Raw genomic sequence first — 115343 nt, 5'->3', positions numbered from 1 at the left:
CCATATAATTCATTGCCATCTACAACTAAGATTTTGCCTGTAAAAAGAACTGATAAAACATCAATTTTTTTAGAGGATGATACAGAGTTGATTGATGGAATGAGCTCATGGTGGAGTGCAATTCATGGATATAATCATCCAAGATTAAATGAAGCTATTAAAAAACAAGTTGAAATAATGCCTCATATTATGTTTGGTGGAATGAGCCATAAAAATGCAGCAACACTATCAAAAATGTTAGTTGATTTAACAGGTCTACATAGTGTATTTTTATGTGATAGTGGTTCTGTTTCAGTTGAAGTTGCTTTAAAAACAGCTATTCAATATCAAGAAGCAAAAGGTTTAAAAAAATATAGATTTATAGCTTGTGAAAATGCATATCATGGTGATACACTTGCAGCAATGAGTGTTTGTGACCCAAATAACTCTATGCATAGTATTTATGGTTCATATTTACCAAAACATATTTTTACAAAAGCACCTAATATTGGAATTGATAGTGATTGTTCTGAAGCTATTAGTGCTCTAGAAGAAACTTTTAAAAAACATCATGAAGAAGTTGCTGGATTTATAATTGAGCCTGTTGTTCAAGGTGCTGGTGGTATGAGAGTTTATAATCCAAAATTTTTAGAAAAAGCAAAAGAACTTTGTGAAAAATATGATATATTACTAATTGCAGATGAAATTGCAACTGGATTTGGGCATACTGGAAAAATGTTTGCTTGCGAACATGCTAATATAAAACCTGATATTATGACAGTTGGAAAGGGTCTTACTGGTGGTTATATGACTATGGCTGCAATGATTACATCAAGAAATGTAAGTGAAACTATTTCAAATTCAAAGCTTGGTATTTTGATGCATGGACCAACTTTTATGGGAAATCCTTTGGCTTGTTCTGTTGCAATTGAGAGTATAAAACTACTTTTAGAGTCTCCTTGGCAAGAAAGAGTTAATAATATAGAAAATATATTTACGCAAGAGTTAGAAAAAGCAAAGGATTTAAAACTTGTAAAAAGCACAAGAAATATTGGAGCTATTGGAGTAATTGAGTTAAATGACAGCTCACATGCACAAGCTATTCAAGATTTTTGTGTAGAAAATGGCGTTTGGATAAGACCTTTTGGTAAACTAATTTATTCAATAGTTGCTTATAGTATTTGTGAAGAGGATTTAAGAAAAATAGTAAGAGTTATGATTGAAGCTATTAAATCTATAAAGAGTTAAAATGAAAAAAAAAGATTTGAAAAAAATGCTTTCTAATCTTCCTAAACATCCAAATATTTTAGGAAGACATAGATTGTTTAATTCAGCTGTTTTAATTTTACTTGTAAAAAAAGAGGGCGAATATCATATTTTATTTCAAAAAAGAGCGGCTAATATAAGTCAAGGGGGAGATATCTGTTTTCCTGGTGGAGGTTTTGAAAAAGAGCATGATAAAAACTTTAAACAAACAGCACTAAGAGAGACAAAAGAAGAGCTTGGAATTAAAAAGAAAGATATAAAAATTGTAGGTCAACTTGATACAATGGTTGCTCCTATTGGAGCTGTTGTTGAGGTTTTTGTTGGAGTTATAAAGAAAAAAACTTTAAAAACTATGAAAATTGATAAGAGTGAAGTTGAAAAAACTATTTTAATACCTCTATCTTTTTTTAAAAAAAATAAAGCAGTTGAATATACTTTAAGAAGTGAAGTTAAACCTTATCATATAAATGAAAAGGGAGAAAAAGAGATTTATTTTCCCGTAGAAGAGCTTAACCTTCCTAAGTTTTATCATGAACCTTGGGGAAATAAAAGACATAAAGTCTGGGTATATAAATATAAAAATAATGTAATATGGGGAATGACATCTATCATATTATTGGATTTTTTAAATAAATATTAGGAAGAGTAAATGAATAGTGTAATTTTAGATGATAATATAAAGATTCAGCCATCAAAAGTAGTTTGTATTGGTAGAAATTATGTGGAGCATATAAAAGAGTTAAATAATGAAGTACCTGAAAGTATGGTTTTTTTTATAAAACCAAACTCTTCTATTTCATCTGATTTAGTCTTTCCAAAAGAGCATGATTCTTGCCATTATGAAGCTGAGATATCTTTTTTGATTGAAGAAAATAAAATAAGCGCAGTTGGCTTTGGTCTTGATTTAACATTAAGACAATTGCAATCAAAGTTAAAAAAGTCAGGACTTCCTTGGGAAAGAGCAAAAGCTTTTAGAAACTCTGCTGTTTTTTCAAAGTTTGTATCTATAAATAAAGATATTGAACACTTAGAAGTACAACTTTTTGTTAATGAAGAGTTAAAACAAAAAGGTGATATTTCTATGATGATTCATAAACCAAATGAAATTATTAAAGAAGCTATAAGTTTTTTGGATTTTGAAGATGGTGATATTCTTATGACAGGCACTCCTAAAGGAGTTGGAGAGTTTAAAGTAAATGACACTTTTCTTGGAAAAATTTTATATAAAGGTGAAATCCTAATTGAAACGACTTTTAAAGTTAGCTAAAGTTTAAAAGAGTTTAAAAGTAGAATTTATTTTTTTTATTAATCGTATTTGTTGTTTTCTTTGCTATTATTCGTTTAATTGATGCAATTAAAGGTAATTTAATGAAATATAATGAATTAGCAGAAGATGAAAAGTATGTAATTGAGCAAAAAGGTACTGAAAAACCATTTTCTGGTAGATATAATGATTTTTATGAAGAGGGAATTTACAAGTGTAAAAAATGTTCTAAACCTCTTTTTAAATCAAAAGACAAATTCTCATCAGGATGTGGATGGCCAAGTTTTGACGATGAAATAAAAGGTGCAATAAAAAAAGTACCAGATAGAGATGGCAGAAGAATGGAAATCATTTGTGCAAATTGTAATGGTCACCTAGGTCATGTTTTTGAAGGAGAGGGATTTACTTCTAAAAATACAAGACATTGCGTAAACTCTATCTCTTTAGTTTTTGATAGCAAAGAAAAATGTTGTCAAAATCACAGTATTGCTTATTTTGCTGCTGGCTGTTTTTGGGGAGTTGAGTATTACTTCAAAAAACTTGAAGGTGTTTATAGTGTGGTTTCAGGTTATATGGGTGGAGATACGCTAAATCCCACTTATGAAAGTGTTTGTAGTGGAATGAGTGGTCACTTAGAAGCTGTAAAAGTAGAGTATGACTGTTGTGAAATAACTTATGAAGAGTTAGTAAAATATTTTTTTGAAATACATGATTTTACTCAAACAAATGGTCAAGGTCCAGATATTGGAAGTCAATATTTATCTGCGATATATTATATAGATGATAAACAAAAACAAACGGCAATGAAAATTTTGGATTTATTAAGTGATAAAGGTTACATAGTAGCTACTACTTTGCATAATGCAAGTGAGTTTTACTCAGCAGAAGATTATCATCAAAACTATTATGAAAGAACAGGAAAAGTTCCTTATTGTCATACACGAAAAAAAATATTTTAATAAAATAGAGAAAAATTCTCTATTTTATTCTTTTGTTCCTAATATATAGTAAACTTCTTTATTGTTTAGTTTTTGTAACTCAATATTATATTTATCTGCCCAATGAGTTACTTCTTTATGAAACTCTTCTAAAATTTCATCTGCATCATTTCCATCACATTTTATTTTTAAAAATTCAGTTGAATTTGACAATGCAACATACGCATTCATCTTTTTTAAATGGTCATTTAAGCTAATGATATGTTTAGAAAACTTATCAAAACCTTTTGTTGCAGCTATCATCTTTTCCGCTTGTTGAAAAGAACTCTCATTTTTTGTATAGCCTAACTGTGATAAAACTACTTCAGCAGTCATTTGAATCTGCATTATGCACTCTCCTTATAAATATTGTAAATTAAATATAACAAATTTAGTGTAAATAAACTATTAAATTATGCAACTATTGTGGTATATTTTCTATATTGCTTACAGGTTTGCTTATATGGTAACCTTGTGAATAGTTTATCCCCATAGAATCAACAAACTTAAGTGTTTCTTCATCTTCTACAAACTCTGCAATAGTTCTAATACCTAAGCTATCGCATAAAAATTTTATCACACCTACTAATAGTTGAGATTTTCTATCTTTATGGATATTTCTAATTAGTGAACCATCAAATTTTATATAATCAATATATTGACTAAGACTAATAATATGTTGAAAGTTTGCGTAACCACTTCCAAAATCATCAATTGCTATTTTACAACCAAGCTCTTTCATTGTGCTAATAAATCTTTTTATCTCTTTATAGTTTGAAATACTTTCTGATTCAACTATTTCAATTACTAACTTTTTTGCTACACCATACTCATTTATTTTGTATTCTAAATATTTTGTAAAACCTTTTTCTACAATATCTAAAAAACTAAGATTGATTGAGAACTCATAATCTTTATCTTGAAAATATTTAAAAGATTTTTCTATCATGGCGTATGTTAGTTTATTGTATTTTTTTGAATCTTTTGCAATATCCATAAAAGAGTTTGGATATAAAATCTCATTTTTACTATTTTTTATTCTCATTAAGGTCTCAAATTTCTCTATTTTTTGAGTTCTATTATTATAAATTGCTTGGTAGTGTAAGATTACATTATCTTTATCAATAGCTGTTTTTATTGATTTTAATATCTTTAGATTTAGGCTATTTATATCTTTTGATTTAATATTTGGGTCATAAACTAAAATGTCAATTCTTTTTTCAATTGCATAATCTAGTGCCATTTGTGCTTCATGTAGTTTATTTTTACTATTTAAATTTTGGGGATTACTTATTCCTAATGTCAAATCAAGATAAACTGAACTATTTTTGTCAATTAGTATTTCAATATTTTCCAAGTCATTAAATAAAAGTTGTGTAAATTTTATAAGTTGATTTTCATCACTATATTTGTATTTTATTGCAAAAATATTATTTTCAAAGGAATAAATATCATCAAAATTTGGATCATTTTCTTTATAGCTACTTATTAGTCTTCCTGCTTCTTTTAAAATTTTATTTAATGCTGTATATCCATAAACACTTTGTAATTTTTTACAATTATTTATATAAACCAAAATAATTATAGAGTTTGCGAAGTTCTTAGTTTTTTCAAGTTTTTTTTCTAAATAAATAGAGTTCTTTAATCCTGTAATATTATGTGTTATTAACTTTTTTTCATACTCTTTTAGAACTTTATCAGGAAGATTTGCAAAATAAATTGCAAGGGGTATTAAAATAATAAAAGATAAAAAAATAACAATAAAAATAAAATTTTGAGAATCTCTTATACTTAAATTTTGATTTTTATATTTCATTTTAAGTATTAAAATATAGTTTTGATTATTTATATTTGTAAATGTTGAAATGAAATCTTTGCCTTGGCTTAAATTATTGTTTAAGATTTTTTTAGCTTCTCTTTTAGAAAAGTCATTATAAAGTGTACTATTGTTAATGGTATTTAAATTCAAGTTTAAATTTTTATAAAATAAATACTTGCCTTTTTTATTTATCAAAAATAGGTCATATAATCTTGATTCTTTTAGAGTATTAAAAAAGTGTTTTAAATCAACATTTATAACAATAAAATAGTTTTTTGTAATTTGTTTTACAAAATCAATTGTAATAAGATTAGTTGAATTAAAATCAATTGTAGAAACATAAAGATTATTTTTTGAAAACTGTTCAAACTTTGTGATAAGCTCTTTTTTGTTTTTACTACTTAATACATTTTTTATCTTTGAGTTTTTACTTATTTGTATTGTGTTTTTATTGTTTTTATTTAAAAGTTCAATTTGATTTATATTTTCAAAAGTTACTAAATATGAAGAAAAAAGCTCTTTTACAAAATCTTGATACTCTTTTTTTGGATTATTTAGATATTTTTCTAAAGTTTTATTTGAAGATATTGCGTTTATTGAATTTTTATAAGGTTTAAAATAATCACTCATAAAACTCTTTTTATAGCTAATGGATTTTTTTAGATTATCATTTGAAATTTTATGAATATCACTTTTTTTTATGTAGTTAAAAGTTATATAAGTTGTTGCTGTTAGTATTATTCCAAAAATTATTGTTAAAAAAACAAAAAGTTTTTTATAAGATAGGTTGCTTTTCATATAATCGCTTTCTTTTTTTATTTATATTATATTGTATAATAGTAATACTAAAGTATCAAAATAAAAAAATCTAAAAGGAATAAAAGATGAGCATTTTAGTTCAAATGGCTATGTTTCCAACTGATAAGGGTGAAAGTAAGGCAAAAGAGGTTTCAAAGGTAATTGAAGTTATTAAAAATAGTGGTTATAACTATCAGTTGACTTCTATGTGTACTATTATAGAAACAGAAAAAATGAGTGAAGCTTTAAATTTGATTGGTAAATGTTATGAAGTTTTAGAAAAAGCAGGTTGTAAAAGAGTCTATTCAACTATTACTTTTGATATTAGACAAAATCATGAAAACAGAATAAAACAAAAAATAAAATCAGTTGAAGAGTTTATAGGAGAAGTTTCAAAATAGCCTAAAATAGGCTTTTTTGAACTCCAATTTTCTCTTCACCTAAATCTTTTAATTTAAAAGTAAATCTATGTTGATTGCTTCGTCCAAACTCTTTGATTTTTTCTATATGAGCTTTTGTTCCATAGCCTTTATGTTTTTCAAAATTATAGTTTGGGAAATCTTTTGCAATTTCGCACATATATCTATCTCTACTTACTTTTGCTAAGATAGAAGCAGCACTAACTTCAACTACACTTGCATCTGCTTTAATTTTATGTTGTAGTGTAGGAATATTAAAAGAGGTGTTTCCATCCATTAGATATTCACTTGCGTTTACATTTTGCATAATTTCTTGAATTGACTCTTTTATACAAGTGCTTATGCCTTTTGTATCAATATCTTTGGCACTTTTGAAAACTATATGATAATCACTTGATTTTATTACTTCTTTAAAAAGTGCTTCTCTTTTTTTTTCAGTTAATTTTTTAGAGTCATTAAGCTCTTTTATCTGCTCTTTTAGCACTACACCTGCTACTACAAGTGGACCTGCAAGTGGTCCACGCCCAGCTTCATCTATTCCGCAAAGCATTTTTGTCCTTTAATAATAATTCATGTATAATCGTATAGTTTAACAAAACTTAAGGTTTAAGATGAAAAAAATACTATTGATACTAATTGTTTTAATTATTGTTTTTTTCGCATTTTTCTTTTATAAAAAGAATAGTAGTGAAGAAAATATAAATATAGGCTTTATTTCTGGGCTTACAGGAAAATATTCTTCTTTAGGAAATGGTGTTTTAAGTGGTTTTAAATTGGCTTTTGAAGAAATAGAATATAAAATTAATGGTAAAAAAGTAAATATAATCACAAAAGATGACGGACAAGATGAAAAAAAAGCTTTAAATGCTATAAATGACTTAATAAAAAAAGATATAAAAATAGTAGTTGGGAATACGACTAGTTCTATGACAAAGATATCAGTAAACAAAGTAAAAGATAAAAAAGATATCTTACTTATTTCTGCAACTGCAAGTAGTGAAGAGTTCTCGAAAAAAGATGATAATTTTATAAGAACACAAGTATCAAATAGCGCAGAAAAATTTTTGAAGTTGTCAAAATATTTATTGGAAAATAAAAAAGATAAAATGGCTATTTATTATGATTCTAAAAATAATTCTTATTCAAAGGGTGTTATTGAATATGTTAAAAGTTCATATGAAAAAAATAAAAAAGGAACAATAGTTTCAGTGATTGATATAAATGCTGGATTTAAAGCTATTTTAGATGATATTAAAGATAAAAAACCAAATGCAATATTTATGATTGCAAACTCACTTGATGTAGCAAAACTTTCACAATTTTTAAGATTAAAGCACAATGATTCTACTTTTGTCTCTGCTGGTTGGGCAAAAGAGTATAAGTTAATTCAAGAGGGTGGAAAAGCTGTTGAGGGGATGCTTTTTATAACTGCATATGATGATAACTCTAAAAATACAAATTATCTGACATTTAAGTCAAAATATGAAAAACTATATGGGTATGAACCATCAGTCTTTGCAACACAAGCATATGAAACTGCAAAGATTTTAATACAAGCTTTACAAAATACTACTAATCCTATGAAGATTAAAGAGTATATACTTACAAAAAAAATTTTTACAGGTTTACAAGGGCATATTATATTTGATAAGTATGGAGATGTTTCAAGAGAATACTTTATTACAACTATTAAAAATAGTGAATATGAAAGAATAAATTAGCATGAAAAGTTTAAAAAGTACAATTTCATCATTTATTATTTTATCGATTATTACAGTTTCTGTAATAATTGGAATATTAACTATGCTTAATTTTTATGATATAAAAATTACAAGTGTTGAACATACTCAAAAACAAGTTTTAAAACAAGTAAATTCAGAAGGATTGAAACTTTTAAAAAGAATTGAGAATATTGCCTCTTTTAGTATAAAAAAACAAAATCTAAGTGATGAGTATTTAAATGATGTATTATATTTAAATAGTGATATCTCATCTATTTTTATATTAAATAAAGATGGAATTTTGGTTGATTTTGTTGGAAAAAATATGGATAATATCTATAAAGGTTTTGATTATTCAAATAAAAATTTTTATAAAAAATTAAATGATGAAAAACTTGATTATTGGTCTGATGTATTTTTATCTTCTGCAAATAATAGTCCTTCGATTTCATATAGTTTAAAATATAAAAATAAAATTATTGTTATTCAATTAAAGCTTGAGGAACTTACAAATTTTATTACAAAATTTAAAAATAGTGATGAAACACATATGATTAGAATGGTAGATAAAAATGGTGTGTTTATTTTTAATCCAGATGCACAAAAACTTGTAACTCAAAGATTTAATATTAAAAATAGTACGGTTTTTGAAGAGCTTATAAAGAATAATAAAGAGTTCAGTATAAAAAGTTTTAACAGTATAAAAAGAGATTTAATAAATCTTGGTATGTATTCAAAAATAAAAAAAACAGGTTGGACTGTCATAATAAGACAAAACCAAAGTGAAGTAATTGATGCAATAAAAAGTATAGCTTTTATTGTATTTTTTATTGTAATTATTTTCGTAACTTTTGCACTATTTTTTGTATTTAAAATATTTAATAAGATTTTTGATGAGTTTGATTATTTACAAGAAACTACAAAAGATATATCAGATGGTGATTATAATAAAAAAATAAAAGTATCAGATTTTAAAGAGATTACTTCTTTAATTGGTAGTTTTGAAAAAATGAAAAAACAAATTGATAAAAGAGAAAAAAAGCTAAAAGCAGCAAGAAATAGTTTTGAGTATCTTTTAAATTCAACTATGGAAGCAATAGTTGTGCATGATTCAAAAAAGATTTATCAAGTAAATGATGTGGCTTTAAACTTGATGAAGTTAGATGATAAAAATCAATTAGTTGGAAAAAGCTTGTTTGATTTTATATCTGAAAAATCTATTGAATTAGTAAAAGAAAAAATAGATATTGAAAGCTCACCTTATGAGTTAGAGTTAGTAAATGCAGAAAATGAAACATTTACTGCATTGGGACAAGGAAAGTTTATTACTTTAAATAATAAAAAGTTTAAAATCAGTTGCTTTATTGATATTACTGAATTAAAAAATAAAGATAAACTACTTTCTCAACAATCAAAAATGGTATCAATGGGAGAGATGATAGGTAATATTGCTCATCAGTGGAGACAACCTTTAAGCTCAATTAGTACAGCTGCTGGTGCTTTAAAAGTTGAAAAAGAGTTTGGAATATTAGATGATAAAAGTTTAGATAACTCTTTGGATATGATTATTAAAAATACTAAATATTTATCAAAAACAATAGATGATTTTAGAAACTTTTTTAAAGTAGATAAAGATATTGAAAGAATTGATTTAAATGAAATTATTGAAAGATCATTGAAACTTCTTGAATCTAGTATTCGAAATCACTATATAAAAATAGAAAAAAGAGTTGGTCAAAATTTATTTATCAATGGCTTTGCAAATGAATTGACACAAGCATTTATAAATATAATTAACAATTCAAAAGATGCATTAAAGATAAATAATGTTGAGAATAGAGTTATCTTTATTGATGCATATGTATCCAAAAATAAAGTTTTTGTGATTATTAAAGATAATGCTGGAGGTATTAAAGAAGATATTAAATCAAAAATTTTTGATCCTTATTTTACTACTAAACATCAATCTCAAGGAACAGGAATTGGTTTATATATGACTCATCAAATAATAGTTGAACATATGGCAGGAATAATTGAAGTAGAAAATATTAAATTTTCTTATGAAAATGAAGCTTATACAGGATGCCAATTTAAAGTAATCTTTAATTATATGAAAAATACTTGACATTATAACACTCAACTTGCTATAATAATTTAGCAGATAAATTAAAGGAGTGCTAAAAATGAAAAAGATATTTGAACAATTAACTAACCAAGTTGCTGAAACAATAGATTCAGCAGTATCTTTATGCCTACACAATAAAAATCAAGAAGTAGATGTAATACATTTTTTGTGGGCATTAATAACAAATACAAATTCAGTATTAAATCAATTACTAAATAAAATGAACATTGATAAAGCAGCAATTGAATTAGAAATAAAATCTCTTGCATCAAACTTATCAAGTGTATCTAATGTATCAAAAGAGAATATAAAATTATCAAGAAATTTTATGAGTTCACTTGAAAAAGCACATGGGCTTATGAACTCAAATGGTGATAAATTTATTGCTGTTGATACTTGGCTTATTGCTAATTTTGATGATAAGCAAATAAAAGAGGTTTTAGGTAAATATATAAATCTTTTAGATGCTAAAAAAGAGCTTGAAGCTATAAGAGCAGGGGCAAAAATTGATAGTGCAACATCTGATGAGACACTTGAAAGTTTAGAAAAATTTGGAACAGATTTAAATAAAAAAGCTATTGATGGTGAGCTAGATCCTGTTATTGGAAGAGATGAGCAAATAAACAGAATGATGCAAATTTTGATTAGAAAAACAAAAAATAATCCTGTTTTATTAGGAGAACCAGGAACTGGTAAAACAGCAATAGCAGAAGGGCTTGCTCAAAAGATTGTAAATAAAGATGTTCCAACAAGTTTACTTAATAAAAGGGTTGTTGCTCTTGATATGGGTGCTTTAATTGCTGGTGCAAAATATAGAGGAGAGTTTGAAGATAGATTAAAATCTGTTATAAATGAAGTTAAAAAAGCTGGAAATGTAATTTTATTTATTGATGAAATACATACTATTATTGGTGCAGGTGCTAGTGAGGGTAGTATGGATGCTGCTAATATTTTAAAACCTTCTTTAGCAAGGGGTGAATTACATACTATTGGTGCAACTACGCTTAAAGAGTATAGAAAATACTTTGAAAAAGATACAGCAATGCAAAGAAGATTTCAACCTGTAAAAGTTGATGAGCCAAATGTAAATGAAGCATTACAAATACTAAGAGGTATAAAAGAAAAATTAGAAACACATCATAATGTTACGATTAATGATAGTGCACTAATTGCAGCTGCTAAATTAAGTGATAGATATATTACTGATAGATTCTTACCTGATAAAGCTATTGATTTAATAGATGAAGCAGCAGCAGAGCTTAAAATGCAAATTGAATCTGAACCATATGCTTTATCAATAATTAAAAGAGAAATCGAGTCTTTAAATGTAGAAAAAGAAGCATTGAAGATGGAAAAAACTAAAAAAAATGAACAAAGACTTGAAGAAATAGAAAAAGAATTAGCAAACAAAGATGAAGAAAAAAGAGGCTTAGAGTCAAGATTTGAGAATGAAAAGCATACTTTTAATGCAACTTCAACATTAAAAGCAAAAATTGATGAACTTAAAACAAAAGCAAATATTGCAAAAAGAGAATCAAGATTTGAAGAAGCTGCATCTATTGAATATGGTGAAATACCAACTTTAGAAAAGCAAATAGTAGAAAATGAAGAAAAATGGGAAAAAATGCAAGAGGAGGGAACTCTTCTTAGAAACTCAGTTGATGAAGATTCAATTGCATCAATTGTAAGTAGATGGACAGGAATTCCTGTAAATAAAATGATGGATTCTGAAAAACAAAGAGTTTTAAAAGTAGAATCTGTTTTAAAAGAGGATGTTATTGGTCAAGATGATGCAATAAAAGCAATAAGTAGAGCAATTAAAAGAAATAAAGCAGGACTTAGTGAAGCAAATAGACCTATAGGGTCATTTTTGTTTTTAGGTCCAACAGGTGTTGGTAAAACTCAAAGTGCAAAAACATTAGCAAAATTTTTATTTGATGATGAAAGATCACTAATAAGATTTGATATGAGTGAATATATGGAAAAACATGCAGTTTCAAGACTTATTGGTGCAGCTCCTGGATATGTAGGTTATGATGAGGGTGGTCAACTAACAGAAGCAGTTAGAAGAAAACCTTATAGTGTAATTTTATTTGATGAGGTAGAAAAAGCACATCCTGATGTATTTAATATTTTATTACAAGTATTAGATGATGGAAGACTAACTGATAATAAAGGTGTTACGGTTGATTTTAAAAATACAATAATTATTTTAACTTCAAATATAGGAAGTTCAAAGATTATTGAAATATCTGATAAAGAGAGTAGAAAAAAAGAGGTTTTACAAGAGTTAAAAGTAAACTTTAAACCAGAATTTTTAAATAGACTTGATGATATTGTTATATTTGAGCAATTAAACTTAGAAGCAATAACAAATATCGTAGAGATTTTATTTGATGGTATTAGAAAAAAAGTTGAAGAAAAAGATATAACTATAACATTAACACAAAGTGCAAAAGAGTTTATTGCAAAAGCAGGATTTGATCCTGTTTATGGAGCAAGACCTCTAAAAAGAGCCATATATGAAATAGTTGAAGATAAATTGGCTGATATGATATTGGAAGAAAAAATATCTGAGGGTGATGTTATAAACTTTGATTATAAGGATAATGAAATTACAGTTGAAATAAAATAAAATTAAAAATTCTCCTTCTATTTGAAAATATGATATAATCATAAAATATAGAAGGAGAAGGTTTTATGATAAGAAAAGAAAATAAAATTCTAAAAATTATAAAATATGCCCCATCGATATTTATACTTATTCTTTGTATTATTATTAATTTTTATTTATTATATGAAAAAAAACAGAATTTAAACCTAGAAAAAAAAGAGATAAAACAAAAATATATAACTACAAATAAAGAGCTTGTAAAAAATGAAGTTCTTGAAACAATTCACTACATAAAGATGAAACAAAAAAATACTGAAAAAAATTTAGAACAGATGTTAAAAAAAGTAGTTTTAAATGCACATCAAATATCTTTAAATGTATATAATATGAATAAAGATGAAAAAAAAGAGAAAATTCTTGAACAAATAAAAAAAGTATTAAATAATATCAATTATGCAAAAGATGGGTATTTTTTTATTTATGATTTTAATGGAGTAAATATTTTACATGGTGGAGATAAAAGTATTGAAGGTAGAAATTTACTAGATTATAAAGATTCTAAAAGTAATAACATTTCAAAAGAGTTAAATGAAATCTTAAAAACTAAAAATGAAACATACTACTCTTGGTATTGGCCTAAAAATGACAATAAAGAGTATAAGAAAATCGGTTTTTTTAAAAAGATTGAACCTTTAAATTTGTATATAGGAACTGGAAGATTTGTAGTTGATTATGAGCAAAACTTAAAAAAAGAGATTTTAGAGTATCTAAGCAGTGTAAAATATAGAAAATATGGATATATATTTGTTTTAGATAACAAAGGTAAATATCTAAGTTATTATAATAAAGATTTTATAGGAAAAAGCATTTCTGATTTGGCTTTTGTAGAAAATATAAATAAATCTTTTGAAAAGATGAAAAAAGTTTCAAAAAAAGGTAATTATTTAAGATATGACCATATAGATAAACCAAATAGTGTTATTAAAAAAATAGAAAAAATAAGTTATATAAAAAAGTTTGATAAGTGGAATTGGATTATTGGAACTGGCTTTTATTTGGATGATGTATATAAACAAATAGAAGAAAAAGAGTTAGTTTTAGAAAAAAAATATAAAGAAGAGATAAAAACACTTTATAAAATAACAGTGATTTCAACAATTATTTTACTTTTAATATCTATATATATTTCAAAATTAATTGAAAGAATATTTTTAAATTATAAAAATAAGATTGAAGAGCAAATACAAACAAATAGACAAAAAGATAATTTGATAGCTTATCAATCAAAAATGGCAACTATGGGAGAAATGATTGGTAATATTGCTCATCAGTGGAGACAGCCTTTAAGTTCTATTAGTACAGCCGCAACTGGCGTTAAAATGCAAAAAGAGATTGGAGTTTTAACAGATGATTTTGAGATAAAAAGTTTAGACTCAATAAATAACAATGTTCAATATCTTTCTAAGACAATAGATGATTTTAGGAATTTTTTCAAAAATAACAAAACAAGAAAAGAGTTTAATATTCAAGATAGTTTTGAAAAAACATTTAAACTTGTCTCTGCACAGTATAAAAATAAGGATATTGAACTAATAAGTAATATTGAAGATGTTGTGCTTTGTTCTTTTGAAAGTAAACTTGTACAAGTTTTAATCAATATTTTAAATAATGCACGAGATGAGTTAATAAAACAAAATTTTAGAAAATTAATTTTTATAGAAGCAAAAAAAGTTGAAAATAGTTTAATTATTCTTATAAAAGACAATGCAAATGGAATAAATGATCATATAAAACATAGAATATTTGAACCATATTTTACTACAAAATCAAAGGAAGAAGGTACGGGAATAGGGCTTTATATGAGTAATGAGATAGTAAATAAACATCTTGATGGAACACTTGAGTTTTCAAATGAAGAGTATGAGTTTGAAAATGAAAAATATAAAGGTGCATGTTTTAAAATAACCCTTCCAATAGATTAAAAAGACTTTAAACTAAAGTTACTTTAAGCTGTATTTAACTATAATCCGCAACTTAATTAGTCAATAAGAGGAAAGCTAAAGATGAAAAGAACATATCAACCACATAATACTCCTAGAAAGAGAACACATGGTTTTAGAGTTAGAATGGCTACTAAAAACGGTAGAAGAATTATTAAAGCAAGAAGAGCTAAAGGTAGAAAAAGATTAGCTGTTTAAGCAAAAAACACAGAATTAATAATTCAAGCGATTTTAACAAGATCTATAAAAGCGACAAAAAATGGCACACCCATTCCTTTGTCGCTTTTTTTTCGCCTGCAAAAGATTTTAAAGTAGCTTTTGTTGCTTCAAAAAAAGTAGGTAATGCTGTGATGCGAAGTAAATCTAAGCGAAGACTTAGAGGAATGTTTGTCTCTTTTGAAAAACAAGTAGCCACTGGAAGCTACATATTTGTTGCTAAACAAAAGATTTTTGAAAAAGACCCAAAAGAGTTAAAAAGAGATTTTATTTTTGCTCTTAAAAGACTAGAACTTCTAAAATGAAAAGAATTGTAAAGTATTTAATTAGATTTTATCAAAAATATTTATCGTTTTTTTCATATGGAAGTTGTAGATATTACCCAACTTGTTCACAATATGCCCTTTGGCAATTTGAAAATAATACATTTTTTAAGGCTATTTATTTTACAATAACACGGATATTAAAATGTAATCAACTTTTTAGAGGTGGAATTGATTATCCTGTTATAAAGTTGATAAGGCATAATAATATAAATTTTAAAAAAATTAAAATCAAATATTGGTACATACCTGTGAATAATAATAGATATTTGGTAGTTAAAAATAGGGAGTGGAATAACAATAATGATGAATAACATGAATCAGAATAATGGTGGTATGCAAAAACGAATGTTAATTATGACATTAGTCGTTTTTGTATTTTTTATTGCATATGAGTTTTTAGTATTAAAGCCGCAACAAGAAGCAAAACAAGCTAAGATTACACAAGAGCAAGTGCAAAAAGCAAATAGTGCTCCTTCTGTTGAACAACAAAGTACAATGGCAAATGGTGTTACTGCTTCAGCAGAGAATAATTCAAAATCAGTTGATGCACTTTCTTCAAAAGCAGTTGCTTCAAAAAATATTATTGCAACAGTTAAAACAAAACATAATATATTTGAAATTGATAATTTAGGTAGAATTGCACAAGTTACTTTACAAGATAAACAGTATATTGATGAAAATAAAGAGCAAATAAAGCTTTTTGAAGCAAATCAATTAAGACCTTTAGAAGTAAGATTTGCAGATGCAAATATAAATGATGAAGCTTTTAAAGTAAATGTTATTGCTAGTAAAAGTACTGTTGATGCAAAAACAAGTGCACAAGAGTTAGTATTAACACAAAAGTTATCAAACACTACATTAACAAAAACTTTGAAATTTTATCCAGATGGTCATTATGATTTACAAGTAAAAACTACAAATGCAAAGAAGTTTTTTATTACAAATGGGTTTAGACCAAATGTATTAGCTGATATGTATGCTGATCATGGTATGTATGTAAAACAAAATGATGGTACAATGGAGTTAATTGAAGATGGTGATTTAGATAAAACTAAAAACTATACAGGAATTAAATTTGTATCAAATTTTGATAGATACTATGCAACAGTTATTTATAATTTTAATAAATCATTAGCAATTACAGTAATGCCAGATAATGAAAGTAATCCTTCACCTTTTATTCATGGAAATGATAATATTAGCTTTAGTGGGTATATTGGTCCAAAAGAGTTTAAAACTTTAAAATCTTTAAATCCAGAGTTAACAGATGTTATTGAATATGGTTGGTTTACATTTATTGCAAAGCCTATGTTTATTTTCTTACAATATATTCATAATATTGTTGGAAACTGGGGATGGACTATTGTTATTGTTACAATTTTAATTAAGCTTGTATTATATCCTTTATCATACAAAGGTATGGTATCAATGAACAAGTTAAAAGAGTTAGCTCCTAAAATTAAAGAAATACAAGAAAAATATAAAGATGATAAACAAAAAGCATCAATGCATATGATGGAACTTTATAAAAAGCATGGTGCTAACCCAATGGGTGGTTGTTTACCAATTATCTTGCAAATTCCAGTATTTTTTGCTATATATAGAGTCCTTTTAAACGCAATTGAGCTAAAAGGTTCAGAATGGATTTTATGGATTCATGACTTAGCAGAAATGGATCCTTATTTTGTATTACCAATATTAATGGGTGCTTCAATGTGGTTACAACAAAGAATTACTCCAAATACAATGCAAGATGAGATGCAAAGAAAAATTTTCCAAATGTTACCAGTTGTATTTACATTCTTCTTCTTATGGTTCCCAGCAGGTTTAACACTATACTGGTTCGTTAATAATGTATTTACAATAGCTCAACAATATACAATAAATAAAATGTTTGAAAAGAAAAGAGCTATAAAAAAATAGGATTAATTATGAAAAAGTTTGAAGCAAATAGTTTAGAAGAGGCATATGAATTAGCAAAAGATGAATTTAATTGTTCAATTACAAATTTAGAAATAGAAATTGATCAACAACCAAGAAAAGGTTTTCTTGGTTTTGGTCGTAAAAATGCTATTATTAAAGTTGTTGAAAAACAAGATAGAAAAGTTTATGATAATAAACAAAAAGAACATCGATTTAGAAAAAAAGATATAAAAATAGAAGATGTATCTAAAAAAATTGAAGACTCAAATAAAGTTGCTACACAAAAAGAACCTACTTTAAAAAAATCACATAAAAAAGTTCCAAATATTCATTCAAAAGAAAAAATCTTTGATAATTTTTATGAAGTTGGCGATAAACAACAAATAAATGAAGTTATTGTAAAAAAAGATGAACAAATTATTTTAAATGAAGTAAAAGAAGGAATAGATTCATTATTTTCAAATACATGTTATGAAATTGAAGACATAAAAGTAGAATTTTATGATAATGAAACATTATATGTAGAGTTTACTGGAGCTGATTCTGCACTTTTAATTGGAAAAGAGGGCTATAGATATAAAGCACTGTCTTATATTTTATTTAATTGGATAAATGAAAGATATGGCTTGATGTTAAGACTAGAGGTTGCAGAGTTTTTAAAGAATCAAGAAGAGTCTATACATACATATTTAGAACCTGCAATTGCAACAATTAATGAAAAAGGTAGTTTTAAAACAAAACCTTTAGATGGTATTTTAGTTCATATTGCATTAAAAAGATTAAGAGATGAGTTCCCTAACAAATATGTTGCTGTTAAGACAAATGTTAGAGGTGATAGATATGTACTTGTCAATGAATATAGAAGTAAAGAGCAATAAAATTGTTTGATGATAATACAATTGTAGCAATAGCTACAGCAAATGGCATAGGTTCAATTTCAATAGTAAGAGTTAGTGGTAAAGAAGCTTTACCAATTGCTCTTAAAATATCAAAAAGACAGAATCTAAAACCAAGACTAGCAACTTTATCAACACTTTATACTAAAAGTGATGAAGCAATTGATGAAGGACTTTTATTATACTTTAAAGCACCATTCTCTTTCACGGGAGAGGATATTGTTGAATTTCAATGTCATGGTGGTGTAGCTATTGCAAACATGGTTTTAGATGAAGTATTAAACTGTGGTGCAAGAATTGCTAATCCTGGTGAATTTTCAAAAAGAGCTTTTTTTAATGGAAAAATGGATTTATCAAAAGCAGAAGCAATTTCTAAAATTATTGAAGCAAGAAGTGAAGATGCAGTTAAACTTTTAGCAAAACAATTAAAAGGTGAATTGACTAATTTTGTTGAAGATATTAGAGAAGATTTACTTTTTATGCTTGCATATACAGAAGTTAGTATTGATTATGCAGAAGATGATTTACCTACTGATATTTTTGAAAAAATAGAAGAAAAATTAAAAAATATTAAAGAAAAACTTGAAAATACTTTAGAAGCTAGTAAAAGAAGAGAAGGAATGATTGAAGGGTTTAAACTTGCAATCATAGGAAAACCTAATGTTGGGAAATCTTCACTGCTGAATAAACTTTTAAATTATGATAGAGCAATTATTTCTGATATAGCAGGAACAACTAGAGATACAATTGAAGAGTCTGTAAAGATTGGAACACATATTATAAAAATAGTTGATACAGCTGGTATAAGAGATGAAACTTCTGATATTATTGAAAAAATTGGTATTGAAAAATCAATCACTGCTATTAATGAAGCAGATATAGTTGTTGCTTTATTTGATAATAATAAGCCTTGTGATAATGAAGATGAAAAAATTTTATCTTTATTACTTAATACTTCAAATAAACAAATCTTAAAAGTATTAAATAAAACAGATTTAAACAATGTTTTTGATATTTCAAAATTAGATGATTATACAAATTTAAGTACAAAAGAGTCTATACAACCATTAGTTACTAAAATAGAAAAAATTCTTGATACTAATACTCATAGTGATGAAATGACTTTGATATCAAAAAGACAAATAGATAGTGTTTTTCAAACACTTCATCACATAAAAGAATCTTCTATGCCACTTGAAACTGGAGAATTAGAGTTTTTTGCACATCATATAACAGAAGCATTGCACTTTATTTCTAATATTACAAGACCATATGAAAATGATGAAATGCTAGATGTTATGTTTGGTGAGTTTTGTTTAGGTAAATAAATAAATTTTTATTTACCTATATTTTATAAACTTTTTTAAATTCTGCATTATTTTTTGACACATCAATCCATGAATCACAATGAAAATCAATTCTAATAACATAGCCCATATCAAACTCTTCTTTATAGCCACAGTAATTTAAAGCCAATATAGCTAATGATGGATTATGACCAATTAAAATCATAGAATCAACAGTATCATATGTATATGTGATTATTTCATGAAGTTCATTTAAAAATGCTTGATATATTACTTCATTATATATTATTGGTTTCTCATAGCCAAATTTATTTGCAACAATTTGTGCTGTTTCTTTTGCTCTTAAAGCTGGACTTGAAGCAATTAAATCAATTTGAATATTATTTTCAACAAGTTTAGTTGAAATATCTTCAATATATTTGATTCCTTTATTTGTTAATTTTATATCAAAATCATCTTTTGTTGAATCTAGTTCCTTTTGTCCATGTCTCATTAAATATAGTGTTTTCATTTATTAGCCTATCTTTTTTCTTTTATTTTAATAAATATTATAAATATTTCTTTGGATATTCAAATGTTATTAATTTACAATTATAACTATTGATTTCTTGCCATAATTGACAAGAAAATTCTATTTCTAATATTGCGCACGTTGGTATATTTTCATCAAAATCTAAAAATTCTTCTGCAAATAAATTTAAACTTGGATTATGCCCTATTAAAAATACTACATTATTTTTATCATCTAAGTATTTTAAAGTATCAATAATATTATTTACTGATGCTTCATATAAATCTTCATAATAGTCAATGTTCTTTTTATTATATTTTACTTCTTTTGCTATTAATTGTGCAGTTTTTCTTGCTCTATATGCAGGAGATGAAACTATAATATCAGGTTTAACTCCTAATTGTTGAAGTAAATTTCCCATAAATGGTGCATTTGATTTTCCTCTTTTATTTAAAGGCCTATCATAATCTGATAAGGTCAAATTTTTCCATGAAGATTTAGCATGTCTAATTAAGTAAAGTTTTTTCAAAATATCTCCTATAAATAGTAGATTTATAAAATTAATTTAAATTGTTTATTAAATTTGTTAAATTATAATATAATAGTATATAAAAAATTAAATTAAAGGAAGCAGTAATGGAACAAATAAAAACAGTTTTTTTTCTTGCCTTATTATCTGTGCTGTTTGTATTTATTGGATATTCTTTTGGTGGCCCTAATGGAATGCTAATAGCATTTTTGTTAGCTGCTGGAATGAATTTTTATGCTTATTATTATTCTGATAAGCATGTATTGTCTTCATATAATGCAGTTGAAATTATAGATAGAAGACACTTAATATATCAAATTACACAAAAACTTGCATACAAAGCAAATTTACCAATGCCAAGAGTTTATATAATACCTGATGATATGCCAAATGCATTTGCAACAGGAAGAAATCATCAACATGCAGCAGTTGCTGTAACACAAGGACTTATGGATTTGTTAAATGAAAAAGAGATTGAGGGTGTTATTGCCCATGAATTATCACATGTAAGACACTATGATATATTAATTGGAACTATTGCAGCAGTTTTTGCAGGTGCTATTGCAATGATTGCTAATATGATGCAGTTTTCAGCAATCTTTGGAGGAAATGATAGACAAAACTCAAATCCTTTTGTTATGATTGTTTTAGCAATTATTTTACCTTTAGCAGCAGCAGTTATTCAAATGACAGTAAGTAGAAGTAGAGAATATTTAGCAGATGAGGGTGCTGCAAGGTTAGTTGGTGATGCTAGTGGTTTACAAAGTGCATTATCTAAACTTGAAAGTTATGCTAAAAGAGGAGAAATTCATAATGCAACTGAACAAACAGCTCATATGTTTATAATAAATCCTTTTAGTGGAAAAGATATGAAGTTTTCAGAACTTTTTAGAACACACCCTACAACTGAAGATAGAATTGCAAGGTTAGAAGAATTGAAATCACAACTTAAGTAGAGACCTTGCCTCTACTGAAAAATATCTACTAGACTTTCTAATTGAATTTCTTCTTTTAAGATTGGATAAATACCTTTTGCAATTAATGAAATTTTTAAATCATAATCTACATCACTTATCATAAAATAGTTAACTCCATAATCATGTAGTAAATCAGGTAATACATTACATGTAGCTTCATTTTCATTTTTATACATTGGGTTTTTAATACAGCTTTGAGATTTTAACTTATAATCTTTTATAAATACAATCCAAATATATTCAGCTTCAGCTTCAGCATATTCAAGTTCATCTTGTTTTTTTGAACAAATAGCAATACGAAATTCATTTTTAACTTCATGTACTTTTATATTACTTCCTGTTATTAATGCAAGTGATATTTTTTTTCTAGCACTTTTTACAATTCTTGCAAATGTTGCTCTTGATACATTCATTTTTTTTGCTGCATCTTCTTGATACATACAAAAAGAGTCCATAAGGTGAATAGCTTCTAATTCTTCATGTAAAAGTACAACATCTTCTTTAGCTTCTTTATCTTTTGGACCAAAATATTTACATACTGGTTTTAAATTTAATTTACGTTCTAGTTTTTCTCTTGCCATAAAACTCCTTTGAATTTATTGGATAATGAATTTTAGCATAATCTTGTTAAAAACATGGAAAAGTACTTGACATATGACCAAATAAATGATATCATTCGGTCATATGTTCATAAGGCTTAACTCGAATTAATTGTATGAAATAATATTTTATTTCATATTAGAACTAAGTGAACCCGCTCTCTCAAATTAATTCTTAGTTGAATGAATTTTAGAGTTAAGTATGAAGATATATTAACAAATATAATTAGATTGATCATTTTGTTTAGTTGTCTAGCCTAACATACAAAATAACACTCCTCTCTTGGGTCAATCAAGATTATAACACCATAATTTTTGTAAAAACTTTTTTGATAAATACAAATAAATATTAAGTTTTTACAAAAATCCTTTTATAAAAATAATATACTCTAAAGGTACAAAATGAGAATTGTATTTCCTACAGTTGAAAATCTAAGTTATATGTCAGAAGTTGCAACAAACTTTACAAATGCAAAATATTTTACAGTATTAAATTTAAGTGGACAAACAATAAGTTCAGTTGAAATGTTAGAAAATAGAAATGAAGATATTGTTAAATTATTTAAAAATAATAGTTTTAATGCTTTAGTTACATCAGATACAAATGATTTACCAATTGAAGATTTGAAAAAAGTTGGTGTATCTATTTTTAAAGAAACAAACAGAAAAAAAGTATTAGCTTTGTATAGCGATTTTGTTCAAGATAAATTGAAAAAAATATAAATAAAAAAAGTACCCCTTAACCAAAGAGGTACTTTTGAAATTATATACAAAAAAGATAAATTCAAACTTACTAAAAATATTAGTTTTATTTATTTATCATATACTTTTTTTATATTTTCTATTTTAGAACTCATATTCAATAGTAGCATATCTGCAAGAACTAATGCAGCCATTGATTCTGCAACTACACTGCCTCTTACTGCTACACATGGATCATGTCTTCCTTTTAATTCATATTCAACTTCATTGTTATAAATATCAATTGTTTCTTGTTTTATAAAGATTGAAGGTGTTGGTTTAAAATATACTTTTAAATCTATATCTTCACCATTTGAAATACCACCTAGTATTCCTCCACTATGATTTGATTTAAAACCTTTTGCTCTAATTTCATCATTGTTTTCATAGCCTTTTTTATTAACTGCATCAAAGCCATCACCAATTTCTATAGCCTTAACTGCATTTATACTCATCATTGCATTTGCAAATTGTGAATCAAGCTTAAAATATAGTGGTTCACCAAGACCAATTGGACAATTTTTAATATTTATTAATGCAACGCCTCCTACACTATTGTGAGAGTTTTTTGCTTTTAATATTGCATCTTTTTGTTCTTGTTCCATATTTTTATCTAAAGCATAAATTTCAGAATCTTGAACATTTGAAAAGTCATGATTTTTTGCTTTTATTCCATCAATTTCACAAATTCCACTTTGAACTTCAATATCTAATTCTTTTAGTAAAAGTTTAGCAATAGCTCCTGCAGCAACTCTTGCGGCAGTTTCTCTAGCACTACTTCTCCCTCCACCTCGATAATCTCTAATTCCATATTTATTAAAATATGTATAATCAGCATGACCTGGTCTAAAAAGATCTTTTACATTTGAATAATCTTTACTTTTTTGATTTTCATTGAAAATAACCATTGAAATTGGTGTTCCTGTTGTAAGTCCTTCAAATACACCACTTAAAATTTCAACACTATCACTCTCTTTTCTAGCAGTTGCATATTTATTTTGACCTGGTTTTCTTCTATTCATTTCATTTTGAATAAATTCTTCATCAATTTTTATACCAGCTGGAACACCATCAATTACACAACCCAGTGCTTTTCCGTGACTTTCACCAAAAGTTGTAAATCTAAATTTATGACCAAATGTATTCATTATTTTGGATCCTTAAATTGATCAAGGGCAATTTTTGCTACTGCTTGTTGAGCTAGTTTTTTACTTTTTCCTCTTGCTTGTCCGTATTTTTTACCATCAATCCAAATTGAAACTTCAAACTCTTTTTTATGATCTGGTCCATAAGAACCTTCTATTTTATAATCAGGAATTGTCCCAAACTCTGCTTGTGTTATCTCTTGTAATGCAGTTTTATAATCACTAAAAAGTACATCTAAATTTATTTTATCATATGATTTTTCAAGTAAATCTAAAATTATTGGCTTTAAAGTCTCAAGGCCTGATTCTAAATATATTGCTCCCATAATTGCTTCAAAAGCGTCAGAAAGAATAGAGGCTTTTGTTCTTCCTTTATTTCTTTCTTCTGCAGTTGAAATAAAAATATAATCACCTAATTTTATGTCATTTGCCAATTTTGTAAAACCAGTTTCGTTCACAAGGGATGCTCTTATTTTAGAAAGCTCTCCTTCATTTGAATGGGGAAAGTTCGTATATAGATACTCTCCTACTATTAAATTTAGTACAGCATCACCAAGAAATTCTAATCTTTCATTATTGTATGGTTTTTTTAAACTTTTATGTGTAAGTGCTTCGATTATCAGATCTTTGTTTTTAAACTGATAATCCAAACACTTTTCTAATTTTGAGTAGTCACTCATTTTCTTTTCCTTTTAATTTTAAATTTTCTGCAAATTCTCTTGCAAGTATATCACATCTTTCATTATGCTCATGCCCTGCGTGGCCTTTTACCCAAAAAGCATTAATTTTGTGTTGTTTCGAAACTTTTATGTACTCTTGCCAAAGCTCTACATTTTTTACAGGTTTCTTTGAAGCAGTTTTCCAATTGTTTTTTTCCCAATTTACTAGCCATTCATTTATAGCTTTTACAACATAAGTTGAATCAGATATTACATTTACAATGCATGGCTCTTTTAATACTTTTAAGCCTTCTATAACACCTATTAATTCCATTTTATTGTTTGTAGTATTATATTCTCCACCACAAAACTCTTTTTCAGTACCTTTATATTCAAGTATTGTTCCCCAGCCTCCAGGGCCTGGATTTCCTAAACTTGAACCATCACTGTAAAGATTGATTTCTTTCATTTAAATCCTTAGCTAAATTGTGTTTTACTTTATAAGTTAAAATATTATGACAATGTGGACATCTTGATTCATAGATAGGGTGAGTGTGCTTACATGAAGTACAAATAAATTCAAAGTCTAGTGTTACAGGAATTTTGTGCTCGTGTTTATTTAAAGCTATTAAAATATCAAATACAAAATCACTACTATGATTACATGTTTGTAAATAACCTTTTGCATTATATATTTGATTTAATTGTTCATTATTAGCAACAATATCAAAGTCAATATCATTGAAATCTAAATACCACAATAAGTCAGTAAATTTATTTACATCAAATTCATCTATATGTTTCCATAAAAAGTCTTTGTTATATTGAATTAAAAATTGTACAAAAAGTCTTTCTATTATATGATTCATTTTGTAAAATGAGTATAATTTATCTGTTTTTTCTTCATATGTTAATTCATTATTATTTAGTATTTTAAGTGTTTCTATATGTATTCTTTCTCTTATTACATCTATTTCTAATTCGTCTAAAGCTTGAATAACTTCTAATACTTTTTCATAATCTTTTAACTTTTCATTTATTATTAATAAGTGTTTTAAGGCTTTTTCATTTCTAGGAGAAAATTTTAAAATTTTTAAATATATCTCTTTTGATCTTTGTAAGAAGCCACCTTTAAAATAAGTCGAACCTAAAAGTTCTAAAAGTTCTTCTTTTTTTACTCTATCTGTAACATGCTCAAGTAAGGCAAGATATACTGATATTGCTTTACTATAATCACCTTTGTGTAAAAAACTTGAAGCTAATAATATAATTGAATCAAATGGCAAATTATATGTTTTATATAAATGTACATAATCTTCTTCTTTTAATTTACCCAATTCAAATCGATTAAGTAGTCTTCTGTAATCTTTCCTAGCATTCTTCTCTTTATAAAGTCCAAAAGAGTATGTAATAAAAGAGATTAAGAAAATTAAAGTAAAAAATATAATAACACTAAAAAGTGGATCTCTATAGTCTAAAACCAAACTGTCCAATTAATACCTTTTTTATAAAATCTTAATATATTAACATAAAAGCACATATAAAATAATAAAAGAGTACAATTGTATTTATGATAACAAAAGAATCAATTGACAATTTAAAAAATCATCTTGAAATAGTAGATGTAGTTTCCCAATCACTTGAATTAAAAAAATCAGGAGCAAACTTTAAAGCTTGTTGTCCTTTTCATGGCGAAGATACTCCTTCTTTTGTAGTAAGTCCAGCAAAACAAATATATCATTGTTTTGGTTGTGGTGCTGGTGGAGATGCTATAAAGTTTGTTATGGAATATGAAAAATTAACTTATCCAGAAGCCTTAGAAAAACTAGCTTCAATGTATAATGTTACTTTAAATTATGACGAAACAAATAGTAAACCAAAACTAGATTTAAAAGTTTTAGAAACAATTAATCAATACTATCAAAAGCTTTTTACAAATAATACAATTGCAAAAGATTATATAAAAAGTAGAGGAATATCTGAATTTTCTATTGAGAAATTTGAAATAGGTTATGCTCCTAAATCAATAGAAACAATTAATTATTTAAAAAGTAATTTTTTAAATTTAGCAGATGCAAAAGACTTAGGAGTAATTGACTCTGGACAAAATGGTTTGTATTCTAGATTTATTGAAAGAATTACTTTCCCCATTTATGGATTAAATAGTAAAATTGTAGGTTTTGGTGGAAGGACAATTACAGGACATAATGCAAAATATGTTAATTCTCCTCAAACAAAACTATTTAATAAATCTAAGCTTTTATATGGATATAACTTAGCAAAAGAGAATATTTATAAAAAAAATAGAATAATTGTTACAGAAGGTTATTTAGATGTAATAATGCTTCATCAAGCAGGTTTTAATACAGCCGTTGCAACTTTAGGTACAGCTCTTACTAAAGATCATTTGCCAATTTTAAGAAGAGGAGAACCTAAAGTAATAGTTGCATATGATGGAGATAAAGCAGGTTTAAATGCAGCTTTCAAAGCTTCTGTTATGTTAAGTCAAAGTGAGTTTGAAGGAGGTGTTATTATATTTGAAGAGGGCAAAGATCCTGCTGATATGGTAAAAGATGGACAAATAGAGAAGTTAAATGAAATTTTTTCAAATCCTACCCCTTTTATTAACTATGCTATTGATTATATTATTTCAAAATATGAGACAAATGATCCAATGCAAAAACAAAAAGCCTTACATGAATCTAATGATTATTTAAAAAGTTTAAGTATGCTTTATCAAGATGAATATAAAAGATATATTGCTCAAAAATTGAATATTAGAGAAAACTTAATAAAAGTTACAAATGATAAAAGTAGGGTAAAGTTTGATAATAGTTCAACTAAAATTGATATAGCAGAACTTTGCATTATAAAAGCAATTTTGGAAAAACCTAGCAGACTTGACTTGGTTTTAGATTTAATTGATGCTTCGATGTTTGAATATCATAATAATGAATTTCAATTACTTTTAGAGGATATAAATAATCCTTCTTTAAATTCAATAGTTTTAAATGAAAGATTAGAAGATTATGATGATAAAAGATTAGAAAATGAATTATTGATTTTATTAATTAAATTTTATTCAAAACAGTTAAATAAAGTATTATATGAAAAAGATATAGATTTTAGAAAAAAAGCTAATATAATAAGAAAGTTAAAAGATAATGTTTCACAGTTAAAAAAAGGAAAATTAGTTAGCTTTGATATAGATTTATTGAAATAACTGCTTTTTTACTGTAAAATACTTAAAAAATTTTAGAGGAAGAAAAATGGAGTTTTTGCATACAGATAGAGTACCAGCTGCAATTGGACCTTATTCACAAGCAGTTAAAGCTAATGGTTTAATTTATACATCAGGACAAATCCCATTAAAAGCAAATGGTGAATTAGTAGAAAATGATATTAAAAAACAAACAAGACAAGTTTTAGAAAATATTAGAATGTTATTAGAAGATTGTCAAAGTAGCATGGATAAAGTAGTAAAAGTATCAATATATTTGGAAAATATGGAAGATTTTGGTATAGTTAATGTATTGTATGCTGAAGCATTTGGTGAACATAAACCTGTTAGAAGTACAATTGCTGTTAAAACATTACCCAAAAATGTACTAATAGAGATGGATGTAATCGCTTTACCATACGATTATCAATAAAAATCTTTCGCTTAAACAAAGTTTAAACTAATATAAGATAGTATTTCGCTTCACAAAAAAATACGTATTTGATAGATATAGATAGTTAGAGGATAAGTAATGTACGCAATTATTAAATGTGCTGGAAAGCAATATAAAGTTCAAGAAGGTGATATCCTAAATGTAGATTATTTAGGAAAAGTTGCAAAAGAAACTTTAGAAATTTCAGATGTTCTTGCAGTTAATGACGGAGAACTTAAGACAGGTGACGCTGTTTCATCTGCAAAAGTTGAAGCAGAAGTAGTACTTGATGGTACAGGTGTAAATAGAGACAGAAAAGTTATCATTTACAAAAAAAGAAGAAGAAAAGATAGTAAATTAAAAAGAGGTTTTAGAAAAAGCTTCACAAAAATTAAAATTACTAAAATCGCTGCATAATTTTAAGGAGATAAACGATGGCTCACAAGAAAGGTCAAGGTAGTACACAGAATAATAGAGATTCAGCTGGTAAAAGACTTGGTGTAAAAAAATTTGGTGGAGAAGTTGTAAGAGCTGGAAACATCATTGTAAGACAAAGAGGAACTAAAGTACACGTTGGAGAAAATGTAGGGATTGGTAAAGATCATACAATTTTCTCTTTAATTGACGGTGTAGTTAAATTCGAAGTTAAAGATAAAAAAAGAAAAAAAGTATCAGTTTACGCTTCATAATTTTTGAGGTATTAGCTGCTTTTTAAAAGGGTGTATGGCTTTGCCTACACCCTTTTTTAGTTTAGGAGAAAAAAGTGTTTATAGATAGTGTAAAATTTAAAATTTCATCTGGAAAAGGTGGTCAAGGTTGTGCCTCTTTTAGAAGAGAGAAATTTGTTGTAAAAGGTGGTCCTGATGGGGGAGATGGAGGAAAAGGTGGAGATGTTTATTTTAAAGTAGATAATAACACAGATACTCTTTCTTGGTATAAAGGTAAAACTGTACTTAAAGCTGAAAATGGTAAGCAAGGTATGGGTAAAAAGATGACTGGAAAATCAGCACCGACACTTACACTTACAGTACCTCCTGGAACACAAGTAATTGATGCAGATACAAAAGAAGTATTATTAGATCTTTTAGAAGAGGGTCAAGAGGTTAAATTTTTAGAAGGTGGAAAAGGTGGACTTGGAAATGTTCACTTTAAAAACTCTAGAAATCAAAGACCAACTTACTTTCAACCAGGACTTCCAGGTGAAACAAAAGAGATAAGACTAGAGTTGAAATTAATTGCAGATGTTGGACTAGTTGGATATCCAAATGTAGGGAAATCTACATTGATCTCAACAATTTCTAATGCTGAACCTGAGGTTGCAAATTATGAGTTTACTACATTAACTCCAAAATTGGGAGTTGTTGAAGTAGGGGAATATAGTTCATTTGTTATGGCTGATATACCTGGAATTATAGATGGTGCAAGTGATGGAAGAGGTCTTGGAATTGAATTTTTAAAACATATTGAAAGAACAAAAACACTTCTTTTTACTATTGATGTATCAAATCATAGAACAATCATAGAACAATTTAAGATTTTAAAAGAAGAGCTTAAAAAGTTTTCAGTTGAATTAAGTGGAAGAAACTATGCAATTGCACTAACAAAAGTTGATGCATATTATGGTGAAGATTTAATGAAAGATATAAATGAGTTTATAAATGAGTTAGATTTAGAAGTTTCAAATTCGAATGATTTTGGATTTGATAAAAAATATCCTTATTATATTCAAGATTTAACTATGAATAGATATGATAAAAATAAACCATATTTTGTACTACCTATTTCTTCTGTAACACATCTAAATACAAAACCTATTGGTTATGCACTTTATGAATTCTTAGGTAAAAATAAATGATAGAAGATAGTGAAGTTTTACTTGAAAAAAAAAGAATTGTTATTAAAGTTGGAACAGCTGTTTTAACTCAAAATAATGAATTAGCTTTAGAAAGATTAAGTAATTTAGTTGACTTAATCTCAAAGCTTAAAAATGAAAAAAAATATGAACTTATATTAGTAAGTTCTGGTGCAGTTGGTGCTGGAAATACTAAGCTTCAATTAGACAAAACACAAATCGCAAATAGACAAGCACTAGCAGCTATTGGACAACCTTTATTAATGAAGCATTATAAAAAAAGATTTCATGATTATGATATAAATTGTGCTCAAATGCTTTTAATTGAAAACGATTTTGATTCAAGAAAAAGAACAAAAAATGCACAAAAAGTAATGGAAATTTTACTTTCAAATAATGTAATACCAATTATTAATGAAAATGATGTTATTGCAAATGATGAATTACTTTTTGGAGACAATGACCAACTTGCTGCGCATGTTGCTTATTATTTTAATGCTGATCTTTTAGTTATATTGTCAGATATTGATGGGTATTATGATAAGAACCCAAGAGAATATGAAGATGCAAAGATGCAAAAAATAGTTACAAATATAGAAGAGAGTCAACTTCAAATGGTTCATACTCCAAATTCAGAATTTGCAACAGGTGGTATTGTTACTAAACTAAAAGCCGCAAACTTTTTAATAAATAGAAATATACCTATGTTTATGTCTTCTGGATTTGATTTAACAAATGCTTATGATTTTTTATTAAATGATAATCATATTAGTGGAACATTATTTAAATCAGAATAGGGGATTAAATGTCTAAAAAAATTGTATTTATGGGAACACCAGATTATGCAACGATAATCTTTGATAAGCTAATAAAAAATGATTCATATGAAATTGTATCTTTATTTACTCAACCTGATAAAAAAGTTGGAAGAAAGCAGATTTTAACACCTCCTCATATTAAAAAATATTGTATTGACAATAGTATTGATTTACCAATTTATCAACCAATAACACTAAAAAACAATATTGAAATGGTAGATGTTTTAAAAAACTTAAATCCTGATTTTATAATTGTTGCAGCTTATGGACAAATTTTACCAAAAGAGATTTTGAATATTGCTCCTTGCATAAACCTACATGCTTCTATTTTACCAAAGTATAGAGGAGCAAGTCCTATACAAGAATCAATTTTAAATGATGATAAATATACTGGTGTAACTTCAATGCTTATGGAAGAAGGACTTGATAGTGGAGATCTTCTTGGAATGCAGTATTTAAAATTGACAGAAAATATGCTAGTTGATGAAGTATTTAATAAATTGTCAAATATAGCTGCAAGTTTAACAATTACAACACTTGATAATTATGAAAAAATCCAAGCTAAAAAACAGAATAATTCAGAAGTTAGTTTTTGTAAAAAAATTAGAAAAGATGATGGATTAGTATCTCTTTTTGATTCAAAAAAACTTTATTTGAAATATAAAGCTTACTGTTTTTGGCCAGGAATTTTTTTACAAAGTGGTTTAAAACTAAAAGAAGTAGAATTAAATGAAACTACTTCATCAAACAAAGAAGGAAAAATTTTAAATATTAATGAAAATTTTGCAATTATAGCTTGTGCTAAAGGTTCAATAAAAGTGACTACAGTTCAAGCTCCTTCAAAAAAAGCTGTACATATTACAGATTACTTAAGAGGAAAGAGGTTAACTGTAAATGATACTTTAATCTAATATCTATTAAAATATGTAAAAAGAGTAAAATATATGGATAAAGAATTAAAGCATTTTTATGATTTGAGTATTTTTACAATTGAAGATTTAGATGTATTATTACATGAAATTTTAAAACACACAAGAGAGCTTGTCTCTTGTGAAGCAGGAAGTATATATATGAAAGAAAAAGACTACTTAGCCTTTCATGTATTTCAAAATGATGCTTTAACTTATGAAAATATTTTTAAACAATACTGCAATATAAAAGATTTACAATTACCTTTACATGATTCAAGAAAATATTTAGCTGTTGAATCTTTAGAATTAAATAAAATTATAATAATTGATAATGCATATAAAACAACAGGTTATGAACTTTTAGGAGTAAAAGAGTTTGATGAAATATTTGATTATAAAACTTACTCAATTATTACAGTTCCTTTAATTCATCCAAGAGAAAAAACAAAACTAGGTGTTATTCAACTTTTAAATAAAAAAATAGATAATAAAATTGGTGTTTTTACTAAAAAAGATAAAGATATTGTTTCAATGATTAGCTCTTTTATCTCACTTTCAATTGCTAAAGCACAAAATGATGTACAAAGATTAAAAAGATTAAATAATCAATTAGAAGTTGCGAATAAAAAACTTGAATCAAGAGTGGAAAAAGAAGTTAAAGAAAACGAAAAAATGAGCGCTATCATTTTTCATCAGTCAAAAATGGCTAGTATGGGAGAGATGATAGGTAATATTGCCCATCAATGGAGACAACCTTTAAGTAGCATTAGTACAATTGCTAGTGGAATGTCTTTAAATATTGAGATGAAAAATTTTGAAAAACACCAAGCTATAACACAACTTAAACAAATTGTTGATACAACAAAATACTTATCTCAAACAATAGATGATTTTAGAAGTTTTTATAAAGTTGATAGAGCAAAAGAAGATTTCAATCTTTCAGATGCAGTGAATAAAAGTGTATCTTTGTCTATTGCAACAATGAGTAGTTCTTATATAAAATTTGTTTTAAATCTTGATGAAAAATTAACTACATATGGCTTGAGAAATGAGTTTACTCAATCTCTTTTAAATTTACTTACAAATGCTAAAGATGCACTTGTTGAGAATATAAATGTTGAAGAAAAAAGGTATATATTTATTGATTTATATAAAAAAGATAACAATAATATTCTTCAAATCAAAGATAATGCAAAGGGTATTCCAACTAATCTTTTAGATAAAATATTTTTGCAGCATTTTACTACTAAATCTCAAAATGGTGGAACAGGAATAGGACTTTTTATGGTAAAAGAGATAATTGAAAAGCATATGAATGCCACAATAAGTGTTTCAAATGAAGAGTTTATTTTTAATGATAAAAATTATAAAGGTGCTTGTTTTACTATTACTTTTTAGTCTATGCTAAAAAGTAATAAAAGCCAGTAACTGTTAATAAACTTCCTAAAACTCCTAATACCAAAGCATTTATTGCAAAAGTTTCATCAAGTCCACCTTTAATAGCTAAAACAACAGCCATTGTCATAGGTGGCATAGCTGCTTCAACTATTGTAACTTTACTCCAAGTATCATCAACATTATAAAATATTAAAAAAGCTAAATATACTATTATTGGAATAATAATCATTTTTAAGAACATGGCAATAAAAACAGCTTTAAATTTATAAAAAATATTTTTTATTTGAAGTTTCATTCCTATTGCAATCATAGCAAGAGGAACAAGCGTCGCACCTAAGGTTTCAGTTGTATTTATAATAAAAATAGGAACCTCAAATAGTTTAGTAAAAATAGTAATAAAAAACATAACTATAGGAGGGAAATATAAAACGCTTTTTAAAATTGCTCTAAAATTAACCTGCTGTCCACTACCCCAGTTTATAATTATCATTCCTAAACTAACTAATATTAAAAATGAACCAAATAAATCATAAATTAGGGCATAAACTACATAATCTTGTCCATAAAAAGCATCAATATATGAAAAGCCGATAAATGAGGTATTACCAAAAGTAGCAATAATAACAAATGTGGCAAGTAGCTTTTTATCAAGTTTTAAAAGTTTACCAAGTAAAAATGCGAGTATAAGGTTTAAAAATATTATTGCATTAAACATAACTATTAATTTAAATATTTCAAAGGTTAATTCTAAGTTGTAGATTTTATTAAATACAATTGCAGGAAGTGAAAAGTAAATGATAAACTCGATTAACTCTTTTGAATTATCTTTAAAATATATTTTAAATAAATAACCAAGTAATAAGTAGATGGCTATTGGTAAAACTGGATCTAACATTAAACTCTCTTTTGTGATTTTAAAATATTATATATACAATAGTATTAATATATTCTTGTAGTAACTTTTTGTATAATATTTTTATGAAAATTATAAAGTTAAAAGAAGTAGATTCTACACATACATATTTAAAAGAGTACATAAAAAATATCAATAATTTTGAACCTACATGTATAATAACTAATTTTCAAACTAATGGAGTAGGTAGTAGAGGAAATAGTTGGAGTGGAGTTGAGGGAAATTTATTTTTTTCTTTTGCTTTTGAAAAAGAACAATTAACAAATGATTTGCCACTTCAAAGTTGTTCAATTTATTTTTCATATTTATTAAAAAGTATATTGAAAAATAAAGGCTCAAAAGTTTGGATAAAATGGCCTAATGATTTTTATATAGATAATAAAAAAATAGGTGGTACAATTACTACTATATCCAATAATATAGTACTTTGTGGGATAGGTTTGAATTTAAAACTTGTTAATAACGAGTTTGGTAAATTAGATATTAATATTGATATTGATAAAACACTTGGTGAGTATTTTAATAATATAGAAAATAAGATTTCATGGAAGCAAATTTTTAGTGATTTTAAGGTAGAATTTCAAAATAGTAGAAAATTCCACGTTACAATCAATAATAAGAAAAAATCATTAGAAAAAGCTATTTTAAATAGTGATGGTTCTATAAATATAGATAAAAAAAAGGTTTTTAGTTTACGATGACAGAAATAATATCAATAGCAAATCAAAAAGGTGGTGTAGGTAAAACGACTACAGCCGTTAATTTAAGTGCAGCTTTAGCTTTAAGAGGTAAAAAAGTACTTTTAATTGATGCGGATCCACAATCTAACGCTACAACTAGTTTGGGTTTTCATAGAGATACTTATGAATATAATTTGTATCATGTAATGTTAGGAACTAAAGAATTAAGTGAAATAGTTTTAGATTCAGAAATTGAAAATCTAAAAGTAGCACCTTCAAATATTGGCTTAGTAGGAATTGAAAAAGAGTTTTATAAAGATAATAAAGATAGAGAGTTAATCTTGAAAAGAAAAATCGATCCAATTAAAAAAGATTTTGATTATATAATTATAGATTCACCTCCTGCTCTTGGACCAATTACAATAAATACTTTAAGTGCTTCAAATTCAGTACTTATTCCAATCCAATGTGAATTTTTTGCACTTGAGGGTTTAGCACAATTACTTAATACTATTAAACTTGTTAAGCAAACAATTAATAGACAATTACAAATAAGAGGTTTTTTACCTACAATGTATAGTTCTACAAATAATCTTTCAAAACAAGTATTTGCAGATTTAGCACAACATTTTGAAAGTAAACTTTTTAAGATAGATGAAACATCTTATGTTGTTATTCCAAGAAATATTAAACTTGCAGAAAGTCCAAGTTTTGGAAAACCAATTATGCTTTATGATGCAAGCGCAACAGGTACTAAAGCATATACAAATTTAGCAAGAGCAATAGCAGGATAGAATATGGCATTAGGAAGAGGACTTGGAGAATTACTTGGTGAAGTAGAAATTGCTTATGAAAATGGCAATAGTAAAGATACATTAGAAAAAATTGGTACAATTGTTGATATTGAAACTGAACTAATTAAATCTAATCCAAATCAACCAAGAAAAATTTTTGATGAAGATAAATTAAAAGAGTTAAGCGACTCAATAATTGAACATGGACTATTGCAACCAATTGTTGTAATACAAAATAGCGATACTAGTTTTACTTTGATTTCAGGTGAGAGAAGATTAAGAGCTCATAAACTTGCAAAAATTGATAAAATTAAATCAATTGTTCTTGATATTGATGAGTTTAAATTAAGAGAATTAGCTTTAATTGAAAATATTCAAAGAGATGATTTAAATATTATTGAACTTGCTTATTCATATGCACAATTAATAAATGATCATAATATTACACATGATGAATTATCAAAAAAAGTGTTCAAAAGTAGAACATCAATTACAAATACTTTAAGACTTTTACAACTTAGCTCTTATGTACAACAATTGTTAGCAAATAGTAAAATTAGTGCGGGTCATGCAAAGATAATGCTTGGTTTAGATGAACATCAGCAAAAACTTGTAGCTGATTCTGTTGTTGGACAAAAATTGTCAGTTAGAGAAACAGAAAAATTAGTAAAACAAATAAAAGAACCTAGTACAAAAAAAGTACAAAGTAATAAAAAAAATAAAAACTATGATTTTAAACCTTTAAATAATGTTTTAAAAACTTTGAAAGAAAATGACTTAAAAGTTAAAGCTGAAAAAGATTATTTTAAGATTGAAATAACTTCTCAAGAAGATATAGAAAAGATTTCTAATTATTTTCGTAACACTTTATAAATTTACGTAACATTATCCTTCATTTTAATACAATTTTATAAATATTTTTGATAAAATTAATCAGTTTTAGTCAAACTAAACTGTATAAATATGGAGGAATGAATGTTAGACATAAGTCCTGTATTGTTGCTTAGCTCTGGTATCATCTTTTTGTTAGTTGTTGCCAGACTAAACAGTTGTCTATTCAAGCCTCTACTAAAGCATATGGATGATAGAGCAGATTCTATTAAAAGAGATTTAGAGAATGCGAAATCAAATAGTGCAAATGTAGATGGCATGCTGGCTGAAGCAAATGATGTAATTGCTGCTGCAAAAAAAGAAGCAGCTTCAATAAGAGAAAAAGCTTACAATGAAGCAAAAGAGAGTGCTGATGCGAAACTTGCAAATGCAAAAGTTAATTTAGAAGAGAAATCTGATGAATTTGCTAAGAGCATGCAAAATGATACAAAAGCATTAAAAGATTCATTAATAGCTTCTATGCCTCAATTTAATGAGAGCTTAAAAGCTAAGCTTAGCTCGATATAAAGGAATTAAAGTGAAAAAAATATTATTATTAGGTTTAGCTTTAAGTCCAATTGCGTTACTTGCTAGTGGTGAAGGTGCGGAAACTGATTACGATATTATTCAAAGAACCGTTAACTTTATAATTTTTGCTGGAATTTTATGGTATTTGCTTGCTGATAAAATTAAAGCTTTTTTTGCAGATAGAAGTTTATCTGTTCAAGCTGAGCTTGATAAAGTACAAGATACTTTAAAAGCTTCACAAAGTAAGATCGATTCTGCTAATAAACAATTAGAAGAAGCAAAAGTACTTGCTGCAGAAATTGTAGAAAATGCAAAAACAGATGTTGATTCAATCAAGCAAAAAGTAGCAGCTACTGTTGATGCTGAAATTGCTCAACTAGAAAAAAACTTTGATGAAAAAATTAATATTGAAGTAAGAAAAGCAAAAAAAGAAGTTGTTGCTGAAGTTCTTGAAGAGCTATTTAATTCAGGCGATGTAGAATTAACTCAAGAAGAGTTATCAAATATTGTACTTAAAAAGGTAGCATAATGATTGATTTAGTAGCAAAAAGATATGTAAAAGCTTTATTAGATGGAAGAGATATTGATTCTATAACTGCTCTTAGCAAAGAATTGAGAGAAATTTCTTCAGCTTATAATGATGCTAAATTTATAGCTATTATATCATCTACTGAAGTAAAAAATAATGATAAAGTTGAGTTAATTATCTCACTTGTAGATAATTGTAGTGATACTTTACAAAATCTTATTAAATTACTAAGTAATAACAAAAGATTAGATATTATTCCTGTAATTGCAGATGAGTTAGAAGCTCAACTTGCTGTTATGAATAACTCGTATAATGGAGTAATTTATACAAATAAAGAGTTAGCTGCAGAATATATTTCATCAATTGAAAAAGAGTTTAGTAAAAAATTTAATGTAGATTTATCATTGTCACAAAATATTTGTGATTATAATGGTATTAAAGTTGATATTGATGGACTTGGGGTTGAAATATCTTTTTCAAAAGATAGATTGAAATCTCAAATGATTGATCATATTTTAAAAGCAGTTTAGAACTTATAAAGGAGAATTTGAATGGGTGCAAAGATTCAAGCTGATGAAATCAGTTCTATTATAAAAGAAAGAATCGAAAACTTTGAATTAAATGTAGATGTAAATGAAACTGGTAAAATCATCTCTTTTGCAGATGGTATTGCTCAAGTTTACGGGCTAAAAAATGTTATGGCTGGTGAGCTTGTAGAGTTTGAAAATGGGGAAAGAGGTTTAGCTTCTAACTTAGAAGAATCAGCAGTTGGTGTTGTTGTTCTTGGTAATGGAGAAGGTCTTACAGAAGGTACTTCTTGTAAAAGATTAGGTAAATTACTAGAAACACCAGTTGGTGAAGTTATGGTAGGAAGAGTTGTAAATTCTCTTGGTGAACCAATTGATGGGAAAGGTGCTATTGAATCAACAGAAAAAAGATTTGTTGAAGAAAAAGCTCCTGGAATTATGGCTAGAAAATCTGTACATGAACCATTACAAACTGGTATTAAAGCAATTGATGCACTTGTTCCAATTGGTAGAGGGCAAAGAGAACTTATTATTGGTGATAGACAAACTGGTAAATCAACAGTTGCAATTGATACAATTCTTAACCAAAAAGGTGAAGATGTTGTTTGTATTTATGTTGCTATTGGACAAAAATCATCTTCTGTAGCTAATGTTGTAAGAACTTTAGAAGAAGCTGGTGCTATGGATTATACAATTGTTGTTAATGCTGGTGCTTCTGAATCTTCAGCTTTACAATTTTTAGCTCCATATACAGGTGTTACTATTGGTGAATATTTTAGAGATAATGGAAAACATGCATTAATTGTTTATGATGATTTATCAAAACATGCAGTTGCATATAGAGAAATGTCTTTATTATTAAGAAGACCTCCAGGTAGAGAGGCATTCCCAGGGGATGTATTCTATCTACACTCAAGATTATTAGAAAGAGCTGCTAAAATGAGTGATGAATTAGGTGCTGGGTCAATGACTGCTTTACCTATTATTGAAACTCAAGCAGGTGATGTTGCTGCATATATTCCAACAAATGTTATTTCTATTACAGATGGACAAATCTTCTTAGAAACTAACCTTTTTAACTCTGGTATTAGACCTGCTATTAACGTTGGTTTATCAGTATCAAGAGTTGGTGGTTCTGCACAAATTAAAGCTACTAAGCAAGTTGCTGGTACATTAAAATTATCTCTTGCACAATATAGAGAACTTGAGGCATTTGCACAGTTTGCATCTGATCTTGATGAATCAACAAGAAAAGAGCTTGAGCTTGGTCAAAGAATGGTTGAAGTACTAAAACAAGGTGTTAATAAACCATTAGTTATTGAAAAACAAATTGTTATCATTTATGCTGGTACTAAAGGTTATTTAAATGATGTTGCTGTTGAAGATGTTGTTAAATTTGAAGATGAATTACATGCATTCTTTGAGCAAAAATATTCAAATATTTTAGAATCAATTAAATCAAAACAAAAGATTGATGACGAGATTGAGTCTGCATTAAAATCTGCATTAAATGAGTTTAAAACTGTATTCAGTGCAAAATAAGGATTAGCATATGGCTAACTTAAAAGAGATTAAACTAAAAATCGGTAGTGTAAAGAATACTCAGAAGACAACTAAAGCTATGAAGCTTGTATCTTCTGCAAAACTTACTAGAACTAGACAGTTATCTGCTCAAGCTAGAAGTTATGCAAATAAGATAAATGATGTTCTTTCTGATATCGCAAATCGAGTTAGCAAAGTTCATGAAGATGATAATGTTGATAAAGCATTTATTCCTAATGACAATCCAAAAACAGTAGATATTGTTTTTGTTACTGCTGATAAAGGTCTTTGCGGTGGTTTTAATATGGCGACAATTAAGACTGTTAATAAAATCAAAGCTGATTATGAAAATAAGGGTGCAAAAGTAAGATTAAGAGTTGCTGGAAGAAAGGGAATTGATTTTTTCTCTTTTCAAGGTATTGAATTAACTCAAAAAGTTTCAGATTTATCTTCAGCCCCAGATTATGACAGAGCTTCTGAATTCATTGGTGAAGCTGTAGAAGATTTTAACAATGGAATTACAGAAAAAGTAATTTTAGTTTATAATGGGTTTTTAAATATGTTAACTCAAGAGTTAAGAGTAAGAGATCTTTTACCTATTAGTTTAGAAGATGTTGAAACTAAAGAAGAAGATAACTCTATGCTTTATATTGAACCTGATGATGATGAAGAAGTATTAAATGAATTAACAGCAAAATACTTAGATTTTAATATGTATTATTCATTAATTGACTCTTTAGCAGCTGAACATTCTGCAAGAATGCAAGCAATGGAAGCTGCAACTAATAATGCAAAAGAAAGAGTTGATACTTTAACAGTTGAATATAACAAAGCTAGACAAGCTGCAATTACAACAGAGCTGATAGAAATTATCAGTGGTGTTGAATCATTAAAATAAGATAAAGGAGCTACCCGTATGAAAGGTAAAATTATTCAGGTAATGGGTCCGGTTGTTGACGTTGAGTTCGACGGATATTTACCGGAAATCAATGAAGCAATTGACGTTGTTTTCTCTGATGCAGACCATGATAGATTAGTATTAGAAGTTGCTGCACACATTGGCGATAGCAGAGTTAGAACTATTGCTATGGATATGACAGAAGGTTTAAAAAGAGGACAAGAGTGTATTGCTACTGGTGGACCAATTAAGGTTCCAGTTGGTGAGCCTGTTCTTGGTAGAATCTTTAATGTAATTGGTGATCCAGTTGATGAAGGTGAAGCAATTGCTGAAGATGCTGAAAGATGGTCTATTCACAGAGCTGCACCAACTTTTGAAGAACAATCTACTAAAACAGAAATGTTTGAAACTGGTATTAAAGTAGTTGACTTACTTGCACCATACTCAAAAGGTGGTAAAGTTGGACTATTTGGTGGTGCTGGTGTTGGTAAAACAGTTATTATTATGGAACTTATTCACAACGTTGCATTTAAACATTCAGGTTACTCTGTATTTGCAGGTGTAGGTGAAAGAACAAGAGAAGGTAATGACCTTTACTATGAAATGAAAGACTCTAATGTACTTGACAAAGTTGCATTATGTTATGGTCAAATGAGTGAGCCTCCAGGTGCAAGAAATAGAATTGCATTAACTGGTCTTACAATGGCAGAATACTTCAGAGATGAAAAAGGTCTAGATGTATTAATGTTCGTTGATAATATCTTTAGATTTGCACAAGCTGGTTCTGAAATGTCAGCACTACTTGGAAGAATTCCATCTGCTGTTGGTTACCAACCAACATTAGCAAGAGAAATGGGTGCTTTACAAGAGAGAATTACTTCTACTTCTAAAGGTTCTATTACTTCTGTTCAAGCAGTTTATGTACCAGCGGATGACTTAACTGACCCAGCTCCTGCTTCAGTTTTTGCTCACTTAGATGCAACAACAGTACTTAACAGAAAAATTGCAGAAAAAGGTATTTATCCAGCAGTTGATCCATTAGATTCTACATCAAGAATTTTAAGTGCAGATGTATTAGGTGAAGAACACTATGCAACAGCAAGAGGTGTTCAATCAGTATTACAAAAATATAAAGACTTACAAGATATTATTGCAATTTTAGGTATGGATGAATTATCTGAAGCTGATAAACTTGTAGTTGATAGAGCAAGAAAAATTGAAAAATTCTTATCTCAACCATTCTTCGTTGCTGAAGTATTTACAGGAAGCCCAGGTAAATATGTTGAACTTAAAGATACAATTGAAGGATTCAAAGGTATCTTAGATGGTAAGTACGACGATGTTCCTGAAATGGCATTCTATATGGTTGGTGGAATGGATGAAGCTTTAGCAAAAGCTGAGGAAATGAAATCAAAATAAGGTTAGCCTATGGAGACAATTAGATTATCAATAGTTACACCAAATGGAGAAATCTTTAATGATGACGTTAAAACTGTAACTCTTCCTGGAAAAGAGGGAGAGTTTGGTGTTTTACCAGGTCACTCATTATTAGTTTCTTCTTTAACAGTTGGTGTAATTGTTATTGAAAAAGCAAATTCTACTGAGGCTGTTGCTATAAATTGGGGACACGTTAAAGTAAGTGAAAGTACAGTTGATGTATTAGCAGATGGTGCTATTGCATTAACACAAGGTGAAGACTCTAATATTGCTAAAAATATTGAAGCAGCCAAAGATTTAGTGAGTTCTGTTAAAGACTCAAATGTTTCGCTTGCTTCAGTTGAAGCAAAAATCAATTCATTTGCGTAGAAATATCTTATGATTGACACGATATTAGATTATCTAAGTAATAGTAGCGCTATCGCAATTCTTGTGTTAGTGCTGCTATCTATTTATTTAGTAACAGTTTTTTGGATTTTTATATATAGACTTCTTTCATTAAATTCATTTATTGTAAATGAAAAAAAATCATTAGAGTCTTTAACATCACGAAATACAACAGTAAATCCGCTGTCTTCTTTATATAAATGTTCAAATGGTTCAACTTCAAAACATATATTAAAAGCTTGTGAAATATCAATAATTAAAGATGCTAGTTTTGGAATCTCTTGGCTTTCAATTATCTCTTCTACTGCTCCATTTGTTGGTTTATTTGGAACAGTTGTTGGTATTTTAGAGTCATTTGCAAAATTTTCTAGTCATTCAAAAGTTGGTTTTTCAATTATAGCACCAGCTATTAGTGAAGCTTTAGTAGCAACTGCTGCTGGTATATTTGTTGCTATTTTTGCATATACTTTTCATCAAATATTAGTAAGAAAAGTTTATGAACTAAATACTTATATAAAGGCACAAGCTGAAATTTTAATAGCAAAAGGTTAATAAATGTATGATTTTAACCAAAAGCCTGATTTAAATATTACTCCACTAGTTGATATTATGCTAGTTCTTTTAGCAATACTTATGGTTACAGCACCAGTACTAGAATTTGAAGAACAGATTAATCTTCCTAGTGGAAGTAAATCAGTACAAGTTCAAAATGTAAAAAAAATCACAGTTTTTATAAATGAAAATAGAGAAGTTAAAGTAAATAAAAATAAATACGATATAAATGATTTTGCAGATAGTTTTATTTTGTATGCAAAGTCTAAAGACAGAAATACTCCAATTCATATAAGAGCTGATAAAACTTTAGTATATGATGATATAATTTTTGTTTTAAGAACAATAAAAGAAGCTGGTTTTTTTAAAGTTTCACTTATAACTGATGGTTAGGATTTAAATGATTAACTATTTTTCAGATTATGATAAAGGTAATTTTTATTTATCTGGCCTTTTAGCTTTATTTATTTATATTTTTGTATTTGTCCTTTTTTTACTTTATTTAGACTCAAATAATGCTAAAATATTTGATTCATCTAAAAAAGCTACAGTATTTAGATTAGATGTAGTTTTAGCTGATAGTAAGGTAAAAAATAAACCTAAAATGAAAATTGAGAAAAAAACCCAAGAAAAAATTATTAAAAAATCAACATCTAAAAGTTCAGAACAAAAATCAGATTTGAAATCACTTTTTGCAAATGTTAAAACGAAAGAAAAAAAAGTTGTAAAAAAAGAAGTGAATAATGTAAAATCATCAAATGTATCAAGTAGATTTAGATCAAAATTTGAAAGAGAAAAAAGAACGAATAGTGATTTAAATGTATCTAATATGTTAGGTGAGGTAAAAGCAGAAAAAAGAAGTTTATCAATTTCTACTTCTTCTAATCACGCTAATGACCCTTATTATTCTAAAATATATGAAATACTAGCACAAAGATGGAACCCAATACTAATAGAAGATGGTTTAGAAGCCAAGGTTTTAGTTATAATTTCCAATGATGGAGTTTTTGATTATAAATTTTTAAAATATTCTACTAATGAAAAATTTGATACTCTTTTAAAAGAGTTTTTACAACAGCAAAAAACTCTTTTATACCCACCTCATAAAAAAGGTTCTAAAACAAATATTGAGGTAACATTTAAATCTAAAGGATAATTGACATGAAAAAAATGATAGTTGTACTATTATGTTTTTTTAATATTGCATTTGCAGTTGATGCAAAATTAGAGATTGTAAAAAAATCTAAAAGTTTACCCAAAATTGTTATTTCTATTTCTGAAAATAGTAATGATATTAATTTTTTATCTAAAATTAAAAGAGTAATAGAAAAAGATTTAAAAGTTAGTGGACATTTTGAAGTACTTTCTAGCAATGTAAAAACAAACTATAATCAAAGACCTGACTTATATAAACTTCAAAAAGAAGGAGTTGATTTATATTTAAATATTGATTCACAAATCAGTGGTTTTGGTGGATTTATATTAAATACTAAACTTTTTGATATAAATAGTAAATCATTAGTTTTAAATAAAACATTCTCAACAAAACAAGAAAATAGATATCCTTTTTTATCACATAGAGTAGCAATATCAATTAACAAATACTTAAACGCTCCATCAATTGATTGGATGGATAAATTTGTTATTTTTTCAGTGTACAAAGAATCAAAAAAAGCTGATATTTATATTGGTGATTATACATTGACATATCAAAAAAGAATAGTTAGTGGAGGATTAAATATTTTCCCTAAGTGGGCTAGTAAAAAGCAAGATAGTTATTATTATACAACATATATTAACAGTGTTCCAACATTAGTAAAAGCAAATCTTTATACAGGTAAGAAAGAAACGATAATGAAAAGTGAGGGAATGGTTATTGCTTCTGATATTAGTAGTGATGAATCTAAAGTATTAGTAACTGCATCTCCTTATGGTCAAGCTGATATTTATTTATTTAATACAAAAACAAGAACAAAACAGAGATTAACTAGATATAAAGGAATCGATGTTGGTGCACATTTTGTTGAAAATGATACTAAAATAGTTTTTGTATCTGACAGGTTAAATTATCCAAATATTTTTGCTAAAAAAATTGGACAAAGAGGTGTTCAAAGATTAGTTTATCATGGAACTAATAATTCAGCAGTTACTACACATAAAAATTATGTTGTTTATTCAAGTAGAGATAAAGCAAATGAATTTGGTTTAAGAACATTTAATTTATATTTGGTATCAACAAAAAGTGATTCATTAAGAAGATTAACAGCAACAGGTGTTAACCAATTTCCAAAATTTTCATCAGATGGAGAGTCAATTTTACATACAAAAACTATTAATGGAAAAAGTTATTTAGGTATTATTAGATTAAATTATGAAAAATCATTTACATTTGCATTAAGAAGTGGAAAAATACAATCAATTGATTGGTAATAAGTTTTAATAAAACTATATAATATATATATAGTATATATTATATGTAATTATTGTAATTTATAATTAAGTTTTATTTTTGTAAAATCAATTAAATTTTAAATAAGGGAAATGTTATGAAAAAGATTGGTATTTACTCTTTTTTAATTGCAGCAGTTTTATTTACTGGTTGTAGTCAAAAAAATGTTGAAATGGATGGAAGTTCTGCAAGCCAAGAGAACCAAAGTGAAATTAATAACTCTGAAGCAACTTTAGATAATATTGATAATAGTAATATTCAAGAAGAAGTTTCAAATGATACATTAGCTGAAAAAGCTGAAAATGGTTATTATTACATGATTAATGGAGAAAAAGTTTTTATTGAAAATATTTATTTTGGATTTGATAAATATAAATTAGATTCAAATATGATTGAAAAAGCAAAAGATAATGCTCAAAAACTTTCAGGTATTAAAGAAACTACTAAAATAAAAATTGAAGGTAACTGCGATGAGTGGGGAACTGATGAATATAACTATGCATTAGGTTTAAAAAGAGCTAAGGCTACAAAAGATGCACTTATTTCAGAAGGTATAAATGAAGATTCAATTTCTCTTGTAAGTTTTGGTGAGAGTAATCCAGTTTGTAATGAAAAAAATAAAAATTGTTGGCAAAAGAATAGAAGAGCTGAACATAAGCTTTTACCATAATTGACTTGATTAGTATTATAAAACATGAAAAAAATTACCCTAACGATAATGCTGACTTCACTAGCTTTTGCTAATGAAGTCTCAGTATTTGGAGCTGGAGATTTAAATTCAAATGAACCATATGGTTTGAATTCTACAGAAAAATATATCTTAAAAAATAAGAATGAATTAGGAAAAATAGATACTAAGTTTAAAGGTGTGAAAACAACTTTAGAAACTGTAAGTGAACGAATAGATGGACTAGAGTCTATTTATGAAGGTGATTCACAAAAATTAAATAAAACAGTTATTAAATTAAATAAAATAGTAAAACAAATAGAAGAAATAAAGAATATTACTTCAAAAAATACTACTGACATTGAAAATTTGAAAAATGTTACAAATCAATTACTAACAATGCAAGAAGAAATTTCTTCAGAAAATAGAAAAAACCTAGCTACTTTAAAAGAAGCGATGGATAAGTTATCAAAGCAATTAATTAAAATAAATAAAGAATATGTATCATTTACCGAAATGAAAAAAAATATGAAACAGTTTATAACTGTTGAAGAATTTAATGCATTTAAAAAAACTTTAGGTAAAAAAACTAGTGTAAAAACAAAATCAACTACTAAAACAAAAAAGTTATCATACGCGCAAAAAGAAGAGATGCTTAATGAAGCAAAAGAGTTATTCAAGAAAGACTATTTTACAAAAGCGATACCAATTTTTGAAGAATTAGCTGAATTGAACTTTAAACCTGCAGAAGCAAACTACTATCTTGGTGAGATGTGGTATTACAGGGATAAATATGAAAAGGCAATTGATTATTTCAAAAAATCGGCAGTTTTATATGATAAAGCTTCTTGGATGCCAAGGTTGTTGCTACATAGTGCTATATCTTTTGAAAACATTAAAGACTATAAAAATGCTACTAAATTTTACAGTACATTAATAGATGTTTATCCAAGTTCAAAAGAAGCAAAAACAGCGACTAAAAATATATCAAAATTATAAATTTATAGGAGAAATTATGTCAAAAGTTATAGGAATAGAATATTCATTAAAAGATGCAAATACAGGTGAGCATTTAGATACAAACGTTGGAGCTGCTCCATTAGAATTCGTTTCAGGAAAAGGTCAAATAATTCCTGGATTAGAAGAAAAATTAGTTGAAATGAAATTAAATGATGAAGCTGATGTATTAGTTGAACCAAAAGAAGCATATGGTGAATATAATGATGAAGCTGCACAAACATTACCAAAAGAACAATTTGCTGGTATTGAGTTACAAGAAGGTATGAGTCTTTATGGTACAGGAGAAAATGGAGAAACTGTACAAGTAACTGTTAAATCATTTACAGATGATGAAGTTACAATTGATTACAATCATCCAATGGCTGGAAAAAGCTTAATGTTCTCAGTTTCTATTGTTTCTTTAAGAGATGCTACTGATGAAGAAATGGAAACTGGTGTTGTTGGTGGAATGGCTGCTATGGGTGGCGGTTGTTGTGGTGGTGGACACCATGATCATGGTTCTGAAGGTGGTTGTTGTAGTTCTGAGCCACAAGGTCAATCAGGTGGTGGTTGCGGTTGTCACTAAACCCCTTTTTATATTAAGAATTATTTGCCCAAAAGTGTTTCACTTTTGGGCAAAACTATTTTTTAGAAGTAATACTTACTTTTAAAAAATAGTTTTAAACTAGAGTTAAATTTAAAATAAGGTAAAAATATGAAAAAAGTTGCTTTTATTTTTCCAGGTCAAGGAAGTCAAAAAATTGGAATGGGAAAAGATTTTTTTGATAATAACGATATAGCAAAAGAGATGATATCAAAAGCAAGTGAAAGATTAGGTATAAACTTTGAAGAATTGCTTTTTGAAGAGAATGAGATGTTAAGTAAAACTGAATATACTCAACCAGCTATATTATTAGTTTCATCAATTGCAAATGCAATTTTTAAAGATAAATGTAATATTAAACCTGAATTTGTACTTGGACATTCATTAGGTGAATTTTCAGCATTAGTAAGTGCTGGTGCAATTGATTATTTAGATGCAATTGAATTAGTTCATAAAAGAGGAAAATTTATGAATGATGCATGCGCAGGTGCTGGTGCTGGAATGATGGCACTTGTAGGTTTAGATGATGAACAAGTTGAAGAAATATGTGAAAATCAAAGAAAAAATGGTTTAAAAGTTTGGCCAGCTAATTATAATATGGATGGACAATTGGTTCTTGCTGGGTTAAAAGATGATTTAGAAAGTTTAATTGATACTTTTAAAGAAGCTGGAGCAAAAAGAGCTATTGTACTTGATATGTCAGTTGCAAGTCATTGTGAGTTATTGGAAAGTGCAGTTGAAAACTTGAGACCATATTTAGATGAATTTTTATTAGATACTTTTACTGTTGATACTATTTCAAATGTTACGGCACAAGCTTATAATACAAAAGAAGAGGCAATAGATTTATTGTCAGAGCAATTAATCAATCCTGTTAAATACAAACATTCTATTTTATCAAAAGAATCAGATGTAGATCTATTTATTGAATTTGGTAATGGAATTGTTTTAAAAGGTTTAAATAGAAAAATTACAAAAAAAGCAACTCTAAATGTAAGTGATATGAGTTCTTTAGAAAAAACTATAGAGGAATTAAATGAATAAATTAGCAATAATGGGCGCTATGCAAGAAGAGATTGAACCTCTTTTAGCAAACTTTGAAGATATTAAAGTTACAGAATATGCAGATAATAAATATTACGAAGTTTCATTAGATGGATTAGATATTGTAATAGCACACTCAAAAATAGGAAAAGTGTTTGCAAGTTTAACTGCAACTACTATGATAGAGAAATTTTCTTGTGATACACTACTTTTTTCTGGTGTTGCAGGTGCTGTAAATAATCAACTAAAAATTGGTGATCTTATAATTGCTGATAAACTTTGCCAACATGATTTAGATATTACAGCTTTTGGACATCCACATGGTTTTGTTCCAGGAGGAAAAGTTTTTGTTGAAACTTCACAAGAACTAAGAAATGTAGCTAAAGAAGTTGCAGAAGAGAACTCTTTAAAAGTTATAGAAGGAACTATAGCAACAGGAGATCAATTTGTTCACTCTAATGAAAGAAAAGATTTTATTCAAAATACATTTAAAGCTGATGCACTTGAAATGGAAGGTGCTAGTGTTGCTGTTATATGTGATTCATTAAATATTCCATTTTTTATTTTAAGATCAATTTCTGATAGTGCAGATATGGAAGCAAATTTTGATTTTGATGAATTTTTAAAATCTAGTGCACAAATTTCAGCTGATTATATTTTAAAAATAGCTAAAAAACTAAATAAATAAATTAAAAAGAAAGAAGTCTAACTTCTCTCTTTTTATCTTAAAAATACTTAATTACTAACAATAAAAAACTATCATACTATAAATAAACCCCATAAAATATAGAGAAAGCAAAAAATATAGGTAAAACCTCAAAAATTTAAGCCAAAATTAAGACTAAACCCTTGACAAAGGGAAAGAATTTGTCTATAATTCCCGTCCAAATTCGCTGAGGCAAACAAGAGATTGAGAGCTGAAGAAGGGATTGAGTTCTTTAACACAAAGTAAGTTTGTAAGAGAAGTAACTTTTATAAACTGAATATATATATGACAAGAAAAAAAAGAAGAATACAAATTCTTCGTCTATAATATCATACAAAAAAGTATGATAAAACAATGAGTAATTAATTTTGTATAGAAATACATAATTAGTCAGAGAACAAACACTTTATGGAGAGTTTGATCCTGGCTCAGAGTGAACGCTGGCGGCGTGCTTAACACATGCAAGTCGAACGAGAACGGGATTAGCTTGCTAATCTGTCAGCTAAGTGGCGCACGGGTGAGTAATATATAGGTAACGTGCCTTCAAGAGGGGGATAACAGATGGAAACGTCTGCTAAGACCCCATATGCCTTTAATACAAAAGTATGAAAGGGAAATATTTATAGCTTGAAGATCGGCCTGTACAGTATCAGATAGTTGGTGAGGTAATGGCTCACCAAGTCAATGACGCTTAACTGGTTTGAGAGGATGATCAGTCACACTGGAACTGAGACACGGTCCAGACTCCTACGGGAGGCAGCAGTGGGGAATATTGCACAATGGGGGAAACCCTGATGCAGCAACGCCGCGTGGAGGATGACACATTTCGGTGCGTAAACTCCTTTTATATAAGAAGATAATGACGGTATTATATGAATAAGCACCGGCTAACTCCGTGCCAGCAGCCGCGGTAATACGGAGGGTGCAAGCGTTACTCGGAATCACTGGGCGTAAAGAGCGTGTAGGCGGATAGATAAGTCAGAAGTGAAATCCAATAGCTTAACTATTGAACTGCTTTTGAAACTGTCTATCTAGAGTATGGGAGAGGTAGATGGAATTTCTGGTGTAGGGGTAAAATCCGTAGAGATCAGAAGGAATACCGATTGCGAAGGCGATCTACTGGAACATAACTGACGCTGAGACGCGAAAGCGTGGGGAGCAAACAGGATTAGATACCCTGGTAGTCCACGCCCTAAACGATGTACACTAGTTGTTGCTATGCTCGACATAGCAGTAATGCAGTTAACACATTAAGTGTACCGCCTGGGGAGTACGGTCGCAAGATTAAAACTCAAAGGAATAGACGGGGACCCGCACAAGCGGTGGAGCATGTGGTTTAATTCGACGATACGCGAAGAACCTTACCTGGTCTTGACATAGTAAGAACCATTTAGAGATAGATGGGTGTCTGCTTGCAGAAACTTATATACAGGTGCTGCACGGCTGTCGTCAGCTCGTGTCGTGAGATGTTGGGTTAAGTCCCGCAACGAGCGCAACCCTCGTCATTAGTTGCTAACACTTCGGGTGAGAACTCTAATGAGACTGCCTACGCAAGTAGGAGGAAGGTGAGGACGACGTCAAGTCATCATGGCCCTTACGACCAGGGCTACACACGTGCTACAATGGGGTATACAAAGAGCAGCGATACAGTGATGTGGAGCAAATCTAAAAAATACCTCCCAGTTCGGATTGTAGTCTGCAACTCGACTACATGAAGTTGGAATCGCTAGTAATCGTAGATCAGCAATGCTACGGTGAATACGTTCCCGGGTCTTGTACTCACCGCCCGTCACACCATGGGAGTTGATTTCACTCGAAGCGGGGATGCTAAGATAGCTACCCTCCACAGTGGAATTAGCGACTGGGGTGAAGTCGTAACAAGGTAACCGTAGGAGAACCTGCGGTTGGATCACCTCCTTTCAGAGAAAAGATTAAGAGAGTCAAAACTCTTAATCAAAAAGTCAATATATATTCAGTTTATAAAGGTTATTTAAAAGATAGGTGAGAGGGCCTATAGCTCAGCTGGCTAGAGCGCTCGACTGATAATCGTGAGGTCCCAGGTTCAAGTCCTGGTAGGCCCACCATGATTAAATAATCTTAAAAGAAGAGATTAAAAAGTTGGGGAATTAGCTCAGCTGGGAGAGCGCCTGCCTTGCACGCAGGAGGTCAGCGGTTCGATCCCGCTATTCTCCACCAACAAATAAGAAGAAGTTAAATATAAGTTCAACGAAGATTGAATTTATATTTAATTTTTTCAGAGATGAGAAGATTAAAGAGTTATTTAAAAATATAATGTTAAAGTCAAAAATTTTTCTAAGAAAAGAAAGCAATTTCAAGAAAAGAAGAAGAACACAACTATTTTATTAAATTTAATAAGATAGTAGCCAAGGAATAATTATCAAAAAAGGTTAGAGTAAGATCTAATTAAAAAAATAAGCTATTAAGGGCTAATGGTGGATGCCTAGACTGTAAGAGGCGAAGAAGGACGTACTAGACTGCGAAAAGTCACGAGGAGCTGTCAAGAAGCATTGATTCGTGAATATCCGAATGGGACAACCCAGTATATAGAGATATATATTACCCAGCAATGGGGGCTAACGTGGTGAAGTGAAACATCTCAGTAACCATAGGAAGAGAAATCAAAAGAGATTCCCAAAGTAGCGGCGAGCGAAATGGGAGCAGGGCAAACCCTATGCTTGCATAGGGGGTTGAAGGACCATAATATGAGACTAAAGATAATAGTAGAGATATCTGGAAAGGTATAGCAAAGAAGGTGAAACTCCTGTATACAAAATTATCAATAGCTCTAATGGTATCCTGAGTAGGACGGAACACGTGATATTTTGTCTGAATCCGGGGGGACCACCCTCCAACCCTAAATACTACTTACAGATCGATAGTGAACAAGTACCGTGAGGGAAAGGTGAAAAGTACTCCAGCGAGGAGAGTGAAATAGAACCTGAAACCATTAGCTTACAATCATTCAGAGCCCTATGTGAATTTATTCACAGGGTGATGGACTGCCTTTTGCATAATGAGCCTGCGAGTTGTGGTATCTGGCAAGGTTAAGTCAAGTACGAAGCCGTAGCGAAAGCGAGTCTTAAAAGGCGAAATAGTCAGATGCTGCAGACCCGAAACGAAGTGATCTATCCATGGGCAGGTTGAAGCTGGTGTAAGAGCCAGTGGAGGACCGAACCGATGGGCGTTGAAAAGCCCCCGGATGACCTGTGGATAGGGGTGAAAGGCCAATCAAACTTCGTGATAGCTGGTTCTCTCCGAAATATATTTAGGTATAGCCTCTAGTAGTAGCATGTAGGGGTAGAGCACTGAATGGGCTAGGGCTGCTTACCGCGGTACCAAACCCTATCAAACTTCGAATACTACATGTGCAAGCTAGGGAGTCAGGCGTAGGGTGATAAAATCCTATGTCGAGAGGGGAACAACCCAGACTAACAGCTAAGGTCCCAAAGTTACATCTAAGTGGAAAACGATGTGGAGTTACTGTGACAACCAGGAGGTTGGCTTAGAAGCAGCCATCCTTTAAAGAAAGCGTAACAGCTCACTGGTCTAGTGATTCTGCGCGGAAAATATAACGGGGCTAAGATGTACACCGAAGCTTTAGATTCATAATTTATTATGAGTGGTAGGAGAGCGTTCTATTCAGCGTCGAAGCTGTACCGGTAAGGAGCAGTGGAGCGGATAGAAGTGAGCATGCAGGCATGAGTAGCGATAATTAAGGTGAGAATCCTTAACGCCGAAAACCCAAGGTTTCCTACGCGATGCTCGTCATCGTAGGGTTAGTCGGGTCCTAAGTCGAGTCCGAAAGGGGTAGACGATGGAAAATTGGTTAATATTCCAATACCAACAATTAAGCGCGATGTGGGGACGCATAGAGTTAATCGAGCTCACTGATGGAATAGTGGGTCGAAGGACGTAGGTTGATACTTAGGTAAATCCGGGTATCACGAGACCGAGATCTAACAGGCTGAACAATCTCTTCGGAGAGCGTTTAGAATCGATGATACTGTCGTGCCAAGAAAAGCCACTAAGTATATTAATTGTTGCCCGTACCGCAAACCGACACAGGTAGGTGGGATGAGTATTCTAAGGCGCGTGGAAGAACCCTGGTTAAGGAACTCTGCAAACTAGCACCGTATCTTCGGTATAAGGTGTGCCTACTTTGGTATAGAGATTTACTCTCAAAAGCTAAAGAGGTTGCAACAAAGAGTCCCTCCCGACTGTTTACCAAAAACACAGCACTTTGCTAACACGTAAGTGGATGTATAAGGTGTGACGCCTGCCCGGTGCTCGAAGGTTAATTGATGATGTAAGCGTAAGCGAAGCATTTGATCGAAGCCCGAGTAAACGGCGGCCGTAACTATAACGGTCCTAAGGTAGCGAAATTCCTTGTCGGTTAAATACCGACCTGCATGAATGGCGTAACGAGATGGGAGCTGTCTCAACCAGGGATCCAGTGAAATTGTAGTGGAGGTGAAAATTCCTCCTACCCGCGGAAAGACGGAAAGACCCCGTGCACCTTTACTACAGCTTGACACTGTAGCTTGGATATTCATGTGCAGGATAGGTGGGAGGCTTTGATTACTAGACGCAAGTAGAGTATGAGCCACCCTTGAGATACCACCCTTGAATATTTGAGTTACTAACTGCGTACAATAAACTTGTATCAGGACAATGTCTGGTGGGTAGTTTGACTGGGGCGGTCGCCTCCTAAAAAGTAACGGAGGCTTACAAAGGTTAGTTCAAGGCGGATGGAAATCGCCTGATGAGTATAATGGCATAAACTAGCTTGACTGTGAGAGAGACAACTCGAGCAGAGACGAAAGTCGGTCATAGTGATCCGGTGGTTCTGAGTGGAAGGGCCATCGCTCAAAGGATAAAAGGTACGCCGGGGATAACAGGCTGATCTCCCCCAAGAGCTCACATCGACGGGGAGGTTTGGCACCTCGATGTCGGCTCATCGCATCCTGGGGCTGGAGCAGGTCCCAAGGGTATGGCTGTTCGCCATTTAAAGCGGTACGCGAGCTGGGTTCAGAACGTCGTGAGACAGTTCGGTCCCTATCTTCCGTGGGCGTAGGAAAGTTGAGAAGATTTGTCCCTAGTACGAGAGGACCGGGATGAACGTACCACTGGTGTACCAATTGTTCTGCCAAGAGCATCGTTGGGTAGCTACGTACGGATGAGATAAGAGCTGAAAGCATCTAAGCTCGAAGCCAACTTCAAGATGAACTTTCCCTGAAGATCCCAGTAAGACTAACTGGTTGATAGGCTAGATGTGTAAGCATAGAAATATGTTTAGCTGACTAGTACTAATAGATCGTTCGGCTTATTATTATACTTGGTTTACTATCTTATTAAGTTTACTAAAGTTGTGTTCAAAGAGACTTTAACATTAATATACTCAAAATATGAGTATAGAGTGAATAATAAAATTCATTGTATACTCATATTGCTGGTGGATATAGCGAAGTGGAAATACCCAGATCCATACCGAACCTGGAAGTCAAGCACTTCTGCGCTGATAATACTGCACCTTTCAGGTGTGGAAACGTAGGCCTCTGCCAGCTCTTGAGTTTTTTTAAGCCCTTATCTATTTTAACTTTTTTCAGTTATCTTAGTTATGGGCTTTTTTTTTTGCCTTCGTTTTTGCCTTTTTTATCCTATATTTTTTACCTTCTTATTTTTATTATCCTTGCTGGTTTACCTTTTTACTTTTTTATTATTGTTTCTTATTAGAAGCCAGGCAGTTTCTTTGTCTAATTAACATCATATTAAAATATAGTAGATATAATAAAGGATATTTAATAAGGAAAAATAATGAGTGATAGGCTACATGAAATAATTGGTCAAATAGGAATATTTCATAATGAATTTATTAAAAATGATAAGATTAAAGATGTTGATATTGTATTAGATGAACTAGCAAATGAAGAAGAGGATTTGTTAAATCATTATTGTAAACTTCTATTACAATATTATTTTCAAGAAAATGATATAGAAAATGTAAAAAAATTGCTTTTAGCAGGTTATAAATTTGATGTAATGATGGATGATGTGAAAGCTGCATTTTGTAATATAAAATCTGGAAAAGAAAATGTTATTGAGTTTTTAGATGAAAGTATTGTATTTTTAAAAGATACTAATTTTGAAAAGCCCTTAGAACAGATGTATAAATACTATAATTCAAATGAAGAGAATAAAGTAAATTTAGAACATGCTATTTCTATTATTCAAAAGAATAGATATGTTTGTGCATATGCTTATAAAAATCAAAATAAGAAGTATGCAAAACTATTTTTAAATGAAGGTTTACTTGACAGTCTAAAAAGAGATTTGCCTTATTTATTGAAATAATACTTATATAAGCAATGTTGCTATTAAAGCTAGGTATAGTCCAATAACTATTACTAATAAAGCTGAAAAACTTAACATAACACACCTTTTGATTTAAAAGGTATATTATATTTTTAATAAGTAAAATTATTGTGACTTTTTACTCTAATTTTATAATGAATGGATAAATTTTGAAGATTATACATTTTAGTGATACTCATTTAGGTTTTAATGATTTAGATATTTTAAATAGTGATGGTATAAATCAGCGTGAAGTTGATTTTTATAAAGCATTTGATGATATAGTTCAAAGTATTATTAAGATTAAACCTGATTATATTATTCATACAGGAGATTTATTTCATAGAAGTAGTCCAAGTAATAGGGCAATTGCATTTGCCCTAGATAAATTTGCGTATTTAAATAGTTTGAATATACCTATTATTTTAATTGCAGGAAATCATTCTACTCCAAGAACTGTAACATCAAAACCAATTCTTTCAATATTTGATAATTTTAGTAATATTTACTGTGCTTACTCATCTAAATATGAAACTTTTGAATTTGATAATATTGTATTTCATACTATTCCTCATTTAAATGAGGAAAGTGGTATTTATAATGAACTTGATAAGTTAGAATCTTCTATTAACAATTATAAAAAAAATATTATGATGTTACATTGTAGTGTTGGAGCTTCATATTTAATGAGTGAGTTTGGAGAGTTTGTTTACCCTAAAGATAAAGAGTATATTTTTGAGAAAATGGATTATGTAGCCCTTGGACATTGGCATGGATTTTCAAAAGTTGGAAAATATGAGAATGTATTTTATAGTGGAAGTAGTGAAAGGACTTCTTTAAATGATAAAAGAAACAACAAGGGATATATTTTAGTAAATCTAAATAATAGTTTAGAAGTTAATTTTAAACATATTTCAATTAGGCCTTTTTATAGTTTTGAAATTGATGGAAATAATTTTGAAAAAGAATTAAGTTCAATTGATAAATCAAATCTTAATGGAGCAATTATACAAGTTGTTATTAATAATTTGACAGCTTTAAAATCAATAGATATATCAAATCATCAAATTAAAGAGTATTTTACAAATTGTTTACAAGTTGTTGTCAAAAGAGAGTTTATAAAAGAAGAAGATTTCAAAGTTGATGATATACAAGCAATATCTTTAAAAGAGTATTTTACAGAGTTTTTAGAAGAGTATTGTGCAAAAGATGAATATGAAAGATTGAAATTTAAATCAGATGAACTTTTTGCTAAGTATGAGGAAAGTTATGATGATATTAACTAAACTTAGTTTGAAAAACTTCAAGAAATATAAAAATTTTGAAATAGACTTTTATGATGGCCTTACTGGAATAATTGGAAAAAATGGAAGTGGAAAATCAACTGTTTTTGAAGCAATATTATTTGCATTGTATGGGGAGCTTAAATCAAAAGGTTCAAAAGAACTTGTTAAAAATGTAAGAGCAAATAGTAAAGATGAATTAATTGTTTTACTTGAATTTGAGTTTGATAATCTTGATTATAAGGTAGTAAGAGAGTTTAGAGGAAAAAATTTAAATGCAATTGCAAAACTTTATAAAAATAATGAATTAATTGTAAATGGTGCAAAAGATGTAACTAGGTATATTATTAATATGACTAAAATGACAAAAGATGCGTTTTTAAATACACTATTTGCTTCACAAAAAGAGTTAACAAGTCTTAGTAGTTTAGATAATGAACATCGTAAAAAGATGATAAGAAAGCTTTTAGGATTAGAAAAAATTGATCAAATTGAGAAATTTTTAAAAGAAAGCATTTCAGATTTAAACAAAGAGATAAAGAGTTTTTCTTCTTTTTTATTAAATATTGAGCAAGTAGATGAATATGAAACACATATTAAAAGTTATCAAGAGTCATTAAAAATACTAAAAGAGAAAATCAACTTAAGAGAAGAACAAAAACAAAAACTTATAGATGAAGAGAAATCAATTAAAGAACAGCTAATTCGTTTTGAGAAGATAAAAGAACAAAAAAATGATTATCAAAATAAAATTAAACTTTATGAATCAAAATTAGAATCAACAATAAAAAATATAAATGAACTGCAAACTCAAAAAACTCAATTAGAAGCAAAAAAAGAAGAGTATAAAATAAAAAAAATTGTGAAAAATGAGTATGAAAAAATAGTAAATAACTTAAAACAACAAGATGATTTAAAAGAAAAATATTTAAAAAAAATCGGACTTATAAAAGAAAGAGATGAGTTAAGACTTGCATATAAAAAACAAAAAGATGAGATTAAGTTTTTAGAAGAAGAAATAGTAAATGTTAATTCTGTGCAATTAGAACAAAAAGAGCTAAAAGATAAAATAAAGTTGTATCAAAAACAGCTACAAGATAAAAAGATTGATGAACGAGAGCTTAGGGATAAAATAGCAGGAGAACAAAATCTAATTAAAGATACTAAATCAAAGATTCAAACTATTCAAAGTTTAGGTAAAAACTCTAAGTGTCCTACTTGTACTAGAGAACTATTAGATGATTATGATAAGGTTTTAAATTCATTGTATGAGCTAATAGAAAAAACTTATGAAAAAAATATTTATATTTATGAATCTAAATTAGAAGAATTAAATAAAAGAATTGAAATAAAACAAGATGAGTATGATAAAACTGTATTAAAAGAGAAAGATATTCATTCAAAATTAAATATTTTAAACGAAAGAAAAAAAGATTTATTAAAAAGTAAATCATATTTAAATGATATAGAAACAAGAGGAAAAGGAAATAACGAAGCTATTGAAAAACTTCAAGAGTATGTATATGATAAAAAACTACATGAAGATATGATTGAAAAGTTTCAAAATTTAAAAGTTGAATATGAATATTTAATAAGTTTAGAAGCACAATTGCAAGGTGAAAATAAATTACTCATCTCTTTAAAAGAAGCAGTAAAAGAAAAAGAATCTTTAGTTTTAAAAATAAGTCAATTGAAAAATGATGAAAAAGAGATATTATATGATGAGAATACTCATATTTTGTTGAAAAAAAATTTAGATGAAACTCTTAGAAAAAAAGATGATTTAACAGAATTACTTTATAATAAAAAACTTCAAGAATCAAAAATTAATGGTGAGATAAATAGTATAAATAACAGATTAAAAGAGAATGAAGAGCAAAAAATAAAACTTCAGGTTAAGATTGAAGATTTAAATGATTATACAAAATTAAAACTATCAATGGCTGAGTTTAAAACAAATATTAATTCAAAAATTGCTCCAAAAATATCTCAGATTGCATCAATTATGTATTCTAAAATTACAAAAGGAAAATATCAATTTATAGAAGTTTCAAATGATTTTGATTTTTATATTTATGATGATGGTAAAAAATACCCAATTGAAAGATTTAGTGGTGGAGAGGTTGATTTAGCAAATTTAGTTTTAAGAATTGCTATTTCAAAAACTTTAATGGAATTAAATGGAAGCTCTCAAATTGGATTTTTAGCATTTGATGAAGTTTTTGGAAGTCAAGATGAAACTAGAAGACTAGAAATACTTGAGGCCTTTCATACAATAAAAGAACAATATAGACAGATATTTTTAATCAGTCATGAAACAGAAATTAAAGAGATGTTTGAAAGATTAATTGAAGTATAGAAGTAGATAATCTACTTCTATAAAAGAAAAAGTATTAGAAACTTTCCCAATCATCATTTGATGTATTATCTGAAAAATTATTATCACTTTTTATTCTCTTTTTTACTTTAGAGTTTTTTTTATTTTGAAAGTTATGATTTGTTCTGTTTTCTTCTTTTTCTATTGTGATACTATTTTTTCCATCAAAATCTTTTGCATCTGCATGTTCGATAATCATATTTGATATTTCAAGGGTTTTTTTAGCAATAACATCAGCTTGTGAAGCATTTTGTGCATTCTCTTGTGTTATTTTATCTAAGTTATTTACTACATCATTTATTTGAATCATACCTGTTGATTGTTCTTTACTAGCAATTGTAACATTGTCTATTAAGTCTAAAGTTTTATTAATATTTTCATTTAATTCTTCATACCCTGTAATCATATTATCAGCAACTTTTTTACCTTCAGTTGTTTTTTGTTGTGCTTGTTCAACTAAATCTTTAATTTGTTTTGCTGCTTCTGCACTTCTATTTGCAAGATTTCTTACTTCTTGAGCAACAACTGCAAAGCCTTTTCCAGCTTCACCTGCTGTTGAAGCTTCAACAGCTGCATTTAATGAAAGGATATTTGTTTGAAATGAGATTTGATCAATTACTGTAATTGCTTCTGTAATTGCATTAGTTTGATTATTTATATCTTCCATAGAGTTAGCTGTGCTATTTGCTAACTCTCTTCCTGATGATACAGAGTATTTAACTTTTTCACCATAACTAGCCATTTGAACAGTTGTTTCTGTATTATTTTTGATATTTGATGTTATCTCTTCTAAGCTTGCAGCTGTTTCTTCAAGTGATGTTGCTTGACTATTTGCAGCATTTGCAATTTGATCCATGTTTAAAGTTAGTGTATTTGCACTTTGATTAAGAACTAAGCCTGTTTTTTTATTTTCCACTAATGTTTCTGTAATCACATCTCTTAAAATATTTACATCATCCTCAAGTTCTTTTATTATACCCTCAAGGTTATTATCTTCAAGTTTTGGTTTAAAATCTAATTTTGAATAAGAATTAAGAACTGTCATAATATTTTCAAAGTTAGAATTTAACGTTTCAAGCATTTGATTTATAATATCTTTTAATTCACTTAAAGCAGGATTATTTGAATCTTCAGAAATTCTTGTATCCAAATGACCTTTATTAATCTTATTTGCAACTTCAATAGTATTTGCAATTAATCTTTTATCAGCTTGGATATTTGCTTTTGTTTTATTAATGTTTTCATTAATAAGTTTAGACATCATTCCTAACTCATCTTTTGAATCAACAATCTCTAAATTAATATCATCTTTTTCAAAGTTAATAAAGGCAAAAAAGTCTGTCAAACCTTTTCTTACTAAATCAACATCTATTAATATTGTAAATGCAATAGTTCTTGCTAAAATTAGAGTTAACATAACACCTATGGCACTTAATATTCCAAAAAGAATCATCTCAAATCTAGCATCATTCATCTCTTTATCAATTGTTTCAATTAAATGTTCAGCTAAAAAATTTTCTACTTTTTTTAATAAATTTATTTTATCAGTGATTGTATCAAACCAATATGCTGCATCTACTCCAAAATTTGAATCTTTTTGACTATAAAGTGCAATATCTCTCATTTTGTTTACTTCTTCAATAGCTTTTCCTCTTACAGTTTGTGTGTAAAAATTTTTTGCTAAGGTGTCAGAAACTTTTAAAAATGAATCCATGTAAGAGTTTTGTGCTGCAATAAGATTATAAAACTTTGCTTTCATTTTAGGTCCAAAATTGTCCCTTGCAAAAGTATTTGTACCAACAGCTCTTTCAATTCCTGCTCTTTCTTTTGAAAGTAAAAAGTTCATGTATGCAATCAAATCTTGTGAAACTTTGGCATTACTTGAAAGTTTTGTAATACTACTAATAGTATTTAAAAGCATTGCATTTGTATTTGTATAATAGCCTATTGCATCAGAAGTTTTTATTTGTAAATTTGTAACTTCTGATCTAATCTTTGATAATCTTGTAAGATTTTGTAAACTATTTTCAAGATTACTTCTAAATTCTTGCGAGTAGTTATTTTTGTTAAAATTTGATAAAAAAGTTTTTATCTCTTCTAATCTATTATTTGTTAAGTTTCGTTGGCTTGGAAGCTTATTTTCAAACTTTGTTCCTTTACTCCCTAAATAACCAGCTGTCATACCTCTTTCTTTTTGAGTTTCATGTACTAACGCACCAATTTTTGTAGATAAAATAATGACTTTATCTAGTTGTTTTAAATTGTCATTATATTTATATGAGTCATAACCTAATTTTGCTGCTAGTAGAATAACTACGCATAAAGGTATTGACATTATTAATATAAGCTTTTGCTTTATCGACATTTTAGAAAGCATTGTAACCCCTTTTTTGACACTTATTTTTTTCTCTCATTTTACTTCTTTATTTATTATTAATTAGATTATATAAATATTGCTTAATAGCTTTTTAAAGTATTTGTTTATTATTTTATAAAATATGTTATAATACTAATTAAAAAGGTTTCATTATCTCAACATTTAATTCTCTTAATATTTCTAAAGAACTTTTAGAAAATCTTAACTCTTTAGAGTTTAAAAATATGACTAAAATTCAAGAAAAAACTCTTCCTTTATTACTTAATAATAGTGATGTAATAGCACAAGCAAAAACAGGTAGTGGAAAAACCATATCTTTTAGTATTCCTCTTGTTGAAAAGTTAGAAGTAAAAAAGTTTACAATTCAATCAATGGTGATTTGCCCAACAAGAGAACTAGCAAATCAAGTTGCACAAGAGATTAAAAAACTTTGTAGGCATATTCATAATGTAAAAGTTTTAACTTTATGTGGAGGAGTTCCTTTTAAGCCACAAGCAGCTTCATTAAAGCATAAAGCACATATTGTAGTTGGAACTCCTGGAAGATTATTAAAACATATTAGTGAAAATAATATAGAGTTAGAAAATATTAAGACATTAGTTTTAGATGAAGCTGACAAAATGCTTGATATGGGATTTTATGAAGATGTGATTTCAATAGTTAATGAATTGCCAAAAGATAATAGACAGACTTCATTATTTTCTGCAACTTTTGAAGAAAATATAAAAGTTTTAGCAAAAGATATTTTAAATAATCCAGTATTTATACAAGATGAAGATATACACTCTAATCAAAAAATTACTCAAGCTTTTTATAAGATTACTCAAGCTTCAAAAACTTCACTTATTCCTTCTTTAATTTCATCAAATAAAGCAAGTTCTGTTTTGATTTTTTGTAATAGAAAAGTAACTTGTGAAGAGTTAGCAGATGAAATATTTGAATTGGGATTTGATTGTGTTGTTTTAAATAGTGATTTGGATCAAAAGCAAAGAGATGAAACTGTTGTACTTTTTTCAAATAAATCTTATCCTATTATGATTGCAACAGATGTTGCTTCAAGGGGGTTGAATATTGATGATATTGATTTAGTTATAAATTATGATGTAGCAAAAGATGAAAAAGTTCATACTCATAGAATTGGAAGAACTGCAAGAGCACAAGCAAAGGGTAAAGCTATTACTTTATATACTAATGAATATGAAATTGAAGAAATAAAAGAGCTTTATAATGATATTGAATTTAGTTCAATACAAAATTTAGAAGATGATTTATCTTATAATTTAATACCTGAATATAGAACTTTATATATTAATGGTGGTAAAAAAAATAAATTAAGAGCTGGAGATATTGTTGGTGCATTGATTCATCAAGTAGGTTTAAAAAGTGAGGATATTGGTAATATTGATATTTTTACATTTCATTCTTATGTTGCAATAAAAAAAGAGTATGAATTAAAAGTTTTAAAAGAATTGAATAACAATAAAATCAAAGGTAAAAAATATCAAGTCTATAAAAGGTAATTACTTTTTATAGCTTGATTTTTTTAAATCTTCATACTCTTCTTTGCTTATTTCACCTTTTATATATCTTTGTTTTAGTTTTTCTAAATTTTTTTGTTTATTTTTTCTTTTTTTTGAAAAAATAATAATAAATATCACTAAGAAAATAAAAAACAAAGCTAAATAATAACTTGAATGCATAAAACCGTGTGCATACATTAATAATCCTTTTTTTAATTATATACTAACTATCTAAAAATCTTGTGTATTTGATATATTAACAAAAAACTTTAAACTAAAGAATAAAATATTAATTATGCAACTTAGTTGCACTTAAGAAAAAAGTTATATAATTCAAAAAAACTATTATAAATATAAAGAAGATTATTATGAATATAAAAACATCAAATATAGCAAATTTACCTAGTAAACATGGAAAATTTAGAATAAAAGCTTATAAACAAGAAAATCAAGAACATCTTGTAATTATGTCAGAAGATTTTGAACAAATAGAGTCTCCTTATGTAAGAATACATTCAGAATGCTTGACAGGGGATACCTTAGGTAGTTTAAAATGTGATTGTCAAAATCAACTTGAGTTAGCATTGAAATTTATAGGTGAAAAAGGTGGACTAATTATTTACCATAGGCAAGAAGGTAGAAATATTGGTTTATTAAATAAAGTAAATGCTTATGCTTTGCAAGATAAAGGTAGGGATACTGTTCAAGCAAATTTAGAACTTGGATTTAAAGAAGATGAAAGAGATTATAGTGTTGTTGATTTTATTTTTAAAGATTTAAATATTAAATCAATAAAATTAATAACAAATAATCCTAAGAAAATAGAGTATGTTGAATCTTTAGGTGTAAAAATTAGCCAAAGAATACCAGCAATAACAGAATCAAATATATACAATGAAAATTATTTAAATACAAAGAAGGAGTATTTTGGGCATTTTTTATGATTATATTGTAATCAACTTGTAACATTATTTTGGCAAAATCTGCCAATATTAATGTCAAGGAAAAAAATGAAAAATCTTTCTGTTAAATTAAAGCTATCAATATCAACAATAATAGCAGTGTTTGGCCTTGTTGCTATTACTATGTTGATGTTTTTAGCAATTTCAAATGTAAGTAATATTAATAAAGCTTCCCAAGATATAGAAATTCTTCAATCAAAAATGCTAAAACTAAGAATTAATGAGAAAAATTTTTTAAATAGTTTAAATATAAATTTTGCAACAGAATTATTAAAAGATTATAAGGAATTAGTTACTCATTCAAACAATCTTAATAGTTTGCTTGTATCAAATTCAATTAGTACAAAGCAAATTGATAAATTTTTAGAATCATTACAAAAGTATAAAACTATTTTTGAAAAAGTAGTAAGTAAACAAAAAGAGATAGGTTTAAACCATAAAGATGGATTATATGGAAGTTTAAGGCATACAGTTCATAAAGTTCAAAAAATTGGTGATGAGGTGGGTTACCAAACCATGAATGTTAAACTTCTTGAATTACGACGACATGAAAAAGATTTTATGCTAAGAAAAGATAAATCTTATGTAGATAAATTTAATTTAACAATTAGAAAATTAAGATTTGTTGTAAGAAGTAATAAAACACATATTAATAAAGAACAAAAAAAACAAATATATTCAAGCTTAAAAAAATATAGAGAAGATTTTTTAGCATTGGTTCAAGCTGAAGAGATTAAGGGACTTTCAAATAATGAAGGACTTTTAAAAGATATGAAAGATATTGTTTTAAAAAGTGAAGCAATACTTAAAACAGCTGTAAATGAAGTTTTAACTCAATCCAAAGAAAAGGTTAATAAACTTAAAACTTTTGCTTTTATTTTAGCTTCTGTGATGATAATACTTTGTCTTTTTTCTTCTTATTATATTGCTAATCAAGTTGTTTTTAATATTAGCAAATTTCATAAAGGATTAGTTGGATTTTTCAATTTTTTAAATAATCATCAGAATAAAAGCGTTGAACTTATAAAAATTAATTCAAAAGATGAATTTGGAAGTATGGCTAAGATTATTAATGAAAATATTGAAAATACAAAAGAGAATATAAAAAAAGAATCAGAATTAATTGCAGATACTACAAGTGTTGCAAATATGATAAAACAAGGACATTTAAGTAAGAAAATATCTGTTAGTTCAAATAATGAAACATTAAATGAATTAAAAGATGTGATTAATCAAATGTTAGAAAATATGAGACAAAATATTTTAACTATAATGAATGTTCTTGGAAGTTATAGAGATTATGATTATACTAAGTTTGTAGATTCTTCTAAAATGCAAGGAAGTATGGAAAAATTAGCACAAGATGTAAACAGTGTAGGGCATACAATAACTCAAATGTTAAAAGATAGTAGAAAAACTGGAGTTTATTTGGAAAATGATTCTAATTCTTTAACACAATATGTAAAAACATTATCACAAATTTCAACTCAACAAGCTGCAAGTTTAGAAGAAACAGCTGCTGCAATAGAAGAAGTTACTACAAATATCGAAAATACAACAAGACAATCAATTAAAATGTCAAAAATCTCAAATGAAACTAAACAAGCAGCTTTAAGTGGTAAAAGCATGGCATCAAAAACAGTTGAATCCATGGAAGATATAAATGAAACAGTAACTAATATAAATGAAGCCATAAGTGTAATAGATCAAATATCATTTCAAACAAATATACTTTCATTAAATGCAGCAGTAGAAGCTGCAACTGCTGGTGAAGCTGGAAAAGGCTTTGCAGTTGTTGCTCAAGAAGTACGAAACCTAGCTAGTAGAAGTGCACAAGCTGCTAAAGAGATTAAAGAATTAGTTCAAAATGCAACTTTAAAAACAAGTGATGGTAAAACTATTAGTAATGAAATGATTAAAGGTTTTGAAAAACTTGAATTAAAAATATCTGAAACAACAAAATTAGTTGAAAATGTTTCAAAAACATCAAAAGAACAGAGTGAAGTTATGGTTCAAATTAATTCAACAATGTCAGAATTAGATGTAAATACACAAAAAAATGCAAAAACAGCAGAAAATACAAATATTATTGCACAAAAAACAAATAAATTAGCAATCAAAGCATTAAAAGCAACAGATGATAAACTTTTTGAAGGAAAAGATGAAATAGTAGCAAAAAACATTTACTAGACTTAAAAAATGATTAATTTTATTAAATAATGTAAATATTTTATAAAAATTAATTTTCAATTAATAATAATTATCCTATAATTAAAATTATTTTAATATAAGGGGAATGAGATGAAGTTAATTAAGACTTTAAGTATTTTTGCATTAAGTGCAAGTGTTATGTTTGCAAGTAGTTCTTTAGTAACGAAAGCACAAAATAGTGGTATAAAACCAATACCTCAAAGTCAATTAGAATTATTAAAACTAATTGATGATAAAAATGATCCAATTACTGATGAAAAAGTAGAGTTGGGTAAAAAATTGTATTTTGATCCAAGAATTTCGAAAAGTGGAATTATTTCATGTAATACATGTCATAACATAGGTCTAGGTGGTGCAGATGGTGTTGCTGCTGCAGTTGGTCATAAATGGACTGCAAATCCTCATCACTTAAACTCTCCAACAGTTTATAACTCAGTATTTTTTGATGCACAATTTTGGGATGGAAGAAGTGCACATTTAGCTGATCAAGCTCAAGGTCCAGTTCAAGCAGGTCCTGAAATGGCTTCTCCAAAAGGTTTAGTTGAAAAAAGAATTAATTCAATTCCTGAATACGTAGAAGAGTTTAAAAAAGCATATGGAGATAATGTAAAAATTGATTTTGATAGAATTACATCAACTATTGCAATTTTTGAAAAAGTATTAGTAACTCCTTCAAAATTTGATGATTTTATGAATGGAAAATCAGATGCTTTAAGTAAAGCTGAGAAAAAAGGTTTAAATACATTTATTGATAAAGGTTGTGCTTCTTGTCACAATGGAATTGCTTTAGGTGGAACAATGCAACCATTTGAAACTGTAGCTAAGTATTCATTTGCAAAAGCTGGAGATTTTAAAGGTGATAAAAATGGAATGGCAAAAACTCCTACTTTAAGAAATATTACTGAAACAGCTCCATATTTTCATAATGGACAAGTTTGGTCTTTAAGTAAAGCAGTTAAAGAAATGGGATCTACTCAATTAGGAATTAAAATCTCTGATAGTGAAGCAAAAGAGATTGTAACTTTCTTAAAAGCATTAAAAGGTAGAAAACCTGCAATTAGTTATCCACAATTACCTGAATCAACTCTTGATACTCCAAGACCTGATTTTAACTAAAAATATTATATCTCTTTAGGTTTTAACCTAAAGAGAACTTTACAATAAATATTAACTACCTACTAATTATCTAAAATTTTGTTACTTTTTTTATAAATTTAGAAATTTACAATTTTAATGTCATTTTTTTACTAAATAGTGCAACTTTTGGTACTCTATGCGTGTAAAAATTACACAAAATGTGTAAAAAATGATTTGTAATTAAGAAAAAAGTTATCATAAACATGTTAAATTTTTATAGGATTGATATAATATGCAATAAGCGTTGTATCTTGTATTTAGTGAATTTTATTGTTTACTTTAAAATCATTTTAGATAAATTTAGGAGAAATACAATGAAAAACAAGTTTATTAAAGGGCTATTAGTTAGTAGTATCTTAGCCGTATCTACACAAGCTGCTACATGGAAGTATGCTATTGAAGAGAGTATAACTGATGTACAAGGAGTTTATGCAACTAAATTCAAAGAATACATTGAAAAAAATTCTGATCATAAGATCAAAATTTATCCTTATGGAACACTTGGTGAGTCTGTAGATGTAATGGAACAAGCTCAAGCTGGGATTTTGGAATTTGTTGATCAATCACCTGGATTTACAGGAACACTAATTCCAGAAGCACAAGCATTTTTACTTCCTTATGTTTTCCCTGAAAACAGTAAAGCAATTGATAATTTTTTCAAAAATTCAAAAGCTATCAATGAAATGTTTCCTAAGCTTTATGCAAAACAAGGTTTAGAACTTTTAAAAATGTTTCCAGAAGGTGCTGTTTCTATTACAACACAAGAACCTTTTACTAAACCTGCGGATTTAAATGGTAAAAAAATTCGTGTAATGACTTCACCATTATTGGTTGAAACTTATAAAGAGTTTGGAGCTGTTCCAACTCCTTTAGCTTGGGGTGAGGTATATGGTTCACTACAAACAAAGATTATTGATGGGCAAGAAAATCCAATGTTTTGGATTGAATCTGCAAAACTTTATGAAGTATCAGAAGTTATAACTGATATAGGACATAATATCTTTACTACAGCTGTAATGGCAAACAAGAGATTTTTTGATTCACTTTCTAAAGAAAATAAAAAATTAGTTAAAAATGCAAGTGAACATGCATTTAATTATATTTTAGATTATCAAAAAAGTATAATCAAAAAAGCAAAAGAAAAAATCAAAAAAGATAAACCATCAATTAAATTTGTAACTTTAACAGATGAACAAAGAGAACCATTTAGAAAAGGAGCTCAAAAAGTTTATAAAAAATTTGTTGAGTTAACTGGTAAAAGTGGTGAAAAAATATTAAATCAAATGCTTGAAGATTTAAAAGAGGCTTCTAAGTAATATTATGGATTATTATAGGAAAGCTTCTAAAACCTTTCAAAATCTACTTGATTTAGTAGATAACAGCTTAAGCAAGATAGAATCAATCTTGCTTGGCACAGGTGTTCTTTTAATGGCAGCTAATACGATTATTAATGTTATTGGAAGATTTGTTTTTGACCACAGTTTTTTCTTTAGTGGTGAATTAAATAGAATTTTAATTGTTCTTATTACTTTTGCAGGTATTGGATATGCTGCAAGAAAAGGAAGACATATTAGAATGTCTGCTCTTTACGACGCTTTACCAAAGAAACTTCGAAAAGTGTTTATGGTTTTTATTACACTTTGTACTTCTATTATTATGTTTGGACTTTTTTATTTTTCATTGGGATATATTGATAAACTAATGGATTCAGGAAGAATTTTACCTGCTTTACAAATACCTGTATATATAACATATGTTTGGGTTCCAGTAGGTTTTTTTGTTACGGGCGTTCAATATTTTTTAACAACAATAAAAAATTTGATACAAAAAGACGATGTATATTTATCAACAGAAGTTATTGATGAATATTATGATGTTGATTAAAAGTGGGAGAATAAAATGGCTTTATTAATTTTTTCAGTTATGTTGGTTCTTCTGCTACTTGGTTTTCCAATGATTGTACCTTTAGTTGCTGGAACTTTTGTTGGATTTTTAGAAATTTTTGGTGATGTTAGTAAAATGGAATTTGTAATACAGCAATTTTTAGCAGGTATTAAACCAGCTTCTTTAGTTGCTGTTCCTATGTTTATTTTTGCAGCTGATATTATGACAAGAGGTCAATCAGCAAATAGATTGATTGATATGGTTATGAAATTTATTGGACATATAAAAGGTGGTTTAGCTGTTAGTACAGCAACAGCATGTACTCTTTTTGGTGCAGTATCAGGTTCAACACAAGCTACAGTTGTAGCTGTTGGTTCTCCTTTACGTCCTAAGATGTTAAAATCTGGATATAAAGACTCATTTATTTTAGCTTTGATTATTAATTCTAGTGATATTGCTTTTTTAATTCCTCCTAGTATTGGGATGATTATTTATGGAGTAATTTCTGAAACTTCAATTGCAGAGTTATTTATTGCAGGAATTGGGCCTGGACTTTTAATACTTGTACTTTTCTCAATTTATAGTGTAATCTATGCTGTTATAAATGATGTTCCAACAGAACCAAAGGCTAGTGCAGCCCAGAGGTTAAAAGCTGTAAGAGATGCTCTTTGGCCACTTGGATTTCCTGTTATTATAGTTGGTGGTATTTATGGTGGTATTTTTAGTCCAACAGAAGCTGCTTCTGTTTGTGTTTTATATGCTTTAATTTTAGAAGGTTTAGTATTTAAAACAATGGGTTTTAAAGATATTTTTGATACTGCAAAATCAACAGGACTTATTACAGGAGTTGTATTTATATTAGTTGCAGCTGGAGCTGCATTTTCATGGGTTATATCATTTGCTCAAATTCCTCAAGAGTTATTAGCTTCAATAGGAATTAGTGAAATGGGACCTAAACAGATTTTATTTGTAATTTCACTTGCATTTTTTGTAGGGTGTATGTTTGTTGATCCTATTGTTGTAATACTAATTCTTGTACCAATTTTTGCACCAGTTGTAAAAGAAGTAGGACTTGACCCTGTTTTAGTTGGTACTTTAGTTACTCTGCAAGTAGCAATAGGTTCTGCAACCCCACCTTTTGGTTGTGATATTTTTACAGCAATTGCTGTATTTAAAAGACCTTATCTTGAAGTTATTAGAGGTACTTTACCTTTTGTATTGATACTGTTTTTTGTAACTGCATTACTTATCTTTTTCCCTCAAATAGCACTTTTTTTAAGAGATTTAGCTTTTAAATAATAAAATAGACTTCAAAAGAAGTCTATTTTATTCACTAAAGATATTAAATAGTATTGTCTTTAACTCTTCTTTCATTTGTTTAGTTAAATATTTTTTATTGATATAAATATAAAATGGAACAGTATTTCTCATAGAGTATTTAAGTCTTTTTCTAAGTGTTGATACTTCATCTATATTTACTAATTCATCACCATCATAAAAACAAAAATCTTTTTCAACTCCTAAACTAAAAGATACAATTTTATATGTTAAAAAAGCTTCTTTTTTTTCAACTTCCCATTTATTTACAAAACAATCAAGAGCTTTTTGTAGTTTTTTCATTCTAAAATCTGTTATATATCCAAAACTTTCTCTAAATTTGTATCTTTCTACTGTTGTAAAATCTAATACTTTATAAAATTCATTTAAGTTTTTCCAAGGACTTGAAAATACTCTTTTGCCAAAAAGAACCTCTTCAAAACAATATAAATATTTTTGATCTCTTCTTGTTAAAGATTTACTATTTTTGATTTTAAAGTATTCATCTTTAAAAAGACTAATTAACCAATTTTCATCAAGTAAACTTACTGTATCTAAGCTATTTGATATCTCTTTTTCATCTAAAAACTTCCAAAGCATAGAAATAGAGTGTGAAAGTTTTTCAATCTTTTTTTCACTATTAAAGTAATTATCTGATAAATATTGTACAACATTTTCTAAAACTGCATCTGTTTTTGCAATGCCATGGTTATAGATTACTTTTTTATAAAGATTGAATCTAAGTTCTAGCATATGTTCGATATCAATCAATGACATATCTAAAAAACTAAGTACAAATTTATCATATTTTTTTACTAAGATTGTCTGTTTTGTAATTCTAATATGATCAATTGGACCAGTTATATAACCACTTGATAACATATCTCTATTTATGTAATCTAATCTATCAGAATCAACAGTTCCATCAATATATTTATGTAATACAGCAAAATCAAAACCATTGTAATTTTTATCTTCAAGTATATATTTTGCAACTATTTTTAGAAGTTGTATATAATCTTTATTTGAACTTTTTTTTACAAGTTTTGTAAGTTCAAAGTCAAAAAGTAAATCTAAAAGTTTTTTTCCTATTGCTTCATGTAAAACTAAAGTTGAGTTATTAGTAATTTCTTCATAAACTCTTTTAAACTCTTTTTCTTTTTCAAGTAAAGTATCTTTTTCTAAAATCTTTATATAGACTTTTTTTAAAGCATGTTCTACTTGGTGAGAGAAGGGTAAGTGTCCTACATCATGGAGTAATCCAACAATTCTCATTGTTTGAAGTAGTATTGTATACACTGCTCTTTGTGATTTTGATTTTGTAGGAATTGTAAATTGATATAGTGCTTTATTATCAAAATACTCTAAATCTTTTATTTGTAAATCTAATTTATTCTCTTTTATTATACTTTTTATTACTGCTTTTGCTTGTTTTAAAAACTCATCTTTAGTATCTTTATCTGCATTTAAAAGTGAGTTTTTAAACATAAATGAACTTAAATGCATTGTTCCTAAAGAATGAATAAATCTTTTTGTTGTTATTGATGGATAAGAAAAGTATGCTAATGCATTTTGTGTAATAAATTGTAACCTGTTAACTATTTTAGTTTGTAATAGTTTATCTTCTAATTTAGTATATTCTATATGATTGTATATAGTATCATTTATTAATCTATTGTGTATTATTATAAATCCCTTTTGTTTTTTATTATTATATTTTTATCTAACAATAAAATTGCTTAATTATATATTATTACAAAAATTTATTGCATTATAATTACTAAAGTTAAAAAAGAGTATTATTTTAATAATGATTATTAATAAGGATATTGAATGACAACAGAAGATTATATTATTATTGGTATTGCAATTGCTTGCTTATTTTATTTATACAGAAAAACTTTTAAGAAAAAAGGTGATTGTGGTTGTGGCGGTGGAGGAAACTGCTCAAGTAAAAAATAGAGTTTTATACTCTATTTTTTACTTTTTCAAAAATTCTTTCTGTAAATTCTGCGAATTTCCCTCTTACTGCTTTGTCTAATTCTATTGCAAACATATTTATCTCTTCATGTTTTTTTGATGTTTGTTTTAATAATGATGTAAGTCCATTATTATATTTATTTAAATATAAATTATCTATTTGTCTATTAGAACCAATGACTATTGCCATACAAGATTCATCTAATCTACTTAAAATTAGTTGACTTGTTTTTTCACTTGAATTTTGCCATTCATCCATGATTACTATTGAACTATTTAAAGTTCTTCCTCTTGCTTCTCCAGGCCATAATGTTTCTATGCAATATTTTGAAGTAAGTTCACTTATTTTTGATTCAATTGATTCTTTATTCTCTTTATTCTCATTTTTTCTTAGCTGTTTTTTTGCAATAAACTCTAATGTATCTGATAATGCCATATTATATATTCTAAATTTTTCATCATTTCCAGCTAGATATCCTATATCTGCACCTTTATCTAGGGATTCTATAGAGTTTCTTACATAAACTATCTTGTCATAAAAACCTAAATCAATTAGTCTCATTGCTGATACTACTGATATCAATGTTTTACCACTTCCTGCTTTTGCATCAATCACAAGCAAATCATACATATTTGATAAAATAGCCTTCATAAAAAGTTTTTGCTTTAAGTTTACAGGTTTAACATTTAAAGCTTTAAAATCAGACTCATTTAAAAGGTTTATTTTTTCATTTATTATAAGTGCAAATACTTTATTTCCATCATTACTTTCAAAGCAGTAAGAAAAGTTTTCATTGGTGTAATTTTTATCAATGGTTTTTATATCTACTTGTTCTAAACTATTAAATAAGGAAGAATCCAAGTTTATATATTTAATAAATTCAAAAGTGGGAACTGTTGATTTATCATCATGTAATGTTTCAGCTTTTAAACCTTTAAAAAGAGCAAACGTTCTAGCATAAACATCAAGTGAGACAAAAATAGTTTGTGCTCCTTTGTAATATTCTTGTGCTAAAGCAGCTGTTTCAATGATTCTTTTATCATTGCTTTCACTTATGTGTGCTTGTTCAATTTGTGATTCATAGGTATTTTTTGAAATAATATCTAAACTAATCTCTTTATTGAAAAGCTTTACTACTTTATATCCAGTTTTATAATCAACTTCTTTGATTTTCATTTTAGCTAATAATCTAGCAAACTCTCTTGCATAAAAACCTAATTCATTAACTAATTTTTTCTTATCTTCAAGTTCTAATAAAACGGTTTCAGGAATTACAATTTTATTGCTTTTATTATCTGAAATTCTATTTAGATTTTGAATGTTTTGTAAGATAATATTAGTGTCTAGTACATATATTTTTTCTTTCATAAAATAATTGTAATCTTGCTTGGTTACATCTTAATAACACAAAAAGTAAAATTTGCTATAATTATTTTTATAATAAGGAAATCAAATGATAAAAAAAATAGTCTTATTGTTTTTATTACCTATTTTTGTGTATGCAATAAATGAAGCTGATGTAGATAAGGGTCAGACATATTATAAGTTTATACTCTATGAAAAACTTAATATAAAAGGTGAAGAGTTTACTAAACTTTATACACAAAAGCAATGGAGAGAGCTTTTCTCAAACAATAGTAAGAAATTTAAAGAAAAATTTTCAAAAAACAGACAAATGAAAGAGTTTATGAAAACAGCAAAATTTGAGAAAATAGTTCCATACTTAAAAGCTTTTACTATTTATTATGCAAAAGATTCAAATGTAGTTGCACAGTGTGAAGAGTAGGTGAGTTTATACAAACTCACTTAAAAATACTCTTTTATTATCAACTTTTTTTATTTGTGAAAAGTTATCAAGATAATCAAGATATGCAATAAGATATTTTCTACTTAGAGGGTATCTTTCTTTAAAGTTTTTTATATCAATATATCCATCTTCTTTTATTATATTTTTCATTTCTTGAACAATCTTTGTTAAACTATTTGCATGAATAAATAAATTGTGTTGCATTCTAAAGACTTGTTTTTTTGAACAAAGAGACTTTAATATTGTATCTCCTAGTTTTCTATCAATATCTAAATCATCATAGATATTATATGGAGCCGTTGGAGATAAATTTTCTTCTTCCAATCTTTTACTTACAATATCTTCTAAATTTTTTGAAAAATCTTCTTTAATATTTGCATTTTTATATAAACTTCTCTCTTTTACTAAAAACTTTTCTTCTTCTAACTCATCAAGAACACTTTGTATAAAAGAACTACTTGCCCACTTGATTCTAAGTTTAATAGCAGCATTTGAAAGCAAAGCATATTTATTTTTAGTATAAATATCTTTTATTTGTTTTTTTATATACTCTTTTGTTTCTATTGGATAAATAACTAATTCTTTTTCATCGCAAAATACATTTTCTAAATTTTTACCAAACTCTACTGCTTGATCATGGCTTAGTGCAAATCTTTGTGCTGATGAGATTAATCCTAAACCTTTTTTATGAGCATCTAGTAATATTTTGTATGATTGCTTATAATCAGCTTCATCTAAAGATTTTAAAAGAAATTTCTTTTGTGATTTTTTCATGGGATCATTTACGCAGTTTAATACAATACCACCTGCAATAGTATGATTTGATTCTCTTAATATAATTTTTTCTTTATAAATACTAAAAAAAGGTTCTTTTGCTTTTATTGTTGCAAAGCCACTTTCTAAACTAGCAATTGAATCAAATAGTAAAACTTTAACTTCAACTTTTTTTGAACCTATAAATAAAGAGTAAGTTCTATTATGATGAAGTTGCTTTCCTTTTAAGCATTTAAAACTAATATCTAAAGTATCAAAACCTCTTAAGAAACCTTTTTTAGAGATTAAATCACCTCTTTTTAAATCTACAGCTTTTATATTTTGAAGGTTTAATGCTGTACGATTTGAAATATTTGCTTCAATTGCATTTTGATTGTGCACTTGAATATTTTTTATTCTTGTTTCTTTATTTAGGTGTGGAATAAAAACTTTTTCATCAAGTTCACATTTATTCCCTAAAACTGTTCCTGTTACAACTGTACCAATACCTTTTACTGAAAAAACCCTATCTACATAGTATCTAAAAAAGTTTTCTTGAGTTTTATTTGTATTTTTTAAAGTAAATAGTTTCTCTTTTAATGACTCAATTGATTTTTCATCATGTGTTGAAACACAAGATATAAACTTTAAATCAAAATCAAAATCTTCTAAAAAATTTTTGATTCTATTTTTTTGTAATTCTAAATCTTCTTTTAAAACTAAATCTTTTTTAGTTATTGCTACAATTAACTCTTTTACCCCAAGTAAACTCATAATCTCTATGTGTTCAACTGTTTGTGGCATAATACCTTCATTAGCAGCAACTACAAGCATAACACAATCAAAAGAGAAAGCTCCTGCAATCATATTTTTTACAAGTTTTTCATGACCTGGAACATCAATAAATGCAATATTTTGTTGTGCTCTTTTTAAATTTGAAAAAGATAAGTCAATTGTAATACCTCTTTGTTTCTCTTCTTTTGTTTCATCACCTTCATAACCATTTAGTGCTTTAATAAGCGAAGTTTTACCATGGTCAATATGTCCAGCTGTTCCTATTATAATATTACTCATTTAAAAACCTTTCTTACTATTGCTATAATCTCATCTAATTCACACTCTTGAATACTTCTAAAATCAAATAAAACTTTTTCATTTTCAATTCTTGAAATTACTCCATTTTCTCTTAAAAGTTTTTCTATTTTGTTTGGTTTATAATCTTTATATTCAATTGTAATTGCAATAGAAGGAATTTTTTTATTTGGTGTAGTTCCTCCTCCTATTAGTGTTTGAGTATTTATTACTTCACATTTACAAATATCTTCTAAAGAGTTTTTTACATAAGTTGCTCTTTTTTTTAGCTCATCTATTGAAGTATGAAGCATCTTTAAAGTAGGGATATTATTTAATTCATCTTTTAAGTAAGAGTTTAAATGCTCTTCTAATAAACATAGAGTTATTTTATCAACCCTTAACATTCTTAATAGTTGATTTTTTTTAATTTTTTCAATAAGTTCTTTTTTACCAATTATTACACCAGCTTGTACACTTCCTAGAAGTTTATCTCCTGAAAAACTTAAAAGTGAAGGATTATTTTCCATAATCTTTAAAATTGATGGCTCTTTTGAGTCAAGATTATATGGTAAGTCAATCATATGACCGCTACCCATATCAAAATAATCAATTACATTGTTTTTATTTGCAACTTCAATAATATCTTTTAATTCAACTTCACTTGTAAAGCCCTCAATTGAATAGTTTGATTTGTGAACTTTCATAAGAATTGAAGTGTTTTCATTTATTGCATTTTCATAATCTTTTTTGTGAGTTTTATTTGTAGTTCCTATTTCTTTTAATATTGCTCCACTTTGAGTCATAACTTCAGGAACTCTAAAACTCCCACCAATTTCAACAAGTTCACCTCTGCTTACAACAGTTTCTTTATTTTTTGAAAAAGTATTTAATATCAAAAAAACTGCACTTGCATTATTGTTTACAACAATTGCATCTTCACAAGCTGTAAGATTTTGTAATGCTTTTACTATATGAGAGTATCTTTCACCTCTTTTACCAGCTTGTAAATCATACTCTAAGTTATTGTAAGAGCTTGCAACTTTTTTTACTTTATCAAAACTTTCTTGACTTATTAGGCTTCTTCCTAAATTTGTATGTACAATAATACCTGTTGCATTTATCAGGTTTTGAAGTGAAGGTTTTGTTATTTTTTCATATTCATTGATTGTATTTTCTATTAACTGTTCTTCATTGAAATTGTTAGTTTTATTTGAAAGTATATCTTCTCTTAATTGGTTTATTTGCTCTTTTGCAATTTTTGTTATAAGTTTTATAGAATAATTCTCGAAAGTTTTGTTTTTGATAAACTTATCAACTTTCGGAATTGATTTTAGTAAATCCATTTTTTGCCTTTAGAATCTTTTAAATTAATATATAGTACAATTTCAAATCTTTTGGGAGGTATGTGATCCTGGTGGACACCACGGGCTTCAACCCCGATGTCTGGGCTAGTGTTAGTCTGGAGGTAGGTTCGATTCCTACACCTTCTCGCCAAAACTTCCCAAAAAATCAACTATTTTTAAAGTTAATTTGAAATTTCACTAAAAAATTATTATAAATATTTTGAAAGATTATATCTTATACTCAATACTATAAAGCTTAATTTAGGTAAACATGATTTTACTAGTTTGAAAGATTAAAAGTGCAAGATGCACTTTTAATGAACGATAATATCTTTAGTCCCTTTTGGTATCACTTCTCCTATGATACAAGCGTAACCTAAAGTCATCTCTTCTATTTCTTTTATATATTCTTTAGCATCATCTTTATTCATAGCTATTAATAATCCACCTGATGTTTGTGCATCACTTAATACTAGTTTGCAATAGTTTGCAACACTACTCATAAAAGTTACTTTATCTTCTATATATTTTAAATTTTTCTTAGTTCCTCCTGGAACTACATCTTTTTCTGATAATTCTATTACTTCATTTAATACAGGTATGCTTTTACAATCTAAACTAAAAGTTACTAATTCATTTACACACTCTAATGCATGACCTAATAATCCAAATCCAGTAATATCAGTACAAGAACTAACTCTATATTTTTTCATAACTTTTGATGGTAAATAATTTAATGCAGCCATTATTTCACTACATTTTTTCATCATATCCATTGGTAATAGATCTCTTTTTATAGCTGTTGTTAAAATTCCCATTCCTATAGGTTTTGTAAGAACTAAGACATCTCCAATTTTTGCTGTATTATTTCTAATTATTTCATTTGGGTGTACCATTCCTGTAACACTTAGTCCATAATACATCTCTGGTGATTCAATTGTATGTCCACCAAGTAAAACACCTCCACACTCTTTTATTTTTTCATTTCCACCATTTAGTATCTCACCTAAGGCATCTGTTGAAAGATTTTTTTTATCAAATCCTACTATATTTAAAGCTGTTTTAACTTCTGCTCCCATTGCAAATACATCACTTAATGCATTTGCAGCAGCAATTTGTCCATAAATATATGGATCATCAACAACAGGTGTAATAAAATCAAGTGTTTGTACTATTGCTTGTGTTTCATTTATTTGATATACACTAGCATCTTCACTTGTATCAAAGCCTACTAAGATTCTACTATCATTTGGTTGTAAGTTGCAAATAGTTTGTTTTAGATCCCCCGGACCCATCTTTGCAGCTCAACCAGCAGCTCTTACGAACTTTGTTAGTTGATATTGGTTATTCATTCTTTTCCTTAAATAATTATTGATATTTAATTGTAAAAATTATTTTACTTTTAATCATGTTAAACTTGAATTAAATATATACAAGTAAAAATCTATTATTAAGGTAGCTTTCATATACACTATAATATTATTTTAAAATAAACAAAAGTTCAAGGCCATAGGTTATGGTTGATTTAAAGTAGAACTTACTTTATCTCTTATAATGAACTATTCATTAAAAAGAGGCATAAAATATGCAAAGAAGAACATTCTTAAAAAGTGCTACAGTAGTAGGAACTACTATGGTAATTACTCCCTCAATTGTATTATCTAATACAAAAGCAAATCCATTTGGAATTACAAAAAAACCAAGAAAATTTACAGTTACAAATAGTTTTGATTTGCAAACAAATGATGAAATTGCTAGACTTTGGGTTCCACTTCCTTTAGATTCAAGTTATCAAAAAGTATTGAAAATATCATATGATGGTGATTTTGATGAAGCATTTATTTCAAATAATAATGAATATAATACAAAACTTTTATATGCAAAATGGAATAAAAATTCTAAATCAAGAAAATTAGTTGTTAAGTTTGATGTTATAATGCAAGAGCGAACATCAAATCTTTCAAAAGCTACAAATAGTACAAATTTTCCAGAAAATATAAAACTATTTTTAAAGGGAACTTCTCATACTCCTGTAAATAAAACTTTAACAGATTTTGCAACTAATCTTACAAAAAATTCAAAAACTCAATTAGAAAAAGCACAAGCAATTTATGATTGGACAGTTGATAATATGTATAGAGATGAAAGTGTTATAGGGTGTGGTGTTGGTGATGCTACAAGAATTATTGAGAAAAAATTATTTGGTGGAAAATGTACAGATGTAAGTTCTGTTTTTGTGGCACTTTTAAGAAATGCAGGTATTCCAGCAAGGGAGATTTTTGGAGTTAGAGTAGGTAAATCTAAAATTTCAAAATCTTGTGGAAAAGCAAATGACGAAGGTTTTGCAAAAATCACAGGTGGTCAACATTGTAGAGCAGAATTTTATCTTGATGGTGCAGGATGGATTCCAGCAGACCCAGCTGATGTTACAAAAGTGAGAAAACAAGAAAAACTTACAAATAATGATAAAAAGATTAAGGATTTAAGAAAATATTTCTTTGGAAATTGGGAAATGAATTGGCTTGCATTTAATTATGCAAGAGATTTTGTATTAAATCCAAAACCAGCTCAATATCCATTAAATATGTTAGGTTATCCATATGCAGAAATGGGTGAAGATGTAGTAAATTATTATAATCCAAAAGAGTTTGGATACTCTTATACTTCTCAAGAAGTTTTATGAGAAGTATAAGTTTAATAGTATCAGCAGTAATAACTGCTGTACTATCTACACTTTGTTGTTTACCAGTTTTTTTATTTCTTTTTTTTGGAATAAGCGTTGGAAGTTTGTCATTTTTGAGTGAACTTGGATATCTAAGAATTCCTTTTGGAATTTTAACTATTTTACTTCTTTTTTTAGCGTATAAGAAAAGTAAAACAAATATAAGTTGTGCTTGTGAGAACAAAGGAAAAATTATAATGATTACAAGCTTATTTGTAGTTTTGTTTTTTATACTATTATTTTATCCAGAGTTTTTAGTTTATTTTGTAGATTAAGGTTTTTTATGAAGAAATTATTATTGTTTATATTTTTATCGTTAAGTGTTTTTGCTAAAGAAGTTGAAATAGAAGTTGAAAAAATGCATTGCCCTTTATGTACAACAATGGTGAAAAAAGCAATTAAAAAAGTTGATGGGGTAAAAAAAGTTAGTGTTAGATTAAATACTAAAAAAGCTACAGTAAATTATGATGAATCTAAGACAGATATAAAAACTATCTTAGAAGCTATAAAGACTACATCATATGAGGGAAAGGTTATAAAACCTTAAATTTCTTCTAAAGCTAATTCATTAAATCTATATGTTTTATGTTGAACTTTAACTAAAATATTTTTTTCTGCTAACTCTTTAAAAAGTTTAATTAATGTAGGCTTTGAAATATTTATATGATCCATGATATCACTATATGAAGCTGAGAATAGATTATTATTATCAAGGTTATTTATAATAAACTTGATTATATCAACTTGTTTACTATCAGTAATAGCTGAGATTGTTCTAATAACATTTGTATTTCTTCTTATCTCTTTTTCTTGAACAACAGGAAGTAATATATCATGCAATGAGTTTAATAACTCTTTTATATTAATAGGTTTTACTATGTAGTTTTCAACTTTTAGTTTAATTGCATCTAAAAGATATTTTGTATCTGTGTGTGCCGTTGTTAAAATTGTTGGAATAGATATGCCTTTTTGTTCTTTTATTAATTTTAAAAAATCAATTCCATTTTCATTTTCAAGTAAAATATCTGAGATAATGACATCAACTTTTTTATTTTTTAATATCTCTAATGCTTCTTTTGATGTTTTAGCTGCAAATATATTATTTACAAAATCTTCAAGCACATCTGTTGTATGTCTTAGTAAGTCTTCATCATCCTCAAGATATAAAATATTAAATTTGTTTAATATATTTAAATCTTTATTTTTCATCATTTTCCTCTTTTAATATTGGTATTTTTATAATAAATAAACTACAGTTATAGTTTTTGTCTTTAGTGATTTTATGAATTATATTTTTTTGATAAATTGAACCATACATATGTTTTTCAATTATTTGTTTAGACATATATAATCCAATTCCTGTACCAGCACTTTTATATTTTGTTGTGTAATATGGTTCAAAAATTTTAGGAGCAATATCTTGAGGAATTCCCCCTCCATTATCAATAAAATTGATTACTACATCATCTTTGTATTGTTTTATAATTACTTTTATAATTCTATCATTTTTATTTATATTTGTGTATAAAGCATCTTTAGAGTTATTTATTAAATTTAAAAAAACATGAGATAACTCATTGTAATAACTATTTATTTTTATATCTTTTTTCATTGTTAAATAGGTTTTTATACCAGCTTTTTCTAAAGCATATTTTGATAATTCAAAAGAGTGTTCAATACACTCTTTTATACTAAACTCTTTTTTTGTTTTATCAGGTGAAAAAAAGTTTTTAAAATCATCTAGTGTATTAGACATGTTTTCAGCTAAAAATAAAGCATCTTTTACTTTATCATCAATAAATGAATCTGTTAATTTACCAAGTTGCATTTTTGTTTGAAAGCTTTGTATAATCATAGTAATTGAACCAAGTGGTTGTCTCCATTGGTGAGCTATATTATTTAACATCTCTCCTAAACTTGCAAGCCTTGCTTGCTGAAACATGATAATATCTTTTTTTCTATTATTTTTCACTTCTTGCACAACTCTTTTTTCAAGTGAGTTATTTAATTCAACCAATTCTTTTGTTTTACTTTCTACTTTTGCTTCAAGAAGTTTATGAAGTCTTTTGAAGTGGTTTATTAATAAAACAGAAAGTATCACTGAAAAGAGGAATATTAAAACTATTGAAAACATTGAAACAGTAATAATAACTTCAAAAACTTTTTCTGTATCTCTTTTTTCATTTAAAGCTAAGGTTAAATCATAATTTATCAAACTTGTTATATATATATTTATAGCATTTATTTCAAGATGAAGTTTTGCAAACTCTTTTACAAGATCTTTATTGTGATTTGCAATTTCAAGATTATGAAGTCTTGCATTTATATTAATCATCTTTTTATCAATATTTTTAGAAATACTTTTATGTAGTGTCTCATTTTTGTAGTATTGATGTTGTGTAACTAAGAATTTTTTTATAAAATCACCAATATAAATGGCAGGTTGTTTTATATCCTTGGCTTTTTTATACTCTCCCCAGTTTGTTTGTATTAATTGTAATGCAAGATTAATAACTTCTTTTGCTTGCATATAAGTAATGTTTTTATTTTCTATGTCATATAAAGTATCTTGAATATTTACTGTATATGTATCTTTAATGCTTTCTAATTTTATTAAAGGTTTTGTTCTTTGTTCATATAACTTATCAAAATCATATTTAATAGAAAAAGTTGACATAAGTGAAAGAACAACAATACTTAACATTCCACCTGAAATAATAAATATTAATATATTTGTTTTTAGTGAAAAATTAAAATTATCAAAGTATGAAAGTATTTTTTTAAACATTATTTATTAATCTCTTTAAATCTATTGTTTTCATATGTGAAAAGATAAATTTTATTTAACAATTGTTTATTTTCAAAATCTATTTTTATTCCTTTTAATGTGTTTTCAGGAAGTTCTTTATAAGCTGTAATAAAATTTTCTTTTGTTAATGCACCTTTTATATCTTTTAGTGCTGATACTACAAGTTTAGCTGACAAAAAAGCTTCTAATGATATAAATCCAGGTTCAAAATCTTTATTATATTTATTTAAAACTTCATAGTATTCATTTACAACAGGAATTGTTCTATCTTGAAAGTTTGGAACAACTTGAGAAAAAATCAAATTATTTGTATTGCTTTGTTTTAACTCTTTAATCATTGCATTAGCATCTCCAAAAGAGATATTACAAAATAAAGTATCTTTGAATTTTGGATTCTCTTTTGCTTTTTTTATAAATAGGGCATTTGCTTTATTTGCTCCTATCATTATAATTGCTTGGGGATTTGCATTTTTTATTTCATTGAATGCATGGCTTATTGAAAGTGTATTTCTTTTATAACTTCCTTCTGCTATTAGTTTTAATTTCCTTTTTTTTAAAGATTTAATAACAGATACATATCCTTCTTCTCCATAATCATCATTTTGATAAAATACTGCAAATTTAGATATCTTTTTATTGTAATGTAAATATTTTATTAATACTTCTATCTCTTCTTGATATGAACTTCTAAAATTTAAAAAATTGTTTTGATTTTTATTTCTTAAAAAACCAGCTCCTGTAAAAGATGATATAAAAGGAATATTCTCAATTTCAACAGTTGGTAAAACACTTTTTACTGTTGGTGTGCCAACATAACCAAAAAGAGCAAAAACTTCATCTTGATAAAGAAGCTTATTTGTATTTTTCATAGTTAGTTTTGGTTCATATTTGTCATCATAAATAATGTACTCTATCTTTTTGTTTCCAAGAAGCTTATTGTCATTTGAATAATTAAAATATGAGTTTGCTCCTAGGGTAACAGCTTCTCCCCATTCTTTGATTACTCCTGTTTTAGGAATTGAACCTCCAAGTTTAATAGAAGGGTTTCTATACTCTTTATCTTTAAATATGAAATAGATTGTAAGTAAAATTGATATTAATATAAATAATTTTTTAGTCATAAAGATATTTTACAAAAAAAATGTTTAATATCTTCAATCATCTAAAAATAATATATTATAGGACTTAAATTAGAAAATTAATTTTTTTTGGTAAAAAAATATTAACTTTTAAGTATAAGTTAAGAAACTAAGGAATAGAATTTGGTAAATAAAATTTTACCAAAAAGGGATTTCAAAATGACTTTTTTAAATATGAGTAAATTTTATTTTATTTTTAAATGCCTATTTTATAGTATTTAAAGAGCAATAATATCATGTTTTATTTAAATACTAATATGCAAAAACAGCACAAAATAGATGTTGAAAAAAAGAGAAAGATTGCTTGGAGGAAAGTATGAAAGAAGAAAGACGGAGTTTTGTAAAAAAAACTCTAGGTGCAAGTGCTCTTGTAGCTGCAGGAAGTGCAATTCCTGTAATGGCAAGCAGTGCAAATAGCAGTGTTTCAAGTTCAAATGGTGTCGTTGTTGGAAAATCTCCTAAAAAAGAGATTTTATATAAAGAAACAGCCCAATGGGAAGCTTTTTATAAAGCTAGTTATTAAGGAGTAAAAGATAATGGGTAAAAACGAGTTTAACGACATATCTTTGAAAATAGGAAGAAGAAATTTTCTTAAACTTGCTTCAATCGGTGCAGGAGTAGGGGCAACATCAATGTTTGCTTCTGGTAATACTGTAAGAGAAGCAACAAAAGAAGAGATAAAAAATCCTTTTCCAGGTTCAAAGAAAGTAAAATCAATTTGTAGTATTTGTTCTGCAGGTTGCGGAATTGTAGCAGAAGTTCAAAATGGTGTTTGGGTAAGACAAGATGTAGCTCAAGATCATCCAATTAGTGAAGGAAGTCACTGTTGTAAAGGTATTGATCAAATTGATTTAGTAAAAAGTAAACAAAGAATAAAACATCCACTTAAAAAAGTAAATGGAAAGTGGGAAAGAATATCTTGGAAACAAGCGATTGATGAGATTTCTGAAAAAATGCTTGAGTTAAGAGCTGAAAATGGTCCTGATTCAGCAATGTTTTTAGGTTCAGCAAAGTTTAATTTACAACAATCTTTTTATTTTAGTAAATTTGCTGCTTTATGGGGTACAAACAATATCGATCACGTAGCTAGAGTTTGTCATAGTGCTTCTGTTGCAGGAGCAGCAAATACATGGGGCTATGGAGCAATGACAAATCACTTTGGTGATGTTGTTGGGCACTCTAAAGCGATTTTGATGATTGGAGCAAATTCAGCTTCTGCTTGTCCAATTGGATTTAAACATTTCCTTAAAGCAAAAGATAGAAACAATGCTAAGCTAATAGTTGTTGATCCAGTATATACAAAATCTGCTGCAAAAGCTGACCATTATTTAAGAATCAGAACAGGTACAGATGTTGCATTTGTTTATGGAATGTTACATTTAATATTTAAAAATGGTTGGGAAGATAAAAATTTTATTGAAAGCCGTGTTTATGGAATGGATAAAATAAGAGAAGAAGCTAAAAAATGGACACCAGAAATAACAGCAGATGTTACAGGTATTCCAGCTGAAAAAATTATCCAAATTACTACTATCTTTGCAAAAACAAAACCAGCTACAGCTGTTTGGGCATTAGGTATTACACAACATAGTACAGGTACATCAAATACAAGAATCATTCCAATACTTCAATTGGTATTAGGAAATGCTGGTAAAGAAGGTGGAGGATGTAACATTATTAGAGGACATGATAATGTACAAGGTTCTACTGATATGTGTAATCTTGCAGATTCACTTCCTGGTTATTATGGTTTAAGTGAAGATGCGTGGAAATATTATGCAAAAGCATGGGGTATTGATTTTAATTGGTTACAAGGAAGATTTCACTCTCCAAAATGGATGCATGAAAAAGGTTTTTCACTTGCAAAATGGTGGCAAGGTGTATTACAAGAAGAAAAAACATATTCTTCAAGTCCTATTAGAGCTTTATGGGTTCAAGGTACTGGTATTACTTCAATGTCTCAACAAGAAAAAATCCAAAAAGCACTTAATAAACTTGATTTAATTGTTATTGCAGAACCATTTGTAAATGAAGCAGCAATTTTAACAGATAGAAAAGATGGTATATATATTATTCCAGCAGCTACACAGTTTGAAACAGAAGGTAGTGTAACAGCAAGTAATAGATCATCGCAATGGAGAAGTAAAATCGTTGATCCTTTATATGAATCTAAACCAGACCATGAAATCATGTTTGAATTCGCTAAAAAATTTGGTTTTTATGATGAGTTTACTAGAGGTATGAAACTTGACATAAAAGATGGTGAGATAAAAAAAGTTAAAGATACATTTACTTGGCCAGATGATGCAGCAGATGAATTAGCAAGAACAGTAAAAACTATTGGACTTGGTGGATGGACAGCAAAAAGATTAAGAGAACACCAAGAAAATTGGCACTTGTTTGACCCAATAACATTAAGAGGTTATGGGAAAATGAAAAACCAATATTATGGATTACCTTGGCCATGTTGGGATACTAAACATCCTGGTTCACCAATTCTTTATAATCCAGATACACCTGTAAATGAAGGTGGAATGGGATTTAGGAATAGATTTGGTTTAGAACATGATGGAGAAAGTCAACTTGCAAATGATAATGTAAATGTAAAAAAATCTTTAGTTAAAGGTGGATATCCCGAAATTACAAAAGCAAATATAGAAGAAGTTTTAGGAATTACATTAACAGAAGAAGAAAAAAGAAAAATGGGTGCAAATTGGAAAGTTGATTTAAGTGGAATTATTCAAGAAAAATGTAGAGAAAAAGGTGTTTGTGTATATGGAAATGCAAAAGCTAGAGCTATTGTATGGACATTCCCTGATCCTGTACCAAAACATAGGGAGCCAATTCATTCTCCAAGATTTGATTTAGTTAAAAAGTATCCAACATATGCTGATCAAAAAAATAACTTTAGAGTTGATGTAAGATTTGAATCAGAACAAATGGAAAAAGATTGGTCAAAAGAGTTCCCTACAATGATTGTAACTATGAGGGTTGTGAATTTAAGTGGTGCTGGTATGTTAGAAAGAACAAGTAAATATCTTTCACATATTACTCCTGAAATGTTTGCACATATAAATCCAGAATTAGCAGCACAACATGGATTAAGAGATGGTGATATGATGTGGTTACATTCACCTCATGGAACAAAAATTAAAATTAAAGCATATCATAACTACAGTGTGACACCTGACCGTATAGCTATGCCTTATAATTTTGCAGGAATGATGCAAGGAGTGGATTTAAGTCACCGATATCCAGAAGGAACAAAACCATACGCAATAGGTGAGAGTTCAAATACAATCACAAATTATGGATTTGACATTATTACACAAATACCTGAATTCAATGCAGGTCTTTGCAAAATAGAAAGAGCATAGGAGTAAAGTATGAGTGAAATGTCAAGAATGAAATTTTATTGTGATGAAGATAGATGTATTGAGTGTTTTGCTTGTTCGGTTGCTTGCTCAGAAGCACATGAGTTACCAACAGGAATTAGTAGAAGAAAAGTAATAACATTAAATGAAGGGAAAGAGAGTTTAGAATACTCTTTATCAATAGCTTGTATGCATTGTACAGATGCACCTTGTGAGCAAGTATGTCCAGTTGATTGTTTTTATATCAGAGAAGATGGAATAGTACTTCATGATAAAGAGACTTGTATTGGATGTGGATATTGCTTATATGCTTGCCCATTTGGAGCTCCACAGTTTCCAAGAGATGGAGCATTTGGAGCAAAAGGAGCAATGGATAAATGTACAATGTGTGCAGGAGGTCCATTAGAAACTAATTCAAGTCATGAAAGACATATGTATGGACAAAATAGAATAGCAGAAGGGAAAGTTCCTTTATGTGCAGCTGTATGTTCAACAAATGCACTTTTAGTAGGAGACTCACAAAGAGTTTCCCAAGTATATAGAACAAGAGTTCTTTCAAGAGGACATAATCATACTGCAACTCCAAAAGCATGGAAGTCTGCATATGGTTCATAAGAAAGTATTAATATGAGATTTAAATATATAATTTTAATACTTATATCATTAGCTTCACTGGCATTTGCCAGTGAAAGTGCAATATTTGGAAAAGATTTAATTCCAAATATATTAGCTTATGATAAAGAAGGATCATTACATTTAGGTAAATGGTTTACTTTATTACAAAGCACATATTTTAAACCTATATTCTTAGGTGTATTATTAGGAGTACCAGCAGTCTTTTTTATACACTATAAAATTATAGGACCAATGATTTTTTCTCATGACAGAAAAAAGATTTATGTTTTTTCAGTATTTAATAGAGCAATTCACACAATAGCTGCAATATCATTTATGCTACTTATACCAACAGGAGTAGTTATGGTATTTGGTGATTTTTTTGGTGGTGGTGAATTCGTTAGAATAAATAAAGATATACATGCAATTTCAACATTGCTTTTTGTTATTTCAGTAATACCTATGTTAATGATGTGGTTTAAAGAGATGCTTCCTACAAGTGATGATATAAAGTGGCTTATGATTTTAGGAGGATACTTAAATAAAAGAAAAGATCCTATTCCAGCAGGAAAGTTTAATGCAGGACAAAAAATGTGGTTTTATGTATGTACTTTTGGTGGAATAATAATGATTGCAACAGGTGCAATAATGTTTTTCCAAGACTTTAAATTTGATTTTATTGCATCACTTGGTTTATCACAAATTGATTTACTAAGAGCAAGTGCAATAGTTCATAATATATTAGGGTTTGCAGTTTTAGCATTGTTTATGACACATATTTATATGTCAGTATTTGCAATTAAAGGTGCAATTCATAGTATTTTAACTGGTTATAAAGAAGAAGAAGAAGTGGAAATTCTACATAGCTCTTTTTATAAAAAGTTAAATAAAGATAAAAAAATCTAAATATTAGTGAAAATTCTCTCAATCTTTGAGAGAATTTTTATTAAATTTATTGAAAATATAATTTTTTTATATTGATATTTTTAAAATATATGCTTTTATAATAAGTAGTTCTTAAAACTATTATATAAAATTAAAAAGGTCATTTAATCATTAAAAAAAGTCAATCTATAATTATAATAATAATTTTTTAAGGCTTATTAAAAAATAATTGTAACTTTGGTAAAGAAATCTTTAATTATTAAGTGTAAGTTAAGAGTTTAAGGAATAAAATTAGGTAAATAAGATTTTACCAAAAAAAGAAAGGCGGAATATGCAAGAATTTGTATATTATAACCCAGGTGGGTTAGATTTTCCATTAGATGAATCTATTTATATAGCTTCAAATATTGAGGAAACAAAAGATGCTAACTTCTTAGTTTCAAATAGTACTGAAATTGATAGTGAAGTAAGTGCTGATGAAATTGATTTTTATATAAAAAATAGCAAAGATCCTATTTCAAAAAAAATTGAGAATGTTTATAAACTTTATGAAATAGCAGCAATTAAATTTGATTGTGCACAAGATATTACATATACACAAAAAGTAGGAAATAGACTTCTTCTAGTTGCTAATAGTGATGACGCAAAAGAGTTTATTTCAAGTATTACTCCTAATGAATTTGATATGTTCCATGTAAGTGAAGATATAATTAAATCAATTTCAGGACATATTGGAAATTTAAATGTAATTGTAGATGATGAAGGTAAAGATGTAGTTTTAAAAGTAGATCAGATTGTATGGTTTGATGTAAAACAAATGGGATTAAATCAAAGTGGAAGTTTTGATCCTAAACAATCTTCTATAAAAGAAGTTGTAAATACTTTAAGAGCAAATATTGAAGAATATGAATATAGAAAATTCACTACTTATGATGCAAATATCTGCCAATATCATGAAAGAAGAGAAGAAATTTGTGGTAGATGTGAAGATGTTTGTCCTACTACTGCAATTATTAAAATTGATGAAAAAAAGCATCTAGAATTTTCACAAATTGATTGTCATGGATGTGGTGGTTGTATCTCTATTTGTCCCTCAGGAGCATTGGATTATGCACCAATTAGTAGAGATTCAATTTATGAAATAGCAAAAGAGTATAGAGGGTATATACCTTTAATAATTCCTGACAAAATGAATATTTCAGAACTTAATATTGATTTAAAAGAGAATATTTTACCTTTTAAAATTGAGGGTGAAAAATTTTTACATGAAACTTCATTTTTGACAATACTTCAAGAAAGTGGCTCACAAGTTATATTTTATACTGACTTTTTATCAAAAGGAAGTAAAGATGCAATTAGAATAGTAAATGATATTTATACTAAAAAATATGGAAAAAAAGCTATTTATGTAGCAATGAATGAAAAAGAGTTAGCTCAAGCATTAGAAGAAGTTGATTTTATTGAAAATTCACAATTTTCTTATAATCAAGAAGATGAAAGAAAAAGAGAAATTTTTGCTGTACGACTTTCAGCATTAGTAGGTCAAGATGATTTAGGTGTAGTAAAAACTGGTGAAAATGTTCACTATGCAAAAGTTAATATCAACGAAGACAATTGTACTTTATGCTTATCATGTGTTGGCGCATGTAATGTGGATGCACTTAAAGCATATCCTGAAGATAATACATTAAGATTAAATCCATCAATTTGTACAGGCTGTGGTTATTGCGAACTTACATGCCCTGAAAAAGATTGTCTTACTATTGAACAAGATGTGATTGAGTTAAACTCTTCATGGTTTCTTGAAAGAGTAGTAGCAAAAGATGAACTTTTTGCATGTGTAGAGTGTGGTAAAGAGTTTGCTACAAAAAAAGCAGTTGAAAAAATTGCAAATATGATGGCACCAATTTTTGCAAATGATCCTATTAAGCAAAAAACATTATATTGTTGTGAAACATGTAAACCAAAAGTAATGTTAGCAAATGATGTTGTAAGGAACCAAAGAGTATGAAAAATGAAGAATTAAATAAAGCAAGAGCAATCTATTATGGATTGTTCTGCTCACTATTTTCATTTATAAATGAAAAAAATGAGTATGAAAATATTGTAAATACAATTGAATTTTTAAGTTCAAATCCAATTGATGAGTATAGCGAAAAATCTTTTTTTAATATGAAAGAGTTTTTAAAAACAAAAGGAATTGAGGGATTAAAAGAAGAGAGCAATGATTTGTTTTTTAGCCCAAGTACAACTTTTATTCCTGTTACTGCTTCATATTATTGTGAAGATAGAGATGATGGAGAAAAAAGAGTACAGATGACAAATCTTGTACTAAAATCAAAGTTTAGAAAAGATAATGGCAATTTTAAAGAAGCCGAAGATCATATCTGTTTTATATTAAATTTTATTCAAAAATTAATTGAAGAGGATTTTTCTCAAGATAAAAATGAATTGATTTATGAAATTTATATACAAGTATTAAATGAAATTATAGATAGTTTTATTGAAAAAATATATAACCATGAATCAAGTATATTTTATAAAGATGTAGCTGTGGTTTTAAAAGTTTTTATAGAACTTGAAAGAGCACTTTTAAATATAGCAAAAACTGATTCAATTAAACATAGAAAACAACAAGAATTATTTCATCAAAAGAAAAAAGGTTTCACAAAAAGAGCTAAAAGAAACTTTGATGAAGTTACAAGTTTATAAAAAAGTTTTTTTTAAATTTTTATAATATGCAAAAAAAGCATATTTATAAAATATTTAAACTTAATAAGTAGTATATAAAATTTATAAATTTTAAAAAATAAAAGCTTTTAATATGCAATTTTTGCATATTAAAAGAGATAAGTGAGCAAATGTGATTTATTGACTTATCTCTTTTTGATAAAAGAGAGAAAAATTGCTTGGAGGAAAGTATGAAAGAAGAAAGACGGAGTTTTGTAAAAAAAACTCTAGGTGCAAGTGCTCTTGTAGCTGCAGGAAGTGCAATTCCTGTAATGGCAAGCAGTGCAAATAGCAGTGTTTCAAGTTCAAATGGTGTCGTTGTTGGAAAATCTCCTAAAAAAGAGATTTTATATAAAGAAACAGCCCAATGGGAAGCTTTTTATAAAGCTAGTTATTAAGGAGTAAAAGATAATGGGTAAAAATATACTCAATGACTTATCTTTGAAAATAGGAAGAAGAAATTTTCTTAAACTTGCTTCAATCGGTGCAGGAGTAGGGGCAACATCAATGTTTGCTTCTGGTAATACTGTAAGAGAAGCAACAAAAGAAGAGATAAAAAATCCTTTTCCAGGTTCAAAGAAAGTAAAAACAATTTGTAGTATTTGTTCTGCAGGTTGTGGAATTGTAGCAGAAGTTCATAATGGTGTTTGGGTAAGACAAGATGTAGCTCAAGACCATCCAATTAGTGAAGGAAGTCACTGTTGTAAAGGTATTGACCAAATTGATTTAGTAAAAAGTAAACAAAGAGTTAAGCATCCTTTAAAAAAAGTGGCTGGTAAATGGCAAAGAATTTCTTGGGAACAAGCTATAAATGAAATATCTGAAAAGATGTTAAAATTTAGAAAAGAGAATGGTCCTGATGCAGCAATGTTTTTAGGCTCTGCAAAGTTTAATTTACAACAAGCTTTTTATTTTAGAAAGTTTGCTGCTTTATGGGGTACAAACAATATCGATCACGTAGCTAGAATCTGACATAGTGCAACAGTTGCCGGTGTGGCAAATACATGGGGTTATGGCGCTATGACAAATCACTTTGGTGATGTTGTTGAAAATTCTAAAGCTATTTTAATGATAGGAGCAAATTCAGCTGTAGCAAATCCAATTGGATTTAAGCACTTTCTTCAAGCAAAAGATAGAAACAATGCTAAGCTAATAGTTGTTGATCCAGTATATACAAAATCTGCTGCAAAAGCTGATCATTATTTAAGAATCAGAACAGGTACGGATGTTGCATTTATTTATGGGTTATTACATGTTATTTTCAAAAATGGTTGGGAAGATAAAGAGTTTATTGATAGTCGTGTTTATGGAATGGATGGAGTAAGGCAAGAAGCTGAAAAATGGACTCCAGAAGAGACATCTGATGTTACAGGTATTCCTGCTGAACAAATTATTCAGCTTGCTACACTATTAGCAAAAACAAAACCTACAACAGTTGTTTGGGCATTAGGTATCACACAACATAGTACAGGTACATCAAATACAAGAATTCTTCCAATACTTCAATTAGTACTTGGAAATATGGGTAAAAAAGGTGGAGGATGTAACATTATTAGAGGACATGATAATGTACAAGGTTCTACAGATATGTGTTGTCTTGCTGATAGTCTACCTGGATATTATGGCTTAAGTGAAGCGTCATGGAAATATTATGCAAAAGCATGGGGTATTGATTTTAATTGGTTACAAGGAAGATTTCACTCTCCAAAATGGATGCATGAAAAAGGTTTTTCACTTGCAAAATGGTGGCAAGGTGTATTACAAGAAGAAAAAACATATTCTTCAAGTCCTATTAGAGCTTTATGGGTTCAAGGTACTGGTATTACTTCAATGGCACAAACTGCAAAAGTACAAGAGGCTTTAGATAAATTAGATTTATTGGTAATTGCAGAACCATTTGTAAATGAAGCAGCAGTAATTACAAGTAAAAAAGATGATATTTATATTTTACCAGTTGGAACACAATTTGAAACAGAAGGTAGTGTAACTGCAACAAATAGATCTTCTCAATGGAGAAGTAAAGTTGTTGATCCATTATACGAAAGTAAAACTGACCATGAAGTAATGTTTGAGTTTGCTAAGAAATTTGGTTTTTATGATGAATATGTAAAAGCTATGAAAATGGATATTGTTGATGGAGAAATTAAAGTTGTAAAAAAAGATTACAATTGGCCTGATGATGCTTCAAATGAAATTGCAAGAACAGTAAAAACTATTGGACTTGGTGGATGGACAGCAAAAAGATTAAGAGAACACCAAGAAAATTGGCACTTGTTTGACCCAATAACATTAAGAGGTTATGGGAAAATGAAAAATCAATATTATGGATTACCTTGGCCTAGTTGGGATAATAATCATCCTGGAAGTCCTGTTTTATATGATGTTGATACACCTGTAAATAAAGGTGGAATGGGATTTAGAAATAGATTCGGTTTAGAACATGATGGCGTTTCACAACTTGCTGATGAGAGTATTAGTGTAAAAGGCTCTAATATTAAAGGTGGATATCCAGAAATTACAAAAGATAATATTGAAGAAGTTCTAAAAATTAAATTGACAGAAGATGAAAAGAAAAAAATTGGTGCAAACTGGAAAGTTGATTTAAGTGGAATTATTCAAGAAAAATGTAGAGAAAAAGGTGTTTGTGTATATGGAAATGCAAAAGCGAGAGTTAAAGTTTGGACTTTTCCTGATCCTATTCCAAAGCATAGGGAGCCAATTCACTCTCCAAGACATGATTTAGTAATGAAATATCCAACTTATGAGGATCAAACAAATAATTTTAGAGTTGATGTAAGATTTAAATCAGAACAACAACAACAAGATTGGTCAAAAGATTTTCCTACAATGCTTGTAACTATGAGGGTTGTAAATTTAAGTGGTGCTGGTATGTTAGAAAGAACAAGTAAATATCTTTCACATATTACTCCTGAAATGTTTGCACATATAAATCCAGAATTAGCAGCACAACATGGATTAAGAGATGGTGATATGATGTGGTTACATTCACCTCAAAATACAAAAATTAAAGTAAAAGCTATTTATAGTCATAGTGTTACTCCTGATAGAATTGCTTTACCATATAACTTTGCAGGAATGATGCAAGGTGTAGATATGAGTGCAAATTACCCAGAAGGAACAAAACCATACGCAATAGGTGAGAGTTCAAATACAATCACAAATTATGGATTTGACATTATTACACAAATACCTGAATTCAATGCAGGTCTTTGCAAAATAGAAAGAGCATAGGAGTAAAGTATGAGTGAAATGTCAAGAATGAAATTTTATTGTGATGAAGATAGATGTATTGAGTGTTTTGCTTGTTCGGTTGCTTGCTCAGAAGCACATGAGTTACCAACAGGAATTAGTAGAAGAAAAGTAATAACATTAAATGAAGGGAAAGAGAGTTTAGAATACTCTTTATCAATAGCTTGTATGCATTGTACAGATGCACCTTGTGAGCAAGTATGTCCAGTTGATTGTTTTTATATCAGAGAAGATGGAATAGTACTTCATGATAAAGAGACTTGTATTGGATGTGGATATTGCTTATATGCTTGCCCATTTGGAGCTCCACAGTTTCCAAGAGATGGAGCATTTGGAGCAAAAGGAGCAATGGATAAATGTACAATGTGTGCAGGAGGTCCATTAGAAACTAATTCAAGTCATGAAAGACATATGTATGGACAAAATAGAATAGCAGAAGGGAAAGTTCCTTTATGTGCAGCTGTATGTTCAACAAATGCACTTTTAGTAGGAGACTCACAAAGAGTTTCCCAAGTATATAGAACAAGAGTTCTTTCAAGAGGACATAATCATACTGCAACTCCAAAAGCATGGAAGTCTGCATATGGTTCATAAGAAAGTATTAATATGAGATTTAAATATATAATTTTAATACTTATATCATTAGCTTCACTGGCATTTGCCAGTGAAAGTGCAATATTTGGAAAAGATTTAATTCCAAATATATTAGCTTATGATAAAGAAGGATCATTACATTTAGGTAAATGGTTTACTTTATTACAAAGCACATATTTTAAACCTATATTCTTAGGTGTATTATTAGGAGTACCAGCAGTCTTTTTTATACACTATAAAATTATAGGACCAATGATTTTTTCTCATGACAGAAAAAAGATTTATGTTTTTTCAGTATTTAATAGAGCAATTCACACAATAGCTGCAATATCATTTATGCTACTTATACCAACAGGAGTAGTTATGGTATTTGGTGATTTTTTTGGTGGTGGTGAATTCGTTAGAATAAATAAAGATATACATGCAATTTCAACATTGCTTTTTGTTATTTCAGTAATACCTATGTTAATGATGTGGTTTAAAGAGATGCTTCCTACAAGTGATGATATAAAGTGGCTTATGATTTTAGGAGGATACTTAAATAAAAGAAAAGATCCTATTCCAGCAGGAAAGTTTAATGCAGGACAAAAAATGTGGTTTTATGTATGTACTTTTGGTGGAATAATAATGATTGCAACAGGTGCAATAATGTTTTTCCAAGACTTTAAATTTGATTTTATTGCATCACTTGGTTTATCACAAATTGATTTACTAAGAGCAAGTGCAATAGTTCATAATATATTAGGGTTTGCAGTTTTAGCATTGTTTATGACACATATTTATATGTCAGTATTTGCAATTAAAGGTGCAATTCATAGTATTTTAACTGGTTATAAAGAAGAAGAAGAAGTGGAAATTCTACATAGCTCTTTTTATAAAAAGTTAAATAAAGATAAAAAAATCTAAATATTAGTGAAAATTCTCTCAATCTTTGAGAGAATTTTTATTAAATTTTAAAACTTTTTAAAATTCTCTCAAAATTGATTTAAATCAATAAAAAAAAATGAAAAATTATTTAATTTCATGATTGATTTCTTAATATGCAAAGATTGCATATTTTTAGAAATATGATACTATGGTATTAGTAAAAAATCAAAAATAAAAGTAAATAAAAAGTAACCAAAAAAGAGTAATTTTTTTACTTAAAAAAAAGTGTTCCCTTTTTTTACATTTATCCTTCAATTACCCATTATAGCTTTCATCCATTCACTATAAACTAAGTTATATTTAAAGTTTATAGTCATACAATTAGGTAAATAAAAATTTACCAAAACGAAAAAGTGACAATTTAGATTGGTAAAAAATATGACGATAATTGTCCTGTTTTAATAGTCATGAAAATGTTACTTTTTATTTTGGCAAGGAAAAAAAATGAAAGAACAAGAAGTTAATAAAGCAAGAGCCGTATATTATAAAATCTTTAGTGGTTTTTTTGTTTATCTAACAGATCAAAGTAAATATTTTGAATTATTAAGTTTACTTGATATTGTGAAAACAAATCCATTGGATAATGCTTCAGGTGAAGCTTTTACTAATATTGCTAATAAACTTCAAAAAGATTCAAATGTGGTTTTATTACAAGAATACGATGATATTTTTCATAATCCACATACTACACAAGTTAGAACAACTGCATCATTTTATGATGAGCAAGTTGAAAGCGGTAGAAAAAGAGTCCAAATGCTTGATTTTTTAGCAAAAACTAAAATAAGAAGAGATGAAAAAAATTATTCAGAATATGAAGATAGTATAGGGTTTATTTTTGCTGTATTATCTGAATTGGCAAATTTAGTAGCTGATGGAGAAGAACAGTATAAAACAGTTCAACACTGTATATTTGCTGATGTATTAAATGAGTTTGTTGATGAGATTTCAAGAACTATATATGAACATGAAAAAGCAGATATTTTTAAAGATGTTATTGTTGCATTATTATCTTTCATGGAGTTTGAAAGATTGTATTTAGAAGTTTCAAGAGCAAAACCAAAAGAGTATAAAAAACAAGTCGATGAGAAAGAGACTATTTCTAAAGAAGAGATGGAAAGAAGAGCACGAAATAAAGCTGCAAAAGCAGCAGGGGCAAAAAAACAAGATGATGTTTTTATCACTTATGATGTAGAGAGTGATATTTAACTAATAACTTCTAAGAGACAAAGAAAGAGTAAGATTTACTTTTTCTTTGTCTCTTAGAGACTGAAAAAACAATAAGGATCAACTATGCAAAACGAAAGAAGACAGTTTGTCAAAAAAAGTGCAATGGTTGTCGGTGCAAGTGTAGCTGTTGGTGCTACTACACTAGCTGCGAGCGGAAAAGGTTATGAAGCCGATTCTAATGGTGTTGTTATAGGGAATTCTAACAAAAAAGAGATTCTTTATAAAAAAACAAAAGCTTGGGAAGATTATTACAAACAAGCAAAATAAATAAAAAGGTGTTAGTATGTCAAATAGTACATATGATGCATTAAAAGCTAAAGTAGGTAGAAGATCATTTATTAAAATGGCTGCTGTTGCTACGGCTTCTGGTGCTGTAAGCGCTTTTGCAAGTAATGATGGTGTTACTAGAGAAGCAACTGCTGAAGAGGTAAAAAATCCTTTTCCAGGTTCGAAAAAAGTAAAAACTATCTGTACTGCATGTTCTGTAGGATGTGGTATTATTGCAGAAGTACACAATGGTGTGTGGGTAAGACAAGAAGTTGCACAAGATCATCCAGTTTCACTTGGAGGTCATTGTTGTAAAGGTGCTGATATGATTGATATGGTTAGGTCAGAAGTTAGACTTAAACATCCAATGGTAAAAGAAAAAGGGCAATGGAAAAGACTTTCTTGGGATGAAGCATATGAAAGAATCTCTAAGAAAATGAAAGAATTAAGAGAAAAAGAAAGCCCTGATTCAACAATGTTTTTAGGATCAGCAAAAATGAATACAGAGCAAGCTTACTATTTTAGAAAGTTTGCAGCAATGTATGGAACAAATAATATAGATCATCAAGCTAGAATCTGACATAGTGCAACAGTTGCCGGTGTGGCAAATACATGGGGTTATGGCGCTATGACAAATTCTTTAGGTGATATACAAAATGCTAGATCAATAATTATTTTTGGAGCTAATCCAGCGGTTAATCACCCAGTAGGATTCGCACATTTTCTTAAAGCAAAAGAAAGAAATAATGCACAAATAATTGTAATAGATCCAGTGTATACTAAAACAGCTGCAAAAGCTGATCATTTTTGTCAAATTAGACCAGGTACTGATATTCCATTTATGTATGGAATGTTGAATATTATATTTAAAAATGGCTGGGCAGATGAAAGCTTTATCAATGATAGAGTTTATGGAATGGATTTGATTAAAGAAGAAGCTAAAAAATGGACTCCTGAAAAAGTTGCTGATGTAACTGGTGTTCCTGCTGATAAATTAATTCAAATTACTAATGTTTATGCTAAAAATTCTCCAGGTACATTAATCTGGGCTATGGGTCTAACTCAACATACAATTGGTTCTTCTAATACAAGATTAGCACCAATCTTACAACTTGCTCTTGGTAACATGGGTAGAGCTGGTGGTGGAACAAACATTTTAAGAGGGCACGATAACGTTCAAGGTGCTACTGATATGGGATGTTTAGCTAACACACTTCCAGGTTATTATGGTTTAGGTGATGGTTCATGGAAATATTTCGCAAAACAGTGGAATGTAGATTATGAATGGTTAAAAGGACAATTCCAATCTCCTGAATGGATGAATAAAAATGGATTTACACTTGCTAGATGGTGGGCTGGTGTACTTGATGGTAAAAATGGAAATGATAAAATCCATAATGGTAAAACAGGTCTGAAAGCTCTTTTTGTTATGGGTAATGGTATTACATCTGTTGCACAACAAGCAAAAATCAAAGAAGGTCTAGATAGTTTAGAACTATTAGTTTTAGCTGATCCTTTTGTAAATGAAGCAGCTGTATTAACTGATAAACAAGATGATGTTTTCTTATTACCAGCAGCAACTCAATTTGAAACAAGTGGTTCTGTAACTGCTACAAATAGATCTGCTCAATGGAGAAGAAAAGTTGTTGAGCCATTATATGAATCAAAACCTGACCAAGAAATTTTATTTGAATTATCAAAAAGATTAGGTTTTTATGATCAATATACTGCATCTATGAAAGATAGTAGCGGTAAATTTACATGGCCTGAAGATGGAACAAGAGAAGTTGCAAGAGTTATTAAAACTATTGGTTTAACAGGATGGACTCCTGAAAGACTTAAAAAGCATACTGATAATTGGCATATGTTTGACCAAGTATCACTTAGAGGTTATGGAGAGATGAAAGGCGAGTATTATGGTTTACCATGGCCTTGTTGGACAGAAAATCATAGCGGAAGCCCATTACTTTATAACACGAATTTAAGTGTAAAAGATGGAGGTATGGGATTTAGAAATAGATTTGGATTAGAACATGATGGAGTTTCACAATTAGCTGCTAAAGGTAGTGCACCAAAAGGCTCTAAAGTTGATGGAGGATATCCAGAAATTACAAGAGATAACATTGAAGAAGTTCTAAAAATCAAATTGACAGAAGAAGAGAAGAAAAAAATTGGTAAAAATTGGAAAGTTGATAGATCTAATATTATTGCAGAAAAATGTATGGAAGCAGGAATTGCACCATATGGAAATGCAAGAGCTAGAGCTAGAGTATGGACATTCCCTGATGAAATTCCAATGCACAGAGAGCCATTACACTCTCCAAGACAAGATTTAGCTAAAAAATATCCTGCTTATGTAGATAAGGATAATCATTTTAGAGTTGATACACAATATATCTCTAAACAAACAGAACAAAACTGGTCAAAAGATTTCCCTGTTAACTTAGTTACAGGAAGACTTGTAAATATGAATGGTGCTGGTATGGAAAATAGGGCATCTAAATATCTTGCAGCATTAAGTCCTGAAATGTTCTGTGGTATTAATCCAGAATTAGCAGGTCAGCTAGGTGTAAGAGATGGTGATATGATCTGGATTCACTCTCCTGAGGGAACAAAAATTAAAGTAAAAGCTAAATATTCATATTCTGTTAGCCCAGATAGAGTATTTTTACCTTTCCACTTTGCAGGACACTTCCAAGGTGAAGATATTAGTCATAAGTATCCAAAAGGAACAAAACCTTATGCTATTGGTGAAAGTGCGAATACTGTTACTAACTATGGTTATGACATTATTACACAAATTCCAGAGACAAAAGGCGGATTATGCCGAATAGAAAGAGCGTAGGAGTTTAGCTATGAGTGAAATGTCAAGATTAAAATTCTATTGTGATGAAGGTAGATGTATTGAATGTGATGGATGTTCAATTGCATGTGCTGAAGCTCATGAATTACCAGCTGGTATTAATAGAAGAAAAGTAATAACATTAAATGAAGGAAAAGAGGGATTAGAATACTCTTTATCAATAGCTTGTATGCATTGTAATGATGCACCTTGTGAGCAAGTATGCCCAGTTGATTGTTTTTATATCAGAGAAGATGGAATAGTACTTCATGATAAAGAGACTTGTATAGGTTGTGCTTATTGTTTATATGCTTGCCCATTTGGAGCTCCACAATTTCCAAGAGAAGGTGCCTTTGGAGCAAAAGGTGCAATGGATAAATGTACAATGTGTGCAGGAGGACCACTAGAAACAAATAGTGAGAAAGAGAGACATATCTATGGACAAAATAGAATCTCAGAAGGAAGAGTACCTGTATGTGCGGCAATGTGTTCAACAAAAGCATTATTAGTAGGAGATGCACAAGAAGTAAGCGCAATATATAGAGAAAGAGTTCTAGCAAGAGGTCATGGGGTACAAACATCACCAATGACTTGGAGTAGAGCATACGGAACAAAATAAGGCTAATGATGAAACGAAAAATGATAATCATCTTTTTAGCTTTGACTACAGCAGCATTTGCTGCTGATAGTGCTATTTATGGTGAAGAATTAATAACAAATATATTAGGTTATGGAAAAGAGGGTTCATTACATTTAGGTCAATGGTTCACAGTACTTCAAGGGAAATATTTTTCAATAGGGTTCTTAATAGTAGCTCTTGGAATACCAGCAGTATTTTTAATACATTATTTAATAATAGGACCAAAAGTATTTTCACATGATAGAAAAAAGATACCAGTATTTACAATATTTCATAGGGTAATCCACTGGATTGCAGGAGTATCGTTTTTAGTACTAGTACCAACAGGTTTTATCATGGTGTTTGGTACAACATTTGGAGGAGGAGAGTTTGTAAGAATATGTAAAGACTTACATGCTTTATCAACAATACTGTTTTGTATATCAGTAGTACCAATGTTAATAATGTGGTTTAAAGAGATGCTACCAACAATGGATGATGTAAAATGGATGATGATACTTGGTGGATACTTAAGTAAAGTAAAAAGACCAATACCAGCAGGTAAGTTTAATGCGGGACAAAAGATGTGGTTTTGGGTATGTACATTTGGAGGGATTATAATGATTCTAACAGGTGCAGTAATGTTTTTCCAAGACTTCGAATTAGCAATAATAAAATCAATGGGATTAACACAAATCGACTTTTTAAGATTAAGTGCAATAGTACATAATATATTAGGTATGGCAGTAGCAGCATTATTTTTCACACATGTATATATGTCAATGTTTGCAATAAAAGGTGCGATACATAGTATGATTATAGGGGATAAAGAAGAAGAGGAAGTTGAAATCCTTCACAGCACTTATTATAAACAATTAAAAGAACAAAATAAAGTTTAAACTGAAAATAAAGTATAGAATAGAAACTGGGAAGATTTAAGTTCTTCCCAGTTTTTTTTTATTATAATATATTTTAAAATATTAGTTAAAGTGAAAATGTGGATAATCAAAAATATTTAAAAAAAGTAATAATAGATAAAGTATCAGGAAATGAAGCCGTTGAGTTTGATGATGTAACAATTGAAGAATCAAGATTAAATCTATATTTAAATGGAGAAAAGGCTATCTCTATGATGTGTATTCCAATAGATCAAGATGCACATGCAATTGGTTTTTTAATGAGTGAAAATGTTATATCAAATATTGATGATGTAGAAGAGTTGACTTTAAGTGAAGATGGATTAAGAGTTGATATTAAAGCAAAAATCAATGAAGGTTCATTGGAAAATTTATATACAGAAAAAACTCTTGTAAGTGGTTGTGGAGGAGGAGTTACTGGAAATGTTGAAGGTAATGTTGAAATACCTTTTAATCAAGTCTCTTTCCAAGTTAAACCTGAAACAATATCAACAGAAGTAAAAAAGTTTTATGAAGAGAGCGAACTTTATAAGTTAACAGGGTGTGTACATAAAGCAATGATTTATTTACTTGATGGAACAACAGTGACTTCTGAAGATATAGGAAGACACAATGCAATTGATAAAGTTGTAGGAAAGTGTAAACTTAAAGGTTTAGATACAACTAAATCAGTTTTATTTGTAAGTGGAAGATTATCTTCTGAAATGGTTACAAAAGCAGTTATGCATAAAGTTCCTATTATAGTTTCAAGAACAGCACCAACGTATCTTGGTGTACAAACTGCACATAAACATGGAGTTACATTAATAGGTTTTGCTAGAGGTAAAAGAATGAATTTATATACACATCAAGGAAGAATTGATGTCTAGTATTGATGATAATATTGACATACAACTTGATAATATACAAAAAGAATTAATTTTAACAAATTTAGACGAAGATGGTAAACTATCTTGTCTAAAAGCTTTTAAAGTTGCAAGATTAATTGGTAAAAAACCAAAAGAGATGTCTGCAATTACAAAAAGTTTAGGAATAAAGATCACAAATTGTGAGTTAGGTGTTTTTGGAAAATTAAAATTTCATGATCCTCATATAGAAGTTTATAATAGATTAAAACAAAATTATATGGGACACAAAGAACTTGGATGCAAAGTTTTATGGGAAGAAGCTCAAAAATCTACTTTAAGAACTGTTGGTTCAACAGTAAAAAACTCTGATATTGAAGTAACACATTGTCAATTAGGGTGTTTTAGAGAAAAAAAAGGTAAGAAAAATGAAAGTAAAAATAAAAGTTTGGATTGAAGACGATGAAGAAAATCTAATTTTTGGAAGTGGGAAAACAGAAGTTTTAGAAAATATAGATAATACTGGTTCTATTGCAGAAGCAGCAAAAAAAGTGGGAATGAACTACAAAAAAGCTTGGACACATATTAAGATTTTAGAAAAACATATTGAAGAAGATTTAGTTCTAAGATTCAAAGGAAGAGGAGAAAATAGTGGCACAACGCTTACTCCAAAAGCAAGAGAAGTTATTCAAACATATAAAATATTAGAACATGATATAAAAAAATATTCAGAACAAAGATTTAAAGAACTATTCCATAAAAATGGGAAAGAGATACTAAGTCCAAAGGAGGATAAATAGTGTATAAGTTAAATTTTTTATTGTACCCAAATGTGCAAAATTACCATATTACAAAAGAAGAATCTCTTAATGTTTTAAGTAATAACGACACCTTTTATGAATTGAAAAAAGAGTTTATTGCAAAATATAATTTTAATGATTTAAAAACAATTGATTTTTCAAAAGCAGGGGTATTAGGTCTATTATTAGATTTAAAAGGAAAAATTGCTGTAAGCAAAGGAGAATCAGAAGCGATTATCCAAGCAGCACAAGAGTATGAAAAGTTAGGTTTAGAGATAACTTGGCTTGAATTAAAAAAAGATGGAAGTGTTGATTTAGATATTTTAGAAAAAAGTAAGTTTGATTTTATTTTTATATCTTCATATGTGATGGATACTTTTGTTAAAACACAATTAAAAGATATAAAAAAGTTAAGTAGTGCAAAAATTATTTCAAACTGTAGTGCTAACTTTGATGAAAATTGTGATATTGCAATTTTCGATTCTTATAAAATATGTGGATATACAAGCAATGCAATAATTTTATTTAATGATGAATTTGAAGAACAAAATATTGCAAATTTAGATTCAATTGCTGTAAAACTGACTTTTGAAGCTTTAAAAGAACAAAAATTTAATACAAGTAATAAAGAGATTTTTATAGAAGAATTACAAGCTATTTTTAAAGAGGATTTATACTTTTTTGTAGATTCTAAAACAACATTAGATTACTCTTTACACTTTGGATTAAAAGCAATTAAAGCAAGAGAACTTATAAGAACATTATCTTTATCAAATATACTTATTACAAATGGAGAGGGTTGTTCTTTAGGACTATCTAAACCTTCAAGAATTATTCAAAGTATGGGATATGATGAATTAACTAGTAGAAATGCAATCTCGATATCTTTTAATGAAGAGTATACAAAAGAGGATATTCAAAAAATATCAAAACATTTTTATAAAAAATATAGACAAATAAGGGTTTTAAATGAGCAATAAACTAACATACTTAGAATTTGATGAGGCAGTAAAAAGAAGTTTGGAACTTGTACATGCTACAACACTTACTCAAATTGTTCCTTTATTAGACTCTTTAGGTAAAGTTGTTGCACAAGATATAATATGCCAAAAAAATCTTCCATCTTTTAATAATTCAGCTATGGATGGATTTGCTTTTAATCATGATGATATTGGTAAAACATTAAATATTAAAAGAGTAATTTATGCTGGAGATAAAGATGAAAAAGTTCAAGCAGATTTAAAAGAGGGCGAATGTTATAAGATTATGACAGGAGCACAAGTCCCAAATGATGCTGATACTATTGTTCCAATTGAAAATTGTATTGATGTAACAAAAAGTAGTCTAACTTTACCTATTGATATTAAAAAAGGAAGTAATTTAAGATTAAAAGGTGAAGAACAAACAAGAGGAAATATTTTATTTAAAAAAGGTGAAATAATTGATTCTTCTCATATTGCACTTTTGGCTTCTCAAGGTATCGTAATGCTTGAAGTTTTTAAGGATATCTCAATTGCTGTTTTATCAACAGGTGATGAATTAAAAGAACCATGGCAAACTTCTAATGAAGATGAAATATATAATTGTAACTCTTATGCATTAGTTGCACTTTTGAAAGAAAAAGGTTTTAATGCTACATATAGTGGAGTTATTCCTGATAATTTAGAAAGTTCAAAGAAGTTTATTTCTAATTTGAAAAATTATGATGTGGTTATAACAACAGGAGGTATTTCTATGGGAGATGCTGATTTTGTTGCACAAGCATTTTTAGAAAATGGTTTAGAAACTTCATTTCATGGAGTAAATGTAAAACCTGGAAGACCTATAATGATGGGTAATATGGGTAAAACTACTGTAATGTCACTTCCTGGGAATCCATTGACTGCGATGGTTAATATGCATCTTTTTGCAATTCCTGTATTAAAAAAACTTCAAGGAAGTAACTGTTTTTATCATGATGTGATAAAAGCAACAAATCAAGAAAATTTTAAAACAAAACAAGGAAGAGTAAACGTAGTGCTTGGAACTTGTGAAAATGGAGGTTTTAAGGTAACAAGAAATAATAAATATGGTTCTGGGATGATTACTGCTTTATATGAAAGTAATGCTTTATTGGTAACAAATAGTGATACTAAAAACATAGAGTGTAATCAAGAGGTTGGTGTTATTAAATTTAATAACAAACTATTAGAAAAAGAAATAGATATTTTTAATTAAACAATTTAATTTTTTATAAAAGGGAAAACAATGAAATTCAATAAATTAGCAATGCTTTTAGCATCAGTTTCAATGGTAGTATCAACAAACTTAATGGCAAAAGATTTAATGATGGCTACAACTACAAGTACAGATAATACTGGATTATTAGACTATCTAGCACCAAAATTTCAAAAAGAGACTGGAACTACTTTAAAATGGGTTGCAACAGGAACTGGTAAAGCTTTAAAAATGGGGAAAAATTGTGATGTAGATATTCTTTTTGTTCATGCACCAGCAAGTGAAAAAAAATTCGTAAATAGTGGATATGGAGTTAATAGAAAACAAGTTATGTATAATGACTTTGTAATTATTGGTCCAAAATCTGACCCTGCACATGTTGATGGTATGACTCCAAGTAAAGCTTTAGCAAAAATTAAAGAAGCGAATGCAAACTTCTTTAGTAGAGGGGATAATTCAGGAACTAATAAAAAAGAGATTAGTTTATGGAAAAAAGCTTTATCAAAGGCTCCTGAAAAAGCATCATGGTATGTTCAAACAGGTCAAGGTATGTTAAGAACTATTAACATGGCTGCTGAAAAAGATGGATATACAATGACAGATAGAGGAACTTGGATTAAATACCAATCTCAAAAAGCTGATAAAAATAGTATGAAAATTGTTGTTGAAGGTGATAAATCGTTATTTAATCAATATAGTGTAATTACAATTAATAAACAAAAATGCTCTAATGTAAAACCTGAATTAGCAAAACAGTTTACAAACTGGATTATTAAAGATGAAACACAAAAATTTATTGCAGATTTTAGATTATTAGGAAAATCTTTATTTATTCCTAATGCAGATAAATAGTAAGTTTTTACAAGGTAAGAGTATAGGATGAATCTTTTTACTGATGGCTTTAATGAAGCTATACAATTACTTGTATCAGGAAATGATAGTGTTTATTCAGCAATTGCTGTAACAATCACTGTGTCTTCTTGGTCTTTATTTATAAGCTTAATTATAGGCCTTCCTTTAGGTTTTTTGCTAGGGTATTATAATTTCCCTGGCAAGACCGTTGTAAGAACTATCGTAGATACACTTTTAGCACTTCCTACTGTTGTTATAGGTTTAATAGCTTATACAATGCTTTCGCGAAGTGGTGTATTTGGAGAATTTGGTTTATTATTTACTCAAAAATCAATTATTATAGGTCAAGTTGTTTTAGGGCTTCCTATTATTATTGCTTTAACTGCAACTCAAGTAGAAGCTGTAGATAAAAGACTTTATTTATCTTTAAAAGGATTAGGTGCTAATTCAAGACAAATTCTATTATCAACACTTATTGAAGCTAGATTTGGACTTATGACAGCTGCAATGACTGCTTATGGAAGAATTGTTACAGAAATTGGAATTTCTATGATGGTTGGTGGAAATATTAAATATCATACAAGAACAGTTACAACAGCAATTGCACTTGAGACAGGAAAAGGTGAATTTATTACAGGTATTGCACTTGGATTAGTTCTATTTTGTGTTGCTTTAATGGTTAATATTGCTTTATCTATGTTAAAAAGGAAATGGACACAGTGAAGTCTTTATATGAATTAAAAAATATAGAACACTACCATAATGAAAAAAGAGTTTTAAATATAGATAAATTGATATTAGAACAAAGTAAAATTACAGGTTTTTTTGGTCCAAATGGAAGTGGAAAATCTACACTATTTTCTATATTGTCTTTTGTATCAAAACCTACTTTTGGAACAGTTTTATTTAATGGAGTTGATAGTAAAAAACTTGAACATAAAGTAAAACAAGATATTGTAATTCTTCCACAAAATCCTTATTTGTTAAAAAGAAGTGTTTTTGATAATGTTGCTTATGGTTTAAGTTTAAGAAATGATATTAAAAACTTAAATGAAAGAGTTAGCCAAGCACTTAAACAAGTAGGATTAGAAGACTCTTTTCAAAATAGAAAATGGAGTCAACTCTCAGGTGGAGAAGCTCAAAGAGTCGCTTTAGCCGCAAGATTGATTTTAAAACCTAAGGTTTTAATCTTAGATGAACCAACCTCAGGAGTAGATACAAATTCAGCTCAATTAATAAAAGAAGCTATATTTTTAGCAAAACAAAAGTGGGATACTACTTTATTTATTTCTAGCCATGATCATAATTGGTTAAATCATACTTGTGATAAAAAAGTTGCACTTTTTCAAGGAAAATTAGTTCAAAGTGGAAGTATAAATTTAATTTTTGCTCCTTGGAAAAAAGCTTCTAATGGAAATTTAATAAAAGAGTTCTTATGTGGACAAAAACTAATATTTGAAAATAGTACTTCTAAAAAAAGAGACTCAATCGTAATGATAGGTTCAGATGATATTTATTTAAATAAAAAAAGTTCTAATAGTGTAAAAGCTGTAATAACTTCTATATTTAAAGAGAACTGTGCTAATCAAATGTTAGTTGAGTTTGTTATTGGAGGTATTACTTTAAATGCTAAACTTTCAAAAAATATTATAGAAGAAAAAAGACTACTTCCAGGAAGTGAAGTAGATGTTACAATAGATACAAGCAAAGCTTGTTGGATTTAAATTTATTATATATAAGGAAAAAATATGAAGAAAATTTTATTATCAGCAGTACTAGCTACTGCAATGGCAGCAACATCAGCAATGGCAAAAGAAAAAATTATTGTATTTCATGCAGGAAGTTTATCAGTTCCTTTTTCACAAATTGAAAAAGCGTTTGAAACGAAATATCCACAATATGATGTTCAAAGAGAAGCTAGTGGAAGTAGAGCAGCAGCTAGAAAGATATCAGAAATTAAAAAAGCAGCAGATGTTATGGCAAGTGCAGATTTTAAAGTAATTGATAATTTATTAATTCCAAATCATGCAAAATTTAATGCACAATTTGCAACAAATGAGATGGCAATTGCATATACTGCTAATTCTAAATATGCAGATGAAATTAATTCAAAAAATTGGCCAGAAATCTTTTTAAGAGATGGTGTAAAAGTAGGTCATTCTAATCCAAATATGGACCCTTGTGGATACAGAAGTATAATAGTTACAAAACTAGCAGAAGATTTTTATAAAATTCCAGATTTTTATAATAAATTATTAGGATATGGGAAGTCTTATAAAGTTGGTGAAGAAAATAAGAAAAAAGTTATTGTAAGACCAAAAGAGACTGATTTATTAGGTCTTATTGAAGCAAATGCATATGATTATTTATATATTTATAAATCAGTTGCCAAACAACATGGCTTAAAGTATATTACTTTACCTAAAGAAGTTTCTTTAAAAGATAATGAAAATGCAAATTTTTATAAAACTGCTTCAATTAACATTGATGGTAAAAAACCAGGTACATTCATAACAAAAACTGGTGCATCTATGGTATATGGAATAACAATTGCAGAAAATGAAAAATCACCTGCAAATAAAGAAGGTGCTATTAAATTTGTAAATTTTGTTTTATCACAAAAAGGACAAGATATTATGAAGAAAAATGGTCAAGGAGTTATTAGTCCAGCAAAAATAACTGGTGATGCTTCTATTATAGGGAAATAATGAGTTATTTAAAACTAGAGAATTTATCAAGCACAATAGATAGTTTTGTGCTTGATAATGTAAATTTAGAGATTGAAAAAAATGAATATTTTGTACTTTTAGGGCAAAGTGGAAGTGGGAAAACAAGACTTTTAGAAACAATTGCTGGTTTAAATAACAGTACTGGAAAGATAGTTTATAAAAATAATGATATTTCACAACTTCATCCAGAACATAGAGATATAGGTTTTGTATATCAAGAGTTTGCATTATTTCCTAATTTAAATGTGGAACAAAATATTAAATTTGCATCAAAGTATAAAAAAATAGATAATGCAAATGAGTTATTTGATGATTTAGTAGATTTTTTAAAACTTGGAAAACTTTTAAAAAGAGAGATTGAAAATTTAAGTGGAGGAGAAAAACAAAGAGTTGCAATAGCAAGAGCATTGTTTTCAAGACCAAAAATTTTACTTTTAGATGAACCTTTAAGTGCAATTGATCCAACTTTTAGAAACTCTATTATGAAAAGTTTAAAAGATATTCATAAAAGGTATGATTTAACTACTATTCATGTAACTCATAATTTTAGGGAAGCTTCTTATTTAGCTAATAAAATTGCTATTATTATGAATGGTAAAATACAACAAGTGGGAAATAGTGAGACAGTATTGAATCATCCTGCAAATATTGAAGTTGCAACTTTTTTAGGTTTTAAGAATATTTTCCCTTCTTCTTTACTAGGTTTTACTTCATCTTCAAAGTTTTTTTCTGTTGATCCAAATGTTATACATGTATCAAATAAAAAAAGACCAGAGTGTGATTATACTTTTGAAGCAATATTAGAAGATTGTATGGGAGTTGTTGATCATTATAAACTTTTTGTAAATGTAAAGAATCATCAATTTTTTATAAAAATACTTAAAAGAGAGTATGAGGGTTGTTATGCAAATGGTGGCAATAAAGTATTTATTGGCTTTGATAAAAAAGATATAGGATTTATCTAATGCAAAAAAAATCGTTTACAGTTTTACTTATTACCCTTGCATTTATAATAGTTTTTTTCTTAAGTGTTCCTATTTTAAAGATGTTTGTTGGCGTTGGAAGTGATAAACTAATAGAAACAATAAAAGATGGAGAGGTTTTAGCTTCTATTTGGCTTACTATGAAAGTATCAGCTTGGGCTATGATGTTTGTTTTAATAACAGGCTTACCACTTGCATATATTATTGCAAGATATAATTTTCCTGGAAGAAGTTTAATCGAATCAATTATTGATATACCTGTCATGATTCCTCACACTGCTGCTGGTATTGCTCTTCTTACGACTTTTGGAGATACTTTTTTAGGAGATTTTTTTAAGTTTTTTGGAATAGAGTTTGTTGGAACTGAGTATGGAATTATGATTGCAATGATGTTTCTATCAGCTCCTTTTTTAATAAATAGTGCAAAAGATGGTTTTAGAAAAGTTGATGTAAAACTTGAAAAAGTAGCTAGAACTTTAGGTGCTAGTCCTATTTCTGTATTTTTTAGAATCACTATTCCAAATGCTAAAAAAGATATTATAAATGGTGCATTGATGATGTGGAGTAGAGGGCTTGGAGAGTTTGGTGCAGTTGTTATTTTAGTTTATCATCCTATGACAACGCCTGTTTTAATTTTTGATAGATTTAATAGTTATGGTTTAAGTTTTTCTGCACCTGTTGCTGCTGTTATTATAGGTTTTTCTGTTTTAGTTTTTCTAGCAGTAAGATTTGCAACTTCTAGATTAAAGTAAATTTTCATGTTTAAGGTTTTTTATTTTTGCTTGATTTTTGTAAGTGTTTTTCTTACTCATGTTTTTATTATTAGTTATGAGTTTAATAAAGATACTAAAGTAAAAATGAGAAATATAAGTAAAGACATTACAAATATAGATTTTGTAAAGCTTGAAAAAAAACAAGAATTTACTCCTAAAGTTGAATCAATAGAAAAAAACAAAAAACAAAAAAAAGTTTTAAAAAAAGTAGTTAAAGCTAAAAAAAATATAGAAAAAAAGATAAAAATCAATAAAGAAGAAGTAGTTGAAAATAATAGAAAAGAGCAGCCAAAACAGCAAGTAAATAAAAGTAAAGATAAAATAGAGCAAAAAAGATTAGTTAAAAATCAAGAAGATAATAGTATAGAAAAAAAACATATTAATCTTTATATATCTTATATTAGAAGTGTTGTAGAAAAAAATAAATTCTATCCAAGAATTGCAAAAGTTATGAAACTTCAAGGTGATTGTTTAGTGAAATTAAAAGTTTTAAGTAATGGAAAAATTGAAAAAATAGAGTTTGAGAAAAAAACAAACTATAAAGTTTTAAATAACTCTATTTTAAAAATTTTTAAAAATATTCAAAACTTTAAAGCCTTTCCAAAAGAGATTTCAAAAAGCTATTTAACTTTTAGACTTCCTATAAGCTATAAAATAAAAGGATAGATTTGAAAGCATTTTATATAAAGCTAGTTTTGATACTTTTGTTATGTATATTCTTATCTTTAAGTCTTGGTAAATATCCAATTAGTTTTGAACAGATGTTTCATTACTTGTACTCTTTAATAGTTTCAAATAATTTAAATGAGAGTTTACAAATGATAGATAATATTATCATTGAGATAAGACTTCCTAGAATTATTGCTGCTGTGTTAATTGGTGCAGCCTATGCTGTATCTGGGGCTTCATTTCAAGCTATGTTTATTAATCCTTTAGTTTCTCCTGGTATATTAGGTGTTTTATCTGGTTCTGCATTTGGTGCAGCTTTAGCAATAGCATTTTTTGACAACTGGTTTCTTACTCAATTTTTCTCTTTTACTTTTGGTATTTTAGCTGTTGTTTTTGCAATTTTTGTAACAATGCTTTATCAAAATAGAGCAAATAGTAGTTTAATTTTAATACTTGGTGGAATAATCAGTGGTTCTGCTTTTTCTACTTTATTATCAATTGTAAAATTTACTGCTGATCCTTATGAAAAGCTTCCTTCTATTGTCTATTGGTTAATGGGAAGTCTTTCTTTTATTGAACTAAATCAAATTATTATTGTTTCTATTCCTATGCTTCTTGGGATTTTAATTTTAGTAGGAGTTTCAAAATACTTAAATATTTTAAGTTTTTCAGAAGAAGAAGCTAAAAGCATGGGGGTAAATACAAAGTTAATTAGAACTATAGTTATTATAGTTGCAACATTAATTAGTGCAATAAGTGTTTCTTTAGCTGGTATGATAGGTTGGATTGGACTTATTATTCCTCACTTTGCAAGACTTTTAGTAGGAGCTAATAATCAAGTTTTATTACCAACTTGCGCACTTTTAGGAGCAACTTTTTTACTTATTGTAGATAATTTTTCTAGAATGCTTTTTGAATTTGAAGTTCCAATTGGAATATTAACTTCTGTAATTGGAATACCAATATTTATATTTGTTCTTAGAAGTTCAAAGAAGGCTTTACAGTGATTGAAGTTAAAAATATAAGTTTTAAATATACAGATGAATTAATCTTAAGTAATATTAGTTTTAGTATAAAAAAAGGAGATATTCTTGCTATTTTAGGAGAAAATGGAAGTGGGAAAAGTACTCTTTTAAAACTTATATTGTCTTTTTTTAAGCCTTTAGATGGAGAAGTTTTAATTGATAATAAAAATGTACATTTATATAATAAAAAAAGTTTAGCAAAAAAAATAGCATACGTACCACAAAGTAGTAACTTACCATTTTCTTATACAGTTTTAGAAGTTGTTTTAATGTCAAGAATTTCATATCAATCGATTTTCTCTACATATTCAAGTAAAGATAAAAATATAGCAATTGAAGCTTTAAGACATTTAGAAATAGAATTTTTAAAAGATAGATTTTTTTGTGATTTAAGTGGAGGACAAAAACAACTAGTTTTAATAGCAAGGGCATTAGCACAAAAAGCAGAAATTCTTATTATGGATGAACCAAGTTCTAGTTTAGATTATTCAAACGAGTTAATGCTTTTAAGTCAAATTAAAAAACTCTCAAAAAAAGGTTTTACAATTATTCAAACAACACATAACCCAAATCATGCTTTTTTAATTTCATCTAAAACCTTACTTCTAAAAGATAAAAAGGTTTTTGCTTTTGGGCACAGTAATGAAGTTTTAACTCAAAAAAATATAAATAGTTTATATAACATAAAAGTTGAACTTCAAGAAAGTAGTGAAAAAATAAAGTTTTGTATCCCAAAACTTGATAGGTATTAATATGAGAATAGTTTTAATTTTAGTTATTTTTTGTTTTTATGGTTTTGCTAATATTATAAATTGTAGTGAATATAAAAAGAGTGTGAATAATATTATAGGTCAATCACCATCTGTTAATATATTTTTATACTCTTTATATGAAACAAAATTTCCTGAAAAAATATCTAAAAAAGATAAAAGATTTTCAAAAATTCCAAGTGTTGAAGTTTTAGCTAAGCGTAATATTGAACTTGTGCTTTTGTATAACTCTCAAGGAAATTTTGAAAACTTGGCACAAAAATTAGAAAAAGTAAATATTGATACTTGTTACTTAAATCTTCATTCAATTTATAATTATATTGATGCTTATAAAAGTGTAGGAGAGATTATAAGTAAGCAAAAAAGAGCAGAAGAGATATCTTTATATATACAAAAAGAGTTAAAAATTTTAAAACGTATTACAAAAAATATAAAAGATGTGCAAACTATTTATTATGCAAAGGGAGATAAAGGTTTAGTAAGTAGTTGTGATAAATCAGCTCACACAGAAGTATTTGAATTGATTAAAGCAAAAAATGTAGTCAAATGTGGTGCTTTAGAGAAAAAAAGAGTAACTTTGAGTTTAGAAAATCTATTGCTTTTAAATCCAGAAGTTATAGTAACAGATAATAAAAAGTTTTATAAAGACATTTTTATAAATAGAAAATATAGTTTTTTGCAAGCAGTAAAAAATAAAAAAGTTTATCTTGTCCCTAAAAAGCCATTAAACTATATAGATAGTCCTCCTAGCTTTTTTAAGATTTTAGGAAGTTATT

The 115343-nt window shown here is 28.1% G+C and carries 110 protein-coding genes, 3 tRNA genes and 3 rRNA genes (2 of these 116 running past the window's edge); 95 read left to right on the top strand and 21 right to left on the bottom strand.

Going from position 1 to position 115343, the window contains the following annotated elements:
- The 4 genes from bioA to AMRN_RS10360 all read left to right on the top strand — a co-directional run.
- A protein-coding gene (gene bioA / locus AMRN_RS10375) for an adenosylmethionine--8-amino-7-oxononanoate transaminase (protein WP_099309973.1) crosses the window boundary here: on the top strand, positions 1-1227 show its 3' portion. Its footprint begins 39 nt before the window's first position; 1227 of the gene's 1266 nt are visible here — the last part of the coding sequence; its start codon lies off the left edge, out of view; its stop codon occupies positions 1225-1227.
- A 1-nt stretch (position 1228) separates the two neighbouring features.
- The gene (locus AMRN_RS10370) at positions 1229-1885 is read left to right on the top strand and encodes an NUDIX hydrolase (RefSeq protein ID WP_099309974.1); all 657 of its coding nucleotides are present in this window, start codon (positions 1229-1231) and stop codon (positions 1883-1885) included.
- 9 nt (positions 1886-1894) lie between these two features.
- Positions 1895-2512: a fumarylacetoacetate hydrolase family protein gene (locus tag AMRN_RS10365; RefSeq protein ID WP_099309975.1), complete on the top strand. Its 618-nt coding sequence runs from the start codon at positions 1895-1897 to the stop codon at positions 2510-2512.
- 101 nt (positions 2513-2613) lie between these two features.
- Positions 2614-3468: a bifunctional methionine sulfoxide reductase B/A protein gene (locus AMRN_RS10360; protein ID WP_191282121.1), complete on the top strand. Its 855-nt coding sequence runs from the start codon at positions 2614-2616 to the stop codon at positions 3466-3468.
- Positions 3469-3492: 24 nt separating this feature from the next.
- Here the strand turns inward: AMRN_RS10360 and AMRN_RS10355 are convergent, their stop codons facing one another.
- Both AMRN_RS10355 and AMRN_RS10350 read right to left on the bottom strand, forming a co-directional pair.
- Positions 3493-3834, bottom strand: coding sequence for a hypothetical protein (locus tag AMRN_RS10355; RefSeq protein ID WP_099309977.1), 342 nt, complete (start codon positions 3832-3834; stop codon positions 3493-3495).
- Between the two features lie 73 nt (positions 3835-3907).
- Positions 3908-6103 carry an EAL domain-containing protein gene (locus AMRN_RS10350; RefSeq protein ID WP_099309978.1) on the bottom strand — a complete coding sequence of 732 codons (2196 nt, stop codon included), beginning with the start codon at positions 6101-6103 and terminating at the stop codon, positions 3908-3910.
- An 86-nt stretch (positions 6104-6189) separates the two neighbouring features.
- Between AMRN_RS10350 and AMRN_RS10345 the strand changes: the two genes are divergently transcribed.
- Positions 6190-6504, top strand: a complete 315-nt coding sequence (locus AMRN_RS10345) for an MTH1187 family thiamine-binding protein (RefSeq protein WP_099309979.1) — start codon at positions 6190-6192, stop codon at positions 6502-6504.
- Between the two features lies 1 nt (position 6505).
- On the opposite strand, the gene AMRN_RS10340 is transcribed toward AMRN_RS10345, so the two are convergent.
- Entirely contained in the window at positions 6506-7072 is a 567-nt protein-coding gene (locus AMRN_RS10340) for a ribonuclease HII (protein WP_099309980.1), read from the bottom strand.
- Positions 7073-7133: 61 nt separating this feature from the next.
- Here AMRN_RS10340 and AMRN_RS10335 point away from each other — a divergent pair, with 61 nt between their 5' ends.
- The 10 genes from AMRN_RS10335 (at position 7134) to mnmE (ending at position 19671) form a co-directional block, all read left to right on the top strand.
- Entirely contained in the window at positions 7134-8243 is a 1110-nt protein-coding gene (locus tag AMRN_RS10335; RefSeq protein ID WP_099309981.1) for an ABC transporter substrate-binding protein, read from the top strand.
- A 1-nt stretch (position 8244) separates the two neighbouring features.
- Positions 8245-10368: an ATP-binding protein gene (locus tag AMRN_RS10330; RefSeq protein WP_099309982.1), complete on the top strand. Its 2124-nt coding sequence runs from the start codon at positions 8245-8247 to the stop codon at positions 10366-10368.
- A 58-nt stretch (positions 10369-10426) separates the two neighbouring features.
- Positions 10427-13003, top strand: a complete 2577-nt coding sequence (locus AMRN_RS10325) for an ATP-dependent Clp protease ATP-binding subunit (RefSeq protein ID WP_099309983.1) — start codon at positions 10427-10429, stop codon at positions 13001-13003.
- Between the two features lie 65 nt (positions 13004-13068).
- On the top strand, positions 13069-14964 hold the full coding sequence (locus AMRN_RS10320; RefSeq protein ID WP_099309984.1) for a sensor histidine kinase: 1896 nt from the start codon (positions 13069-13071) through the stop codon (positions 14962-14964).
- A gap of 81 nt (positions 14965-15045) precedes the next feature.
- Entirely contained in the window at positions 15046-15180 is a 135-nt protein-coding gene (gene rpmH / locus AMRN_RS10315) for a 50S ribosomal protein L34 (protein ID WP_099309985.1), read from the top strand.
- The gene (rnpA, locus tag AMRN_RS10310; protein WP_099309986.1) at positions 15168-15503 is read left to right on the top strand and encodes a ribonuclease P protein component; all 336 of its coding nucleotides are present in this window, start codon (positions 15168-15170) and stop codon (positions 15501-15503) included. Before rpmH ends, rnpA begins: the two co-directional genes overlap by 13 nt.
- On the top strand, positions 15500-15835 hold the full coding sequence (gene yidD, locus AMRN_RS10305; RefSeq protein WP_099309987.1) for a membrane protein insertion efficiency factor YidD: 336 nt from the start codon (positions 15500-15502) through the stop codon (positions 15833-15835). Before rnpA ends, yidD begins: the two co-directional genes overlap by 4 nt.
- On the top strand, positions 15828-17447 hold the full coding sequence (gene yidC / locus AMRN_RS10300; RefSeq protein WP_099310025.1) for a membrane protein insertase YidC: 1620 nt from the start codon (positions 15828-15830) through the stop codon (positions 17445-17447). The genes yidD and yidC overlap by 8 nt, the downstream gene beginning before the upstream one ends.
- Before the next feature lie 8 nt (positions 17448-17455).
- On the top strand, positions 17456-18325 hold the full coding sequence (locus tag AMRN_RS10295) for a Jag N-terminal domain-containing protein (RefSeq protein ID WP_099309988.1): 870 nt from the start codon (positions 17456-17458) through the stop codon (positions 18323-18325).
- Between the two features lie 2 nt (positions 18326-18327).
- A complete protein-coding gene (gene mnmE / locus AMRN_RS10290; RefSeq protein WP_099309989.1) occupies positions 18328-19671 on the top strand; it encodes a tRNA uridine-5-carboxymethylaminomethyl(34) synthesis GTPase MnmE in 1344 nt (447 codons plus the stop codon).
- 16 nt (positions 19672-19687) lie between these two features.
- Here the strand turns inward: mnmE and AMRN_RS10285 are convergent, their stop codons facing one another.
- Both AMRN_RS10285 and AMRN_RS10280 read right to left on the bottom strand, forming a co-directional pair.
- Positions 19688-20161 carry a SixA phosphatase family protein gene (locus AMRN_RS10285; RefSeq protein WP_099309990.1) on the bottom strand — a complete coding sequence of 158 codons (474 nt, stop codon included), beginning with the start codon at positions 20159-20161 and terminating at the stop codon, positions 19688-19690.
- A 37-nt stretch (positions 20162-20198) separates the two neighbouring features.
- Complete coding sequence (locus AMRN_RS10280) at positions 20199-20690, bottom strand: SixA phosphatase family protein (protein WP_099309991.1); 492 nt, start codon at positions 20688-20690, stop codon at positions 20199-20201.
- 107 nt (positions 20691-20797) lie between these two features.
- Here AMRN_RS10280 and htpX point away from each other — a divergent pair, with 107 nt between their 5' ends.
- Positions 20798-21646, top strand: a complete 849-nt coding sequence (htpX, locus tag AMRN_RS10275) for a zinc metalloprotease HtpX (protein WP_099309992.1) — start codon at positions 20798-20800, stop codon at positions 21644-21646.
- Positions 21647-21657: 11 nt separating this feature from the next.
- Here the strand turns inward: htpX and AMRN_RS10270 are convergent, their stop codons facing one another.
- Entirely contained in the window at positions 21658-22248 is a 591-nt protein-coding gene (locus tag AMRN_RS10270; protein WP_099309993.1) for a DUF134 domain-containing protein, read from the bottom strand.
- Between the two features lie 420 nt (positions 22249-22668).
- Here AMRN_RS10270 and AMRN_RS10265 point away from each other — a divergent pair, with 420 nt between their 5' ends.
- Complete coding sequence (locus AMRN_RS10265; RefSeq protein ID WP_099309994.1) at positions 22669-22989, top strand: NifB/NifX family molybdenum-iron cluster-binding protein; 321 nt, start codon at positions 22669-22671, stop codon at positions 22987-22989.
- Positions 22990-23078: 89 nt separating this feature from the next.
- Here the strand turns inward: AMRN_RS10265 and aroC are convergent, their stop codons facing one another.
- Genes aroC through AMRN_RS10245 form a run of 4 tightly spaced genes read right to left on the bottom strand, consistent with a single transcriptional unit; the run spans position 23079 to position 26304 of the window.
- Positions 23079-24155 carry a chorismate synthase gene (aroC, locus tag AMRN_RS10260; RefSeq protein ID WP_099309995.1) on the bottom strand — a complete coding sequence of 359 codons (1077 nt, stop codon included), beginning with the start codon at positions 24153-24155 and terminating at the stop codon, positions 23079-23081.
- The gene (rnc, locus tag AMRN_RS10255; protein ID WP_099309996.1) at positions 24155-24832 is read right to left on the bottom strand and encodes a ribonuclease III; all 678 of its coding nucleotides are present in this window, start codon (positions 24830-24832) and stop codon (positions 24155-24157) included. Before rnc ends, aroC begins: the two co-directional genes overlap by 1 nt.
- Positions 24825-25280 (bottom strand): ribonuclease HI, encoded by a 456-nt coding sequence (gene rnhA / locus AMRN_RS10250; protein ID WP_099309997.1) that lies wholly within the window; start codon positions 25278-25280, stop codon positions 24825-24827. The genes rnc and rnhA overlap by 8 nt, the downstream gene beginning before the upstream one ends.
- On the bottom strand, positions 25255-26304 hold the full coding sequence (locus AMRN_RS10245) for a tetratricopeptide repeat protein (RefSeq protein WP_099309998.1): 1050 nt from the start codon (positions 26302-26304) through the stop codon (positions 25255-25257). Before AMRN_RS10245 ends, rnhA begins: the two co-directional genes overlap by 26 nt.
- A 77-nt stretch (positions 26305-26381) precedes the next feature.
- On the opposite strand from AMRN_RS10245, the gene dnaG reads away from it, so the two are divergent.
- From dnaG to AMRN_RS10205, 8 genes are all read left to right on the top strand, one after another.
- Positions 26382-28034 (top strand): DNA primase, encoded by a 1653-nt coding sequence (gene dnaG, locus AMRN_RS10240; RefSeq protein ID WP_099309999.1) that lies wholly within the window; start codon positions 26382-26384, stop codon positions 28032-28034.
- A 46-nt stretch (positions 28035-28080) separates the two neighbouring features.
- Positions 28081-28464 carry a Rid family detoxifying hydrolase gene (locus AMRN_RS10235; protein WP_099310000.1) on the top strand — a complete coding sequence of 128 codons (384 nt, stop codon included), beginning with the start codon at positions 28081-28083 and terminating at the stop codon, positions 28462-28464.
- 99 nt (positions 28465-28563) lie between these two features.
- Complete coding sequence (rplU, locus tag AMRN_RS10230) at positions 28564-28881, top strand: 50S ribosomal protein L21 (RefSeq protein WP_079579737.1); 318 nt, start codon at positions 28564-28566, stop codon at positions 28879-28881.
- Between the two features lie 17 nt (positions 28882-28898).
- Positions 28899-29153 carry a 50S ribosomal protein L27 gene (gene rpmA, locus AMRN_RS10225; protein ID WP_099310001.1) on the top strand — a complete coding sequence of 85 codons (255 nt, stop codon included), beginning with the start codon at positions 28899-28901 and terminating at the stop codon, positions 29151-29153.
- Positions 29154-29227: 74 nt separating this feature from the next.
- Positions 29228-30319, top strand: a complete 1092-nt coding sequence (gene obgE / locus AMRN_RS10220; RefSeq protein ID WP_099310002.1) for a GTPase ObgE — start codon at positions 29228-29230, stop codon at positions 30317-30319.
- Positions 30316-31113, top strand: coding sequence for a glutamate 5-kinase (gene proB, locus AMRN_RS10215; protein WP_099310003.1), 798 nt, complete (start codon positions 30316-30318; stop codon positions 31111-31113). The genes obgE and proB overlap by 4 nt, the downstream gene beginning before the upstream one ends.
- 8 nt (positions 31114-31121) lie before the next feature.
- Positions 31122-32045 carry a methionyl-tRNA formyltransferase gene (gene fmt, locus AMRN_RS10210; protein WP_099310004.1) on the top strand — a complete coding sequence of 308 codons (924 nt, stop codon included), beginning with the start codon at positions 31122-31124 and terminating at the stop codon, positions 32043-32045.
- A 33-nt stretch (positions 32046-32078) separates the two neighbouring features.
- Complete coding sequence (locus tag AMRN_RS10205; protein ID WP_099310005.1) at positions 32079-33443, top strand: GAF domain-containing sensor histidine kinase; 1365 nt, start codon at positions 32079-32081, stop codon at positions 33441-33443.
- A 1-nt stretch (position 33444) separates the two neighbouring features.
- Here the strand turns inward: AMRN_RS10205 and AMRN_RS10200 are convergent, their stop codons facing one another.
- The gene (locus AMRN_RS10200; protein WP_099310006.1) at positions 33445-34338 is read right to left on the bottom strand and encodes an AEC family transporter; all 894 of its coding nucleotides are present in this window, start codon (positions 34336-34338) and stop codon (positions 33445-33447) included.
- Positions 34339-34421: 83 nt separating this feature from the next.
- Between AMRN_RS10200 and AMRN_RS10195 the strand changes: the two genes are divergently transcribed.
- The 27 genes from AMRN_RS10195 to AMRN_RS10065 all read left to right on the top strand — a co-directional run bounded on the left by AMRN_RS10195 (position 34422) and on the right by AMRN_RS10065 (position 59583).
- Positions 34422-35057, top strand: a complete 636-nt coding sequence (locus AMRN_RS10195; RefSeq protein ID WP_099310026.1) for a biotin--[acetyl-CoA-carboxylase] ligase — start codon at positions 34422-34424, stop codon at positions 35055-35057.
- Positions 35054-35830: a ParA family protein gene (locus AMRN_RS10190; protein ID WP_079579729.1), complete on the top strand. Its 777-nt coding sequence runs from the start codon at positions 35054-35056 to the stop codon at positions 35828-35830. Before AMRN_RS10195 ends, AMRN_RS10190 begins: the two co-directional genes overlap by 4 nt.
- Positions 35831-35833: 3 nt before the next feature.
- Positions 35834-36703: a ParB/RepB/Spo0J family partition protein gene (locus AMRN_RS10185; protein ID WP_099310007.1), complete on the top strand. Its 870-nt coding sequence runs from the start codon at positions 35834-35836 to the stop codon at positions 36701-36703.
- Positions 36704-36805: 102 nt separating this feature from the next.
- Entirely contained in the window at positions 36806-37228 is a 423-nt protein-coding gene (locus AMRN_RS10180) for a F0F1 ATP synthase subunit B family protein (RefSeq protein WP_099310008.1), read from the top strand.
- A 10-nt stretch (positions 37229-37238) separates the two neighbouring features.
- Positions 37239-37757: a F0F1 ATP synthase subunit B gene (locus AMRN_RS10175; RefSeq protein WP_099310009.1), complete on the top strand. Its 519-nt coding sequence runs from the start codon at positions 37239-37241 to the stop codon at positions 37755-37757.
- Positions 37757-38287, top strand: a complete 531-nt coding sequence (locus AMRN_RS10170) for a F0F1 ATP synthase subunit delta (RefSeq protein ID WP_099310010.1) — start codon at positions 37757-37759, stop codon at positions 38285-38287. Before AMRN_RS10175 ends, AMRN_RS10170 begins: the two co-directional genes overlap by 1 nt.
- A 21-nt stretch (positions 38288-38308) precedes the next feature.
- Positions 38309-39826 carry a F0F1 ATP synthase subunit alpha gene (atpA, locus tag AMRN_RS10165; protein ID WP_099310011.1) on the top strand — a complete coding sequence of 506 codons (1518 nt, stop codon included), beginning with the start codon at positions 38309-38311 and terminating at the stop codon, positions 39824-39826.
- A 10-nt stretch (positions 39827-39836) separates the two neighbouring features.
- Entirely contained in the window at positions 39837-40724 is an 888-nt protein-coding gene (atpG, locus tag AMRN_RS10160; protein ID WP_099310012.1) for an ATP synthase F1 subunit gamma, read from the top strand.
- An 18-nt stretch (positions 40725-40742) separates the two neighbouring features.
- Entirely contained in the window at positions 40743-42143 is a 1401-nt protein-coding gene (gene atpD / locus AMRN_RS10155) for a F0F1 ATP synthase subunit beta (protein ID WP_099310013.1), read from the top strand.
- Between the two features lie 9 nt (positions 42144-42152).
- Positions 42153-42530 (top strand): ATP synthase F1 subunit epsilon, encoded by a 378-nt coding sequence (gene atpC / locus AMRN_RS10150; RefSeq protein WP_079579721.1) that lies wholly within the window; start codon positions 42153-42155, stop codon positions 42528-42530.
- Between the two features lie 9 nt (positions 42531-42539).
- Positions 42540-43100 (top strand): MotA/TolQ/ExbB proton channel family protein, encoded by a 561-nt coding sequence (locus tag AMRN_RS10145; RefSeq protein WP_099310014.1) that lies wholly within the window; start codon positions 42540-42542, stop codon positions 43098-43100.
- Between the two features lie 3 nt (positions 43101-43103).
- The gene (locus tag AMRN_RS10140) at positions 43104-43493 is read left to right on the top strand and encodes a biopolymer transporter ExbD (protein ID WP_099310015.1); all 390 of its coding nucleotides are present in this window, start codon (positions 43104-43106) and stop codon (positions 43491-43493) included.
- Positions 43494-43500: 7 nt separating this feature from the next.
- On the top strand, positions 43501-44256 hold the full coding sequence (locus tag AMRN_RS10135; RefSeq protein WP_099310016.1) for an energy transducer TonB: 756 nt from the start codon (positions 43501-43503) through the stop codon (positions 44254-44256).
- A 5-nt stretch (positions 44257-44261) separates the two neighbouring features.
- Positions 44262-45530, top strand: a complete 1269-nt coding sequence (gene tolB, locus AMRN_RS10130) for a Tol-Pal system protein TolB (protein WP_099310017.1) — start codon at positions 44262-44264, stop codon at positions 45528-45530.
- Between the two features lie 116 nt (positions 45531-45646).
- Positions 45647-46219: an OmpA family protein gene (locus tag AMRN_RS10125; RefSeq protein ID WP_099310018.1), complete on the top strand. Its 573-nt coding sequence runs from the start codon at positions 45647-45649 to the stop codon at positions 46217-46219.
- Positions 46220-46267: 48 nt separating this feature from the next.
- Positions 46268-47215 carry a tetratricopeptide repeat protein gene (locus AMRN_RS10120; protein WP_228150779.1) on the top strand — a complete coding sequence of 316 codons (948 nt, stop codon included), beginning with the start codon at positions 46268-46270 and terminating at the stop codon, positions 47213-47215.
- Between the two features lie 16 nt (positions 47216-47231).
- Entirely contained in the window at positions 47232-47801 is a 570-nt protein-coding gene (locus AMRN_RS10115; protein WP_409454887.1) for an FKBP-type peptidyl-prolyl cis-trans isomerase, read from the top strand.
- Between the two features lie 129 nt (positions 47802-47930).
- Positions 47931-48863 (top strand): ACP S-malonyltransferase, encoded by a 933-nt coding sequence (gene fabD / locus AMRN_RS10110; RefSeq protein ID WP_099310020.1) that lies wholly within the window; start codon positions 47931-47933, stop codon positions 48861-48863.
- Positions 48856-49551 carry a 5'-methylthioadenosine/adenosylhomocysteine nucleosidase gene (locus AMRN_RS10105; protein ID WP_099310021.1) on the top strand — a complete coding sequence of 232 codons (696 nt, stop codon included), beginning with the start codon at positions 48856-48858 and terminating at the stop codon, positions 49549-49551. The genes fabD and AMRN_RS10105 overlap by 8 nt, the downstream gene beginning before the upstream one ends.
- A gap of 423 nt (positions 49552-49974) precedes the next feature.
- A 16S ribosomal RNA gene (locus AMRN_RS10100) occupies positions 49975-51489 on the top strand.
- Positions 51490-51576: 87 nt separating this feature from the next.
- A tRNA-Ile gene (locus AMRN_RS10095) sits at positions 51577-51653 on the top strand.
- Positions 51654-51689: 36 nt separating this feature from the next.
- Positions 51690-51765, top strand: a tRNA-Ala gene (locus AMRN_RS10090).
- 234 nt (positions 51766-51999) lie between these two features.
- Positions 52000-54921 (top strand): 23S ribosomal RNA (locus AMRN_RS10085).
- A gap of 117 nt (positions 54922-55038) precedes the next feature.
- Positions 55039-55154 (top strand): 5S ribosomal RNA (rrf, locus tag AMRN_RS10080).
- Together the 16S, 23S and 5S rRNA genes with 2 tRNA genes alongside form the textbook arrangement of a ribosomal RNA operon.
- Before the next feature lie 250 nt (positions 55155-55404).
- Positions 55405-55941: a hypothetical protein gene (locus tag AMRN_RS10075; protein WP_099311367.1), complete on the top strand. Its 537-nt coding sequence runs from the start codon at positions 55405-55407 to the stop codon at positions 55939-55941.
- A gap of 170 nt (positions 55942-56111) precedes the next feature.
- Positions 56112-57227 carry a metallophosphoesterase family protein gene (locus AMRN_RS10070; RefSeq protein ID WP_099311366.1) on the top strand — a complete coding sequence of 372 codons (1116 nt, stop codon included), beginning with the start codon at positions 56112-56114 and terminating at the stop codon, positions 57225-57227.
- Positions 57211-59583, top strand: coding sequence for an AAA family ATPase (locus AMRN_RS10065; protein ID WP_228150832.1), 2373 nt, complete (start codon positions 57211-57213; stop codon positions 59581-59583). Before AMRN_RS10070 ends, AMRN_RS10065 begins: the two co-directional genes overlap by 17 nt.
- Before the next feature lie 34 nt (positions 59584-59617).
- Here AMRN_RS10065 and AMRN_RS10060 read toward each other — a convergent pair whose 3' ends face one another.
- The gene (locus tag AMRN_RS10060) at positions 59618-61978 is read right to left on the bottom strand and encodes a methyl-accepting chemotaxis protein (protein ID WP_099311365.1); all 2361 of its coding nucleotides are present in this window, start codon (positions 61976-61978) and stop codon (positions 59618-59620) included.
- A 149-nt stretch (positions 61979-62127) separates the two neighbouring features.
- Between AMRN_RS10060 and dbpA the strand changes: the two genes are divergently transcribed.
- Positions 62128-63498, top strand: coding sequence for an ATP-dependent RNA helicase DbpA (dbpA, locus tag AMRN_RS10055; protein ID WP_322862115.1), 1371 nt, complete (start codon positions 62128-62130; stop codon positions 63496-63498).
- Here the strand turns inward: dbpA and AMRN_RS10050 are convergent, their stop codons facing one another.
- Positions 63499-63696, bottom strand: coding sequence for an SHOCT domain-containing protein (locus tag AMRN_RS10050; protein ID WP_099311363.1), 198 nt, complete (start codon positions 63694-63696; stop codon positions 63499-63501).
- A gap of 170 nt (positions 63697-63866) precedes the next feature.
- On the opposite strand from AMRN_RS10050, the gene ribA reads away from it, so the two are divergent.
- From ribA to AMRN_RS10020, 6 genes are all read left to right on the top strand, one after another.
- The gene (ribA, locus tag AMRN_RS10045; RefSeq protein ID WP_099311362.1) at positions 63867-64442 is read left to right on the top strand and encodes a GTP cyclohydrolase II; all 576 of its coding nucleotides are present in this window, start codon (positions 63867-63869) and stop codon (positions 64440-64442) included.
- Positions 64443-64508: 66 nt separating this feature from the next.
- The gene (locus AMRN_RS10040; protein ID WP_165772845.1) at positions 64509-66650 is read left to right on the top strand and encodes a methyl-accepting chemotaxis protein; all 2142 of its coding nucleotides are present in this window, start codon (positions 64509-64511) and stop codon (positions 66648-66650) included.
- 111 nt (positions 66651-66761) lie between these two features.
- On the top strand, positions 66762-67787 hold the full coding sequence (locus AMRN_RS10035) for a cytochrome-c peroxidase (protein WP_099311360.1): 1026 nt from the start codon (positions 66762-66764) through the stop codon (positions 67785-67787).
- A gap of 335 nt (positions 67788-68122) precedes the next feature.
- Positions 68123-69124 (top strand): TRAP transporter substrate-binding protein DctP, encoded by a 1002-nt coding sequence (gene dctP, locus AMRN_RS10030; RefSeq protein WP_099311359.1) that lies wholly within the window; start codon positions 68123-68125, stop codon positions 69122-69124.
- A gap of 4 nt (positions 69125-69128) precedes the next feature.
- Positions 69129-69692, top strand: a complete 564-nt coding sequence (locus AMRN_RS10025) for a TRAP transporter small permease (RefSeq protein WP_099311358.1) — start codon at positions 69129-69131, stop codon at positions 69690-69692.
- A 15-nt stretch (positions 69693-69707) separates the two neighbouring features.
- Positions 69708-70991 (top strand): TRAP transporter large permease, encoded by a 1284-nt coding sequence (locus AMRN_RS10020; RefSeq protein ID WP_099311357.1) that lies wholly within the window; start codon positions 69708-69710, stop codon positions 70989-70991.
- Positions 70992-71018: 27 nt separating this feature from the next.
- On the opposite strand, the gene AMRN_RS10015 is transcribed toward AMRN_RS10020, so the two are convergent.
- On the bottom strand, positions 71019-72497 hold the full coding sequence (locus AMRN_RS10015; RefSeq protein WP_228150831.1) for an HD domain-containing protein: 1479 nt from the start codon (positions 72495-72497) through the stop codon (positions 71019-71021).
- 345 nt (positions 72498-72842) lie between these two features.
- Between AMRN_RS10015 and AMRN_RS10010 the strand changes: the two genes are divergently transcribed.
- Positions 72843-72971, top strand: a complete 129-nt coding sequence (locus tag AMRN_RS10010; protein ID WP_099311355.1) for a FeoB-associated Cys-rich membrane protein — start codon at positions 72843-72845, stop codon at positions 72969-72971.
- A 4-nt stretch (positions 72972-72975) separates the two neighbouring features.
- Here the strand turns inward: AMRN_RS10010 and AMRN_RS10005 are convergent, their stop codons facing one another.
- The gene (locus tag AMRN_RS10005; protein ID WP_099311354.1) at positions 72976-74358 is read right to left on the bottom strand and encodes a PhoH family protein; all 1383 of its coding nucleotides are present in this window, start codon (positions 74356-74358) and stop codon (positions 72976-72978) included.
- Between the two features lie 85 nt (positions 74359-74443).
- On the opposite strand from AMRN_RS10005, the gene AMRN_RS10000 reads away from it, so the two are divergent.
- The gene (locus AMRN_RS10000) at positions 74444-74776 is read left to right on the top strand and encodes a hypothetical protein (protein ID WP_099311353.1); all 333 of its coding nucleotides are present in this window, start codon (positions 74444-74446) and stop codon (positions 74774-74776) included.
- A gap of 6 nt (positions 74777-74782) precedes the next feature.
- On the opposite strand, the gene selB is transcribed toward AMRN_RS10000, so the two are convergent.
- Together selB and selA are read right to left on the bottom strand one after the other, a co-directional pair.
- Entirely contained in the window at positions 74783-76624 is a 1842-nt protein-coding gene (selB, locus tag AMRN_RS09995) for a selenocysteine-specific translation elongation factor (RefSeq protein ID WP_099311352.1), read from the bottom strand.
- Complete coding sequence (gene selA, locus AMRN_RS09990; RefSeq protein ID WP_099311351.1) at positions 76621-77967, bottom strand: L-seryl-tRNA(Sec) selenium transferase; 1347 nt, start codon at positions 77965-77967, stop codon at positions 76621-76623. Before selA ends, selB begins: the two co-directional genes overlap by 4 nt.
- Positions 77968-78020: 53 nt before the next feature.
- Between selA and AMRN_RS14125 the strand changes: the two genes are divergently transcribed.
- Positions 78021-78118 (top strand) — tRNA-Sec (locus AMRN_RS14125).
- A 163-nt stretch (positions 78119-78281) separates the two neighbouring features.
- On the opposite strand, the gene selD is transcribed toward AMRN_RS14125, so the two are convergent.
- Positions 78282-79319 carry a selenide, water dikinase SelD gene (selD, locus tag AMRN_RS09985; protein WP_196777523.1) on the bottom strand — a complete coding sequence of 346 codons (1038 nt, stop codon included), beginning with the start codon at positions 79317-79319 and terminating at the stop codon, positions 78282-78284.
- Between the two features lie 233 nt (positions 79320-79552).
- Between selD and AMRN_RS09980 the strand changes: the two genes are divergently transcribed.
- The 3 genes from AMRN_RS09980 to AMRN_RS09970 are packed head-to-tail and all read left to right on the top strand — an operon-like array spanning position 79553 to position 81236.
- Positions 79553-80650 carry a transglutaminase-like domain-containing protein gene (locus tag AMRN_RS09980; protein ID WP_099311349.1) on the top strand — a complete coding sequence of 366 codons (1098 nt, stop codon included), beginning with the start codon at positions 79553-79555 and terminating at the stop codon, positions 80648-80650.
- Entirely contained in the window at positions 80647-80964 is a 318-nt protein-coding gene (locus AMRN_RS09975) for a transporter (RefSeq protein WP_099311348.1), read from the top strand. Before AMRN_RS09980 ends, AMRN_RS09975 begins: the two co-directional genes overlap by 4 nt.
- A gap of 8 nt (positions 80965-80972) precedes the next feature.
- Positions 80973-81236, top strand: a complete 264-nt coding sequence (locus AMRN_RS09970; RefSeq protein ID WP_099311347.1) for a heavy-metal-associated domain-containing protein — start codon at positions 80973-80975, stop codon at positions 81234-81236.
- Here AMRN_RS09970 and AMRN_RS09965 read toward each other — a convergent pair.
- The 3 genes from AMRN_RS09965 to AMRN_RS09955 are packed head-to-tail and all read right to left on the bottom strand — an operon-like array spanning position 81233 to position 84619.
- On the bottom strand, positions 81233-81898 hold the full coding sequence (locus AMRN_RS09965) for a response regulator (RefSeq protein ID WP_099311346.1): 666 nt from the start codon (positions 81896-81898) through the stop codon (positions 81233-81235). The two genes, AMRN_RS09970 and AMRN_RS09965, sit on opposite strands and share 4 nt — an antisense overlap.
- Positions 81888-83477, bottom strand: a complete 1590-nt coding sequence (locus tag AMRN_RS09960) for a sensor histidine kinase (protein ID WP_099311345.1) — start codon at positions 83475-83477, stop codon at positions 81888-81890. Before AMRN_RS09960 ends, AMRN_RS09965 begins: the two co-directional genes overlap by 11 nt.
- Entirely contained in the window at positions 83477-84619 is a 1143-nt protein-coding gene (locus tag AMRN_RS09955; protein WP_099311344.1) for an ABC transporter substrate-binding protein, read from the bottom strand. Before AMRN_RS09955 ends, AMRN_RS09960 begins: the two co-directional genes overlap by 1 nt.
- 334 nt (positions 84620-84953) lie before the next feature.
- Here AMRN_RS09955 and AMRN_RS09950 point away from each other — a divergent pair, with 334 nt between their 5' ends.
- The 30 genes from AMRN_RS09950 to AMRN_RS09805 all read left to right on the top strand — a co-directional run.
- Positions 84954-85160: a Tat pathway signal protein gene (locus AMRN_RS09950; RefSeq protein ID WP_099312700.1), complete on the top strand. Its 207-nt coding sequence runs from the start codon at positions 84954-84956 to the stop codon at positions 85158-85160.
- A gap of 43 nt (positions 85161-85203) precedes the next feature.
- Positions 85204-88014, top strand: coding sequence for a formate dehydrogenase subunit alpha (locus AMRN_RS09945; RefSeq protein ID WP_337460037.1), 2811 nt, complete (start codon positions 85204-85206; stop codon positions 88012-88014).
- Positions 88015-88032: 18 nt separating this feature from the next.
- A complete protein-coding gene (gene fdh3B / locus AMRN_RS09940; RefSeq protein WP_196777524.1) occupies positions 88033-88626 on the top strand; it encodes a formate dehydrogenase FDH3 subunit beta in 594 nt (197 codons plus the stop codon).
- A 12-nt stretch (positions 88627-88638) separates the two neighbouring features.
- Positions 88639-89532 (top strand): formate dehydrogenase subunit gamma, encoded by an 894-nt coding sequence (locus AMRN_RS09935; protein ID WP_099312619.1) that lies wholly within the window; start codon positions 88639-88641, stop codon positions 89530-89532.
- A 310-nt stretch (positions 89533-89842) separates the two neighbouring features.
- The gene (locus tag AMRN_RS09930; protein WP_099312617.1) at positions 89843-91522 is read left to right on the top strand and encodes a 4Fe-4S dicluster domain-containing protein; all 1680 of its coding nucleotides are present in this window, start codon (positions 89843-89845) and stop codon (positions 91520-91522) included.
- Entirely contained in the window at positions 91519-92223 is a 705-nt protein-coding gene (locus AMRN_RS09925; RefSeq protein ID WP_099312615.1) for a TorD/DmsD family molecular chaperone, read from the top strand. The genes AMRN_RS09930 and AMRN_RS09925 overlap by 4 nt, the downstream gene beginning before the upstream one ends.
- A gap of 209 nt (positions 92224-92432) precedes the next feature.
- On the top strand, positions 92433-92639 hold the full coding sequence (locus tag AMRN_RS09920) for a Tat pathway signal protein (RefSeq protein ID WP_099312700.1): 207 nt from the start codon (positions 92433-92435) through the stop codon (positions 92637-92639).
- A 13-nt stretch (positions 92640-92652) separates the two neighbouring features.
- Positions 92653-95493, top strand: a complete 2841-nt coding sequence (locus tag AMRN_RS09915; protein WP_118897434.1) for a formate dehydrogenase subunit alpha — start codon at positions 92653-92655, stop codon at positions 95491-95493.
- A gap of 18 nt (positions 95494-95511) precedes the next feature.
- Positions 95512-96105 carry a formate dehydrogenase FDH3 subunit beta gene (gene fdh3B / locus AMRN_RS09910; RefSeq protein ID WP_196777524.1) on the top strand — a complete coding sequence of 198 codons (594 nt, stop codon included), beginning with the start codon at positions 95512-95514 and terminating at the stop codon, positions 96103-96105.
- A 12-nt stretch (positions 96106-96117) separates the two neighbouring features.
- Entirely contained in the window at positions 96118-97011 is an 894-nt protein-coding gene (locus AMRN_RS09905) for a formate dehydrogenase subunit gamma (protein WP_099312619.1), read from the top strand.
- 465 nt (positions 97012-97476) lie between these two features.
- On the top strand, positions 97477-98238 hold the full coding sequence (locus AMRN_RS09900; protein WP_099311110.1) for a TorD/DmsD family molecular chaperone: 762 nt from the start codon (positions 97477-97479) through the stop codon (positions 98236-98238).
- An 84-nt stretch (positions 98239-98322) separates the two neighbouring features.
- Complete coding sequence (locus AMRN_RS09895) at positions 98323-98526, top strand: Tat pathway signal protein (protein WP_079577814.1); 204 nt, start codon at positions 98323-98325, stop codon at positions 98524-98526.
- Positions 98527-98542: 16 nt separating this feature from the next.
- A complete protein-coding gene (locus AMRN_RS09890; protein WP_099311109.1) occupies positions 98543-101371 on the top strand; it encodes a formate dehydrogenase subunit alpha in 2829 nt (942 codons plus the stop codon).
- A 10-nt stretch (positions 101372-101381) separates the two neighbouring features.
- Positions 101382-101987 (top strand): formate dehydrogenase FDH3 subunit beta, encoded by a 606-nt coding sequence (fdh3B, locus tag AMRN_RS09885; RefSeq protein ID WP_099311108.1) that lies wholly within the window; start codon positions 101382-101384, stop codon positions 101985-101987.
- 8 nt (positions 101988-101995) lie between these two features.
- On the top strand, positions 101996-102886 hold the full coding sequence (locus AMRN_RS09880) for a formate dehydrogenase subunit gamma (protein WP_099311107.1): 891 nt from the start codon (positions 101996-101998) through the stop codon (positions 102884-102886).
- 98 nt (positions 102887-102984) lie between these two features.
- Positions 102985-103773, top strand: coding sequence for a formate dehydrogenase accessory sulfurtransferase FdhD (fdhD, locus tag AMRN_RS09875; protein WP_079577819.1), 789 nt, complete (start codon positions 102985-102987; stop codon positions 103771-103773).
- Positions 103766-104206 (top strand): ModE family transcriptional regulator, encoded by a 441-nt coding sequence (locus AMRN_RS09870; protein ID WP_099311106.1) that lies wholly within the window; start codon positions 103766-103768, stop codon positions 104204-104206. The genes fdhD and AMRN_RS09870 overlap by 8 nt, the downstream gene beginning before the upstream one ends.
- Positions 104178-104549 (top strand): winged helix-turn-helix domain-containing protein, encoded by a 372-nt coding sequence (locus AMRN_RS09865; protein WP_099311105.1) that lies wholly within the window; start codon positions 104178-104180, stop codon positions 104547-104549. Before AMRN_RS09870 ends, AMRN_RS09865 begins: the two co-directional genes overlap by 29 nt.
- Positions 104549-105529, top strand: coding sequence for a cysteine desulfurase (locus AMRN_RS09860; RefSeq protein WP_099311104.1), 981 nt, complete (start codon positions 104549-104551; stop codon positions 105527-105529). The genes AMRN_RS09865 and AMRN_RS09860 overlap by 1 nt, the downstream gene beginning before the upstream one ends.
- Positions 105519-106766: a molybdopterin molybdotransferase MoeA gene (locus AMRN_RS09855; RefSeq protein ID WP_099311103.1), complete on the top strand. Its 1248-nt coding sequence runs from the start codon at positions 105519-105521 to the stop codon at positions 106764-106766. Before AMRN_RS09860 ends, AMRN_RS09855 begins: the two co-directional genes overlap by 11 nt.
- A 30-nt stretch (positions 106767-106796) precedes the next feature.
- On the top strand, positions 106797-107618 hold the full coding sequence (locus AMRN_RS09850) for an ABC transporter substrate-binding protein (protein ID WP_099311102.1): 822 nt from the start codon (positions 106797-106799) through the stop codon (positions 107616-107618).
- A gap of 27 nt (positions 107619-107645) precedes the next feature.
- Positions 107646-108341: an ABC transporter permease gene (locus AMRN_RS09845; protein ID WP_099311101.1), complete on the top strand. Its 696-nt coding sequence runs from the start codon at positions 107646-107648 to the stop codon at positions 108339-108341.
- A complete protein-coding gene (locus AMRN_RS09840; RefSeq protein ID WP_165772929.1) occupies positions 108338-109342 on the top strand; it encodes an energy-coupling factor ABC transporter ATP-binding protein in 1005 nt (334 codons plus the stop codon). The genes AMRN_RS09845 and AMRN_RS09840 overlap by 4 nt, the downstream gene beginning before the upstream one ends.
- A gap of 24 nt (positions 109343-109366) precedes the next feature.
- A complete protein-coding gene (wtpA, locus tag AMRN_RS09835) occupies positions 109367-110326 on the top strand; it encodes a tungstate ABC transporter substrate-binding protein WtpA (RefSeq protein WP_099311099.1) in 960 nt (319 codons plus the stop codon).
- The gene (locus tag AMRN_RS09830; protein ID WP_099311098.1) at positions 110326-111312 is read left to right on the top strand and encodes an ABC transporter ATP-binding protein; all 987 of its coding nucleotides are present in this window, start codon (positions 110326-110328) and stop codon (positions 111310-111312) included. The genes wtpA and AMRN_RS09830 overlap by 1 nt, the downstream gene beginning before the upstream one ends.
- Positions 111312-112082, top strand: coding sequence for an ABC transporter permease (locus AMRN_RS09825; protein WP_099311097.1), 771 nt, complete (start codon positions 111312-111314; stop codon positions 112080-112082). Before AMRN_RS09830 ends, AMRN_RS09825 begins: the two co-directional genes overlap by 1 nt.
- Before the next feature lie 105 nt (positions 112083-112187).
- Positions 112188-112769, top strand: coding sequence for a TonB family protein (locus AMRN_RS09820; protein ID WP_129501644.1), 582 nt, complete (start codon positions 112188-112190; stop codon positions 112767-112769).
- 2 nt (positions 112770-112771) lie between these two features.
- Positions 112772-113779 (top strand): FecCD family ABC transporter permease, encoded by a 1008-nt coding sequence (locus AMRN_RS09815; protein ID WP_099311095.1) that lies wholly within the window; start codon positions 112772-112774, stop codon positions 113777-113779.
- Complete coding sequence (locus tag AMRN_RS09810) at positions 113776-114549, top strand: ABC transporter ATP-binding protein (protein WP_099311094.1); 774 nt, start codon at positions 113776-113778, stop codon at positions 114547-114549. The genes AMRN_RS09815 and AMRN_RS09810 overlap by 4 nt, the downstream gene beginning before the upstream one ends.
- Before the next feature lies 1 nt (position 114550).
- On the top strand, positions 114551-115343 hold the 5' portion of the coding sequence (locus AMRN_RS09805; RefSeq protein ID WP_099311093.1) for an ABC transporter substrate-binding protein. 95 nt of this gene lie beyond the right edge of the window; 793 of the gene's 888 nt are visible here — the first part of the coding sequence; it begins with the start codon at positions 114551-114553; its stop codon lies beyond the right edge, outside the window.

It is taken from the genome of Malaciobacter marinus (genome assembly GCF_003544855.1).
In the GTDB taxonomy this organism is placed as follows: Bacteria; Campylobacterota; Campylobacteria; order Campylobacterales; family Arcobacteraceae; genus Malaciobacter; species Malaciobacter marinus.
The sequence above is the reverse complement of the archived record's forward strand: the minus strand, read 5'-3'. Positions and strand labels throughout refer to the sequence as shown.

Bases quoted from the DNA above. Each gene is read 5' to 3' on its own strand.
- AMRN_RS10370 (WP_099309974.1), top strand. From the start codon at position 1,229: ATGAAAAAAAAAGATTTGAAAAAAATGCTTTCTAATCTTCCTAAACAT.
- AMRN_RS10365 (WP_099309975.1), top strand. From the start codon at position 1,895: ATGAATAGTGTAATTTTAGATGATAATATAAAGATTCAGCCATCAAAA.
- AMRN_RS10360 (WP_191282121.1), top strand. From the start codon at position 2,614: ATGAAATATAATGAATTAGCAGAAGATGAAAAGTATGTAATTGAGCAA.
- AMRN_RS10355 (WP_099309977.1), bottom strand. From the start codon at position 3,834: ATGCAGATTCAAATGACTGCTGAAGTAGTTTTATCACAGTTAGGCTAT.
- AMRN_RS10350 (WP_099309978.1), bottom strand. From the start codon at position 6,103: ATGAAAAGCAACCTATCTTATAAAAAACTTTTTGTTTTTTTAACAATA.
- AMRN_RS10345 (WP_099309979.1), top strand. From the start codon at position 6,190: ATGAGCATTTTAGTTCAAATGGCTATGTTTCCAACTGATAAGGGTGAA.
- AMRN_RS10340 (WP_099309980.1), bottom strand. From the start codon at position 7,072: ATGCTTTGCGGAATAGATGAAGCTGGGCGTGGACCACTTGCAGGTCCA.
- AMRN_RS10335 (WP_099309981.1), top strand. From the start codon at position 7,134: ATGAAAAAAATACTATTGATACTAATTGTTTTAATTATTGTTTTTTTC.
- AMRN_RS10330 (WP_099309982.1), top strand. From the start codon at position 8,245: ATGAAAAGTTTAAAAAGTACAATTTCATCATTTATTATTTTATCGATT.
- AMRN_RS10325 (WP_099309983.1), top strand. From the start codon at position 10,427: ATGAAAAAGATATTTGAACAATTAACTAACCAAGTTGCTGAAACAATA.
- AMRN_RS10320 (WP_099309984.1), top strand. From the start codon at position 13,069: ATGATAAGAAAAGAAAATAAAATTCTAAAAATTATAAAATATGCCCCA.
- rpmH (WP_099309985.1), top strand. From the start codon at position 15,046: ATGAAAAGAACATATCAACCACATAATACTCCTAGAAAGAGAACACAT.
- yidD (WP_099309987.1), top strand. From the start codon at position 15,500: ATGAAAAGAATTGTAAAGTATTTAATTAGATTTTATCAAAAATATTTA.
- yidC (WP_099310025.1), top strand. From the start codon at position 15,828: ATGAATAACATGAATCAGAATAATGGTGGTATGCAAAAACGAATGTTA.
- AMRN_RS10295 (WP_099309988.1), top strand. From the start codon at position 17,456: ATGAAAAAGTTTGAAGCAAATAGTTTAGAAGAGGCATATGAATTAGCA.
- AMRN_RS10285 (WP_099309990.1), bottom strand. From the start codon at position 20,161: ATGAAAACACTATATTTAATGAGACATGGACAAAAGGAACTAGATTCA.
- htpX (WP_099309992.1), top strand. From the start codon at position 20,798: ATGGAACAAATAAAAACAGTTTTTTTTCTTGCCTTATTATCTGTGCTG.
- AMRN_RS10270 (WP_099309993.1), bottom strand. From the start codon at position 22,248: ATGGCAAGAGAAAAACTAGAACGTAAATTAAATTTAAAACCAGTATGT.
- AMRN_RS10265 (WP_099309994.1), top strand. From the start codon at position 22,669: ATGAGAATTGTATTTCCTACAGTTGAAAATCTAAGTTATATGTCAGAA.
- aroC (WP_099309995.1), bottom strand. From the start codon at position 24,155: ATGAATACATTTGGTCATAAATTTAGATTTACAACTTTTGGTGAAAGT.
- rnc (WP_099309996.1), bottom strand. From the start codon at position 24,832: ATGAGTGACTACTCAAAATTAGAAAAGTGTTTGGATTATCAGTTTAAA.
- rnhA (WP_099309997.1), bottom strand. From the start codon at position 25,280: ATGAAAGAAATCAATCTTTACAGTGATGGTTCAAGTTTAGGAAATCCA.
- dnaG (WP_099309999.1), top strand. From the start codon at position 26,382: ATGATAACAAAAGAATCAATTGACAATTTAAAAAATCATCTTGAAATA.
- AMRN_RS10235 (WP_099310000.1), top strand. From the start codon at position 28,081: ATGGAGTTTTTGCATACAGATAGAGTACCAGCTGCAATTGGACCTTAT.
- rplU (WP_079579737.1), top strand. From the start codon at position 28,564: ATGTACGCAATTATTAAATGTGCTGGAAAGCAATATAAAGTTCAAGAA.
- rpmA (WP_099310001.1), top strand. From the start codon at position 28,899: ATGGCTCACAAGAAAGGTCAAGGTAGTACACAGAATAATAGAGATTCA.
- proB (WP_099310003.1), top strand. From the start codon at position 30,316: ATGATAGAAGATAGTGAAGTTTTACTTGAAAAAAAAAGAATTGTTATT.
- fmt (WP_099310004.1), top strand. From the start codon at position 31,122: ATGTCTAAAAAAATTGTATTTATGGGAACACCAGATTATGCAACGATA.
- AMRN_RS10205 (WP_099310005.1), top strand. From the start codon at position 32,079: ATGGATAAAGAATTAAAGCATTTTTATGATTTGAGTATTTTTACAATT.
- AMRN_RS10200 (WP_099310006.1), bottom strand. From the start codon at position 34,338: ATGTTAGATCCAGTTTTACCAATAGCCATCTACTTATTACTTGGTTAT.
- AMRN_RS10195 (WP_099310026.1), top strand. From the start codon at position 34,422: ATGAAAATTATAAAGTTAAAAGAAGTAGATTCTACACATACATATTTA.
- AMRN_RS10190 (WP_079579729.1), top strand. From the start codon at position 35,054: ATGACAGAAATAATATCAATAGCAAATCAAAAAGGTGGTGTAGGTAAA.
- AMRN_RS10185 (WP_099310007.1), top strand. From the start codon at position 35,834: ATGGCATTAGGAAGAGGACTTGGAGAATTACTTGGTGAAGTAGAAATT.
- AMRN_RS10180 (WP_099310008.1), top strand. From the start codon at position 36,806: ATGTTAGACATAAGTCCTGTATTGTTGCTTAGCTCTGGTATCATCTTT.
- AMRN_RS10170 (WP_099310010.1), top strand. From the start codon at position 37,757: ATGATTGATTTAGTAGCAAAAAGATATGTAAAAGCTTTATTAGATGGA.
- atpA (WP_099310011.1), top strand. From the start codon at position 38,309: ATGGGTGCAAAGATTCAAGCTGATGAAATCAGTTCTATTATAAAAGAA.
- atpG (WP_099310012.1), top strand. From the start codon at position 39,837: ATGGCTAACTTAAAAGAGATTAAACTAAAAATCGGTAGTGTAAAGAAT.
- atpD (WP_099310013.1), top strand. From the start codon at position 40,743: ATGAAAGGTAAAATTATTCAGGTAATGGGTCCGGTTGTTGACGTTGAG.
- atpC (WP_079579721.1), top strand. From the start codon at position 42,153: ATGGAGACAATTAGATTATCAATAGTTACACCAAATGGAGAAATCTTT.
- AMRN_RS10145 (WP_099310014.1), top strand. From the start codon at position 42,540: ATGATTGACACGATATTAGATTATCTAAGTAATAGTAGCGCTATCGCA.
- AMRN_RS10140 (WP_099310015.1), top strand. From the start codon at position 43,104: ATGTATGATTTTAACCAAAAGCCTGATTTAAATATTACTCCACTAGTT.
- AMRN_RS10135 (WP_099310016.1), top strand. From the start codon at position 43,501: ATGATTAACTATTTTTCAGATTATGATAAAGGTAATTTTTATTTATCT.
- tolB (WP_099310017.1), top strand. From the start codon at position 44,262: ATGAAAAAAATGATAGTTGTACTATTATGTTTTTTTAATATTGCATTT.
- AMRN_RS10125 (WP_099310018.1), top strand. From the start codon at position 45,647: ATGAAAAAGATTGGTATTTACTCTTTTTTAATTGCAGCAGTTTTATTT.
- AMRN_RS10120 (WP_228150779.1), top strand. From the start codon at position 46,268: ATGCTGACTTCACTAGCTTTTGCTAATGAAGTCTCAGTATTTGGAGCT.
- AMRN_RS10115 (WP_409454887.1), top strand. From the start codon at position 47,232: ATGTCAAAAGTTATAGGAATAGAATATTCATTAAAAGATGCAAATACA.
- fabD (WP_099310020.1), top strand. From the start codon at position 47,931: ATGAAAAAAGTTGCTTTTATTTTTCCAGGTCAAGGAAGTCAAAAAATT.
- AMRN_RS10105 (WP_099310021.1), top strand. From the start codon at position 48,856: ATGAATAAATTAGCAATAATGGGCGCTATGCAAGAAGAGATTGAACCT.
- AMRN_RS10075 (WP_099311367.1), top strand. From the start codon at position 55,405: ATGAGTGATAGGCTACATGAAATAATTGGTCAAATAGGAATATTTCAT.
- AMRN_RS10065 (WP_228150832.1), top strand. From the start codon at position 57,211: ATGATGATATTAACTAAACTTAGTTTGAAAAACTTCAAGAAATATAAA.
- AMRN_RS10060 (WP_099311365.1), bottom strand. From the start codon at position 61,978: ATGCTTTCTAAAATGTCGATAAAGCAAAAGCTTATATTAATAATGTCA.
- AMRN_RS10050 (WP_099311363.1), bottom strand. From the start codon at position 63,696: ATGTATGCACACGGTTTTATGCATTCAAGTTATTATTTAGCTTTGTTT.
- ribA (WP_099311362.1), top strand. From the start codon at position 63,867: ATGAATATAAAAACATCAAATATAGCAAATTTACCTAGTAAACATGGA.
- AMRN_RS10040 (WP_165772845.1), top strand. From the start codon at position 64,509: ATGAAAAATCTTTCTGTTAAATTAAAGCTATCAATATCAACAATAATA.
- AMRN_RS10035 (WP_099311360.1), top strand. From the start codon at position 66,762: ATGAAGTTAATTAAGACTTTAAGTATTTTTGCATTAAGTGCAAGTGTT.
- dctP (WP_099311359.1), top strand. From the start codon at position 68,123: ATGAAAAACAAGTTTATTAAAGGGCTATTAGTTAGTAGTATCTTAGCC.
- AMRN_RS10025 (WP_099311358.1), top strand. From the start codon at position 69,129: ATGGATTATTATAGGAAAGCTTCTAAAACCTTTCAAAATCTACTTGAT.
- AMRN_RS10020 (WP_099311357.1), top strand. From the start codon at position 69,708: ATGGCTTTATTAATTTTTTCAGTTATGTTGGTTCTTCTGCTACTTGGT.
- AMRN_RS10015 (WP_228150831.1), bottom strand. From the start codon at position 72,497: ATGTTTAAAAACTCACTTTTAAATGCAGATAAAGATACTAAAGATGAG.
- AMRN_RS10010 (WP_099311355.1), top strand. From the start codon at position 72,843: ATGACAACAGAAGATTATATTATTATTGGTATTGCAATTGCTTGCTTA.
- AMRN_RS10005 (WP_099311354.1), bottom strand. From the start codon at position 74,358: ATGAAAGAAAAAATATATGTACTAGACACTAATATTATCTTACAAAAC.
- AMRN_RS10000 (WP_099311353.1), top strand. From the start codon at position 74,444: ATGATAAAAAAAATAGTCTTATTGTTTTTATTACCTATTTTTGTGTAT.
- selB (WP_099311352.1), bottom strand. From the start codon at position 76,624: ATGAGTAATATTATAATAGGAACAGCTGGACATATTGACCATGGTAAA.
- selA (WP_099311351.1), bottom strand. From the start codon at position 77,967: ATGGATTTACTAAAATCAATTCCGAAAGTTGATAAGTTTATCAAAAAC.
- AMRN_RS09980 (WP_099311349.1), top strand. From the start codon at position 79,553: ATGCAAAGAAGAACATTCTTAAAAAGTGCTACAGTAGTAGGAACTACT.
- AMRN_RS09975 (WP_099311348.1), top strand. From the start codon at position 80,647: ATGAGAAGTATAAGTTTAATAGTATCAGCAGTAATAACTGCTGTACTA.
- AMRN_RS09970 (WP_099311347.1), top strand. From the start codon at position 80,973: ATGAAGAAATTATTATTGTTTATATTTTTATCGTTAAGTGTTTTTGCT.
- AMRN_RS09965 (WP_099311346.1), bottom strand. From the start codon at position 81,898: ATGAAAAATAAAGATTTAAATATATTAAACAAATTTAATATTTTATAT.
- AMRN_RS09960 (WP_099311345.1), bottom strand. From the start codon at position 83,477: ATGTTTAAAAAAATACTTTCATACTTTGATAATTTTAATTTTTCACTA.
- AMRN_RS09955 (WP_099311344.1), bottom strand. From the start codon at position 84,619: ATGACTAAAAAATTATTTATATTAATATCAATTTTACTTACAATCTAT.
- AMRN_RS09950 (WP_099312700.1), top strand. From the start codon at position 84,954: ATGAAAGAAGAAAGACGGAGTTTTGTAAAAAAAACTCTAGGTGCAAGT.
- fdh3B (WP_196777524.1), top strand. From the start codon at position 88,033: ATGTCAAGAATGAAATTTTATTGTGATGAAGATAGATGTATTGAGTGT.
- AMRN_RS09935 (WP_099312619.1), top strand. From the start codon at position 88,639: ATGAGATTTAAATATATAATTTTAATACTTATATCATTAGCTTCACTG.
- AMRN_RS09930 (WP_099312617.1), top strand. From the start codon at position 89,843: ATGCAAGAATTTGTATATTATAACCCAGGTGGGTTAGATTTTCCATTA.
- AMRN_RS09925 (WP_099312615.1), top strand. From the start codon at position 91,519: ATGAAAAATGAAGAATTAAATAAAGCAAGAGCAATCTATTATGGATTG.
- AMRN_RS09920 (WP_099312700.1), top strand. From the start codon at position 92,433: ATGAAAGAAGAAAGACGGAGTTTTGTAAAAAAAACTCTAGGTGCAAGT.
- fdh3B (WP_196777524.1), top strand. From the start codon at position 95,512: ATGTCAAGAATGAAATTTTATTGTGATGAAGATAGATGTATTGAGTGT.
- AMRN_RS09905 (WP_099312619.1), top strand. From the start codon at position 96,118: ATGAGATTTAAATATATAATTTTAATACTTATATCATTAGCTTCACTG.
- AMRN_RS09900 (WP_099311110.1), top strand. From the start codon at position 97,477: ATGAAAGAACAAGAAGTTAATAAAGCAAGAGCCGTATATTATAAAATC.
- AMRN_RS09895 (WP_079577814.1), top strand. From the start codon at position 98,323: ATGCAAAACGAAAGAAGACAGTTTGTCAAAAAAAGTGCAATGGTTGTC.
- fdh3B (WP_099311108.1), top strand. From the start codon at position 101,382: ATGAGTGAAATGTCAAGATTAAAATTCTATTGTGATGAAGGTAGATGT.
- AMRN_RS09880 (WP_099311107.1), top strand. From the start codon at position 101,996: ATGAAACGAAAAATGATAATCATCTTTTTAGCTTTGACTACAGCAGCA.
- AMRN_RS09870 (WP_099311106.1), top strand. From the start codon at position 103,766: ATGTCTAGTATTGATGATAATATTGACATACAACTTGATAATATACAA.
- AMRN_RS09865 (WP_099311105.1), top strand. From the start codon at position 104,178: ATGAAAGTAAAAATAAAAGTTTGGATTGAAGACGATGAAGAAAATCTA.
- AMRN_RS09855 (WP_099311103.1), top strand. From the start codon at position 105,519: ATGAGCAATAAACTAACATACTTAGAATTTGATGAGGCAGTAAAAAGA.
- AMRN_RS09850 (WP_099311102.1), top strand. From the start codon at position 106,797: ATGAAATTCAATAAATTAGCAATGCTTTTAGCATCAGTTTCAATGGTA.
- AMRN_RS09845 (WP_099311101.1), top strand. From the start codon at position 107,646: ATGAATCTTTTTACTGATGGCTTTAATGAAGCTATACAATTACTTGTA.
- wtpA (WP_099311099.1), top strand. From the start codon at position 109,367: ATGAAGAAAATTTTATTATCAGCAGTACTAGCTACTGCAATGGCAGCA.
- AMRN_RS09830 (WP_099311098.1), top strand. From the start codon at position 110,326: ATGAGTTATTTAAAACTAGAGAATTTATCAAGCACAATAGATAGTTTT.
- AMRN_RS09825 (WP_099311097.1), top strand. From the start codon at position 111,312: ATGCAAAAAAAATCGTTTACAGTTTTACTTATTACCCTTGCATTTATA.
- AMRN_RS09820 (WP_129501644.1), top strand. From the start codon at position 112,188: ATGAGAAATATAAGTAAAGACATTACAAATATAGATTTTGTAAAGCTT.